At 53.2% G+C, this 85,580-nt stretch carries 86 protein-coding genes, 3 tRNA genes, 2 rRNA genes and 2 pseudogenes; 51 read left to right on the top strand and 42 right to left on the bottom strand.

The features are described 5' to 3' along the window. Positions 1 to 672 (top strand): transposase family protein (locus tag VVR27_RS10885; protein ID WP_368548375.1); only part of this gene is annotated, 672 nt, incomplete at its 5' end. A gap of 331 nt (positions 673 to 1,003) precedes the next feature. After that, the gene (locus VVR27_RS10880) at positions 1,004 to 3,274 is read left to right on the top strand and encodes an NAD-glutamate dehydrogenase domain-containing protein (RefSeq protein ID WP_368548374.1); all 2,271 of its coding nucleotides are present in this window, start codon (positions 1,004 to 1,006) and stop codon (positions 3,272 to 3,274) included. Positions 3,275 to 3,423: 149 nt separating this feature from the next. Here the strand turns inward: VVR27_RS10880 and VVR27_RS10875 are convergent, their stop codons facing one another. Continuing rightward, positions 3,424 to 4,743 carry an MFS transporter gene (locus tag VVR27_RS10875; RefSeq protein ID WP_368548373.1) on the bottom strand — a complete coding sequence of 440 codons (1,320 nt, stop codon included), beginning with the start codon at positions 4,741 to 4,743 and terminating at the stop codon, positions 3,424 to 3,426. A gap of 318 nt (positions 4,744 to 5,061) precedes the next feature. Here VVR27_RS10875 and VVR27_RS10870 point away from each other — a divergent pair, with 318 nt between their 5' ends. Then, a complete protein-coding gene (locus tag VVR27_RS10870) occupies positions 5,062 to 6,378 on the top strand; it encodes a hypothetical protein (RefSeq protein WP_368548372.1) in 1,317 nt (438 codons plus the stop codon). Between the two features lie 51 nt (positions 6,379 to 6,429). Here the strand turns inward: VVR27_RS10870 and VVR27_RS10865 are convergent, their stop codons facing one another. The 5 genes from VVR27_RS10865 to VVR27_RS10845 form a co-directional block, all read right to left on the bottom strand. Then, entirely contained in the window at positions 6,430 to 7,269 is an 840-nt protein-coding gene (locus tag VVR27_RS10865; RefSeq protein ID WP_368548371.1) for a glycosyltransferase, read from the bottom strand. 45 nt (positions 7,270 to 7,314) lie between these two features. Further along, positions 7,315 to 8,409 carry a glycosyltransferase family 4 protein gene (locus VVR27_RS10860; protein WP_368548370.1) on the bottom strand — a complete coding sequence of 365 codons (1,095 nt, stop codon included), beginning with the start codon at positions 8,407 to 8,409 and terminating at the stop codon, positions 7,315 to 7,317. Positions 8,410 to 8,420: 11 nt separating this feature from the next. Further along, positions 8,421 to 8,822 carry a DUF2304 domain-containing protein gene (locus VVR27_RS10855; protein WP_368548369.1) on the bottom strand — a complete coding sequence of 134 codons (402 nt, stop codon included), beginning with the start codon at positions 8,820 to 8,822 and terminating at the stop codon, positions 8,421 to 8,423. Continuing rightward, positions 8,822 to 9,562 carry a glycosyltransferase family 2 protein gene (locus tag VVR27_RS10850; RefSeq protein ID WP_368548368.1) on the bottom strand — a complete coding sequence of 247 codons (741 nt, stop codon included), beginning with the start codon at positions 9,560 to 9,562 and terminating at the stop codon, positions 8,822 to 8,824. Before VVR27_RS10850 ends, VVR27_RS10855 begins: the two co-directional genes overlap by 1 nt. Positions 9,563 to 9,657: 95 nt before the next feature. Beyond that, the gene (locus VVR27_RS10845; protein WP_368548367.1) at positions 9,658 to 11,670 is read right to left on the bottom strand and encodes a DUF6541 family protein; all 2,013 of its coding nucleotides are present in this window, start codon (positions 11,668 to 11,670) and stop codon (positions 9,658 to 9,660) included. Between the two features lie 229 nt (positions 11,671 to 11,899). On the opposite strand from VVR27_RS10845, the gene VVR27_RS10840 reads away from it, so the two are divergent. From VVR27_RS10840 to VVR27_RS10830, 3 genes are all read left to right on the top strand, one after another. Continuing rightward, complete coding sequence (locus tag VVR27_RS10840) at positions 11,900 to 13,564, top strand: alpha-keto acid decarboxylase family protein (protein ID WP_368548366.1); 1,665 nt, start codon at positions 11,900 to 11,902, stop codon at positions 13,562 to 13,564. A gap of 174 nt (positions 13,565 to 13,738) precedes the next feature. After that, entirely contained in the window at positions 13,739 to 14,260 is a 522-nt protein-coding gene (locus tag VVR27_RS10835) for a flavin reductase family protein (protein ID WP_368548365.1), read from the top strand. A 117-nt stretch (positions 14,261 to 14,377) separates the two neighbouring features. Next, complete coding sequence (locus VVR27_RS10830) at positions 14,378 to 15,607, top strand: acetylornithine deacetylase (RefSeq protein WP_368548364.1); 1,230 nt, start codon at positions 14,378 to 14,380, stop codon at positions 15,605 to 15,607. Between the two features lie 80 nt (positions 15,608 to 15,687). Here VVR27_RS10830 and VVR27_RS10825 read toward each other — a convergent pair whose 3' ends face one another. The 7 genes from VVR27_RS10825 to brnQ form a co-directional block, all read right to left on the bottom strand. Beyond that, positions 15,688 to 16,650: an MIP/aquaporin family protein gene (locus tag VVR27_RS10825; RefSeq protein WP_346871995.1), complete on the bottom strand. Its 963-nt coding sequence runs from the start codon at positions 16,648 to 16,650 to the stop codon at positions 15,688 to 15,690. A gap of 194 nt (positions 16,651 to 16,844) precedes the next feature. Continuing rightward, positions 16,845 to 17,486, bottom strand: a complete 642-nt coding sequence (locus tag VVR27_RS10820; RefSeq protein ID WP_368548363.1) for a VanZ family protein — start codon at positions 17,484 to 17,486, stop codon at positions 16,845 to 16,847. 43 nt (positions 17,487 to 17,529) lie between these two features. After that, a complete protein-coding gene (locus tag VVR27_RS10815; RefSeq protein ID WP_368548380.1) occupies positions 17,530 to 18,018 on the bottom strand; it encodes a VanZ family protein in 489 nt (162 codons plus the stop codon). A gap of 222 nt (positions 18,019 to 18,240) precedes the next feature. Beyond that, complete coding sequence (locus tag VVR27_RS10810; RefSeq protein WP_368548362.1) at positions 18,241 to 18,627, bottom strand: CrcB family protein; 387 nt, start codon at positions 18,625 to 18,627, stop codon at positions 18,241 to 18,243. Further along, positions 18,624 to 19,049 (bottom strand): CrcB family protein, encoded by a 426-nt coding sequence (locus VVR27_RS10805; RefSeq protein WP_368548361.1) that lies wholly within the window; start codon positions 19,047 to 19,049, stop codon positions 18,624 to 18,626. Before VVR27_RS10805 ends, VVR27_RS10810 begins: the two co-directional genes overlap by 4 nt. A 52-nt stretch (positions 19,050 to 19,101) precedes the next feature. Next, positions 19,102 to 20,397, bottom strand: a complete 1,296-nt coding sequence (locus tag VVR27_RS10800; RefSeq protein WP_368548360.1) for a carboxylesterase family protein — start codon at positions 20,395 to 20,397, stop codon at positions 19,102 to 19,104. A 333-nt stretch (positions 20,398 to 20,730) separates the two neighbouring features. Continuing rightward, the gene (brnQ, locus tag VVR27_RS10795; protein WP_368548359.1) at positions 20,731 to 22,080 is read right to left on the bottom strand and encodes a branched-chain amino acid transport system II carrier protein; all 1,350 of its coding nucleotides are present in this window, start codon (positions 22,078 to 22,080) and stop codon (positions 20,731 to 20,733) included. A gap of 154 nt (positions 22,081 to 22,234) precedes the next feature. Between brnQ and VVR27_RS10790 the strand changes: the two genes are divergently transcribed. The 7 genes and pseudogenes from VVR27_RS10790 to VVR27_RS10765 all read left to right on the top strand — a co-directional run bounded on the left by VVR27_RS10790 (position 22,235) and on the right by VVR27_RS10765 (position 27,114). After that, the gene (locus VVR27_RS10790) at positions 22,235 to 23,098 is read left to right on the top strand and encodes a PRD domain-containing protein (RefSeq protein WP_368548358.1); all 864 of its coding nucleotides are present in this window, start codon (positions 22,235 to 22,237) and stop codon (positions 23,096 to 23,098) included. A gap of 283 nt (positions 23,099 to 23,381) precedes the next feature. Then, positions 23,382 to 23,621: pseudogene (locus tag VVR27_RS11600) on the top strand (PTS sugar transporter subunit IIA); the annotation flags it as partial. A 57-nt stretch (positions 23,622 to 23,678) separates the two neighbouring features. Further along, positions 23,679 to 24,236 (top strand): PTS system mannose/fructose/N-acetylgalactosamine-transporter subunit IIB, encoded by a 558-nt coding sequence (locus VVR27_RS10785; RefSeq protein WP_409349958.1) that lies wholly within the window; start codon positions 23,679 to 23,681, stop codon positions 24,234 to 24,236. Positions 24,237 to 24,246: 10 nt separating this feature from the next. After that, positions 24,247 to 24,627 carry a hypothetical protein gene (locus tag VVR27_RS10780; RefSeq protein WP_368548357.1) on the top strand — a complete coding sequence of 127 codons (381 nt, stop codon included), beginning with the start codon at positions 24,247 to 24,249 and terminating at the stop codon, positions 24,625 to 24,627. A gap of 89 nt (positions 24,628 to 24,716) precedes the next feature. Continuing rightward, the gene (locus VVR27_RS10775; protein ID WP_346872007.1) at positions 24,717 to 25,832 is read left to right on the top strand and encodes an LLM class flavin-dependent oxidoreductase; all 1,116 of its coding nucleotides are present in this window, start codon (positions 24,717 to 24,719) and stop codon (positions 25,830 to 25,832) included. 10 nt (positions 25,833 to 25,842) lie between these two features. Next, positions 25,843 to 26,484 carry a CE1759 family FMN reductase gene (locus VVR27_RS10770; RefSeq protein ID WP_368548356.1) on the top strand — a complete coding sequence of 214 codons (642 nt, stop codon included), beginning with the start codon at positions 25,843 to 25,845 and terminating at the stop codon, positions 26,482 to 26,484. A 150-nt stretch (positions 26,485 to 26,634) separates the two neighbouring features. Continuing rightward, positions 26,635 to 27,114 carry a MarR family winged helix-turn-helix transcriptional regulator gene (locus VVR27_RS10765; RefSeq protein ID WP_368548355.1) on the top strand — a complete coding sequence of 160 codons (480 nt, stop codon included), beginning with the start codon at positions 26,635 to 26,637 and terminating at the stop codon, positions 27,112 to 27,114. 35 nt (positions 27,115 to 27,149) lie between these two features. Here VVR27_RS10765 and VVR27_RS10760 read toward each other — a convergent pair whose 3' ends face one another. The 3 genes from VVR27_RS10760 to VVR27_RS10750 form a co-directional block, all read right to left on the bottom strand. Further along, entirely contained in the window at positions 27,150 to 27,380 is a 231-nt protein-coding gene (locus tag VVR27_RS10760; protein ID WP_251380482.1) for a hypothetical protein, read from the bottom strand. Between the two features lie 18 nt (positions 27,381 to 27,398). After that, positions 27,399 to 27,767, bottom strand: coding sequence for a hypothetical protein (locus tag VVR27_RS10755; RefSeq protein ID WP_368548354.1), 369 nt, complete (start codon positions 27,765 to 27,767; stop codon positions 27,399 to 27,401). Between the two features lie 181 nt (positions 27,768 to 27,948). After that, positions 27,949 to 28,659, bottom strand: coding sequence for a hypothetical protein (locus VVR27_RS10750; protein ID WP_368548353.1), 711 nt, complete (start codon positions 28,657 to 28,659; stop codon positions 27,949 to 27,951). Here VVR27_RS10750 and VVR27_RS10745 point away from each other — a divergent pair. Both VVR27_RS10745 and VVR27_RS10740 read left to right on the top strand, forming a co-directional pair. Beyond that, complete coding sequence (locus VVR27_RS10745) at positions 28,634 to 29,257, top strand: TetR/AcrR family transcriptional regulator (protein WP_368548352.1); 624 nt, start codon at positions 28,634 to 28,636, stop codon at positions 29,255 to 29,257. The genes VVR27_RS10750 and VVR27_RS10745 overlap by 26 nt on opposite strands. A 55-nt stretch (positions 29,258 to 29,312) precedes the next feature. Further along, on the top strand, positions 29,313 to 30,686 hold the full coding sequence (locus VVR27_RS10740; protein ID WP_368548351.1) for a galactokinase: 1,374 nt from the start codon (positions 29,313 to 29,315) through the stop codon (positions 30,684 to 30,686). 28 nt (positions 30,687 to 30,714) lie between these two features. Here VVR27_RS10740 and VVR27_RS11595 read toward each other — a convergent pair. After that, positions 30,715 to 32,520, bottom strand: a pseudogene (locus tag VVR27_RS11595) (amino acid permease). 467 nt (positions 32,521 to 32,987) lie between these two features. On the opposite strand from VVR27_RS11595, the gene VVR27_RS10725 reads away from it, so the two are divergent. The 3 genes from VVR27_RS10725 to VVR27_RS10715 all read left to right on the top strand — a co-directional run bounded on the left by VVR27_RS10725 (position 32,988) and on the right by VVR27_RS10715 (position 33,912). Then, positions 32,988 to 33,152 carry a ribosome recycling factor gene (locus tag VVR27_RS10725; protein WP_346872015.1) on the top strand — a complete coding sequence of 55 codons (165 nt, stop codon included), beginning with the start codon at positions 32,988 to 32,990 and terminating at the stop codon, positions 33,150 to 33,152. A 102-nt stretch (positions 33,153 to 33,254) separates the two neighbouring features. Next, positions 33,255 to 33,452: a CsbD family protein gene (locus tag VVR27_RS10720; protein ID WP_251380488.1), complete on the top strand. Its 198-nt coding sequence runs from the start codon at positions 33,255 to 33,257 to the stop codon at positions 33,450 to 33,452. 154 nt (positions 33,453 to 33,606) lie between these two features. After that, complete coding sequence (locus tag VVR27_RS10715; RefSeq protein ID WP_368548348.1) at positions 33,607 to 33,912, top strand: glutaredoxin domain-containing protein; 306 nt, start codon at positions 33,607 to 33,609, stop codon at positions 33,910 to 33,912. Positions 33,913 to 33,993: 81 nt separating this feature from the next. Here VVR27_RS10715 and VVR27_RS10710 read toward each other — a convergent pair whose 3' ends face one another. The 3 genes from VVR27_RS10710 to VVR27_RS10700 all read right to left on the bottom strand — a co-directional run bounded on the left by VVR27_RS10710 (position 33,994) and on the right by VVR27_RS10700 (position 36,168). Then, on the bottom strand, positions 33,994 to 34,497 hold the full coding sequence (locus VVR27_RS10710) for a TspO/MBR family protein (RefSeq protein WP_368548347.1): 504 nt from the start codon (positions 34,495 to 34,497) through the stop codon (positions 33,994 to 33,996). A gap of 266 nt (positions 34,498 to 34,763) precedes the next feature. Next, a complete protein-coding gene (locus VVR27_RS10705; RefSeq protein ID WP_368548346.1) occupies positions 34,764 to 35,540 on the bottom strand; it encodes a rhomboid family intramembrane serine protease in 777 nt (258 codons plus the stop codon). A gap of 94 nt (positions 35,541 to 35,634) precedes the next feature. Beyond that, positions 35,635 to 36,168 (bottom strand): peptidylprolyl isomerase, encoded by a 534-nt coding sequence (locus VVR27_RS10700; RefSeq protein WP_409349957.1) that lies wholly within the window; start codon positions 36,166 to 36,168, stop codon positions 35,635 to 35,637. Between the two features lie 223 nt (positions 36,169 to 36,391). Between VVR27_RS10700 and VVR27_RS10695 the strand changes: the two genes are divergently transcribed. Both VVR27_RS10695 and VVR27_RS10690 read left to right on the top strand, forming a co-directional pair. Beyond that, positions 36,392 to 37,201: a class I SAM-dependent methyltransferase gene (locus VVR27_RS10695; protein WP_368548344.1), complete on the top strand. Its 810-nt coding sequence runs from the start codon at positions 36,392 to 36,394 to the stop codon at positions 37,199 to 37,201. Positions 37,202 to 37,459: 258 nt separating this feature from the next. Continuing rightward, positions 37,460 to 38,092, top strand: a complete 633-nt coding sequence (locus VVR27_RS10690; RefSeq protein WP_368548343.1) for a hypothetical protein — start codon at positions 37,460 to 37,462, stop codon at positions 38,090 to 38,092. A 255-nt stretch (positions 38,093 to 38,347) separates the two neighbouring features. Here the strand turns inward: VVR27_RS10690 and rrf (VVR27_RS10685) are convergent. Together rrf (VVR27_RS10685) and VVR27_RS10680 are read right to left on the bottom strand one after the other, a co-directional pair. Beyond that, positions 38,348 to 38,464 (bottom strand): 5S ribosomal RNA (rrf, locus tag VVR27_RS10685). Positions 38,465 to 38,467: 3 nt separating this feature from the next. Further along, a tRNA-Ala gene (locus tag VVR27_RS10680) sits at positions 38,468 to 38,540 on the bottom strand. Positions 38,541 to 38,700: 160 nt separating this feature from the next. Here VVR27_RS10680 and VVR27_RS10675 point away from each other — a divergent pair. Then, entirely contained in the window at positions 38,701 to 39,240 is a 540-nt protein-coding gene (locus VVR27_RS10675) for a gluconokinase (protein ID WP_368548342.1), read from the top strand. Beyond that, entirely contained in the window at positions 39,237 to 40,640 is a 1,404-nt protein-coding gene (locus tag VVR27_RS10670) for a GntP family permease (protein WP_368548341.1), read from the top strand. Before VVR27_RS10675 ends, VVR27_RS10670 begins: the two co-directional genes overlap by 4 nt. A 94-nt stretch (positions 40,641 to 40,734) precedes the next feature. Here VVR27_RS10670 and VVR27_RS10665 read toward each other — a convergent pair whose 3' ends face one another. The 14 genes from VVR27_RS10665 to dnaA all read right to left on the bottom strand — a co-directional run bounded on the left by VVR27_RS10665 (position 40,735) and on the right by dnaA (position 53,721). Continuing rightward, entirely contained in the window at positions 40,735 to 40,986 is a 252-nt protein-coding gene (locus VVR27_RS10665) for a hypothetical protein (RefSeq protein ID WP_368548340.1), read from the bottom strand. A 114-nt stretch (positions 40,987 to 41,100) separates the two neighbouring features. Next, positions 41,101 to 41,970 carry an anion permease gene (locus VVR27_RS10660; protein WP_409349956.1) on the bottom strand — a complete coding sequence of 290 codons (870 nt, stop codon included), beginning with the start codon at positions 41,968 to 41,970 and terminating at the stop codon, positions 41,101 to 41,103. Further along, positions 41,946 to 42,131: an inorganic phosphate transporter gene (locus VVR27_RS11590; protein ID WP_409349955.1), complete on the bottom strand. Its 186-nt coding sequence runs from the start codon at positions 42,129 to 42,131 to the stop codon at positions 41,946 to 41,948. Before VVR27_RS11590 ends, VVR27_RS10660 begins: the two co-directional genes overlap by 25 nt. A gap of 457 nt (positions 42,132 to 42,588) precedes the next feature. Continuing rightward, positions 42,589 to 42,705: ribosomal RNA gene (rrf, locus tag VVR27_RS10655) — 5S ribosomal RNA — on the bottom strand. Positions 42,706 to 42,708: 3 nt separating this feature from the next. Further along, positions 42,709 to 42,781, bottom strand: a tRNA-Ala gene (locus VVR27_RS10650). A 16-nt stretch (positions 42,782 to 42,797) separates the two neighbouring features. Then, positions 42,798 to 42,902, bottom strand: a complete 105-nt coding sequence (locus VVR27_RS10645) for a DLW-39 family protein (RefSeq protein WP_346872025.1) — start codon at positions 42,900 to 42,902, stop codon at positions 42,798 to 42,800. 35 nt (positions 42,903 to 42,937) lie between these two features. Next, positions 42,938 to 43,011: transfer RNA gene (locus VVR27_RS10640), tRNA-Ile, on the bottom strand. Positions 43,012 to 43,188: 177 nt separating this feature from the next. Beyond that, positions 43,189 to 43,671 carry a DUF3566 domain-containing protein gene (locus tag VVR27_RS10635; RefSeq protein ID WP_345447063.1) on the bottom strand — a complete coding sequence of 161 codons (483 nt, stop codon included), beginning with the start codon at positions 43,669 to 43,671 and terminating at the stop codon, positions 43,189 to 43,191. Then, positions 43,671 to 46,298, bottom strand: a complete 2,628-nt coding sequence (gene gyrA / locus VVR27_RS10630; protein WP_368548339.1) for a DNA gyrase subunit A — start codon at positions 46,296 to 46,298, stop codon at positions 43,671 to 43,673. Before gyrA ends, VVR27_RS10635 begins: the two co-directional genes overlap by 1 nt. Positions 46,299 to 46,373: 75 nt before the next feature. After that, positions 46,374 to 48,401, bottom strand: a complete 2,028-nt coding sequence (gene gyrB, locus VVR27_RS10625) for a DNA topoisomerase (ATP-hydrolyzing) subunit B (protein ID WP_368548338.1) — start codon at positions 48,399 to 48,401, stop codon at positions 46,374 to 46,376. Positions 48,402 to 48,700: 299 nt separating this feature from the next. Continuing rightward, a complete protein-coding gene (locus tag VVR27_RS10620) occupies positions 48,701 to 49,327 on the bottom strand; it encodes a DUF721 domain-containing protein (RefSeq protein ID WP_368548337.1) in 627 nt (208 codons plus the stop codon). A 9-nt stretch (positions 49,328 to 49,336) separates the two neighbouring features. Then, a complete protein-coding gene (gene recF / locus VVR27_RS10615; protein WP_368548378.1) occupies positions 49,337 to 50,521 on the bottom strand; it encodes a DNA replication/repair protein RecF in 1,185 nt (394 codons plus the stop codon). A 49-nt stretch (positions 50,522 to 50,570) separates the two neighbouring features. Next, positions 50,571 to 51,698, bottom strand: coding sequence for a DNA polymerase III subunit beta (gene dnaN, locus VVR27_RS10610; protein ID WP_368548336.1), 1,128 nt, complete (start codon positions 51,696 to 51,698; stop codon positions 50,571 to 50,573). A 463-nt stretch (positions 51,699 to 52,161) separates the two neighbouring features. Continuing rightward, positions 52,162 to 53,721, bottom strand: a complete 1,560-nt coding sequence (gene dnaA / locus VVR27_RS10605; RefSeq protein WP_368548377.1) for a chromosomal replication initiator protein DnaA — start codon at positions 53,719 to 53,721, stop codon at positions 52,162 to 52,164. A 519-nt stretch (positions 53,722 to 54,240) separates the two neighbouring features. On the opposite strand from dnaA, the gene rpmH reads away from it, so the two are divergent. From rpmH to VVR27_RS10555, 10 genes are all read left to right on the top strand, one after another. After that, a complete protein-coding gene (gene rpmH, locus VVR27_RS10600; RefSeq protein WP_237203772.1) occupies positions 54,241 to 54,378 on the top strand; it encodes a 50S ribosomal protein L34 in 138 nt (45 codons plus the stop codon). A gap of 92 nt (positions 54,379 to 54,470) precedes the next feature. Beyond that, complete coding sequence (gene rnpA / locus VVR27_RS10595; protein WP_368548335.1) at positions 54,471 to 54,878, top strand: ribonuclease P protein component; 408 nt, start codon at positions 54,471 to 54,473, stop codon at positions 54,876 to 54,878. A gap of 6 nt (positions 54,879 to 54,884) precedes the next feature. Beyond that, positions 54,885 to 55,274 carry a membrane protein insertion efficiency factor YidD gene (gene yidD / locus VVR27_RS10590; protein WP_368548334.1) on the top strand — a complete coding sequence of 130 codons (390 nt, stop codon included), beginning with the start codon at positions 54,885 to 54,887 and terminating at the stop codon, positions 55,272 to 55,274. Between the two features lie 53 nt (positions 55,275 to 55,327). Further along, positions 55,328 to 56,299: a membrane protein insertase YidC gene (yidC, locus tag VVR27_RS10585; protein WP_346872031.1), complete on the top strand. Its 972-nt coding sequence runs from the start codon at positions 55,328 to 55,330 to the stop codon at positions 56,297 to 56,299. Between the two features lie 21 nt (positions 56,300 to 56,320). Beyond that, positions 56,321 to 56,860 carry a R3H domain-containing nucleic acid-binding protein gene (locus VVR27_RS10580; protein ID WP_346872032.1) on the top strand — a complete coding sequence of 180 codons (540 nt, stop codon included), beginning with the start codon at positions 56,321 to 56,323 and terminating at the stop codon, positions 56,858 to 56,860. Between the two features lie 11 nt (positions 56,861 to 56,871). Then, entirely contained in the window at positions 56,872 to 57,513 is a 642-nt protein-coding gene (gene rsmG / locus VVR27_RS10575) for a 16S rRNA (guanine(527)-N(7))-methyltransferase RsmG (RefSeq protein ID WP_368548333.1), read from the top strand. A gap of 297 nt (positions 57,514 to 57,810) precedes the next feature. Further along, a complete protein-coding gene (locus VVR27_RS10570; protein ID WP_368548332.1) occupies positions 57,811 to 58,788 on the top strand; it encodes a ParA family protein in 978 nt (325 codons plus the stop codon). Between the two features lie 238 nt (positions 58,789 to 59,026). Next, the gene (locus tag VVR27_RS10565; RefSeq protein ID WP_368548331.1) at positions 59,027 to 60,121 is read left to right on the top strand and encodes a ParB/RepB/Spo0J family partition protein; all 1,095 of its coding nucleotides are present in this window, start codon (positions 59,027 to 59,029) and stop codon (positions 60,119 to 60,121) included. A gap of 987 nt (positions 60,122 to 61,108) precedes the next feature. Next, positions 61,109 to 61,555 (top strand): ASCH domain-containing protein, encoded by a 447-nt coding sequence (locus VVR27_RS10560; protein ID WP_368548330.1) that lies wholly within the window; start codon positions 61,109 to 61,111, stop codon positions 61,553 to 61,555. An 81-nt stretch (positions 61,556 to 61,636) separates the two neighbouring features. Next, a complete protein-coding gene (locus VVR27_RS10555; protein ID WP_368548329.1) occupies positions 61,637 to 62,023 on the top strand; it encodes an SdpI family protein in 387 nt (128 codons plus the stop codon). Between the two features lie 175 nt (positions 62,024 to 62,198). On the opposite strand, the gene trxA is transcribed toward VVR27_RS10555, so the two are convergent. The 5 genes from trxA to VVR27_RS10530 form a co-directional block, all read right to left on the bottom strand. Continuing rightward, positions 62,199 to 62,519, bottom strand: coding sequence for a thioredoxin (trxA, locus tag VVR27_RS10550; RefSeq protein WP_346872037.1), 321 nt, complete (start codon positions 62,517 to 62,519; stop codon positions 62,199 to 62,201). Positions 62,520 to 62,555: 36 nt separating this feature from the next. After that, positions 62,556 to 63,584 carry a thioredoxin-disulfide reductase gene (trxB, locus tag VVR27_RS10545; RefSeq protein WP_368548328.1) on the bottom strand — a complete coding sequence of 343 codons (1,029 nt, stop codon included), beginning with the start codon at positions 63,582 to 63,584 and terminating at the stop codon, positions 62,556 to 62,558. A gap of 256 nt (positions 63,585 to 63,840) precedes the next feature. Further along, entirely contained in the window at positions 63,841 to 65,049 is a 1,209-nt protein-coding gene (locus tag VVR27_RS10540; RefSeq protein WP_368548327.1) for a serine/threonine protein kinase, read from the bottom strand. A 73-nt stretch (positions 65,050 to 65,122) separates the two neighbouring features. After that, complete coding sequence (murJ, locus tag VVR27_RS10535; protein WP_368548326.1) at positions 65,123 to 66,778, bottom strand: murein biosynthesis integral membrane protein MurJ; 1,656 nt, start codon at positions 66,776 to 66,778, stop codon at positions 65,123 to 65,125. Positions 66,779 to 66,805: 27 nt separating this feature from the next. Then, positions 66,806 to 67,309, bottom strand: coding sequence for an NUDIX hydrolase (locus VVR27_RS10530; RefSeq protein WP_251380520.1), 504 nt, complete (start codon positions 67,307 to 67,309; stop codon positions 66,806 to 66,808). A gap of 92 nt (positions 67,310 to 67,401) precedes the next feature. On the opposite strand from VVR27_RS10530, the gene VVR27_RS10525 reads away from it, so the two are divergent. From VVR27_RS10525 to VVR27_RS10445, 17 genes are all read left to right on the top strand, one after another. Then, the gene (locus tag VVR27_RS10525) at positions 67,402 to 68,817 is read left to right on the top strand and encodes a CCA tRNA nucleotidyltransferase (protein WP_368548325.1); all 1,416 of its coding nucleotides are present in this window, start codon (positions 67,402 to 67,404) and stop codon (positions 68,815 to 68,817) included. A gap of 107 nt (positions 68,818 to 68,924) precedes the next feature. Next, positions 68,925 to 69,905 (top strand): ABC transporter ATP-binding protein, encoded by a 981-nt coding sequence (locus tag VVR27_RS10520; RefSeq protein WP_368548324.1) that lies wholly within the window; start codon positions 68,925 to 68,927, stop codon positions 69,903 to 69,905. Positions 69,906 to 69,907: 2 nt separating this feature from the next. Further along, a complete protein-coding gene (locus VVR27_RS10515) occupies positions 69,908 to 70,804 on the top strand; it encodes an ABC transporter permease (RefSeq protein ID WP_368548323.1) in 897 nt (298 codons plus the stop codon). A 119-nt stretch (positions 70,805 to 70,923) separates the two neighbouring features. Next, positions 70,924 to 71,895 (top strand): ABC transporter ATP-binding protein, encoded by a 972-nt coding sequence (locus VVR27_RS10510; protein WP_368548322.1) that lies wholly within the window; start codon positions 70,924 to 70,926, stop codon positions 71,893 to 71,895. A gap of 2 nt (positions 71,896 to 71,897) precedes the next feature. After that, the gene (locus VVR27_RS10505) at positions 71,898 to 72,794 is read left to right on the top strand and encodes a hypothetical protein (RefSeq protein ID WP_368548321.1); all 897 of its coding nucleotides are present in this window, start codon (positions 71,898 to 71,900) and stop codon (positions 72,792 to 72,794) included. Between the two features lie 15 nt (positions 72,795 to 72,809). After that, positions 72,810 to 74,162, top strand: coding sequence for a sensor histidine kinase (locus VVR27_RS10500; protein WP_368548320.1), 1,353 nt, complete (start codon positions 72,810 to 72,812; stop codon positions 74,160 to 74,162). Positions 74,163 to 74,185: 23 nt separating this feature from the next. After that, a complete protein-coding gene (locus VVR27_RS10495) occupies positions 74,186 to 74,878 on the top strand; it encodes a response regulator (protein ID WP_368548319.1) in 693 nt (230 codons plus the stop codon). Between the two features lie 37 nt (positions 74,879 to 74,915). Continuing rightward, positions 74,916 to 76,184, top strand: coding sequence for a hypothetical protein (locus tag VVR27_RS10490; RefSeq protein WP_368548318.1), 1,269 nt, complete (start codon positions 74,916 to 74,918; stop codon positions 76,182 to 76,184). A gap of 21 nt (positions 76,185 to 76,205) precedes the next feature. Next, entirely contained in the window at positions 76,206 to 76,559 is a 354-nt protein-coding gene (locus tag VVR27_RS10485) for a TM2 domain-containing protein (RefSeq protein ID WP_368548317.1), read from the top strand. Between the two features lie 195 nt (positions 76,560 to 76,754). Next, a complete protein-coding gene (gene rpsF / locus VVR27_RS10480; RefSeq protein ID WP_251380530.1) occupies positions 76,755 to 77,060 on the top strand; it encodes a 30S ribosomal protein S6 in 306 nt (101 codons plus the stop codon). Positions 77,061 to 77,173: 113 nt separating this feature from the next. Further along, entirely contained in the window at positions 77,174 to 77,851 is a 678-nt protein-coding gene (locus VVR27_RS10475; protein WP_346872050.1) for a single-stranded DNA-binding protein, read from the top strand. A gap of 106 nt (positions 77,852 to 77,957) precedes the next feature. Next, complete coding sequence (gene rpsR, locus VVR27_RS10470) at positions 77,958 to 78,194, top strand: 30S ribosomal protein S18 (protein ID WP_237203746.1); 237 nt, start codon at positions 77,958 to 77,960, stop codon at positions 78,192 to 78,194. Positions 78,195 to 78,217: 23 nt separating this feature from the next. Next, positions 78,218 to 78,667 (top strand): 50S ribosomal protein L9, encoded by a 450-nt coding sequence (gene rplI, locus VVR27_RS10465; RefSeq protein WP_251380532.1) that lies wholly within the window; start codon positions 78,218 to 78,220, stop codon positions 78,665 to 78,667. Positions 78,668 to 78,832: 165 nt separating this feature from the next. Continuing rightward, a complete protein-coding gene (locus VVR27_RS10460; RefSeq protein ID WP_368548316.1) occupies positions 78,833 to 79,156 on the top strand; it encodes a hypothetical protein in 324 nt (107 codons plus the stop codon). 282 nt (positions 79,157 to 79,438) lie between these two features. Continuing rightward, entirely contained in the window at positions 79,439 to 80,740 is a 1,302-nt protein-coding gene (locus tag VVR27_RS10455) for a DUF418 domain-containing protein (RefSeq protein ID WP_368548315.1), read from the top strand. A 121-nt stretch (positions 80,741 to 80,861) separates the two neighbouring features. Beyond that, positions 80,862 to 81,176: a multidrug efflux SMR transporter gene (locus VVR27_RS10450; RefSeq protein WP_346872053.1), complete on the top strand. Its 315-nt coding sequence runs from the start codon at positions 80,862 to 80,864 to the stop codon at positions 81,174 to 81,176. A gap of 208 nt (positions 81,177 to 81,384) precedes the next feature. Next, a complete protein-coding gene (locus VVR27_RS10445; protein ID WP_368548313.1) occupies positions 81,385 to 82,539 on the top strand; it encodes a glycerate kinase in 1,155 nt (384 codons plus the stop codon). Between the two features lie 62 nt (positions 82,540 to 82,601). Here VVR27_RS10445 and VVR27_RS10440 read toward each other — a convergent pair whose 3' ends face one another. After that, entirely contained in the window at positions 82,602 to 83,657 is a 1,056-nt protein-coding gene (locus tag VVR27_RS10440; protein WP_368548312.1) for an ABC transporter substrate-binding protein, read from the bottom strand. 273 nt (positions 83,658 to 83,930) lie between these two features. Between VVR27_RS10440 and dnaB the strand changes: the two genes are divergently transcribed. Continuing rightward, positions 83,931 to 85,295, top strand: coding sequence for a replicative DNA helicase (gene dnaB / locus VVR27_RS10435; RefSeq protein ID WP_368548311.1), 1,365 nt, complete (start codon positions 83,931 to 83,933; stop codon positions 85,293 to 85,295). 176 nt (positions 85,296 to 85,471) lie between these two features. Beyond that, on the top strand, positions 85,472 to 85,580 hold a 109-nt coding region (locus VVR27_RS10430; protein ID WP_368548376.1), incomplete at its 3' end, for a DNA alkylation repair protein.

Genomic DNA, 85,580 nt, shown 5'->3' with positions numbered 1-85,580 from the left:
AGAAGGCCGCCAGCGCTCACCCTAGCCCAGGCGCTGAAAGTGACCTTGCTTTATCATCGACACAACCTCACCGAAGAACTCCTCGCAGAAATCTTCAACACCTCCCAGCCCACCATCTCACGGACCCTCAACACCGTTGAAAAAGCACTTGAGAAAGTCTTCAGGCCGCTGGGACAGTCTTTAGAAAACAGCCTGAAGATCCCTGGTTCACTGGTTATCGACGGCACCCTAATTCCCACTTGGAACTGGCGTTCACTAGGGAAAATAAACTTTTCTGGTAAGCATAAACGTGCTGGTTTCAACCATCAAGTGATTTGCACCCTGGACGGGAAACTACTGGCCATCACTGACCCAGTCCCTGGCGCTAGGCATGATGTCTATGCCTTCAAACATCATGACCTGCAGAAGTATCTTGATGAGAGCACTTTAGCTGATAAAGGCTACATCGGGTTGGGGCTGGCCACCCCAGTAAGAGGCAGCAAAGCCCGCAGGATGCCTGCAGATGTGAAGGTGGTGAACAGGTTCATTAATTCACGCCGATCGGTGGTGGAGCGGGTTATCGCGCAGGTCAAGACGTGGCGGGTTTTGCATACCGGGTTCAGGCGGTCGCTGAGCGTGTATGGGCGGGTGTTTGCGGGGGTTGGTGTTTTATGCGGCTGGGAGGACTTTTGAATAAGCCTCACTGAAGCATAAAATAGGACAGCTCCACCGTTCGTACCACAGTCCGGCAAAAAATCAGCCCCACCCGCCAGGCAAATAGTGGACAAAGCAAGGTTCACCTTTCACCACCATCGGGTGGTGTTCATTCGAGCAAGAATTGGGAGAGCAGACCCATAGACTGCCGACTGGCCCTAGACTGCACACCCCAGCTGAACGCGCAACGGTAGACGAGATTTTTTGTCTCATATTTCAAAAGACGTCTTTTACAGGCCTTTTCTCGCTCTATATGCTGGAATTTCCAGTTTTATGCACATTCTTGTGCGCACCAGAGGAAGGGCCCCTTTTGTCAGCCTCACCCCACGCCGAACTTTCAGAGAAAGTTCTCTACGCTTACTCCCGCTACCTGATTCAACTCGGTGCAGGCTTCCCCCAGGCTGTTACTGACCAGGCAGTTGCCCAGAACCCCGCCCTCGTTGCCACAATCGTTGATGTCTTCGAAACCGGCTTTGACCCAGCCCGCGGTGGCGAAGCGGAGGGGCGCCGCGCCGCCCAGCGCAAGGCTGCTACCAGCGCCCAGGTCGATATTGATGCACTGACCGACGCTGATACCAAGACATACTTCTCCCGCCTGCTAGAAGCAGTGCTTGCCACTGTGCGCACCAACGCTTATCAGGGCAAGGAGTCTTTGGCTCTCAAAATTAGCACCCGCGATGTTTCCTTCGCCCCCCTCCCCAGGCCCCTGTTTGAAATCTTTGTAGAAGCAGACAGTGTTGAGGGTGTGCATCTGCGCTTCGGTAAGGTGGCCCGCGGCGGTCTGCGCTGGTCTGATCGCCCCGAGGACTTCCGCACCGAGGTGCTGGGCCTGGTGAAGGCTCAGGTCACCAAAAACGCGGTTATTATCCCCACCGGTTCAAAGGGCGGTTTTGTGCCCAAGAACCTACCTGACCGCGACGCTGAGCAGGAAAAATACAACGAGAGGGGCGTTGCCGCCTACCGTCTCTTCATCCAGTCTCTACTGGATGTCACCGACAACCTGGTCATCGAGGGCGGGCACCCAAAGATTGTCCGCCCCGATAACGTGGTGGCCCTGGACGACAATGACCACTACCTAGTGGTTGCTGCCGATAAGGGCACCGCAACCTTCTCAGATATCGCCAACGAAATTTCGGTCAATAACGGTTTCTGGCTGGGTGACGCTTTTGCCTCCGGCGGGTCTATCGGCTTTGATCACAAGGAAATGGGCATCACCGCCCGCGGCGCCTGGGAGTCTGTCAAGCGTCACTTTGCAGCGCACAACCATGACTCACAGAGCGAAGAGTTCACCATGGTGGGCATTGGCGGCATGGCTGGCGATGTCTTCGGTAACGGAGCCCTGCTCTCGGAGCACATCCGCCTCATTGGTGCCTTTGACTCCCGCCATATCTTCCTGGACCCCAACCCGGACACCGCTACTTCCTTTACTGAGCGCAAGCGCCTCTTTGAGCTGCCCCGCGCCTACTGGACTGACTACAACACCGAGCTGATCTCGGCAGGCGGTGGCGTCTTCTCCCGTAAGGACACCGAGATTCCGGTATCCGCTGAGGTACGCGAAACTCTAGGCCTTGAGGCCAACAGCGCAGAAACCCTCACCGCTGACGAGCTCATCATTGCCCTCCTCAAAGCACCCGTTGACTTGCTCTACACCGGCGGTACCGGCACTTATGTGCGCGAAACCGGCGAGACTAACAAGGACGCAGGAGACTCCTCCAACGACCACCTGCGTATTACCGCACCCGAGCTGCGCGTGCGCGTCATCTCAGAGGGCGGTAACCTGGGTCTGACCCAGCGCGCTCGTATCGAGGCTGCAGCGGGTGGCGTCCTCATCAACACTGACGCTATCGATAACTCAGCCGGTGTGGAGACCTCAGACCGCGAGGTTAACCTTAAGATTCTGATGAATCTGGCGATTGAAGCAGGCGAGTTCAGTGCCTCTGACCGCCCCGACTTTATTGCTGCCCAGGTAGAAGAAGTTGGGCAGCGCGTGCTGCGTTCCAACCTGGAACAGAACGTACTGCTTCAGGCAGAGCGTTGCGGTGTCTTTGGCACCGACGAAATCGCCGGCGAATTCATGGACCACCTGACCGAAACCGTGCACCTGAACCGCGAGGTAGAGCTCCTACCTTCGGATGAGGAGCTGGCGGACCGGGTGGAGGCGAATGTGCCGCTGACCGGCCCCGAGCTGTCCGTGCTGGTTGCCTATGCCAAGATTGACCTGACCCAGGCTCTGGTAGAAAGCGGTTACGCTAACGAGCCAGACCTGGAACTCAGCGACGTGCTTGCCGACTACTTCCCGGCAGCAGCAACCGAGAAGTTCGGTCACCACTTTGATAAGCACCCGCTACGTAGCGAGATTATTGCTACCCGCGCAGCCAACCGCATGATTAACCACTCAGGCATTAGCTTTGTCTATGAGATGCAGAAGAAGCACGGCGCGTCGGTCAACGATGTAGCCCGCGCCTTCCGCGCTGCTCGCCTTGAAATCGGTGTCCCCGATATTGAAGGTAACGGCGATTTTGAGGCATGGGTAGAGGGCGCACAGGCTCTGCGAGCGCTGATCGATCAGAAGCTAAGCTAACCTACCTGCCGCGGCAGTATCTCTCTAAAAATACCCCCTGCCCGTCCCCGTTTATTCGGGGCGGGCAGGGGTATTTTGCTGTCAGGGGCTTATCAATGGGGCAAGGACGCCAGGAATCAGCACCCATACCCCGGTCAGCGAGATGCCCCTTAGCTCTTAGCGTTATCGATATCAACCAGGGTCAGCTTACCCGTTTCGCGGGTGCTCAGGGCAACCAGGCTGGCAAGGAGTGCCATCACGGCGGTAAAGGTGGCAGGACCAACCCAGCTGGCGAAATCATCCCCGGCAAGGGCTGTTGCAGCTGCAGGTGCGATACCTCCGGAGAGGGCAAACCCGATTTGGGTTCCCAGGGCTAGGCCGGTCACGCGTACTGCGGTGGGGAACATTTCGCCGTAGAAAGAGGGCCAAATACCGTTGGCCATAGAGTAGAAAGCGCCATGCATCAGGACTCCGAAAATGAAAACCAGGGGGATATTTCCCTCGGTGATGGCATGCAGATAGGGGAACATGAGCCCGCCAGCGACCAGGGCACCGGCGGCAAAGATGGGCTTGCGGCCCACTTTGTCTGCAAGAAGCGCCCACAGAGGTATGGCTAGGAGGCTGAGCCCGTTAGAGGCGATGGGTACCCAGAGCATAGTGGAGGATTCGATGCCGTGGCCCTTGGTGGCAAAGGAGATGGAGAAGGTGGTGAAGACCATGTTGACGGTGTTAACCATGGCGCAGAGGGCTACGGTGATGACCGCGCGCTTGTGGCTGGAGAAAACCTGGCCCAGCGGGGTCACACGGTGTACGGACACCACAGCTTGTTCGCGGGTTTCAGTGAAACGCGGGGCCTCTTCGAGACGGCGGCGAATAATCCACGCAGCGACCACCACAAAGGCTGAGAGCCAGAAGGGGACGCGCCACCCCCAGCTCAGTAACTGCTCTTCGGGTAGAGCTGCGAAAGGTAGGAAGACGGCGGTAGCCAGCAGGGAGCCGAACTGGGTGCCGTGTAGCGTCCAGGAGGTAGTAAAGGCTCGCTGATGGTCGTGGGAGTGCTCCAGGGACATGGAGATAGCGCTGGCCTGCTCGCCGGATGCCGAGAGCCCCTGCAGCACGCGGCAGAGCACCAGCAAGATGGGTGCAATAATGCCCGCCTGGTCATAGGTGGGCAAGCAGCCGATGGCGAAGGTAGCGAAACCCATCATGAAGAGAGTCAGCATGAGCACAAACTTTCGCCCAAACCAATCTCCTAGCGGTCCCATGAGTAGGGCACCTAGAGGGCGCACCACGTAGGCAACACCCAACACCATCATGGATTTGAGGATGCCCGTGGCGGCAGCGTCATCGGGGAAGAAGATGGGCCCCAGCACCAGGGCAGCCGCAGTGCCAAACACCGCGAAATCATAGTATTCCAGGGCAGAGCCGATCCAGGAGGCCAAGGCGGCTCGGCGCGGCGATTTCTGCTGGGACGGGGCGTGAGAAGTCATAGGTATAGTCCTTTGTCACCGAGACGCCTGATGTCACCAGCACGTAGCCAATAAGGAGCGCTCAATAAAAATCTTGTACCTGAGCGTATACAGGAGCGTTAGGCCCGGTCAAAGATAGTTGGTGGCGTTCCACACTTTGAAGTGATAACTATTGATTGCTGGCAGATGCACCTGTGAGGAAACCGCATTTGAGCGAATATGCAACGTTTTGTTTGAGATTACGGGAAGAGTTCGTCACAGAATCAATGTACAGTCCACAGTTACCCACCCACACTACTAAGCTAGAGGAACCAAACATTACAAAGAGAAGTAGGATCCGTGCAGAATCATTCCGATGAACCAATCATTAACAGACGTCAGTCTCTGTTCATCACGGGTTCCTCTATCATTAGCGCAGCGACCACCTTCCTGGTTACATGGCTAGCTGCACGTTCACTCTCACCAGAAGAGGGCAAGGAATTCCTTGTTTTCTGGTCCCTGACCTCATTAGTATTCGCTACCTTACTAGGGGTACAGCAGGAGTCAGCACGTTTGATCGGCGCCACTGGAATGCCTAAAAAGGGCACACAGGATTCTAATACTGATAACCTGAATACCCAGAACACGTACCGGCCTATACAAGTAGCAGCACTGGTGGGCCTCACCTGTACTCTTATCTTTGTGGCTCTAACACCTATCTGGATAGGTAGTGTTTTACCCCAGGACGATTTGCGGTCGATTCTTATAATCGCTACTGCCACTACTTTTTATGCCTGCCATGTCTATTGCATCGGAGCTACAGCAGGTATGCGTGCCTGGACGGAATATGCTCTGTTAATTTCGACCGGCGGTGTTCTCTGCCTTGCCCTATCAGCTTTATCTTCTATCACCGGCGCAGGTCTTTTTGCATTCCAGCTGTCATTCGCGGTTACAGCCTTCCTGTGGCTTTGGTTTGTCACCTTTTCACCTACAGTGCGGGAAACTACCAAACTGCGCATAGAGGGAAGTCGACGCGTAGCATATGCCGGCATGATGATAGCTGTGGGTACCGCAGTAGCAATAGCGGCCATGTCAGTCGGTTTCCCAGTATTCCTAGAAGCTACAAACACGGAGGGAGGGAGTCCAGAGAATATAGCTCTACTTGCCGCTATTATCCTTGGTATATCAATCACAAGAGCCCCTATTATGTTGCCATTGCAAGCTTTTCAGGGTGTAGCTATCTCATATTTTCTCTCCCGTTCTCAGAAACCTTTTTCAGCTCTCGCCAAACCCGCACTAGCTCTTATAGGTCTGGGAGCAGTAGGCGCCGTGGCCGCCTTTCTAGTAGGTCCCTGGATCTTCGATTTAATCTACTCAAACTACGCGGGGCAACTAAGCGGAAGCTTCCTGGCAGGCCTAACTTTTGCAGCAGCTCTGCTAGCTGTTACCACTCTCTCTGGCACAGCTGCTTTGGCTATGGGATTGCATAAGGTGTATCTAGCGGGCTGGGTCTTAGCTGTTACCTCAGCTTTCCTATGCTTACTTCTTCCACTGGGGTTGGAGAGCAAGACAATTTTAGCTCTTACCGTTGCCCCTCTATTTGGTTTTGCTGTTCATCTTGGAGGCATGGAAATTCAAACCCGTTCGGACCACGCTAGAGCAATAGATTCTACTTAGGTTATTGATACACAGAGGTGAGGTAGTCGCAACTACCTCACCTTTATTACTTTATGCGCGTTTAGAGTATTCATGGAGTGGGCGAATAAGCCCCGCAGCACGCACAAACTGAACAGACCGCCATATTAGGTGCTGGGGCCAAGCTACCACCGCAGGAATCTTGAGTGCGCGTGCAAGCTCTCTGCGCCCTTGAGCCACACATTGGATGTGCAGCCCTCTCGCTGATGCCCCCTTGCTCAGGTTAGAGCTGTGCACCCTGTAAAGAACCAAAAAATCAGGAAGCATAGCAACCGGGCCCAGGCTAGCTATCCGCAGGGTAAGGTCATAATCTTCGCACTGATCAAGCTTTGGAGTATGGCCGCCAACTTGATCATAGGCGTCCTTGCGAAACATTACTGACGAATGGGGAATAGGATTAAAAAGTAATAAGCTCTTACGGACATCGTCAGAAACTATAGCTTTAGGATCACCAATCTGCTGCCCATTCTCATCTATCATATGAGCGCGGGCGCCTACTAATACGCATTCAGGGTTCTCATTCAAATAAGCAATTTGGCGCGCAAACCGTTGAGGAAGCGCAATATCGTCACCGTCTAGGTTCGCCACGTATCTCGATGAAACATATTTCATCCCTTCGATAATTGACCCACTCATACCTAAGTAGTGGTCGAAGCGTAGCGCCTTAACTCTGGGATCATCAAGCCAAGGGTAATGTTTGATGTCTTGTTCAATCTGCTGCCTATCTAAACTGATACTCGGCCCATTCAACACCAACACAACGTTCAGATCAACATCTTCGCTATCTAAAGTTGAGCGTACAGCCTGATCAACCCAATGATTCAGTTCACCGCTACGAATAATAACCGCTAACAGGTTCTCATCTATTTGCACTGTTTTCCCTTTCAGGTTGTCCTAAAGTACGTGCCTGAGTGATGGTTATAGATTTTGGATAAGCTCTTCATAAATGCGACCTTGACTAGACCAACCCCATTTTTCCAGCTCAGCAGCAGGGTAACCAGTTGGTTCATCAGCAAGTTCAGCTCGGATGGCCTTGGCGAGATGTTCCGCATCTCTCTGCTGAACAATGTGCACCCGCACCCCCTCCTCTTTCAGGACGCGTGCGCTTGAGACGTCGTAGGTAACGATAGCAGCCTGGGATACGAAGGCATCAATAATCGTGGTTTGAAACCCCTCAGCAGCAACAGTGGGGTTAACCAAAGTAGCGCCACGAAGTTCTTTTGCTACTGCAGCATGGTTAACAAATCCACGAAAATCTACTGCATCGCTAACACCCAATTTTTGGGCATAGGTTCGAGCCTTTTCAAGGTCAGGACCATCACCGAGCATCACGCCCGTAACTTCAGAGTCTTCACGTCGCAGAATGCTGACGGTTTCGAGAAAAGCTTTCCACCCTTTAACCTCCACCATGCGAGCCAGGAAGACGAGTTTCTTTCGATTAAAAATCACTTCATCAGGACGGGTTAATGGCAAAGGTGACACATTGTAAAAGACCTCCGCAGGAACACCTGATAGAGCATGCACAAACTCGCAAGATGGCTCAGATACTCCGATAATTTTGGATGCCCCGCGTAAGGTCATTCTGCCCAGAGTACGGTCAACCAGTTGGCTAGCTACTCGGATAACAGCCTTTTCTGAAGCCACGAAACCGGAACCGTGTTCAGTATGGATTACTGGAATTTTCAGTAGGCGTCCCGCCAAGACACCAAACCAACTCATACTGAAGAAGCGTGTATGCACCGATATGACATCTATATTTTCTTTCTTTAGGATGCTAAAAATTTTTAACAACCCAAAGGGCGAAGGGAAGCCCAGGATATCGTCAACCGTGAAGTATTCTTTCAGACGATAAACTTTCATTCCCTCTTCTAGCTCTACCGCGGGATTCCCAAAGAGAGTAATGATGGTGACCTGATGACCTAGTTTTTGTAGCTCAGCAGAAAGGGCTGAAACATGCTGCTCCAACCCGCCAACCTTAGGCGGGTAGTTATTAATAACAAAAGCTATATTCATGGGTCCGCGTTTCATTGGTTATTGTCGGGAGAGTTCTCTTGCTCATCAGACACAAGGGGTGAATGGGGTGTTATCCGTTCTTGCTGCTCAAGCTGTGCCCGCAATATCGCTACTTCTTCAGCAAGTGTACGGGTGTCTTCACCCATACGAGAAAGGTCAAGAGTGAGGTGCAAACAGACCCCAATGAGCATGATAATCGCTAGCATGAAAAGCAAGTTGACCGGCATCACAACGCCCGTTACTTCGGCAAGCCCACCCAGCAAGTGAGGGAAAAAAGCCAGCACAATAATCACCGCTGAAACAATTAACCACAGGGCAGCGTATTTCTCCTTCATTTTCTGGTTACGTACCTGAGAGAAAACCATGATGAAAATAAGGACTGCGAGAATGAAGAAAAAGATATTAGAGGGCATTATTTCCCCTCCCTAGATGTCTTTGTGCGGGTCATGGAAATACCGAAGGCAAAAAAAGAACGGACTAGGTAAATAGCTGATTTCAGGGGTCCAGACGATGGAGTGCCACCCTGGCGTTCACGCATCTCAACCGGCACTTGAATAACCTTACAGCCGGAACGGATAGCCATAACCGTTGAGTCAATGGTGTCCCCTAAGTATTCAGCGGGGAAAAAGTCACAGTATTGCTGAATCCCTCTACGATTGACCGCACGAAATCCACTGGTAACGTCCGTGAATTGTTCGCCAGAGATGCGGGTGAAGAGGAAGGAAAGAAGACTCATCGCCCATTTACGAGGACCACGCACCTTGTAAGCATCGGACTCAGCAAAGCGCGAACCGATTACAATATCAGCGCGATTTAGACCTTCGATGAGAGTATCAATAAATTCTGGGGGGTGCTGACCGTCTGAGTCCATCTGCATGGCAATGTCGTAGTTCATACGACGGGCATAGCGGTAGCCGGTCCGCATAGCTGCGCCCACACCCATGTTGTAAGGCAAATCAATAACGAAAGCACCGGCGTTTTTAGCTATCTCAGAAGTATGATCTGTGGAACCGTCATTAATAACTACCAGGTCAACCCAAGAAGCCTTGGCACGGAGGTCAGCAATTGTGGCGCTAATAGACTCTTCCTCATTCCAGGCAGGCATAATAACCAGGACGCGTGGGCGCGCCTGAACTACAGGTTTACGGTTCATCTGTGGGATGGCTTTCCTGTCTTGTCTGCCAATCAATGGAGAGGCACTATAGGTACGGCTCAGTCTATCAGTAGAAAAATATCACCGTTAGCTCTTTAGCAGGCTGTAATTTGGTACAGCACCGCATCACCTTCTCGGTGGATTTCAGCAAGAATTTCTGAGTCAGTCAACCCTTCATAACCCGGATACCAAAGCGCATGGTCGCCCCCATTGACCTCCTGATACCCAAAGTCCAGGTAGTATCCAGCATTAAGGTCGTTTAGAGCTTGACAGACCTTTGGATCATCAAACACTCGATTCAGGTGTTGCTGAATATAGCCCACGTCTTCCTCTGGAGTGTAAATAGTGTGGTAAGCAGTTACCGGTCGATCAGCAATGGCATAAGCAAGGGCTGCTCCCGTGAAGGGTTGTACTACAATCGCCTTACCCTCAGGGACATAGTCATCGAGGTGATTAAGCATTCGATATTCATCAGTACTCAAAAGATTTGATTCTTCATCGGGTGCATAGCTATAGAAGCTTGCCTCTATTTGATTTTTCAGGGCTAGACTCGTCTGCCCCATCCCTACTACAGCCAGAACGGCAACAACATATATAACCAGAGATTGACGACCAGATCTACCCAACAGGTTGTGATTCGCAAGAGAGGCAGATAGGCGTTCAGTAATCCAGTGCACTCCAAGCGCTAACAAAGGGACACTCATAATTGGAAGTAAGGCTGCAAGGCGGAAGGAATCGTGATACCAGACACCCACCCAGAAATAACGATCTTCATCCCAGGGGAGGGACCGGCCAGCTATATAAAAGGCAGCGACAATTGCCCATGACCCAAACACCCATAAATGCGCAGAACGCCTAAGTTCAAGCGCACTATAAATACCTATCGCAAACGCTAAGGCAAGGAACCACTGAATCTGGTGACCCATTGATGCAAAGCTAAGAGCCTCCCCCAATGCTTGACCGGCAGTTAGTTCAGGCCCCCATGCCTCTCCCGCCACCTGAGGCGGACGAACCACCGACCAAAGGATATTGATAACGATAAAAATAAGAGTTACTGCAATAGCTAGCGTGATTGTAGATCCCCAATTTGCCCGGTGTTTTAGACTAGCAACTACTTGTCGCCCCACACATACCAACAACAAGGGAATGATGATAACCAATAGAGACATCATCGCGTTAGGGTGGGATATAGCTATGGCAAAAGCAACGAAGACGCCAAGAAGTACGCCAGGCAATGTGGCTATGCGGCGAATTTCTACCGTTCGGAAAAGCTGGGCAACGAGACCAATTCCGGAAGATATGAGCGCAATACCCAACAGATTGGGGTAGAGCACACCAAAATTAAGTAGAAGAATAGGGTAGGCAGTAAAAGCGGCGGCAAAGGCACCAGCCACAATCACTCCTGAAATATTAAGTTTGAAAACTTGACGCACCAGGAAAACAGCACTCAAAGGCCACAAAACAGCCGAGACCAGTAACGCTACAGCATTGGTAGTTTCAGGAATGCCTGCAGAAGACCCCATTGCAACCAGTGACACCAGAGCATGCCAGGCATTGGGGTAAAAAGTGGATTCACCCTCAATAGAGGTCATGGCGCCCATAGTCAGAGCTGAAGCATTACCGGTATCTTCAATAAAGCGCACCGCATTAAGATGGAAGTTGTTATCCCAGGTCTGAGACACCCAGTCTGGTTGACCAATTGCATTAGTGACATTGCGCCACAGCAGGAGGGCACCCACAGCAAAGCTAATCCAGTAGACACCTTGTTCTTTGGACACCCAGGGACTGAGCTCTACCCGACGGTGGGAATTTATAGGGGAGCTAGCTACTCCTGTTTTAACACCTTGTAGAAAGCTACCCAAAGAAATGAGGCCAAATACCATGAGAGCTATTAGCAGGGCAGTTGCAAAAGGCACCCATAGCGCCCACCGGATACCTACCATAGGGGTCACGATAGCTCCAATGGTAATCGCCGCAACCGAAAGCGCGGGCGCCAGGCCAAAGGCGTCAAACCCACGAAGTCGCGCGGCAGCTGCAATAAGTAAACCTGGAACAAATAGATAGCACAGACCTACTGCAAGAGGCAGTACAATATCGAACCAGCTCATTTTTCTCCTAGACAACCGTAATGCAGCCAAAATGACATACTTATCCCCTAGTTTAGTGCCAAACTTGCTGCACCCTACTTACTAAGAAGACCCCTCTCCCAATGACCTAGCACACAAAAGTTCTGCGTCGGTGACCAAACTCCCCCACGAGTACCCACCCTAAACTGGGTAGCAGATATTCTCGGCACCATCATGAGTCGAGCACGTACTATCACCACAGGAGTCAAAGATGACCTATACCGTTGGCAACTACATTCTTGATCGCCTAGCCGAGCTAGGCATCGATAAGGTTTTCGGTGTTCCCGGGGACTTCAACCTCTTCTTCCTCGACGATGTACTAGCCCACGAGAAGCTGGACTGGGTAGGTAACGCCAATGAGCTCAACGCTGGCTACGCTGCGGACGGCTACGCCCGCGTCAAGGGTCTGGGTGCGCTGGTGACCACCTACGGCGTAGGTGAACTATCCGCGATCAACGCAACCGCCGGTTCTTATGCCGAGAACGTTCCCGTTATCCATATTGTTGGTGCACCTGGCCTCTCGGCTCAGAACTCCCACCTGCGCATGCACCACACGTTGGGTGATGGCGACTTCAAGCACTTCATGCGCATGGCAGCCGAAGTTTCAGCAGCTACCGCGGCAATCCATCCGGCTACTGCGGCGTCCGACATCGACCGCGTACTGCGCAGCGCCGTGATTCACCGCAAGCCTGGCTACCTCATGCTGCCCGTGGATGTTTCCACGATGCCCGCCACCCCTCCGTCCGAACCGCTCAACGTCGACGTCAGAATCTCTGCCCCGGACATTGAGCAGGCCTTCCGGGAATCAGCCACCGAGTTCTTGCGCGGCAAGAAAGTCACGGTTCTTGCTGACATTATGGTCGAGCGCCTGAGTGCCGTGGACGAGGTGCGCAATCTGGTACGCGATACCAGTTTCCCTTTCGCCTCCCTGATGTGGGGTAAGGCTATTCTGGATGAAACTGAACCCAACTTTGCCGGTATCTACGTGGGTGGACTATCTGCTGAGCCTACCCGCAAGGTTGTTGAGGATGCTGAGGCACTGATCTGTGCTGGTGTTGAATTCACCGACACCACCACCGGTATCTACTCCCACACCATTGATTTCGGCCGGGTCATTAACATTTCAGCTGAGGATACCAGCATCGCTGGGCGCCACTTTGCCCCGCTGACTATGTCCCGCTCCCTAGAAATTCTGCGTGAAATTTCCCTAGAGCTGGCTCTTTCCGGCACCGATTTTACTGCCCCCAGCGACGAGGTGGCCCTACCCGCTATTGACGATGCCATCCTCACTCAGGATGCCCTGTGGAAAGTGCTGTCCTCTAATCTGGATGCTAAGAACACCGTGGTCGTCGATATGGGCACCTCCTTCTTTGGTATGGCAACCCAGAAGTTCCCGCAGGATTCGCGCTTTATCGGTATGCCCTTATGGGGTTCCATCGGCTATTCCATCCCTGCTCTGCTCGGCGCAGCGATGGCGGACATGGATTCCCGCGGCGTGCTCATGGTCGGCGACGGCTCAGCTCAGCTGACCATCCAGGAAATTGGCACCATCATCCGCGAGAAAATCAACCCGGTTATCTTCCTGATTAACAACGATGGCTACACCATTGAGCGTTCCATCCACGGCGTTGAAGCAGAATACAACGACATCACCACCTATGACTGGTCTAAGATTCCTGCGGCCTTCGGGGGCACCGACCAGAACACGGTTACCCTGCGTGCTACCACCGTACGCGAGTTCAACGAGGCCTGCCGTGTTGCGCGCGAAACCCGCGACAAGCTGATTTTCGTTGAGGTCGTCACTGCCCCCATGGATATGCCTGAGCTCCTGCTCAACTTCGGCGCCCAGGCAGCCGCCCTCAACAAGAAAAAGTAAGCGGCTCGTCCCCTAACTATTTTTTGTTAAAGGTCAGGGGCGTAACAGAGTCACAGTTCTACTCATTGGGTACGAAATCTGAGAAAGCATAGTGTTGCGGGCACCTTAAGTTTTAGGCTGGTCTATAAGTGCAGATGCGCTATAGAACCCTAAGCAGCCGCGTAAAGGAAAACTATGACCATAGAAATTACCCCCAACGAGAAGACATTCACCCAGATTTTCTGTGAGGCTTTTGGTGCTCAGGCAGCGGGTGTCGCTGTGATTACTGCCGAAGATGCGGACGGTCAGCCGGGAGGTCTCACCCTTTCCTCCCTGTCTTCGGTGTCAGCCGAACCCCCCATTGTCTCCTTTTCTTTCAAGGATCGCACCGGTAGCGCTGCCCGCATCATTAATGCCAGCTCTTTTCTGATCCACCTTATCGGTGCAGACAGTGTGGAGATTGCCCAGAAATTTGCGGTCAGCAAAGCAGATAAGTTTGGTGACGCCTCCACCTGGGATCGCCTGCCTACCGGGGAGCCTCTGCTGCACGGGGTTAACCGAGTCTTACGCGTGGTACCAACGGGTACTTTGGATGCTGGCCCAGCGGTGGTCTTTACGGCCGAGGTGGTAGATTTCATCCGCCACGACGCTAACTCGGCGCCTACCGTTTATCATGCCCGTCGCTTCCACCACCTGGGTGACCACTCAACACTGTGATTTGACCAGTAGATATGCCCACAGGTTCATATGATGAGCCTGTGGGCATCTTTTGATTAACCCCCTGCCCCGATAGGCTAGAAGAAAGCCTTACTGCACCATCGAAAGATAAAAACTATGACAGCCTTACCCGCGTCCCTCCCCTGGATTGAAAAGCTCATCCGTATTGATTCCATCAGCCAGACCAGCAACCTTCCTGCGATTGAGCTGATTGCTGCTGAGTTTGAGCGTTACGGTTACACTCCGCATCTGACCCACCGTGAAACCGGCGACCGCGCCAACCTCTTTGTCACGGTGCCCGCCTCAGATGGCAGCACGGACGGCGGAGTGGTGCTCTCTGGACACACGGATGTGGTGCCGGTTGAAGGTCAGGCTTGGACAATGACTGAACCCTTCACTCCCCTGGTGCAGGATGGGCGTCTATACGGCCGCGGTTCCTCTGATATGAAATCTTTTATTGGGGTAGCCCTTTGGTTACTGCCTCAGGTAGCCGAGGCGCAGTTGGCCCGTCCCCTGCATTTTGCCTTTAGTTTTGATGAGGAAATTGGGTGCGTAGGCGCTCCATCCATGATTAAGGATTTTGTAGGGCGCGGCATTAAACCGGAGTTCGCCGTCATTGGCGAGCCCTCCATGATGCAGGTCATTTCAGCCCACAAGGGGGCCCACCGCGGTCGAGTTACTTTTACCGGCATCGCCAAGCACGCCTCGCTTGCCCCGCAGGGGGTCAACGCCCTGGAGCCAGCAGCCCGCTTTATCACTTTCTTTGAGGAGCTCTCAGCTGGCTGGCGCGCTCACGGCCCCTTTGATGAGGGTTTTGTGGTGTCATCCTCCACCGGCGGGGTTAACTTTGCGCGCGGTGGCATTCAGTACAACATCGTGGGTGAACAGGTAACCCTGGAATATGACTTCCGCACCGTGCCCGCCATGACCACCGAAGAGGTAGTGCAGAAGCTGGATGGCTTTATTGAGGACGACCTTCTGCCCGCTCTCAAGGAACGCGTCCGTGATGCCGAGCAACTCAGCGGAGTAACAGAGGGCGACTATCAGCAACAGGTGGGTATCACCCACGAACTCCTGGCGGCCGTCCCCGCCCTGGGCACAGCAGATGATTCGCCCCTCATTCCCCTAGCTAATGGGTGGGCGGGCCGTCCCGGTTCAACCGAGGCGCAGAAGGTCACCTATGGCACCGAGGCGGGGCAGTTTCAACTCTTTGGTGGCGTGGACGCCGTGGTCTGCGGCCCCGGTGACATCGCCCAGGCACACACCCCTAACGAGTGGATTGAGCTAGCTCAGATTGAGGAGTGTGAGCGCTTCATGCTGCGACTGCTAGATTGGGCAAAAGGCTAAAAAGCCCCGGTCCATAAAAGTTCCGGCGTGCCCATCACACGATGGGCCCGCCGGAACTTTGTTGAACTACCTCTAAGGGGCTATTCCCAGAAGGCTGGTTTCTTGACCAGGGGAATTTTCCCGGTGGGGACGTAGGTGGCAGCAGCAGCTGCAGCAGTAGCTTCGGTATCTTCGGCAGTCGGGATGATTTGTGCTGACTTAGAGCGATACATATGGGTATTAGCCCACAACCCGAAAGCAAGAACACCTAGGACGAGCGCGATTGAGATGACCTGGAAGATGGAGAACTGACCGTCGTAGTAGAGCTTGAAGAAGGAGCCGCCCATCATGCCACCGGCGATGGGGGCACAAACGGGCACCCAGGCGTAGAACCAGCGGGAGCGGCCCTTGTCATGAATGGGTAGCAGAGCGTGCATGATGCGCGGGCCGAGGTCACGGGCGGGGTTAAGAGCGAACCCTGTCTGACCGCCCAGACCGATAACGAGCACGGTCACCATGAAGCCGAAAGCCAGAGGCTTGAGCACGTCGTTGAGGTCCAGGGCGAGGGCGGAACCCTCTAGAGTGGGAGTAAAGTTCACACCCACGTAGAGGGCTGAGAAGACCAGCAGGAAAGTGCCAATGATTTCCGAGAGGGCGTTGGTGAAGTAGTTGTGGATGGCGGGCACGGTGGCAAAAACACCGAGTTTGATCTTGTGGTCGGCGGTTGCTTTCCAGTGCGGCAGGTAATTGAGGAAGACCATGGTAGCGCCCGCCATAGCACCCAGCAGCTGAGAGATGATGTAGCCGGGCACCTTGGCCCATTCAAATTCACCGTAGGCTGCTAGGCCAATGCTGACGGCAGGGTTAAGATGGCCGCCGGAGTAGTGGTGGGAGGCGTAAACACCAAAGGCGACAGCGAAACCCCAGCCGAAGGCGATGGTGAAGAAGTTATCGCCGTGACCTTTGGAGCGGCGTAGTTCTACGGTGGCGATAACGCCGCAGCCGATGGTCACCATAATCATGGTTCCCAGGAATTCAGCGAGGTAGGGGCTGATGGTGTTCACAGTATCTCCGCTAGGTGCTGGCAGTCGCCTGCCTATATCTTTGAGTATCTGTGTTTAAGTGTGAAACTGTTGGCTTTGATGTGCAAGACTTAGGGCTTAAAGTGCCCTAACACTTATGCTTATTAGCGCAGTCACCCCTTAGGAATGTGACCCATCACCTATACAAAAGATCGGGATGCGAGACCAATCAGGGGTCACTTTTTTAAAACTCCGCTAGGGGCAACGCCCAGCAGCGCGAGCACATCACCCCTCATGCGGGCTCGGCGCTGCCACGTGGCCACCAGAGCCCACCCAAGGACAGCCCCCAGGGTGTTATTGAAGATATCTTCTGCATCAAAAGTGCGCACGGCGCAATCATAGAAACCCCAAAGCCCGGTCAACTGCGTTAGCTCAATCAACAAGCTGCACCCGAAAGCGGTATACAGCAGAGCAGTGAAGCTAAGCCCCCATCGCCACCTCGCAAGAACACCAAGGGGTACAAACAGGAGGACGTTGAGCAGCACCTGCACCACGTACATGGAGGTCAGGGCGTCCAACAACCCACCGTGATCTCTGAGGGCAAACTGCAGGCTCCACCCCAGGAAGAAGCGGGGATAGGTAGCCCCTACCGTGCAAACTAGCTCATCTCGAGCAGGTAGAGGCAAAAGGGTGTAAGCAATAACTCCAGCGGCATATAAGAGAACAACCGCGGTGAAGCCAGCTGTGCGGAAACTCAGGAAAGATCCCTGGCGGCGGTACCGCAGCAGTACAAAGGGCAGAGCAAGAAGGCTAAGCGCAGCCCACAGTATCACCATCTGCTGTAACACCGGGATTGAATAGTAAAAGTAGTACCGCATAAGCCCCTGACCTAAACCCTACGGCAAGAAAAATGTATCGAGATCACCGCTTCGCTCCCAAAATGGGCGTGAGCCTTTCCTCTCGACGGCGGGCAGTTACCCACGCCAAGGCAAGGGTGGCACCGAGCAGACCTCCCGCTGTATTGGTAATGAGGTCATCGACGTCGAAAATTCGATAAGCGCAGTCATACACACCCCAGATACCGGTTAGCTGGGTTAGCTCAATAGCAAGCGAAAGGCCAGCAGTAATCAGCGCTGACACTAGAAGAGACCGTTTAAAGACAGCGCGGGCTAGGAACCCTAGAGGCATAAAGAGCAAAACGTTGCAGACAATCTGTAGAAACTGAGAGCTCATGAGAATAGAGGTGAAACCCTGGCTAGATGACATATCGAGCACCTCTGCAAAGCTCTGGAAGGGGGTGGTGCGCAATGGATCTCGACTGCAGGTAAAGGGCTCTTGGTTTTTCAGGGGGAAAAGAGTGAAAACCATGATCCCAGCCGCGTAGATTGTGAGAGTAGCGCAAATGATCATCCAATAGATCCCCAGCCGCTCCCTAAAAAGTAGCTGAGCTATACCCAGAAGCGGTACCGTAATGGCACATAAGGCTAACCCCCAGACCATACTGTCATAACCAAAACCCAGCCATGAATTCATTACTACCCCGCCTATCTCACCGCGCAGGTCTGATTTTCCCACAGCTCTTTGGGAGGAGACAGGGAGAAAGCCACCAATACTCTAGGTGAGAGTCTCTTACTACGGCAAGAAAAGTAGCAGCCCTGCCCCAGCACAGAGGATGCAAATTAGGGCCTGTCCAACTAAAAGGATGAGTCGCCGCGCGGCGTCCTGTGCTCGTGCAGCTTCAATCATGGCGGTGGAGAAGGTGGTGTAACCCCCCAGGAAACCTAGGCCCAGCACCAGGGGGAGAGATTCAACGGGCCAGGGTGCACTACCGTTGGCATGGGTTGAGGTGTAGATTCCTATCAGCCCAGTCAGCAATCCCAGAGCAAATGAACCGGTGGCATTAATGAAAAATGTTGCTATCGGCATATTCACTTTTAAGCGGGCAGAAATTAGGCGGTCCATGTTAAAGCGGAGCGTTGCTCCCGTGCCACCCGCCAGGAAAACAAGAAGAGCAATCATGCCCGAGCACCCACCTTCTGGCCCACACGTAGACCCGCCATAGCAAACAGTAGACCTCCAGCCAGAGAAAGGGTTAAGTAGCTACAAGCTAGAACCCACCGCTGATCAAGGAAGAGCTGAACGCCGTCTAGAGCAAAGGTCGAGTAAGTAGTAAAACCTCCCAGTAGGCCTGTACCCAGAGACAGGCGTAGCGAACGCCGCCGTGCTGTCTCTGGCCCTCGGGCCGCCAGGTAGGCAAGCAGTAACCCCAACAAGAAGGCCCCAAGGGTGTTGATAAGTAGGGTGGGCAGCAAGAAGAGGTAGTGCTGCGGAAGGGGCCCCGATATGAGATGTGGAGCTACCAAGGAAACGGTGTAACGCAGGCAGGCACCTACACCGCCGCCAACAAAAACAGCGAAGGAGTCACGGGTAAAAGAGCTCACCTGCCCAGTGTACTGCGGCCCTACGTTCATAGCGACCCAGTAGCTTCAAATGTTATCCCAGCTTAATGCGAGCCTGGGGCGCTAGCTCCTGGAGAAGGTTGCCGCTGCGGGCAAACTCAGCCCAAATAGCCCTCAACGCAGCTCCCTGGTGCTCTAGTTCGTCGCCATTGAGACCCGCTAGCAGGTTGTCTCCTTGCCAGGCCGGGTTGGCAAAGAGAAGTCCCAACTCGGTGCAGTGGGCTCCTGATAAGTGATTCAGTGGATGCCCGGTCCGTAAAAGGTAGGTCGTTGCTTTGCCACCTGTAGACCGGTGGCGGTGCGCAAAATGTTCTGCCGGTTTGCGATAGATATCTTGCGTGCCTCGCGCTACCAGTGCCTCATACACTTGACGCGCCACCTTACCTAGAGCCGAAGGGGGCTTGGGTAAAAAGTAGGCAGATTCCCGGTGGTTATGACCCACCAGTATTTCTATCTGCGGGGCAACACCCGCCCAGGAGTCATCCTGCCTGCCAAATGTCGGCAGAGGGAAGTGACTGTACTGGGTGCCAAAAGGCATCATTGCCGGGTAAAGGCCGAAGCGTAGGGGGTTGGCAAGTACAAGTTTCCACCCCAATGCTCCCACTTGCTCTGCCGGTGTTTCGAGGGTGACGCGTGAAGTTTTGCGTAGGAGGTGGGCCGACAGTTTTTGTTTATGGTTGACCAGATCTAGCGGGGCGCTTTGGCAGATGACCCGCTGAAAAAGAGTTTCTTCTGCCACCCCTTCACTAATCATGAGTTGGGTGCAGAGATCACCCCCGGCGCTCTGTCCAAAAATAGTGATATTGGTGGGGTCACCGCCGAAAGCCGCAATGTTTTTCTTAATCCACCGCAGTGCCTCTATGGCGTCGAGTAGACCCAGATTGGCGGGGCGCTCTTCACTGCCACCCAGGAACCCCAACACCCCCAAGCGGTAGGTCACGCTGACCACCACCACATTTTCATCAAGTACCAGGCGTGTGGGGAGATAACGGGCGCCATCCCCACTTCCTACCACATAGGAGCCGCCGTGAAAATAGACCATTACGGGCAGGTTCTCACCCTGGGGGGCATGAGGAGGGAAGGAGACCGATAGGTTTTGGCAGTCCTCACTGACCAGCACGTTTTGGCGAATATCAGCACCGACGCCGCGGATTTTTTGAGGCGCTGCGGGAGACGGTGAGGTGGCCAGGTAGGGGCTGCCAAAGTCTGAGAGAGCCACAGGTTTCGGGCGGCTAAAGCGAGCAGCGCGGGCATACGGTATGCCCGTAGCTCTGCCCAGTCCGTTCTGAATATAACCCCGCAAGGTTCCGGCGGGCGCGGTGATGAGCATGAATCCCCTGGTAGAAGGTAGAAGAAATAATTAGAAATCAGTCTATAAATATTTAGAGTGGCGGCAAGTAACTCTATGGTTTACCCCGTTAACAGCGTAGAGTAAAGTGCAAGGTAGGCCCGCTATAGTTTATTTTTGAAAAACTCTAGGCGGGCTAGCAAAAAAATTTTTATGTTTGAGGAAGCCGCCTTATTGGGCACTTCTTATAAACGGGCCCGTGTTGATGGTTGTGGTTCCCTTCAACACGGGTCTTTCTTTTTAATGCATAGGGGCGCTCTCTGATGTATCAGAGAGCGCCCCTATTAGCTCGGTTAGCTGAATACAGCGATAAGTCTATGCAGCCTGCGGTGTTCGTGTGCGGGAGTGGTGAGCAAAGTCGATGACGGCTCCTACTAGCGCTGCCGCAATCGTGGGGATGAACCAACCCAGGTCATATCCGTGGCCGGGCACCCAACTGATGAGAGGCTCGATGACTGAGCTGCCCCACCCTTGAGCGTTCATGGTCATCAGCAGGGCCCAAATAACGGAAATGATCAGCGCAAAGCGGTGGGTGAGATTCATCCAGGGCGCCCTGAGAACGGCTTCTATCAGGGTCAGTACCACCAGAGTCAAAGCTGGGGGGTAGAGGGTGGTGATGATGGGAATAGCGAAGCTCATGAGGCTTTCTAGACCAAAGGACGCCAGCAAAAAGGCAATGAAGGTAAAGAAGCATGCCCAGGTGCGGTAGGAAAGAGCGGGGAGCAGCTTATTGAAGAAGGCTGAGGTAGCGCCAATGAGACCTACAGAGGTGGTGAGGCAGGCCAGCAAGACGATAAGGCCGAAGACAACGGCTCCGGGGCGTCCCATGACCTGCAGGGCAGCGTCGGACAGCAGGGCCGCGCCGCCCTTGTACCCCTGGCCGTTATTAATGTGCTGGCCAATGAGGCCTAGCCCGATGTAGACCAACGCCAACAGGGCGCCAGCGATAACACCTGAGATGGTGACGCCGCGCAGTAGCTCCCCACGGGCGGTGATGCCCTTATCGCGCAGGGCTGCAATAACGATGATGCCAAAGGCAAGGCCCGCCAGGGAGTCCATGGTCATGTAACCGTTGACAAAGCCGGCAGCGAAGGCACCTGAGGTGTAGCCCTCGACGGGTGCTGTTGCGGGGGCTGTGAGTTGAACGAGACTGAGAATCACCAAAAGGGCCAGCAGAATCACGAGTGCCGGGGTGAGGTATTTGCCCAGGCTATCGACGATGCCGGTTTGGTTGAGTGCCAGGATAAGTGAGACCCCAAAGAAAACGGCAGAAAAGATAAGGGTAGGCAGCATACCGCTGACATTGAAGTTTGATTCAACGGCCATAGCGTAGCTGACGGTTGCCGTGCGGGGTAGGGCGTAGAGGGCGCCAATTGAGAGGTAGACCAGAGCAGGGAAGATCAATCCAAAGATACGTCCACCGCGGTTAGCAAGATCTTGCAAGTCGCGGCCGGTGACGGCGAGCGCCACGACGGTCAGGATGGGCACTAGCACACCGGTGATGACAAACCCGGCGATGGCGGGGGCGAAAGCGGTGCCGGCTTCTGCGCCTAACATGGCGGGAAAGATAAGGTTGCCCGCTCCAAAGAACATCGAGAACAGCATGAGCGCTGTGATCACGATAGTTGTCATCGGTGATTTCTTGGGGGTGGGGTTTGAGTTCATGATCTACTTTGTTGGTTGATGGGTGATAACCGGTAGCGTGGCCAAGGGCTTAGTTTACTCTCTTAGACAGGTGGAGTTTGGGGTCAGGCTTGCTTTCAACCAGTAGACTATGAGGGATATTCACTGTTTTTTAGGGCTGGGCGGGAGGCACGCGTTGCGAATTTCACGTATTTATAACAACAATGTGGCGCTAGCTCAGACCTTTAGCGGTGAGCAGATGGTGGTTATTGGGCGCGGTCTTGCGTTTGGTAAGCGACGGGGGGATCTGGTAGATCCTACGCTGGTGGAGCAGACCTTTGTGCCCGAGGCTGGTACCCCTGATGAGAAGCTTTCCTGGTCTTTGGCTGAGATTCCGTCGCAGATTTTGGGTGTAGCCACTGACTTAGAGTCGCTGGTGAAGTCTGAGGGGATTACCATTTCCCACTCCTTCATCATGCCCCTGGCGGATCACCTGAATTATGCGGTGGTGAGAGCTCGTGAAGGCATTGTGGTTGATTACCCTCTGGCGGTCGAGGTGGCCCAGCTTTACCCTCAAGAGGTACGATTTGGACGCCGCGCACTTGAACTGGTGCGAGAACGTTTGGGGGTAGATCTTCCCGCTAACGAGGCGATTCCTTTGGCGATGCACCTGGTGAACTCGCAGTTTGCTACGGAGGACATGAGCGGGACTTACCGTATGACCGAGATTTTCTCGCAGATTTTTGGGGTTATCTCCACCGGTTTTGGTCAGCCCGTTGATCAGTCTTCAATGAGTGCAGCCCGGTTTGTGACTCACCTGCGCTACCTGTTTGTGCGGGCAGCCAAGGGGGTTGATAGCGAGGCTGAGCCCAGCGTTCCCCTTCTTTTGGAGACACTAAAAACGGCTCACCCGCAGGCTTTTGCATGTGCTCGTAAGGTCTTGTTGATTCTTGAGATCCATCTGGAGCAGCAACTGACCGATGATGAGCTGACCTACCTGACCATTCACATTGCCCGTTTGGCTAAGGATCAGTACGGTTTTTCCTCTCGTGTGAGCTGAACCATTGATATTGTGCTCCCTCTGAGGGGTGAAATGCCTGCTATTCATTTGACACATCTAGGCATTTTTCCCGCCGTAAAGTCTAGTCAGAGCCACTTTGGTGCCACATCTCGCGCCCTAAGATGTGCTTAGGTGTAGTCAATACACCTACACACTCATTAGAAATTTTGCGAGAGGACCAGTTATGGTCTCCATCATCGTAGCGGCGCACGGTTCAGCGGCACCCGAGCTGTTAGCAACTGCCCGCATGATTCTCGGCCCCTTCAAATAGGTAACCCCGGTAGAGTTTTTACCCGGCCAAGGCCCTGACGATTTAATAGCCGAATACCAAAAAATTGCTGACACCTATCCACCCAGCGAACCCCTCCTCCTGCTGGTTGATCTCTTCGGGGGTAGCCCTTTCAACGCCGGAGCTCGTTTTGCCGCTGAGCGCCCCGACACCGATGTGGTGTCGGGGGTCAACATTCCCATGCTGATTGAGGTTATTAGCAGTAAAAGCAGGAAATCTGCCACGTTAGAGTCTTTGGTAAAGAAAGCTGAATCTGCTGGCACCAAGGGAATCCGTAGTTTCCAGGCTGCCATGAACCCTCCAACAAGTGCAGCTGAGGAGCCTAAAGCTGCTGCTCCGGAGACCCCACCTGCTGCACTTGTAGCTCCCGGTGCTGCACCTGCGGCCGGTGGAACTATGAATATCGCCCTACTTCGTATCGATTCCCGTCTCATTCACGGGCAGGTCGCCGGGAGCTGGAGCAACTTCATTTCGCCCCAGACTCTCATTGCGGCGTCCGACGCCGCAGCGCATGATAACCTCCGCAAAACACTCTTATTACAGGTAGCTCCCTCTCACATCAAAACGAATGTTCTTGATATCGCCAAGACCGGGCGGGTGTACAACAACCCCAAGTACGCTGGGATGAAAACCATGATTGTGGTGGAGTCCCCCGCTGATGCTCTCGCCCTCGTTGACGCCGGTGTCAGCGTCAAAGAAATCAACGTAGGTGGGGTGACCTACAAGGATGGCATGAAACAGGTATCTGAGGCTGTCTACACATCAGACGCTGATATTGAGGCCTACAAAGAGCTGGATCGCCGGGGTATCACCCTCACCATCATCCCAGAGCCCACGCCCCAGCTTTAAGGAAACTTTTGTGAAGGTTGGGCAGCGAACCCTCGATAAAGACAGGCAGGAAGAGGGGGTCTACATTGTTTCTGTAGCTCCCATCGTGAGCGGCCTAATGGTACTTGCTGCGCTGCTCTACACCGTGACGCAGGGATGGGGAACCCTGGTGGCTCTGGTCTGCGCCCTGGTGGCCCTCTGGGGGCGCTGGGTGCTACAGCGACAAGCAACCAAGGATTTCACTGAAATGCGCGCGTCCCAGCGCGAATACAAGCTAACCGGTCAGCCAGAATACCCGGAGTTTGTGCGCTTGCGGGCGCAACAAATGTTGCGAGACAACAAGGCTCTGACGAGGGCTGCACGCCACGAAGTGCAGGGCCTCTTGGCGTGGGCTAAGGCTCAGGAGATATAGGTGCCACCCATGACCCAAATACTTTACAAAGAAAGTATTTGAGTGTAGATTGAAGTCATAAGAACCAGGGCTTCACGAAAGGTAGCACCATGCAGTTCGGCATCTTCACCGTCACCGACATCACCACAGACCCCACCACCGGCAAAACCCCCAGTGAATACGAGCGCCAGCAGGCCATCGTCCAGATTGCCAAAAAGGCGGAAGAAGTGGGCCTGGATGTCTTTGCTATGGGTCAGCACCACAACCCACCTTTCATCGCCTCATCCCCCACCACCACCCTGGCCTACATCGCAGCCCAGACCGAGCGTATCCAGCTCTCCACCTCCACCACACTGATTACTACCACTGACCCGGTGCGTATCGCGGAAGATTATGGCACCCTGCAACACCTTACAGACGGCCGCATGGATCTCATGATGGGCCGCGGCAACACCGGCCCCGTTTACCCCTGGTTCGGCAAAGATATTCGCCAGGGCGTCAATCTGGCGATCGAAAACTACGCGCTACTGCGCCGCCTGTGGACGGAAGAGGTCGTGAACTGGAAGGGCAACTTCCGCACACCATTGAATTCCTTTACAGCGACCCCGCAGCCCCTGGATAAAACTGCCCCCTTTGTGTGGCACGGCTCCATCCGCACCCCCGAAATCGCCGAACAGGCAGCCTACTATGGTGACGGCTTCTTCCATAACAACATCTTCTGGAACAAGGAACACACCACTCAGATGGTAAGTCTCTACCGCGAGCGCTTTGAACACTACGGGCACGGTAAAGCCGACCAAGCGATTGTTGGCCTGGGCGGTCAGGTTTTCATGAGCAAGAATTCTCAGGACGCCGTACGCAAGTTCCGCCCCTATTTCGATAACGCACCGGTCTATGGTGGGGGCCCTAGCCTTGAAGATTTCACCGCACAGACCCCGCTGACCGTGGGTTCACCGCAGGAGGTCATCGAAAAGACCCTGAGCTTCCGCGACTATGCCGGGGACTACCAGCGTCAGCTCTTCCTCATGGACCATGCAGGTCTTCCCCTCACAGAGGTTCTACACCAGCTGGATCTCTTGGGTGAAGAAGTGGTGCCGGTGTTACGTCAAGAGTTTGAGAAAATGCGCCCGGCGCACGTCCCATCAACCGCACCCCTGCACCCTCGCTACGCCGCCAAACTCGAAGAGATGAAGCAGGCCAACAGCGCAGCTACTGTGACTCGGTAGGAGCAACGCCATGAGAACAGCACACATTATTGTCGTCACCGCCGGCTTGAGTGAACCATCAACCACGGCCTTACTCGGCGAACAGTTGCACCAAGCAACAGCAGGAGCACTCAACCGAGCAGGGATAGACGCCCGGTTTACGATCATCTCACTGCGCTCTCTTGCCAAAGACATTACCCATCACTATCTCACCGGCTTCCCTGCGGAACCGCTTGATGCAGCACTTAAGGCAGTACATGAGGCTGACGCAATTATCGCGGTCACCCCAGTTTTCAAAGCGAGCTATTCAGGGCTCTTCAAATCTTTCTGGGATCTGGTTGAAGATGAAAGCCTGGCAGGTAAACCCGTTTTATTGGCAGCCACCGGGGGCACAGCTCGACACCCCTTGGTGATTGACAGTGCCATGCGCCCCCTCTTTTCTTATCTGAAGGCGCTCGTATCGCCCTCAGGAGTCTTCGCATCAACCGATGATTTTGGTGCCGATACAGCGCTTACTTCTCGAATTCAAGGTGCGGCAGCAGAGTTTAGTCAGCTATTAGCGTGGACGCTGGGAGGAGCAAAACTATCCCAGCAGAACCCAGCTCAAACACGCCCGGGCACTTTAGAGGTAACCCCTTTTGAAGAGCTCTTGAGGTTAAATGCTGCACGCTAAATTCTTCCTAATCCTCATATCTTTATCTTAATATTTCAGATAAATTTTAAAATATTACTTAAAAAGAGATAATCTTTTTTACAAAGAGACCTACGATACATTCTCTATTCCGGGGTTCGATACAGATAGGTCATAGGAAAAGGGATTCTTATGAGTGCATCCTACGGCACCCAAAATTTCACCAAAGAACAAGAAGAGCTATGGACGGTATGCACTAATGCCTTCGCCGCACTAAATGCCCATCTTGATCGCACTCTCCGCGCTAATGCGGGGATAAAGCTTACGGATTTTCTTATTCTTTCCGCATTGGTAGGCTCAGGAAAGGGCCCCCCCGCCGCCGTTCGCATGGGTGAGTTGGCGCAGAAAACCAATGTTTCACCCTCACGTCTTACCTATCAGATTGAGGTCCTACTGCGCCACAAGTGGGTGAGAAAAGAGCCTGTAGAAAGTGATCGGCGCGGTAAAGGAATTATCATCACAGATACCGGCCTGGCCGTATACGAAAAGGCTCACCGCATCTATGCTCATGAAGTACGTGAAACCGCGCTAACTGAAATTGAGGACAGCTCCTGGGCGCACTTTACTGACTTTTTCAATAATATTTTGGAGAGAATCTCGCACAAACAATAGGTGTGAACAGATCCCTCTAAAATCTCGTGAGACAACTAGTTATTGGTCTGTTTCTGGCCAGCCTTGGGTATAGTGCCCACGCGCTGTGCTTTATAGAGCTGTTCCCTATTGGCCAACACAACCAGGGCCATCGAGTTAAGAGCCAGACCTACAATGAAGATAATCCAACCCACAATCATGAGAGCAGTTCCGCTAAGAATAGCCCCTACGATAAGTGCGGCAACTGATACAAGGTAGGCGGGAGAGAGAAGGAAGCGGGTATCCATATATTCTTCTTCTTTCTTTTAGCGCACGCGGGGTCGGGGTGAGGGGGAGCGGAAGATGCGCTGGTCGCCCTCTTTAGGGGATGACTCCTGAGCTTCACTGTCAACAATGTGCTGAGCTTCGGTGTCAGGTTCAGGTTCGGCAGTTTCAGTCTCTACATACTCATGCTGTGTTGAATATGCCTCACCGGTGAGGGCAGCAGGAAGCGGACCACCTTTAAGTCGCTGAACCATAATCAAGGTAGAGAAGGCATTCAGCCCCACTCCAGCAAAGAGTAGAAGCCAGCCAAGTACCGAAACAAGAGTTGAGCTAGCGCCAATCATGAGGGCACCGAGCACAACTGATGCCAGTGAGGTGAAGTAGGCGGGCGAAAGTTCTTTGGGATCCATGCTTCCTTAAGGTTTCTTCAAATATTCTTTTCCAAGAATATTACTGGTCTGTCACGGTTTGTGAGCACTTACCCATGGTAGGTGAAAAATCTGCAAATTTCTTGAGAGCACCCTGTCATCGACGATTTAAGGCTGACTGGCTCCTCACTGGATGGCCACACTTCGAGACACACCGCTCATTTCAGGAGCAGCCACCACTTCCGCAGGCGCAGTTTCCGCCGCACCCACCTCTGCCCTGATCAGATGTATTAATGACCAGCTCTGCTAACTCTGCAGCATTAGCGATTCCTCGTCCTTCAAGATCCGCTACGTATTCAGATACAAGATCTCGACCAGCGGATCCGTCTACCACCACACCGGCATCCCTGATGAGCTTAAGATCCTCAAAAATTGCTTGTGGTTGGTCGGTTGAAAATTCACTGAGTAGCATGGAATCAATCATGTGCACCGCAAGCGGTTGCAAAGAACGCAAGGTTGAGGTTCGGCTGGTACCAAGGCGTAAGCTCTTTACCGGTGATGCTAGGCGGAAAGCAGCCAGCACTCTGAGAGCTTCCATGGGAAGGTGCGGTGCCTGCCCCTGCACAAACTCCACGGCAGTGCGCTGCACCTCGGAGTCAGATGCGACGCCCATGATGGTTTCGGTTAGTTCATCAGCATTGATGGGTGCATTTATCTCCACCAGCACAGATGCAGGTTTGACCATGTTTTCAGAACCCAGCAAATTGCCCGCTTCTAAGCTGTTTTGAAAAAACAATCTGCGTTGCTCGGCAGCAAATTCAACGAGAGCGAAGGTAGCCGCAGGGCTTGCGGTCAGAATGCCGTGGATGTCCTCAGCCGTGGCGTTACCGCCTGCGCGCACTTTAGTGGTGAAATCTGAAAAATTGAAAGCCATAGGTCAAATCTACTCCTGCACCGCTCAACTTAAAACCGGTAAGTGGGCGAAGACGCAAAGAATAGGCAACAATAAGAGGGTGCCCTTAAACCGTGACCGAATTCTTAATACCGCTTTTACCCTGCTGAACCAGTATGGTCTTGCGGATCTCTCTATGCGACGCCTAGCTACCGAGTTGGGCGTGGCTCCAGGGGCGCTTTACTACCATGTGAAGAATAAACAGGAGTTGCTCGCTTCCCTTGCTTCGCGCATCCTTAACGATGTTCCTTTCCCTGCCGAGCAGGGGGAGATAGATAGAATTTTCGCTGATGTATACAGTCATCTGATTCCCGTCAAAGAAGCTGCAGAAGTGGTCAGACTGGCGCTAGCCCTAGACCCTAATCAGCTACAGTTTTTAGATCATCTGACGGCCTACCTCACCCATCCCACCGGTTCTCAACAAGCCCCTTTAGCGGCACTTACTCTGGTACATGTGGCGCTGGGTTTCATCGAACAGGATCAGACCCGCTATTTGTTGGGCAATTCTCCTCCCCCTACTGAAGCCCCTCTCCCCTATCGGGAGGCTATCAGGGCAGTATTCACGGGGTTTTTGAAATAACCTCACACGGCAGTAGGTTATACAAGAGGTTTACCCACGGAAGAAAAGAGCACCCTTGACTATTAGCGCTGAACCCCACTGGGCTACTCTGCCAGATCATGCCGCAGAGGTAGAAACAGTGCGCGCCGCCTTCATCGATAAATACGGGGTTGAACCCGATGGCGTGTGGTCAGCTCCGGGGCGCTTGAACCTCCTGGGTGAATACATCGACTTTTTGGGTGGTTCTTGCATGCCCATGCCCCTGCCCTATCGCACCTATGTGGCGGGTAGGATGCGCACGGACGGGGTGCTCCGCGCATCCTCGGTGCAAATGCCGGGGGACGACCGCACGGTGGTGGTGCGTGAAATTCAACCGGGTACCTTCAAAGGGTGGTTTACCTACGTAGCCGGTGTCGCCTGGGCTATGAATCATGAGGGCGGGCGAGATATTGCTCTTCCACTCAATTTTGGTGCCGACCTTCTCATTAACTCCAAGGTGCCGGTAGGCGGCGGTCTCTCATCGTCAGCGGCCCTGGAATGTTCAACTGCCCTCGCTCTCCTTGATCTTTCCTGCCCCTTACGCGCGGGGTGCTCGGCAACAGACGCACTACCTTCTGACCTCAGTCCCACCAATGATGCCCTGCGAGCCCGCCTGGCACAGGTCTGCATTACGGCTGAGAATGTAGTAGCAGGAGCTCGCACGGGCGGTCTTGACCAGACGGCATCCCTCCGATCTCAGCGGGGTAAAGCCCTGGTGATTGACTTCAGAGATTTTTCTATTGAAGCGGTCGAAGCCGATGTAGATCGGGCTCACTTGAGCTGGCTCGTCATCAATACCAACACCCCCCATAAACTAGCGGGCGGTGAGTTTGCGGCTCGACGGGCAGCCAATGAAGCTGCCGCGGCAGGCATGGGCCTTGATTACCTCCGCAACGCCCTGCCCGCTGACCTTTCGTGCGCGGGGCTCAGTGAGCAGCAGGCCAAGAAGTGGCGCCTGGATTTGGTGGATTCAACGGTTAACCGTGCCCTCGCAGCCCTCGATGAGTCAGCCGATAAACCAGTCTTTCCACGCGGCTGGTTGCGCCACACCTTACACGATATGACGCTAGTTGAACGCGCCGCTTATCTCCTCAAAAATACCGAGCTCTTGGGCGCCACCGCATGGGAAGAACTGGGGCGTCTTTTTACCGAATCATTTGTATCTATGCGTGATGAGCTATGTGTCTCACGTCGAGAAATCGATATAGCTGTGGACACCTGCCTAGCAGCGGGTGCGCTAGGTGCCCGCATCGTCGGGGGTGGTTTTGGCGGAGCGGTCATGGCATTGATTGACAGCGATAAGCTACAGCATGCGGCCGAAAGAGTTGCCCTCGCCTATGCGCAGCAGGGCTTTGCTGACCCTGAGTTCCTCCCTATGGTGGCAGGCCAAGCAGCGAACAGGGATCTCTAAGTCACACAGAAGTCCCTGTTTCACCCATCTAAGAAACATGGACTACGGGCCGGTGCTGCAAGGTCTTTTCTGCCCGTCGAAGTACCTCGTGGACCGTCGATACGATTTGTCCCTGCCCAAAGAGTACGAAGGCAATGTAGTTTTTGAGGGGTGAACCGGCCGCCCAGTCCAGGTAGATATGCGGCACTTGCCCGGTTATATCTCGCAGGGCAAGAGAAAGGGCTGCAATGCTGTTAGCCACCGAAGATCCAGAAGCACTGAGCACCTGATACCCACCTTCATCTAGACCATGCACCATGAGTTCTGAGCTGAAGTTGCTGGGGTCCTCCACAGCAATTTCAACGAATATGATGCGGGCATCAGCCTCTAGGTGATGAGCCCAACGCTCCCTGGATAGTTTTTCCCGGTAGTCAGCGGCATTGAAATTATCGGGCAGATGAGCGATCAAGTGCAGAGGTTTGGAGCTGCACGCTAGTAGAGCCAGCGCCAACGGGTCAAAGTTTACGCTGTCGATTCGCAACTCATAGGAGCGCAGTGCCCGGGAGAGAAGCGAGAGAGAAACAACTCCGCCAATAAAGAAAAGGGAGATACGTAAGCCATCGGGTCGTTCAAAGATATTAGCAATGGTGGTGTAACCAAAGATAAGAGTGGCCGAGAGGTAGTAGAGAAAGGCTGCCCTTTGACGGCGTTTTTTAGCGGAAAGAGTGACCGCTACGGCAGCACTGGTCATAAGCACTAAAACACCGGTGGCGTAAGCGCCGCCCTGAGCTTCAACATCCGCCTCGAAAATAAGGGTGACGAAGACGCAGACAGCGCTAAAAACGAGAACCAGGGGGCGTGAGGCACGCGTCCATTCTGGTGCCATGCCGTAGCGCGGCAGATATCGAGGGACGAGGTTGAGCAGCCCCGCCATAGCGGAAGCCCCAGCAAACCAGAGGATAAGAATGGTTGAAATGTCATAGGCTGTGCCCCACCCTTCACCCAGAAGGTCGTGCGCCAGGTAGGCAAGCGCCCGACCGTTGGCATCTCCACCCTCTTTAAATTCCTCCTGAGGGATAAGAAGGGTGGTAGCGAAAGATGAACATATCAAGAGCACACTCATGGTCAGGGCGGCTGTTGTGAGAAGCTATTTTGCGCCGCGTATCCTGAGGTCATCTTGGTCACTTTCTGAGTATTTTTTGCTACCGATTTGGGGCATAACCACCACACCGGTTTCAAAGCCTGAAAGTCCCAAGGCAATCTTGGGGAAGATCAGAACCACGAGCGCCAGAGCTAGCCAGGGGTTACCATTTTGCGCAGTGAGCGCGTACCACCAATTACCGGTGATATGAGGAGTATGCAGTATTTCTATGAAGCTAGCACCGATCACCAGAAGATTGAGAAGAATAAAGATAGCTACCAGCACCACAGCGACGTTAATGGTTTCGTTGAATCCCCGCAGAAAGACGGCCGTGAGTAGGGCTAGTAAGCCAAGGGTCCGTACCATGTGGTGACCGCCCAGCACAGGAGCCACCAGCGGGTTAGCTTCCAGGTGCGCAGCAGCGTCAGCAGCAGAGAGTGTAATGGTGATGACGAAGTCGGTGATGGTGAACCCGAGCAGGATGAGCACAAATATTTTGGCGTTCCACTTTGAGAGGAGGCGCTCGAGAAGATGGATGGAACCGGCACCCCGAGGGCTCTCTTGAGCAATGCGGCGATAGATGGGTAAGGCAGCTAGCAGAGTAACAGCAACCAGTATGAGGGTAGCTAGTGGTGCAAGCAGTCCCGCGGCGAGAGCGGCGAGGGCCGGCTGATAACCAAGAGTAGAGAAGTAATCTACACCCGATAGACACATAACCTTCCACCAGGGATGACCATGATGGGTGTTATTTCTACCGTGCGGACCCTGAATTTCAGCGGTAAGTTCAGGGGAATCATGCATCAGCCAACGGGATGCACGTGCTTGTGCGTGCTGAACCAAAGGGTGAGGTGTCGGCTCGGGGTCACTGTTGTGAGAGCGAGTCGAGATTTTGTGCAAAAGGGCAGGCACGAGAGGCTCCTAACCACTCATAAATCTCATAGGCGGTTCAATGGAGCCGTCTGAAGAAATAGTGTACGCCTGTAAATGTCTAGCTGGGGAGTAGTTCCTTTTTCTTCACCGTGTTTTCTTTAGCTTTCCTTCGAATATGCTGGGGTTTGCCCTAGATTTTGCTATCTTTTCGAGATTGATAGTTTATTTAAATACATTTCTTGCGTAGGCTTAGTATCAACGGTGAACCTTCGAGTGAACCGTCCACATTTCCTGTAGAAAGGGGTAGAACCATGGGTTTCGATCTCAATAACGCCGTCAATGACAACGTTGACAAGGCCAAGGATACCGTCAATGATAAGGCTGGCAAGGAGGTCGTCAACGACGATCACGCGCAGCAGGCTAAAGACACCGTTAACGACGCAGCCGGCAAGCTCGGCGAGCGCTTCGGTAAGTAAAAAATTTCAGGTTTTTACAGTGCAGGGCCAATCATCTAGGCAATAGATTATTGGGTTCTGCTTTATCCCCACTCTCTGAGTGGGACAGAAGGGAGCTACCTCATGGCTGAAGATAACAAGATTGAAAATGGTGCAGAGAATTTGGCTGGTAAGGCTAAAGAATTCGGCGGTAAGGTTACCGGCGATAGCCACCTTGAAGCTGAAGGTAAGACCGATCAGGTCAAGGCCGGCATCAAAGATAAGGTCGAGGATATCAAGGGTGCCGTTTCAGGCGTAACTGATTCCCTCAAGAAGGACTAAGTTTGTTCCTTGGGCGGGAGGTAACTGTTGATAGTTACCTCCCGTTTTTTGTGCCAGCACCCAAGTATCACTGTAGATAGGGCTGGGAATAACATTGATGGGGCAGATGTTCAGTAGAGTATTATCACCCATGGCGTAGCAAGGAGTACATCCCATGAACCGTGAAGTAAGCACCCACACTGAGGCTGAAGAATTTGTAGCGAAGGGCGGGGTAGCAATCTATTGGCGCCCTGGTTGCCCTTTCTGCCAGCGCTTAAATGATGGTCTGGGAGAGGTAGGGGACCGTGCTCTGTGGGTCAATATTTGGGAAGACGCCGACGCTGAGGCTTATGTAAAGAGTGTTAATAACGGAAATGCAGTGGTCCCTACTGTGCGCACCTCTGATGAAGCTTTTGTTGCCTCGGCCTTTTCCGCTCCGAAGTCTGTCTCTGCTCTCATTGAATCTTCTTCGATTAAATAGATTTCAGAGGAACCCCTCATAGATCTGCAGGGAGGGCTCTGGATTAACTAACCAGAGCCCTCCCATGAAAAATATTACTTCTTAGTTATGTAGTGCCATATATAGGTTAAGGGTGCTGGCGTATGCAACCCAGAGACCATAGGGCACAAAGAGCCAGGCAGCTATTTTGCTCACGGAGGCAAAAACCTTAATGCTTACCATAACGGTGAGCAGTAGCAGATAGATAACCACTAAAGCCACCCATAGACCCGCTACACCGTAGGTGGGATAGGTGCCAAAAAAGAGCGGGCTCCAAACAGCATTGAGAATCAGCTGGATGCCGTAGAGAATAAAGGCTCGTCGTCTCTGGTGCGTAACTGTAGAGCGCCAGAGCAACCATCCCGCTGCACCGATCATCACGTATAGCAGAGTCCATACGGGGCCGAACACCGCGTTAGGTGGCGTCCAGGGTGCCTGATCCGCTGAGGCATACCAACCATCGACCTGATCTCCCGTGAGAAAACTACCGGTAAAACCAATTGCTAGAGGAACTGCAATGAAAAGCAGCAAAGCAATACCATTGCCAAGCCAGTTAACTTTCTTCATGATGTAATGTCCTTTATTTGATGGGGGATACTGTTCGGAAGTTACGCTGCACTTTCCCACCAGGAGGGCTGAAAACTTGAAATTACATTTTCTACACACCCTGTTCCTGGCAGTTATCCACAGGTGGGGATAAAATTGGGGAAATCTCTTACACCAGTGTAATTTACTGCAATTTAAAGCCGAGCTGGCACTATCCACAGTCTGTTAACACTGTTGAAATTACACTCCTGTAGTTATTAACAGCTGTGGATAGATCCTGTGGATATCTATTTACGTTTTCGAGGTTCGGGCAATCCGCTCAGTAGGGTAGCTACGATAGCGCCCGTTACCAACCCTCCCAGATGTGCCTCCCAGGAAACTCCGGGGAACATAAGCCCATAAACAAAGTTGATCGCCACCAGCACCATAATTCCGCTGGTACTCTGTCTGCGAGCGCGTGCCAGTGCAAAGAAGGCTCCAAAGAGACCAAATACCCCACCGGATGCACCCAGGACACTGGTGGTCATGTCCCCGTAATCGCCCCAGAAGCGGGCGATAACATGCACGGCAGCTGATCCTCCCAGGATTGAGAGCAGGTAGGTCGATAGGAATTTCCAACGTCCAAGAATTGGTTCTAGCGCCTGCCCAAAAAGGTAAAGGGAGAACATGTTGAGCGGTAGGTGGGAGAGGTTACCCAGCGAATGCAGGAAGCCGGAGGTTAGAGCTCGGTACCACTCCCCCGAATATTCAACCCAGGCAGGGTTGTAAAGCCCAAAGGTGGAGACGCTGGGGAAAACCCACTGGAGAGCCCACACCAGCACGTTAAGAGCAATGAGAGCGTAGGTCACCACCGGTTTGCTACGGGTTGTACGGCTGGCGGGCTGGGCGGCGCGCACCTGTTGCCTACAGTCCACGCACATCATGCCCACTTCTAAGGGTATCTGGCATTTTCCGCAGGCCAGTCTGCCGCAGCGCCCGCACCGTACGTAGGTTACCTGGTCCGGGTGGCGTGGGCAGACCGATTGCTGATTGTTGTTATAGCCGTAGCTGGCGGGCTCGCTCACTGGCGTCCTTTCTTGCAGCCTTGCCGCGGGTATAAAGTAAGTGCCCGACCCGATAAATCGGGCGGGCACTTACGTGATAAAGATTTTCTAACGCTTAGAGTTCTTCGATGTCGATTGAGGAGAGAACGACGTCCTCAACGGGGCGGTCCATAGCACCGGTTGATACGCCTTCAATAGCGTCAACGACCTTCTTGGAATCCTCATCAACAACTTCACCGAAGATGGTGTGGCGGCCGTTGAGCCAGGGGGTTTCAACGGTGGTGATGAAGAACTGTGAGCCGTTGGTGCCGGGGCCAGCGTTTGCCATGGCCAGTAGGTAGGGCTTGTTAAAGCTCAGTTCGGGGTGGATTTCGTCCTTGAACTGGTAGCCGGGGCCGCCGATGCCCTGGCCCAGGGGGTCGCCGCCCTGAATCATGAAGTCGCGAATAATGCGGTGGAAAACGACGTCCTTGTAGAGGGGACCGTTCTCTACTTCACCGGTGCGGGGGTGGCGCCATTCCTGGGTACCATCGGAGAGACCGATGAAGTTCTTGACGGTCAGCGGCGCGTGGTTACCGAAAAGGTTAACAACGATGTCGCCGTGGTTGGTGTGAAGTGTTGCTTTAGCAGTTGCAGTCATGTTCCCCATTCTGTCATGCCATCCTCAACAGATGCTAGATATAGACTGCGCTTTTGCACTCAGCGAAAGATATGTAGGGGGGGAGAAAACGCAAAAAGGTTCACGATTTTTACTATGAGCCGCAGTCAAGTGCAGTAGTTTAATGGCATCTAAATTATGAAATCTAATGCTCATATAATGAAATTGGGGATAAGTTAGATTTCATCATTCCTTTTGAAAGCGAAATTTAAGAATGAAAGAGTCCTATACTCACGGGCACCAAAAACCAGTCCTCAACGCACACCAGCAGCGTACCATCGATAATTCTGCGGCCTATCTCAGACCATATCTCGCCTCGGGCATGAATCTGTTGGATATTGGTGCCGGCCCCGGCAGTATCACCGCAGATTTTGCACGGTTAACTGGCAGGGTAACAGCCACTGAAATTGGGGAGGAAGAGTTAAATCTCTGCAAAAGACATTTTCTCGATAAGGGCCTCACCGTTGAACAAGGAATTTCGGCAAAATTCTCCGTAGAAAACGTGCATCACCTCAGCTTTGCAAACAATAATTTTGATGTAGCTCATGCGCACCAGGTTATTCAACACGTTAGCACCCCTATTCAGGCTCTCACAGAAATGGCTCGTGTAGTGAGGCCTGGTGGGTACGTTGCCATTCGCGATGCCGACTACGAGAGCTTTTTCTGGTTCCCTACATCATCTAAAATTTCACGATGGCGAGAACTATATTTACAGGTTGCTCGGAATAACGGTGGGGAACCAAGTGCTGGACGCAGACTTCTTTCGTATGCTCGACAGGCGGGTTTAAGCGGAGCACGTTTTACAACTTCCACCTGGACATACACGGGTGAAGAGGCTCAACAACTGGCCTGTTCATGGGCTGAGCGATTAGAACAAACTGTCCTAGGGCAACAAATTGTTGAGAGAGGGCTGACTAGTATTCAGGAATTGCAAGAGGTGGCTCAAGGGTGGAGAGAATGGGGTTCACAGCCTGGAGCTCTCTTTGTCATGCCGCACGGGGAACTTCTCTGGCAGAAACCCTAATAGGTCCGTAAAAGTCTGTTTCGATTCGAATAGCCCTGCTGGGGGTGAACTTTGAAGCTTATCCGTAGGAACGTAGATTTAGCCAACATAACGAAATTTCGAAGTTGATAGATAAGGGGACATGGTCTTTAGCGGGCAGAGAACACCCGGTTTCTTTTCGTACATAAACTGCTTTTTACAGGCATATTTCGTAAGCTTATGAATAACAGTTAACCACTGCGTCCTTCGCGGCGCTGAAATCAACCTGGAGGTAGAGACATGGCTCTGACCAAAAATGCTAAGGCTAAGAAAGCTCAGAAGCAGGCAGAGAAGTTCTTTGCAAAGGCTCAGAAGAAGACCGGCAAGAAGGCAGACAAACTAACCAAGTTGGCTGACAAGCAAACTGCTCGTGCTGAAAAGTTCACCGCCAACAAGTTTGCTGATCTTCAGAAGACTGCTGAGAAGCACGGAAAGAACGCAAAGAAGACCACTAATTCAGTCGCTAAGGACGCTCACAAGAAGCTGGACAAGGTGCAGAACACCCTGGTGAATAAGATCCAGCACACCATTGATGATGTCACCCCGGTAGTTGAAGATGCTGTGGCAACTGCCCGTGTCAAAGCTGCTGAAGTTGCTGATACCGTTGCTGTTAAGCTCTCAGACGCTGAGGTTCCTGCACCGGTCAACACCGTTGCGGCTAAGGTAACTGGCGACAAGAAGGCTGTAAAGAATGCACAGAAGGCCGCTGTAAAAGCTGCTGCCCAGTTCGCTAAGGAGCAGAAGAAAGCTTCTAAGAAGAGCGGCAAGGGTTGGCTAGTTCTGGGTCTGCTGGTTGCGGGCACCGTTGCTGGCGCTGCTGCTTACAAGGCTTCGCGCCCCGTTGAGGATCCCTGGAAGACCCCCGCAGCATAAGTTTTGTGTTTGAGGTAGCGGTTTATAGCTAGCTGAGAACGCCGACGCATGAGAGATAATGCGTCGGCGTTTTTGCACCCGCCAAAAACTACAGCTTATCTAGTTTTCATCGACGGGCCTATCTGTGAATGATAAACAGATGATTATCTACTTCTCCGGCCCTCCTACTGGCGGGCAGCGTGGTATCCTAGGGATCTTTTTCTGGGCATAAAAAAGAGGCTCAGTCTTACGACTGAGCCTCTTCCATCACATTTAATTCGGCGATGACTTACTCTCCCACACCGTCACCAGTGCAGTACCATCAGCGCAAAGAGCCTTAACTTCCGGGTTCGGGATGGGACCGGGTGTTTCCCTCTTGCTATAATCACCGAAGAGTGGAGGCGAGGGGACTCGAACCCCTAACCCCCTGCTTGCAAAGCAGGTGCGCTACCAATTGCGCCACGCCCCCGTAGGTGCATATAAAACTATACTACACATTTTTTACACGTGCAAACACAAGCTTACCAAACATGGGTTAGATAGACCACAGTAGAATCACTGCATCTCATAAAATACTGCTTTAGCGCACCCCTTTAGACTGCCGTTGTGGCGGTCATTAAAATCAAAACATGACTATCACACCACACAACATCGTCCATATCGTCGTGATGGGCGTCAGTGGCACCGGAAAAACGGAGCTAGCCCACCGTTTGCACCATCGCACCGGTTTTAGCTTTGCCGAAGGCGATGAGCTGCACCCTGCGTCCAACGTCCAAAAGATGAGTGCGGGCATTCCACTTACCGATGAGGACCGTGCACCCTGGCTGGCTGATATCGCCACATGGGCCACCGAACAGGCAGCACAGGGCAAGAACACCATCATCACCTGCTCAGCCCTTAAAAAGCAGTACCGCAACGCTTTGCGCACCGCACCTGGTCGCGTGATTTTTCTGCATCTCACAGGCTCCAAAAAACTAATTGCAGACCGCATGACTCACCGACGCGGTCACTTTATGCCCACTACCCTGCTTGACTCACAATTAGCGACCCTCGAACCCCTCGAGGCGGACGAACTAGGTTTCACCCTTGACATCACTCCCCCGCTGGATGACATCGCTTACAATGCTGAGAACACACTGACACAAACCTACGGAGTAAACCTCTCATGACCATTGAAGACTGGACACAAACCCTAACAGCAGGGCCCCTACTGGCTATTGCGGCAGCAGCTGTAGCTCTGCTTCTTGTGCTCATCATGAAGTTGAAAGTGCACGCCTTCCCTGCTCTTATTTTGGTCAGTGTTCTCACCGCAATTGCAGCAGGTATTCCCACCGCCCAGGTGGTGCCGGTTATGCTCAGCGGCTTCGGCAGTACACTGGCATCCGTCGCACTTCTCGTAGGTCTAGGCGCCATGCTGGGCATCCTCATCCAGACTTCCGGCGGTGCGCAAGTGCTTGCTCACAAACTCATCTCGGTCTTTGGTGAAAAGCGGGCACCTATCGCCTTGGGTGTGACATCCATGCTCTTTGGCTTCCCCATCTTCTTCGATGCCGGCCTGGTGGTCATGCTGCCTATCATGTTCTCGGTAGCCCGCTGGGTAGGCGGTTCTATGCTGTTCTACGGCATTCCCGTGGCAGGCGCTTTCTCGGTCATGCATGTCTTCACACCGCCCCACCCCGGCCCGGTATCAGCTGCTGCCTTCTTCAATGCTAACGTTGGTGTCCTTCTGCTGGTCGCCCTGGTCATTGCAATTCCCACTTGGTATCTGGCGGTTTACCTCTTCAGCCGCTATATCGGCGCTCGCATCAATCTACCGGTCCCCGCCCTCTTGGGCGTCGATGAGGTGCCGGACGACCCTAAAAATCCGCCTAGCTTCGGCACCGTCCTGTTTGTTCTTCTGCTGCCCATGTTGCTGATTTTTATGAACACCGGCCTGAATACACTAGCCACCTCGGGCGTTCTCGCAGAGGACGCCACTGACCAGACCTGGTACCAGACCCTACGCATGCTGGGGGAAACACCTGTTGCCCTGCTCATCACCACACTGGTGGCCATGTACGTACTGGGCAACCGCCGTGGCGTCCACAAAAAGCACATCAACACCACCATGGAAGGTGCACTCCCCGCTGTCTGCTCGGTTATTCTGATTACCGGTGCCGGTGGCATGTTTGGTGGCGTGCTGCGTACCTCGGGTATTGGCGCTTCACTGACCGATGTACTGGGCGATATGGGTGTACCCCTCATCGTTGCTGGCTTTATCATCTCGGGTATCCTACGTGTTGCTCAGGGTTCAGCGACCGTAGCTCTCACGACCACAGCGGGTCTTATTGCTCCGGGCGTCGAGGCCGCAGGATACGGGGATCTCCAACTCTCTGCTCTGGTCATCGCTGTCGCCGCTGGATCTGTGATTCTCTCTCACTTTAACGACTCCGGCTTCTGGCTGGTCAGCCGTTTCTTCAATATGGACGAAAAGACAACCTTCAAGACCTGGACGGTTATGGAAACCCTCATTGGCCTCGTTGGCTTTACATTGGCTCTGGGCATTTTCTACGCCGCAGCCCTGATATAAAAAACCCAGCGTCTCCACACGTAATCTAAAGCGCCACCCTTCAATATCAGGGTGGCGCTTTAGTTTAAGCAATTAAAGTTATACGGGGTTGATTCTAGTCAGCGACCCCAAAAAGGTTAAAACCGGTGTAGGCGTAGAGGAAGTCTTTTGCGACCCACAGAATACCAGTGAGAATTGCCAGCGCCAGCAGCACAAAAATAGCGTAGGCAGCTACCCTAGCTAGAGGATGCACTTCAACCTTTACGGTACCGTCAGCAGTTTCAGTGGCTATGCCGCTCACAAGCCGCACGGCAACCGCATACAGAATGGGTAGGCCTGCCCCAAAGACAAGTCCAGCTAAGAACACGGGATAAATCTTATGGAAGATTTCAGCGAGAAGAACTAGTGACCAACCTTCTGCAGGACAGGGAGGGATTCAGTATGCACTTCACGGGTTCGCACCACTTCACCGGCATGTATATCAACGTGGCCAATAGCGCTCTTGCGCGAGTGTGCCCACATCCAGGCGCAAAATCCAACCAGAATCAGAAATACGGTTGCTTCCCCCCATCCAATCACTACCCGTGAAGTGGTTGATGTAGTTACCGACGAGCCATGTCAGAGCACCAACACTGCCTGCGGCGGGGAGGGTAATAGTCCAGGCAACCACCATGCGCCGGGCAGTCGACCATTTCACTGCAACACGGCGCCCAATACCTGAACCGATGATAGAACCGGTAGCTACGTGAGTGGTCGAAAGAGCCATTCCGAAGTGAGAGGACGTCAAAATAATGGCAGCAGAAGAACCATCAGCAGAGAAACCCTGGGGGCCTTCGATATCGACGATACCCTTACCCAGAGTTTTGATGATGCGCCACCCACCCAGGTAGGTTCCCAGGGCAATAGCTACCGCACAGACCAGGCGAACCCAGAAGGGTATATCAGCCGACGGATCGATTTCCTGTGCCGCAACGAGGGCTAGGAAAATAACACCCATGGTCTTTTGAGCGTCATTGGTACCGTGTGCCAGCGACATGAGAGAAGCAGCAGAGATCTGACCAAAGCGAAAGTTTTTCTTCTTACGGTTCTCAGGCACTGCCACTGTAACGCGGTAGACCACCCTGGTGCTGATATATGCGATGATACCGGCAATGAGGGGCGCTAGAAGAGCCGGAACAATAATCTTCATCAGCACCCCATTCCAGAGCACTCCGCTTGCACCCAAGGATGCTAGTGTCGCACCAATTAGCCCTCCAAAGAGGGCGTGAGAGGAGCTAGAAGGCAATCCCAGCAACCAGGTGAGAACGTTCCACAGGATGGCACCTACTAGACCGGTAAAGACGATAAGCATGAGGCTTGACCCGCACCCCCTGCAGTCTCTAAGTCCACTAGCCCCGTGCCGACGGTCTTAGCTACTTCGATAGACAAGAAAGCACCGACGAGATTAAGGGAAGCTGAAAGGGCTACGGCCGTCTTAGGTTTGAGAGCACCGGTTGCGATGGAGGATGCCATGGCATTCGCGGTGTCGTGAAATCCTTGGTGAAGTCAAAGGCCAGCGCGGTAAGTACCACAATAACCAGGATGATGAGTTCTGTAGTCACCCAATGATTATGCGCCTATTAAGAGTATTTAGGAAACATCTGGAAGATTGCAGGTAAACCACAGACAGCGTTTTGTTTAAGGATTAAAAAACACACAATTCGCACAGGGATGCCCCTCCGGACTCCGCCTTCGATTTCACCATAAATAGCTTTTGACCTGAGAAAACGTTCCTTAAATAAATCCAGGGCGCTCTATAAGCAGGAAGGTTCATGTGGTTTTATGAGCCTTGCCTCGTATAATCCCTCAAGCTCTGCTTCAGTCGTTAACCTATTATTCACTTTAAAGCGGTGTGGGGTCCCCCATAACCTTCCCCTACAACAAAAAGAAGAGGCCCAGTCTTACGACTGAGCCTCTTCCATCACATTTAATTCGGCGATGACTTACTCTCCCACACCGTCACCAGTGCAGTACCATCAGCGCAAAGAGCCTTAACTTCCGGGTTCGGGATGGGACCGGGTGTTTCCCTCTTGCTATAATCACCGAAGAGTGGAGGCGAGGGGACTCGAACCCCTAACCCCCTGCTTGCAAAGCAGGTGCGCTACCAATTGCGCCACGCCCCCATATAGGTGCAACCTATTAAATTTTATCTGTAGCAGCTTTCCAAGAGCTTTTATTCTCTTGGGAGTCCTTTGCCTTCTTAGTTACAACCGCTGCTACGACTGCCACTAAGGTGATTGCCATGAATTTATTCATTTCAACCTTTCCACCAAGGAGAGTGGGCGTACCAGGAATTGAACCTGGGACCTCTACATTATCAGTGTAGCGCTCTAACCATCTGAGCTATACGCCCTCGGTGTTCAGATTTTCACCAGAACGAAATATAACTTTACACAGATTCACACAGCTTGCCAAATCGAAAAAGCATGTTCTGGGTCACAGAAATGCCCGAGGTACTTCAAACATCTTCCGATCAAAAAATGATCCCCTCCTCATGAGAGCAGGGGACCATCTTTCTTCACTGAAGACTTTATTCGTCCGTCAAGGTAACACCAACGCCACCCACCAGCTTGGCAGCGACGTTGTACAGCATGGCCGCCAGCGTCCCCAGGAGGGTAAAGAGCACTACATTAATCACCGAGATAATGGTGGTATAGAGCGCTACCTGCCCCAGCGATAGATACTGAGAGACATCTACCGCGCTACCGGTGGTCCCCAGCAGGGCCAGAATGTCATTGAGGCTCTGGAAGGCACCGGTGGCCTGCATAACCAACCACAGGATGACCGACGCAACAACCGTTACGATACCTACAGCCACAGACAGAAGGAAGACCAGCTTGGCAACTGAGAAAGTATCAACCTTAGCGACCACCAGGCGAGCGCGGCGGATCTTCGAACGGGGTGCGGGGCGCACCAGGGGCTTACGTGAAGCACTCCCCTTAGACTGCGCCGCTCGCGCGTTGCCAGCCCTGGGTGCGGGGCGCGGAGCCGCGCCTGTGCTGTTGGTGCTCACTAGTTACCTCCGTGTGCTTCTACGGTTTCGGCTTCTGCCGGTGTGCTCTTGTTTTCTAAAGGTACTTCATCGGCACCGTTTTCGGCACTCTTATCGACTTTTTCTTCGGTGTCTTCTACATCATCAATGTTCCGCTCGAAGTTGCGGGCGACCTCTAGAATCTCATCATTCTTACCGGGCTTAGCGAAGATAACACCCATGGTGTCACGGCCCTTAGCGGGAACTTCGGATACAGAGGTGCGCACTACCTTGCCGGATTGCATGACGACCATAACTTCATCATCCTCACCCACAATGAGCCCGCCAACCAGGTCTCCACGGTCTTCGGCCAGCTTGGCGACCTTAATACCGAGACCACCACGGCCCTGCACGCGGTACTGATTCACCTGCGTGCGCTTGGCGTAGCCACCTGCAGTAACGATAAAGACATAGGAATCATCGGTGACGACGTTAGCCGATAACAATTCGTCCCCATCACGGAACTTCATGCCGGTAACACCGCTAGTTGCACGGCCCATGGGGCGCAGAGCCTCGTCACTGGCAGTGAAGCGCAGCGACTGACCCTGGCGGGAAATGAGCATGAGGTCATCTTCAGCTGATGCCAGCTGAGCCGATACTAGCTCATCCCCCTCGCGCAGGTTAATGGCGATGACACCAGCGGTGCGGTTGGTGTCGTAATCGGAGAGTGCAGTCTTCTTAACCAAACCGTTTTTGGTCGCGAGCACCAGGTAGGGTGCATCCTCGTAAGATTTGAGCTCCATGACCTTGGCGATAGTTTCATCGGGCTGGAAGGCCAGTAGGTTAGCGACGTGTTGCCCCTTGGCATCACGCCCCGCTTCCATGAGCTCATAAGCCTTGGTGCGATAGACCCGGCCCAGGTTGGTGAAGAAGAGGATCCAGCTGTGGGTGGAGGTGACAAAGAAGTGCTGGACCACATCGTCCCCGCGCAGGGAAGCTCCCTTAATACCCTTACCGCCACGGTGCTGGCTACGGTACTGGTCGCTGCGGGTGCGCTTGACGTAGCCACCGCGGGTAATGGTAACCACCATTTCTTCTTCGGGGATAAGGTCCTCCATGGACATATCCCCGTCGTAACCCATCAGGATCTTACTCCGTCGCTCGTCACCGTAACGGTTGACGATATCGGTCAGTTCGTCGGAGATGATGGTACGCTGGCGACTCTCAGAAGCAATGATGGCGTTGTATTCATCAATCATGCGCATCAGCTCATCATGGCGATCCTGAATCTTCTGACGCTCCAAAGCGGCCAAGCGGCGTAGCTGCATATTCAGAATTGCCTGGGACTGAGCCTCATCAATATCCAGGAATTCCATCAGCCCGGTGCGGGCTTCATCAGCACTGGGAGAGCGACGGATTAGGGCAATAACCTCATCCAGGGCATCCAGTGCTTTGATGAGACCGCGCAGAATATGCGCTTCCTCTTCTGCCTGACGCAGTCGGTAGCGGGTGCGTCGCACGATCACTTCGAGCTGGTGGTTAACCCAGTGGCGGATGAAGGCATCGAGGGAAAGCGTGCGGGGCACGCCGTCTACAATAGCCAGCATGTTGGCTGAGAAGTTTTCCTGCAGCTGCGTGTGCTTATAGAGGTTATTAAGCACCACCTTAGCTACAGCATCACGCTTGAGCACAATGACCAGACGTTGACCGGTACGGCCCGAGGTTTCATCGCGAAGGTCGGCGATGCCGGTGATTTTGCCGTCCTTGACCAACTCAGCAATTTTAATGGCCAGGTTATCGGGGTTGGCCTGGTAGGGGAGTTCAGTGACAACCAGGCAGGTGCGACCGTGAATTTCTTCGACGTTTACCACTGCGCGCATGGTGATAGAACCACGACCGGTGCGGTATGCCTGCTCAATTCCCTTGTGACCCAAAATGGTTGCACCGGTAGGGAAGTCAGGGCCCTTGATGCGGGCAATGAGTGCTTCGAGTAGCTCCTCGTTGGTAGCCGCGGGGTTTTCAAGGAACCACTGCACACCCTCCGCAACCTCACGCAGGTTATGCGGGGGGATGTTGGTTGCCATACCCACAGCAATACCTGATGAGCCGTTCACGAGTAGGTTAGGGATGCGCGAGGGCAGGACGACAGGCTCCTGGTTCTTGCCGTCATAGTTGGGCTGGAAGTCCACGGCGTCCTCATTGATGTCACGCACCATTTCGAGAGCCAGGGGAGCCATCTTGGTTTCGGTGTAGCGGGGGGCTGCTGCACCGTCATTACCGGGTGATCCGAAGTTCCCCTGGCCGAGAGCCAAGGGGTAGCGCATGACCCAGTCCTGAATAAGGCGAACAAGGGTGTCATAAATTGCCGAGTCACCGTGGGGGTGATACTGACCCATGACCTCGCCCACGACGCGGGCGCACTTATTGAAAGAGCGTTCAGGGCGGTAGCCGCCGTCGTACATCGCGTAGATGACGCGGCGGTGCACGGGCTTGAGACCGTCGCGGACGTCAGGCAGTGCACGGCCGATAATAACGGCCATGGCGTAGTCCAGGTAGGAGCGTTCCATTTCGGAGCGCAGGTCTACTGCCTCGACCCTCCCACCGGCGGGGTGCTCGATGACATCGCCTTCAAGTGGTTCGTTTGAGCTGTTGTTCTGTTCGTCGCTCATTATAATCCTTCGTTTGATTCCTTGATTTTAATATTCTTCTAAACACATATTGACTAGCTAAAAGCAATATATGTCTTAGATATCAAGGAAGCGAATGTCCTTTGCGTTCTGCTGAATGAATTCACGGCGAGCTTCGACATCTTCACCCATCAGAATAGAGAAAATCTGGTCAGCAGCAGCCGCGTCTTCCATCTTTACCTGCAGAAGAGTGCGGTTCTCGGGGTCCATAGTGGTATCCCACAGCTCGGTGTAGTCCATCTCACCCAGACCCTTATAACGCTGAATTCCGTTGTCCTTCGGCAGACGCTGGTTCTTTGCGTAGCCTGCCTCAAGAGCAGCATCTCGCTCCGCATCTGAGAAGACATAATCGTGAGCGGCGTTGGACCATTTGATGCGGTAGAGCGGGGGCTGCGCCAAATAGACGTAGCCTGCCTCGATCAGCGGGCGCATGAAGCGGAAGAGAAGTGTCAGTAGCAGGGTAGTAATGTGCTGACCATCGACGTCCGCATCCGCCATGAGAACTACCTTGTGGTAACGCGCCTTTTCGATATTGAAATCATCACCGATGCCGGTACCAAAAGCAGTGATAAGAGACTGGATTTCAGCATTAGACAGAGCTCGATCCAAGCGAGCACGCTCCACATTGAGGACCTTGCCTCGCAGGGGCAGAATTGCCTGGGTTTCGGGGTTGCGGCCGCGCACAGCGGAGCCGCCTGCCGAGTCACCTTCCACCAGGTAAATCTCTGAGATGGAAGGGTCTTTAGATGAGCAATCTTTGAGCTTGCCCGGCATCGATCCGCTTTCCAGCAGCCCCTTGCGGCGGGTGGTCTCACGGGCTTTACGGGCAGCAAGGCGAGCTTGCGCTGCGGTGATGGCGCGACGCACTACCTCTTTACCGATGGACGGATTACGTGCTAGCCAGTCACCCAGTTGATCCAGGGTTTCACGCTGGACAAAAGCCTTAGCTTCTGAATTACCCAGCTTGGTCTTGGTCTGACCTTCAAATTGGGGTTCAGAAATCTTCACTGAAACCACAGCGGTCAGGCCCTCACGAACATCCTCACCGGTCAGGTTATCGTCCTTATCGCGGAGCAGTTTGTTGTCTCGAGCAAAGCGGTTAATGAGGGTGGTTAGAGCGGTGCGGAAACCTTCCTCATGGGTGCCACCCTCGTGAGTATTGATGGTGTTGGCGTAGGTGTGCACCGATTCCTTGTAGGCGGTGGTCCACTGCATAGCCACTTCAAGGCTCATCATGCGGTTGGCATCTTCGGTTTCAAACGCGATGATTTCGTCATTAACGACGGTGAGCTTCTTTGAGGTATTGAGGAAGTTTACGTAGTCCAGTAGACCGTTCTCATACATGTAAGTGACAGTTTTATAACCATCTTCGTTGGGGCCAACCTGGTTAAGTTCTAAAGACTTTGCTTCATCTTCACCGGCAACCTCATTACCTTCATGCAGGTCACGCTCGTCAGTGAGACGGATAGTGAGGCCCTTGTTCAGGAAAGCCATCTGTTGGAAGCGGGCACGCAAGGTTTCAAAATCGAAATCAATGCTTTCAAAGATGGTGGGGTCGGGGTAGAAGGTCTGGGTAGTACCGGTTTCTTCAGTGACTTCACCTCGGGTCAGAGGCTTGGCTGTCTTACCGCCGTCATTGTATTCAATATGCCATTTGTAGCCCTGACGGCGCACTTCGGTCTTAACGCGGGTTGAAAGGGCATTGACCACTGAAATACCAACGCCGTGCAGACCACCAGAGACGGCATAACCGCCACCGCCAAATTTACCGCCGGCGTGCAGGATTGTCATGACCACTTCGACAGTGGGTTTCTTTTCAGTAGGGTGTTCGTCAACGGGAATACCGCGGCCGTTATCAACCACACGCACTGCACCGTCAGCTTGAATAACCACATCAATGAGGTCAGCATAGCCTGCCAAAGCCTCATCTACGGAGTTATCAACGACTTCATACACCAGATGGTGCAGGCCGCGTTCACCGGTTGAACCGATGTACATGCCCGGGCGCTTACGCACCGCTTCGAGGCCTTCAAGAACCGTAATGTCGGCTGCGCCGTATTCACCGGTTGTTTCTTCAGTTGCCACAGGTATCAGGCTCCTTGCGTCTTTCTATCAGCACCTTGACGCAGGGTAGCAACGGACGTCATCAATAAAGCTGGTCGTTTATCGCGGGAACCTGCAGGCACAAGGCGCACTCATTCTTAACAATTCTACCTCACAGAGCGATTTTTGAGCCTTTTTGTGAGGTAGTAGAAGGGGGTAAACCCTGCAGATAAGGTTTATTTGTGGCTATAAGCCAATCAACCCCCCCATCAAAGGGGTTCTCACATGGGCGGCGCTTAAGAGGCGTAGAAACGATTTTTTATTAAAAAATTGTCGTATCCCTACCCATACGTATCCCGCGGACCTCTTCCACCCGGAGCGACTCTGCGCCCCTTCTTCCATGAGGGAGCGTTGGGCCCATGAGCCTGGATGTCTTTTACTATTTCGCCACCCAATTCTTCATTAATGCGGCGCATAATGTCATATTTCATGCGGCGCATTTCAACAGCCCAAGCAGTGGATTCACACCTGACCACAACAACACCATCGTCAAATGACTCTGGTTTACTTTTACTGGCAAGTTGAGCCCCCACCAGCGTCCCCCAGCGAGTTAGCACAGACGATACAGCTACGGGGGTAGACCAGCCGCGCTCCATGATGACTCGATCTAATATGCCACTTAGCCCCTGGGGATCCCGTGCACTTTTACCCGGGCCACTGTAGCCACCCATCTGGTAGCGGTTTACACCAACGCTAAAGCGGCGCACTCGCTCACCCGGTTCAGCGTTGATGACCTTACTGAAATCCTTGATAATTTTTTGGCCAGCAGCGCCCTGGATTCGACGCTCGCCCCGGGCTTCTTTTGAGGCCCGAATGCGACTTAGAAGCGCGTGGGGGGCATCAATGTCTTCCGATGTATAGGCTCTTATCTTATATTCCTTATCATGCATATTTTCAGACGAAGTCATCAGATATGCCTAACTTGAGATATTAGGAAGAGGTATTGAATCAATAATCTCTGCTAATCCAGACTCGACCCTGATTAGGTGATATTCTCCCAGCTCCTCGGGTAGGTCAGTAGCTACAGCGCAGGTCACCAAAACCTGCTCAGCGTCAGCCACAATAGACCCCAATCTGTGCCTGCGGGCAGAATCTAACTCAGCAAAAACATCATCAAGAATAAGGATCGGGGAGGCGCCGGGAGCTGTATTGTCAGCTAAATGTACGTACCAAGCTGCTAGTTTAAGAGCTAAAGCATAGGACCAACTTTCCCCGTGAGAGGCATAGCCGCGCACAGGAATTCCACCTAGCTCAAGCACAAGTTCATCACGATGAGGCCCTACCAAAGTAACCCCCCGCTCCAATTCTTCGGACCGCTTTTCTGCAAAAGACCGCAACAGGGCTTCGCGGATATCGTCTACACCCATCAGCGCTGCTCTCGATAAAACTGCGCTAGAGATGGGCGGAAATACTGATGACTCGTACACCGTTGAGGCCGTTTTAGAATCATCGGCAAGTTCACCATAGGCACGCTGCACCTGGGGGAGAAGCTGGGCTAGCACCCGCAAACGGGCCTGTAAGAGATGAGACCCGGCCTCTGCCAGCTGACGATTCCACACCTCAAGGGTGTGCAGATCTTCTTCGGCTGAAGGGCGACGAGAACGCATTGATTTAAGTAACGAATTACGCTGGCGCAGCACCCTTTCATAGTCCGCACGGTAACCGGCAACCGCAGGACGAAGGGCAACCGCTAGGTCATCAAGAAACCTCCTACGGCCCGCAGGCTCCCCTTTGACGAGCTGTAAGTCCTCGGGTGAGAAGAGAACCGTGTGGGTTACCCCTAGAGCCTCACGGGCGCGCACAGGAGCTGCGCGGTTGATGCGCACACGATTGCTCTTACCCGGGGCCAGCTCAAATTCCATAACAGTCTGCTGAGATCCCCGCACGGTGCGAGTTCTGATGTAGGCGCGCTCTGCCCCCACCCTCACCAACGGAGAATCTTGACTCACCCGATGAGATGCCAGGTTAGCGGTGTAATCGATGGCTTCAACGATGTTGGTTTTTCCTACACCGTTGGAGCCAAGAAACACCGATACACCGGGAGAAAGAGGCAGATTCAGCAGCCGGTAGGTGCGAAAGTCCATCAACGAAATATGGTCGATGTACAGAAAAGCGCTCCTTAGAAAACTGCTCTGACGAGCTAAGAGAGTTTTATTGGTTTTGCAGGCGGATCGGCATCAGCAGATAACGGTAATTCTTATTGTCTTCTGATTGCCAGTCATCCTGCTCTGAAAGGACAACGGGTTTGGGTGCAGCAGTGAAAGAAAAGCGCACAAATTTATTACCTGAGAAGGTGTTAAGACCTTCAGAAAGGTAGCTGGGGTTGAAGGCAACAGTGATATCTTCACCGTGCAACTGCGCCTGTAGAACCTCGTTAGCCTGAGCGTCTTCACCTGTTCCAGCGTCCAGAGTGACCTGCCCCTGCGTAAAGGCGAGTCGTACCGGGGTATTGCGTTCGGCAACCAAGGACACACGGCGTACAGCCTCGACCAGATCAGAGGTGCGAACGATAGCGTGAATAGGTGTTTGTTCGGGGAAAAGTGCGCGAATCTTGGGGTATTCACCGTCCACTAGCAAGCTAGTAGTACGGCGGGAATCTGATTCAAAGCCGATCAGTTCGTGAGCATCGGAAAGTGCTATCGACAGTTCACCTGCCCCACCCAGTGTCTTGGCAACCTCGCTCATTGTTTTAGCCTTTACCAAAGCGGCTGTTGAGATTGAGGGATCAGCCGGGGACCAGGTAAGTTCACGCATCGCCAGACGGTAACGATCAGTTGCCAGCAGGGTGATGGTATCACCCTCAATTTCCATGCGGACGCCGGTCAAGATGGGCAAGGTGTCATCTTTAGAAGCTGCAATAGAAACCTGACTAACAGCTTTAGCAAATTCTGAACCTTCAACAGTGCCCGAGATCTCGGGAAGTCCCGGAAGTTCAGGGTAGTCAGCAACGGGCATTGATGACAGGTTGAAATTCGATGAACCGCAGCTGATATGCACCTTCCCTTCGCGCAGTTCAAAAGTGACATCACTCTTAGGTAGTGCACGGCAGATATCGGCTAGAAGGCGGCCAGAGACAAGAGCTTCACCTTCTTCTGCGACATCAGCTGAAATTTTGAGTTTGGCAGAAGTTTCGTAATCGAAGCTGGCGATGGACACTTCACCCGCAGTAGCTCTGATCATAAGACCTGAAAGGACAGGTACCGGAGGGCGGGGTGAGAGCGAGCGCGCAGTCCAGGTGACGGCATCAACAAGAGTTTCGCGTTCAACAGTGAATTTCACGCTAAGGTACCTTCCAATCAAAACAAGATAGGCCCAAAAGACGGGCGTAAATCAGTATTTCAGTCTACCGGAAAGAGGTAGCACTACCTACAGGCCGAGCAGAGGGGTAGCTCTCTAAAAAATGTAATTACAGCAGCCAACCCTTAGGCGAAGGATCCGTGTAATTACAAAAAGTAGTGCACCGAGCGGGATGAGGAAGAGATAAATTTGTTATTTGATTTTTTCTTTAAGGATTAATAGTGTTAATAACCCCTGTGAAATCTGTGGAAAACAGGCTGTAGGCCCCGAAAATCAAGGAAGTGCTTGTGCAAGCGTTGTGGAATAAACGGGGTACCAGTGTGAATGAATAGTGGATGGATATTTATGCATTAAGTGAAGTGCACAGGATATGAATATCTATTCACTTAACGTCCACAGTAAACCGAGCCACGTACACCGAGTTATCCACAGGCCTATTTCTGGGCTACTTACTGTCTCTTGACCCTTGCTTAATGCGGTTAGTTAGCTCTGTGACTTGGTTAAACGTTGATCGACGTTCAGCCATGAGGTCGTGAATCTTTCGGTAGGCGTACATAACAGTGGTATGGTCACGCCCCCCTAATTCCTGGCCAATGCGAGGTAGAGACATCTCGGTTAGCTCACGCAGGAGGTACATAGCAATCTGACGAGCATTCACCAGTGTGCGACTGCGTGACTTTGACTGTAGCTCTTCTACCGAAACCTCAAAATACTCAGCGGTCGCCGATAAAATCTGGGAAGCCGTAATCTCTTGGGTGCCGTTATCTAATAACAGGTCTTTAAGCACCTGCTCCGCCAGCTGCATGTCAACGGGCTGGCTCTGCAAAGAAGCCCAAGCCGTCACACGAATGAGGGCACCCTCCAGCTCACGAATGTTGGTAGAGATATGGGAAGCAATATATTCCATCACATCATCAGGAACGTTGAGCCCATCGTTCTGAGCCTTCTTGCTCAAAATAGCAATTCGAGTTTCGAGTTCAGGTGGCTGGACATCAGTAATCAGACCCCACTCGAAGCGTGATCTCATGCGCTCTGCAAAACCGGTCAGCTGCTTAGGGGGCAAATCTGAGGTGATGACCACCTGTTTTTGGTGGTTGTGCAGCGCATTGAACGTATGGAAAAACTCTTCCTGTGTGCTGTCCTTGCCCGCCAGGAACTGGATGTCATCAATCAAAAGCATGTCTACATTGCGGTAGATCTGCTTAAAGGAGGTGTCGTTCTTATTCAAAATCGAGTTGATGAAATCGTTGGTAAACTCCTCAGAGTTCACGTAGCGAACGCGCAGGCCGGGGTAGAGGCTCTTGGCATAGTGACCAATAGCGTGCAGCAAGTGAGTCTTTCCTAGCCCTGAGCCACCATAGATAAAGAGCGGGTTGTACGCGGACGCCGGGGTTTCCGAGACCGCAAAAGCGGCTGCATGAGCAAAACGGTTGGACTGACCAATAACAAAGCTATCGAACGTATATTTAGGGTTTAGCCTGGCGGTAGAGTCCCAGGTAGTGGTCTCTGCGGCGTCCGCTGGAACCACCGCATCAAAGGAGTCCTCGCGATCTTTAGCTTCTTCCCTTACATCGTGGGCTATTTCCTCGCTAAAGGAAGGGTTTGCTGGCACACGTTCCGCTTCGATGGATGCCTGAGAAGCTCGATGATTTTCTGCTAAAGAAGGCGCCTCAGCAACTTGCTGAGGCTGAACTTTTTCTACGGAAGGGGTCTGCAGATAAGATGGAGCTTCGTTAACTGGTGCCGGAGCGGGTTGCTGCACGGCAGTGTTATTCAAGCTGGCGTCAATGATGAAAGCTTCGTTGACTGCCGGACCGAAAGTAGAAGTGATGGCTTCCCTCAGCGACTCTTTGAGAGCGTGCTGAAAAGTATCACGCGTTAGCTCATTAGGTACCGCAATCAGCAGGACATTTCCCATAAAAGCGTGAGGCTGCGCAAGCCCAATGTGGGCACGGTAGCGCTGAGCAACCCCCGTATCGGCGCGCAATAGAGTCACCAGATGCATCCACTTCTTCTGCAACTCCGGATCCAGATAGTCGCTCAATACAGCTCCTCCGCCAAATATTATTAAAAATTTCCCTTGCCTACTGGCAACTATTCACTATTCTCACACAGGTTTATCCACAGGGTGGAAAACTTGTGATTATGTGAGGGGAATACCTGTTCACAGTATGTGATTAAAGGGCGTATCGCTAGCCTAGAGCAGGAAAAGGTGTAACTTACAACTTTTTTGGAGTGCTTGTGGATAACCCTGATATGGGATGTGAGGTTGGGAGACTATCCACAGGTGTGGGTAAACTCTCTCAATAGGCTGTGATTAAAGACCTAGCCTGAGTGGGCTTGACCTTATATCACCAACTCTTCTAGAGTTGGTTAGTCAAAGTGTGATAGAACTATGCCCAAACTCGGGTGCTAGGTTCTCGAATTCAACCGGGATTTATCTATTGCACTCGCAAGAAGCGTCAACCTGTTCGAAGAACTGTTGAAAGGTTGGCCCCCGTACCAACCGTTGTGGAGTAACCAAATGAGCAAGCGGACTTTCCAGCCGAATAACCGCCGTCGCGCCAAGAAGCACGGCTTCCGTCTTCGTATGCGCACCCGTGCAGGCCGCGCAATTCTTTCGAACCGTCGTTCAAAGAACCGCGCAAGCCTCTCAGCATAAGGCTTTCATCCTCAATCGGCCGTGCGCCTCACCAGCAGGCCCGCGTGAAAACGCAGCCCGCCGAGCCAAGACCGAACCGAAAGGGGATATGCGTGCTGGCACAGCAGCACCGGATGCGAGCGAAAGCTCAATTCTCAAAAACTACACGTTCCGGCGCCCGTTCAGGGCGTCGGAACTTAGTTCTATATACGGTCAAAACACCCGGTGAAACAACCAGCATCGGTTTCATCGTCTCAAAATCAGTAGGTAACGCCGTTACCCGCAATAAAACTAAACGCCGCCTGAGAGAACTCATCGCACCCTTTGTGTCTGAGCACCCGAACGGCTATTCACTGGTGATAAGGGCGCTCCCGGCGGCGGCTCACGCGGACTACCTTCAGCTCTCCAGTGATCTTGACAGCGCACTTGCCAGCGTCCTTAAAAAGTTGGACGCCGCCCCGGTAGCAGCACAAAGCTCTGAAGCTACCGCCACCTCAACTACTCAGGGAGAGGAGCGCTGACACCGTATGCCTACACCGACAGATACACCGCAGGATGCTGACCACCTGCTGGAGAACGCTCCCCACGAATTTGTTGTACCCACCTCAGCTTTTCACGCCGTCATCAGCCTTCCTCAAAATCTGCTGATTGCGTTCATCAAGATGTACCGCACTATCGTCTCGCCGCTCTACGGCAACGTGTGCAGGTATTACCCCAGCTGTTCAGCCTACGGGCTTGAAGCAGTTACTCTCCACGGCGCCCTGCGCGGTCTATCACTGACTGTAGGCAGAATTCTGCGCTGCCACCCCTGGGCTACCGGCGGACTAGACCCGGTGCCCGCAGGCAAACGGACTTTCGCCCCCGGGGCAGAACCCAAAATTATTCTTCTAAACCACCCGCACCAGCACACCCACTAAAACGCTGGAGCATCCACCACAACCGGCTCATATCACCGAGTCAGGGAGAGAACATGGATATTATTCTCTGGCCCTTTAAATGGATCGTTTCAGCGATTCTCTGGGCATTTCACGAACTTTTCACCGTAATCGGCATGGACGCCGCATCAGGTGCGACCTGGATTCTCGCTATCATCGGTCTGACCATCGTGATGCGTACCCTCACCATTCCGCTCTTCGTCAAACAGATTAAATCGATGCGCGGTATGCAAGAACTTCAGCCCGAAATGGCGAAATTGCAGGCCAAATACAAGGGTAAAACTGACCAGCTCTCCCGCCAGGCTATGGCTCAAGAGCAGATGGAACTCTACCGCAAGACCGGCTCTAACCCGCTGGCGTCCTGCCTGCCCATCATTGTGCAGATGCCCATTTTCTTTGGCCTTTTTCAGGTGCTGAACGGCGTCCCCAACGCAGCAGCTAACAATGAAGGCATTCTGGTTCTTGGCAACGACAAGGTAGAACAGTTCAACGACGCCTCCATCTTTGGCGCACCCCTCTTCTCCACCATGCTGCGTCCGGGCGACGGCAACCACTTCGCCACCATCTTGATTGCAGCCATCATGGTAGTGCTGATGAGTGCCACCCAGTTCTATATCACCAAACAGCTCTCAGCTAAGAACATGTCGGACGCCGCCAAGCAGTCCCCCATGTACCGCCAGCAGCAGATCATGCTCTACGTGCTGCCACTGGTCTTCGCGATCTCCGGTATCAACTTCCCCCTCGGCGTGCTCGTCTACTGGACCGTCTCCAACTTCTGGTCGCTGGGCCAGCAGTTCTGGGTTATCCGCAACAACCCCACCCCCGGCTCACAGGCAGAGCGTGAGCTCAACGAGCGCCGCGCCGAAAAGGGTCTTCCCCCCGTAGGTAAGACCAAAGAAGAACAAGAGCAGGAAATCGAAGCCGCCCGTGAACGAGCAGCCCGCGGACAGCGCCAGCAGCCTATGGGTAAAAAACGCCAAAAGCAGCAGAACAAAAAGAAAAACTAGCGGCAGGTTCAAGGAAATATCATGACTGAAGCAACGGAAACCCCGGTAGACGGCGAAGAAACCTTCGAAGAAGCAGAATACGGTGGGGAGGGGCAGGTAGACGAGGGTGATATCGCCGCTGACTACCTCGAAGAACTCCTTGATATCGCTGATATTGACGGTGATATTGACATCGAAGTGCGTAACGGCCGCACCTACCTCTCGGTCGTTACCGAAGACGGTAATAACGATGACATCCAAGCCCTAGTAGGCGAAAACGGTGAAGTATTGGACGCCCTTCAAGAGCTGGTGCGCCTCTCGGTGCTGGCTGCTACAGGTAACCGTACCCGCCTCATCCTTGATATCGCAGACTACCGCGCAGAACGCCAGCAGGCATTGGTCAATCTGGCCGAAGCAGCTATTGATGAAGCTAAAGAAACCGGCGAAGATGTGCACCTCGAACCACTCGGGCCCTACGAGCGCAAGCTGGTTCACGATATTGTGGCTGCTCACGGCTTGATTTCTGAATCAGAGGGCTCAGGGCCTAACCGCCACATCGTCATTGCTGCCTCGGAGGCGTAACCGTGAGCGATATGAGCATAGAACTCCCCGTTCTCTCTGGTGATGCCCTAGAGGCGGCGCAGAAGGTCTTTGGTGACCATCTGCCGGTCGCGCAGCGCTACGTGCAGCACCTGGCTACCAGTGGCATTGAGCGGGGGCTTATTGGCCCCCGAGAAGTTCCCCGCCTGTGGGAACGCCACGTTCTCAATTGCGCTGTTGTGCAGGAACTCATTGAGCAGGGTGCAACAGTGGCGGATGTAGGTTCCGGTGCGGGCCTTCCGGGGCTTTGCCTGGCCATTGCTCGCCCCGATTTGTCCCTCACTCTGATTGAGCCGCTGGAGCGCCGCGTCATCTGGCTTACTGAGGTAGTTGAGGATTTGGGGCTCGAGAACGTAGATATTATGCGCTCGCGTGCTGAACAGGCCGTAGGGTACGTCGAAGCAGACTATGTCACTGCTCGCGCCGTATCGGCTCTGGTAGGGTTGTTGGATATCACCTTGCCGATCCTTCGTGGTACCGGTCAGCTGCTCGCTCTCAAGGGGCGGACGGCTACCGAGGAAATCACTAAGGCAAAAAAGAAGCTCAATAAATACGGCGCTAGGAAGACTGAAATCCTGCTCGCTGGTGAGAATCTATTGGAAGAACCCACCACGGTTGTCCGTGTGACCCTCTAGCTTCTCTTGACGAAAGCCCGGTACCTCGATGGAGGTGCCGGGCTTTTGCGTGTTATCCAGCTTTTAAATTGACTAAGAGCATCTGCTCATCTGGTTGCTCTGGAACTGTAATTACGTGAGGAGCCCTTCTGTTCTGAAGCTTGGCTCTTCGATATGTTTCATGTGAAACATCAAAAGACAAACAGATTCAAGTGATTAATAGCCTATCAATGCGACCGACGCTAACTGCAGGTACCCTAATAGCAGGAGATGCAATCATCAATTCACGAGGGGGCAGCAATGCCGACACATTCCAATATGCCAGCGAATATACCTGACTTTGGCTTACCACCCGAACCCGCTGCTGCCAGCAAGCCTGATCGAGGTTCTCATGTTTCACGTGAAACGCGCGAAAAGCTGGAGAGGGCAAGCTCATCTGTGCAGAAGGGCGATAGAAGCAAACAGCAATTTGAAGCTCTATCTCAGGAGACACTGAATAGGCCTCGGAACACCCGAGTTTTTGCTATTTCTAATCAGAAAGGCGGAGTGGGAAAGACTTCGACTGCAGTTAATCTTGCCGCAGCGCTTGCCACAAAGGGCATGAACGTCCTTGTTGTTGATAATGACCCTCAGGGCAACGCTTCAACTGCTCTCGGGATTGAACACGGTGTTGAAGTCCCTTCGACTTACGATGCCCTCATCGATGAAAAGCCCCTTATTGAAATCATCAAACCCTGCCCTGATATTGAAAATCTATGGTGCGTACCGGCAAATATAGATTTAGCCGGAGCTGAGATTGAACTGGTATCACTGGTAGCTCGTGAAAATCGACTCAAAAATGCCCTATCTGATTACGCGGCCGCACGTGAAGCTAACGGGGAAGCGCGTCTAGACTATATCTTTATTGACTGCCCACCCAGCTTGGGGTTGCTAACTATTAACGCTTTTGTGGCAGCTCAAGAAGTCCTCATCCCTATTCAATGCGAGTACTACGCTCTAGAAGGTCTGAGCCAACTTCTCAAGAATATTTCCATGATTCAAAAGCATCTCAACGCTGATCTTCACGTCAGCACCATTGTGCTAACGATGTATGATGGCCGCACCAACCTCTCGTCTCAGGTAGCTGAAGAGGTGAGGGAGCATTTCCCCAAGGAGGTGCTGGACGCTGTTATCCCCCGCTCAGTCCGCGTCTCAGAGGCTCCTAGTTACCAGCAAACAGTTATGAGTTATGATCCGCAATCTACCGGTGCAATCGCCTATCTTAAGGCTGCAATAGAGATAGCACACCGTATATAAACTTTTATCAACTGTTTATAGTTTTTCTACACTACCGGCTCCCATTCTATAGACATGGGGAGCCGGTTGTTTACTTAAGGGAACCTTGAGATAGAGACGGTGCAGTAAACGCTAAGCGTCTTTAAACTATCTAAGGATTTATTTGGCTTTCCCCATCGCCCGGCTTCTATGGAAACCCTATGCAGCGGATACTCCACTACACTTAGAAGCAAAGTTTCTAGCATTTTGGAGGTTGCCCGTGGCAGAGAAGAAGCGTGGACTTGGCAGGGGGCTAGGTGCCTTGATTCCCGAGAGCAAACCAGTAACTGAGCGTCAAGAGCCAGTGGAGGAACACCCTGGCCATCAAAACCGGCAGGACAATAATAGTGCACACGGTTTGGACGTTTCACGTGAAACATCCAAGAAAAAACGTGCAGATATGGGCGTTGCTTTGCGTTCTTCGAGTTCAATTCGTAGACCCGCGGACTTTTTCTTTGGTGACGAAACAGCAAATACTGCTTCTGGGTTGGTGCAGGTGCCCGGCGCTAGCTTTGCGAAGCTAGATGTCTCAGATATCCACCCTAACCGCAAACAGCCCCGAACCGACTTTGACGAGCACGATATGCAAGAACTCGTACACTCCATTACGGAGATAGGTGTCCTTCAGCCTATTGTTGTTCGCCCCAGCCGTGAAAAAGGTGAGCAGGCCTACGAACTGATTATGGGTGAGCGTCGATGGCGAGCTACCCAACAAGCAGGTCTAACAACCATTCCAGCTATCATTCGCGATACTCAGGATCAGGACCTGTTGCGTGATGCACTGTTGGAGAACCTACACCGCTCCCAGCTAAACCCTATTGAAGAAGCCGCCGCCTATCAGCAGCTACTTGACGAATTCGGAACGACGCAAGAGCAACTGGCACAGCGTATCGGGCGATCGCGGCCGCAGATTTCTAATACTATTCGTCTCCTCAAGCTGCCTGCTCTGGTGCAACGCAGGGTGGCTGCAGGCACGCTATCTTCAGGTCATGCACGCGCTTTGCTTAGCCTGCGAAAAGCAAGCGATATTGAAACCCTGGCGCAAAAGATAGTGAATGAAGGTTTGTCTGTACGAGCGGTGGAGGAACTTGTTGCTCAAGAAAGCGGTAAAGAAGCGAAGAAAGACCGCAAGAAGCCTGCTCCGCAGAGCCACTCTGAACGTTTGGACTCGATAGCTGATTTACTGGCTGACCGACTCGATACTACGGTGAAGATTAATCTGGGTGCCCGCAAGGGAAAAATGACTATCGAGTTTGCATCGGTGGATGACTTGAACCGAATCGTTGATGTGATGATCCCTCAGCGTAAAAAATAGAATCCATGTACTTTAAATCGCCCCGCTCAGTGAGTGGGACGATTTTTAGTTTAAGACCACACTTAACAGGGGCTAGTGACCTAAATTCAGGTTTTTGAGGATGAGAAACGCTCAGAATGCCTTGTGCGGGCATGCAGTGAGGCTGGGTATCTATTGACCTTAGGCTCCTGATGAAACTCCCTTAGAAAGCTATCTGTGGGCTCAAATTTAGCGATCAAACCCCTTAAAATCTCCCTTTCATTCACAACGCTCTCAAATTCTCACCTAGCGTTCTAAGGCCTTGACGATAGTAGAGGGAAGAGGCATAACAGTGCTGACATGAATCGGTGCATGGATGACTCAGGCTAAGAAAAAGAGAGTGGCTTCTTGGCGCCTCGTCTCATCAGAAAATTATTTAATGAGTAATTCTTAATCTTATTTAGCTTATCTTTATCTATATATATTGATGCAGCTAATTAAAATAACATACGCAATAATTTATTTTAAGGTCTTATGCTCTTTTAGTGATGCCATTGCCTCACCTATGTGCGGATTGGTATGCTTTGGAAAGCAGGGTCAAAATGGAAATTCTAATTTTTCTTGCGATTATTTTGTTGCCGCTTACCCCCTTATTTTTAGCTATCTTCTGGGTTCAACACAGAGCACCTAAGGGCAAGAGGGGAATGGCACTAAAAATAGAATCGAGACTGCGGGTGAGGTGCTTGCGCCACCTATTACACTCTACGGCTCTGCCGCATCAGGTACTGTCTCTCGCGTTAATAAACCACACTTCAATTCTAATGATGCAGCTTCTCTTAAATATGATCCCGGCAGCTTCCCTTATAATAATCGTTGAATGCGTGTTTCACGTGAAACATCAGAAAGTTCTCATGCTGAAAGGGTTGTATTACAGATAAGATTCAAGCCTTTACTAAGTTTTCAGCTATTTTTCTATCGTCAAAAAATGTATTTATGTGTTTACTCTGAAAGGGCGACATGGAACCGCATGTGCAAAACTACTGGAAGAGATTTCTAGGAGCCTCCGGGCTGTCATTAACTACAGACTGTTATGGCGCTTTTTCTTTTGGTTCAAACCCGATCCAGGCTGCTCACCTGCTGAGTTTGATTCTTGCCGGAGACAAGACTGCAACCTCCTCTGCTGTGATTGAATATGAAGCTACTAAAACACCAATGCCAGAGCGGGGTTCTTTATCCATTGTTCTTGATGGACATGGCCAACCTGGCTGCATCATTGAAACTCACGCCGTTCAAAAGCTGCCCTTTAGTGAAATGAATTTTGCTCTCTGCTCCAAGGAAGGTGAAGATGACAACCTCAAGTCCTGGCAAACCAAACAATTAAAATTCTTTAAAGAAATAGCTCAAGATTTTGGGCAGGAATTTACGGATCAATCAGAAATAATATTTGAAGAATTCAGAGTTATATATAGCTCTTAGGCGGGCGTTTCCATCGCACTTGGTTATTGTTAGAAAATTCAGAAAATATCTAGAGAGAAAACCTGATAAGGATATGGATACATGAATCTTGTAGATACCCTGCCCATCATGGGTGGATTATTTATCGTTTCGTTGACCATGATGGGGTTGAAATTGCCCATGAAAACAGGTCAGCTTTCCAGAAACTCACTGATCGGCATCAAGACAAAGTACACCCTTGCCAGTGATCAGGCATGGAGAAAGGGGCATGAAGCGGCTGCGCCATTGGTTTCCTTGGCTGCTTGGTTAGGGTTTTTCTTGCTCTTTTGTGCAGTGATTCTGTGTTTAGTTCAGCAATTCACTGCAGCTTTTGCTCTGACTGCCCTAGGGTACATCGCCACAATCTCACTCTTGCTGTGGTCAGCTAGGGTAGCTAATACGGTTGCCAGGAACATTTCGCCTAAAGAAGCGTTGAGCGGCGAGGAGTAAGGCAGGGGTACATCGCAGAAAAACGATGTTTCACGTGAAACTCTGCAGAGAAGGGTAGCTTGCTACCACCGTGCTTGTTCACGGTATGCTATTTACGAATAAACCTTGCGGTCTCAATCGGCAGAGAGGCGCCCCGGCTGAGCCGGGGCGCCTCTCTTGTATTGCAAATACTATTTTATTTAAGGAACTCTGCAAATTCCTGTTCCAAAGCGGCCTTAGGCTTAGCGCCAACGGTCTGCTTAGCTACCTCACCGTCCTTGAAAACATAAATTGCCGGGATGGAAGTGATGCCATACTTCATGGCGGTTGCAGGGTTGTTCTCAACGTCCAGCTTGAGTACCTTGACCTTGTCGCCGTACTCCTCGCCAATTTGATCAACGATGGGGCCAACCATGCGGCAGGGGCCGCACCACTCTGCCCAGAAATCAACGATAACCGGCTTATCAGAGCGTAGAACCTCATCTGAGAAGGTTGCATCTGTTACTTGCTGTGCCATGGGGCGATCCTTTCTAAAGGGAAACTGAGGGAAGATTTAGAGAGACTCTAGGTAATGCTGAGCATCGATTGCTGCAACACAACCTGAACCGGCTGCGGTAATAGCCTGGCGGTAAATGGGGTCAATAACGTCTCCAGCAGCGAAGACACCATCGATAGAGGTGCGGGAAGAACGGCCTTGGACTGCGATAGTTCCGGCATCACTTAGCTCCAGCTGGTCCTTGACCAGGTCGGTGCGGGGGTCAGAGCCAATAGCAACAAAGACACCTTCTACTTCTAGCTGGGTTTCCGTCCCGGTCTTGACGTTGGTCAGGGTAAGGCTGGAAACCTTGTCCTCACCGTTAATGGTTTTAACTTCGGAGTCCAGGATGATTTCAATTTTTTCGTGGGTCAGTGCACGCTTCTGCATGATGTCTGAAGCACGGAAAGTGTCGCGGCGGTGTACTAGGTAAACTTTGGAAGCAAAAGAAGTGAGGAAGAGTGCTTCTTCAAAAGCTGAGTCTCCACCGCCGATAACAGCCAATGCTTTTTCTTTAAAGAAGAAGCCGTCACAGGTTGCACACCATGACACACCGTGGCCTGAGAGACGCTGCTCCCCGTCGACACCCAGCTTGCGGTATTCAGAGCCAGTAGACATAATGACCGTCTTAGCGAGGAACACTGAACCATCGGTCAGTATGACCTTTTTTACCGGTCCCTCGAGCTCAACCGAGGCGACGTCCTCGTAGCGGATATCGGCACCGAATCGTTCTGCCTGAGCCCCTATATTAGTCATGAGCTCAGGGCCCTGGATTCCCTCAATGAAGCCGGGAAAGTTTTCAACCTCGGTCGTAGTCATAAGATCGCCACCGGGTGAAATGGAAGAGGCGAAAAGAAGAGGGGAAAGGTTAGCGCGGGCTGTGTAAATAGCTGCTGTGTAGCCGGCAGGGCCTGAGCCTACAATGATGACATTGTGTACAGTGCCGTCGCCGTTAGGCTCTGATGCGGGTTCGCTGGCTGCGGTGGTGCCAAGGTTAAGGCTGTTTGCTGCGCCGCTAAAAATGCTGCCGAGTGCATTCTCGCTCATATGTTCTCCTGAGAAATTCACTTTTCTTCGTTGCTTTCTACTGCAACGGAGCTCTACTCCTCATTATTCCCTACACCGGGCATCTATATCAGTGAGCGGAAACTCTGCTGCAGTCTTAACACCTCGATATGCCCGCAAGTGATGATAAAGATCGATCCTTATATATTTCTTTGGACGAACCGGGGGCGGGCTACCCGCAGGTAACCCGCCCCCGGTGGGAGGTTCTTAGTTGCTGTAAACAACTAGAAAGAGTTGATTATTTAACGGAAATTTCTGCAAGACGCAGACCGAAAGGATAGCCCTGAACAATGGGTTGGGCTAACCTGGGTGCTTCGGTGAACTGGATGATGATGTACTTAGTGTCTCCGTCCTGAGCATCCGTATCTAGTTCAACAGTGGTTTCACCGGTAGCGGCAAAGGTGCCAGAGCCAATCTGCTGAGATCCCTCAATAGAAGCGTTGTCAGAAGCGAAAACATTGAAGGCACCGCCAGTGCCGGATACCTGATTAATAGTTAGCGAATTGACCGTGGTCTCATCGAGTAGGGGTGCGGAGAGGTAGAAGGAATCGGTGAGACCACCGAAGTTAGCTGAGCCAAAAGCGAGAGAAACCCAGGTGCTTGTTTCATCGCCATCTGTAAGGCGCCCCAGCGTTGCGTCAGACTCAGCCATAAGCGCGGTGGACGAAGGTACCGTGCGGGTGAAACTACCGTCCAGTCGGGGAGTTGCAGGTTCCTTTTCTTCGGTAGCGGAAGGTGAGGGGGAGCCCGTTTGCTGAGGAGTCTGTGAAGCTGAGGTCGATGTCTGGGTGCTCCCCAGCGCCTCCCGAGTTTCAGTTGGGTTCACCATGTTACCTAGCGAAGTGAACACTGCACCGGCCCCAATCACCAAGACCAGTACCGCTGCGATACCCACAGCCCACATGCCACCGTTACGTTCAGCCGGTTCATCACCTTCGTAATAACCGTCTTCTTCCGCATCGTATTCTTCATACTCTGTTTCAGGCTCTGCTGCACGGGTAGCTGAGATAGACGTAGCGGCTGCTGCCCCAGCCCCGGCAGCCGGAGATGTGGCATCTTTGGCTACCACATACGTATTGGGGGCGCTCATAGTGCCGGTGTCACCGAAGATTTCTTCACCGAATTCTTCCGCTTCACCCCCACCCTCGGTGAGAAGCGTAGCAAGCAAGGTATCTGCACGAGCGTGGGAAGTCACCAGGTAGGTCCGTGCCTCGATATTGCCTAGATCAAGAATCTGCACCGATGAACGAGAAAGGGAAGGGGACTGGCGTGCATTTGCCACCAACCGTGAGCTGTGCTCTGCAGAGGCCACAACGATGGATACCTTGCGGTTAAGAATCTGATCAACACCGTCAAGGATGGTGTCACCGTCTGCGGTTTCAAGTACGCGGGCGGTGACCTTATAACGGTCACCCAGCAGCGTATGCAAAGGGATCTGCTGTGCCAAAAGGTGCCTCCAGTGAGCGTTCGTGATGTCTGTTTACTGAGTTTACCCGGTGGGTAGTGGTTATTGATGTGTGCTACCGGCCAAGTTTTGCCAGGATTGGTGCAGTAAGTGTTTCTAGTTCTCTCACCTTGAAGAGTAGCAACATGGCATAGTAGGCGATAGTCATGACGACTCCTCCCACTGCTACCGTAATGAAGGCAGAACCGCGTGAGCTCCAGGCAAACCCATCAAAACTGTAACCACCCATCAGGTAGAGAGCTGTAGCGCCCACCAGACCAGCAGCAGCTGAGGCGAAGGCAACGCGGGCATGAGTTGAGACGATATCAGCGATACCGTAGTCACCCAGACGCTTCGCTAGGACGCGGTGGCTTAGATAGACCGCCAGGATATTTTGCAGTGCGTAAGTCAGCGCCAACCCATAGATGGTGTGCTGTGGGGCTAGGCAGGAGGCCGCGAAGCCAAGAGCAACGATGACGATTGCCGAGATGAGCTGAATGTAGAAGGGGGTTTTGGCGTCCTCCTGCGAGTAAAAGACACGCCCCATCATAAAGGCGATGGTGAGGAAAGGGCCGCCTAAAGCAATAACGGCGATGGTCTGGCCGATGACCGCACCCGCTTGCTGTCCGCCGCCGCCAAAGATCATGCCAATAGGGCCTGCAAAAACAACGAGCGCTACGGCGCAAAAGACTGTGGCAATGGAAGCGGTGCGCAGACCGGCAGATAGTGCCGCGCCTACTGCTTGATGATCTTTTTCTTGAGATGAGGCAGACATGCGGTTGAAGAGAACCGTGGCGATTGACAGACCAATCACGCCGTGGGGCAGTGAATAGAGCATGGAGGAATAGTTGAGTGCCTGCACACCGGGAAGCTGGATACCCAAATCCATCAGTCTTTCGCGTGCGCCGACGATGTTTGCAGCTACCTTGGTGAGATACATGAAAGCAAGGTTAGAGACCACGCCGGTGGACAGCGTCCATACCGCCAGGTTAGCTGCTGATCCCAGGCCGATACCGCGCCAGCCAAACTTGGGGCGCAGGTTCAAACCCAGCTTGCGCAGGGGGATAAAGAGAATCAGGGCTTGTAAAGCCACGCCAAGCGTGGCGCTACCTGCCAACACGATGGTCTGCGCGCTGGTCCATGAGGTGAGGTTGTGGAAGGGTGGGGTGGTGGTAACGTCCTGAGCACCAAATGAAGTAATGAAGATGATGAGCGCAGCGATAGCCACAATGTTATTGACTACCGGTGCCCACATAAACCAGCCAAAGGCCCCGCGAGCATTGAGCACCTGACCGATGATGGTGTAGAGACCGTAGAAGAAAATCTGGGGGAAACACCAGAGGGCGAAGATGAAGCCGAAACGCTGTTGTTCCGGGCTCCATTCACTACCCATGATTGAAATGATGGGCATAGCGCAGATAACCACCACGGCCGTCACCGCGGCAATACCGCACACTGCCAGAGTTACCAGGCGCGAAATGAAATCAGAACCGCCGTCATCATGCTTGGCTGCCTTAATAATCTGTGGCACCAGCACAGCATTAAAAATGCCGCCCGCTACCAGCACATAAATAAGGTTGGGCAGGGTGTTAGCGGTTTCAAAAATGTCACCTACGGTGGTAGTTGCACCGAGAGCGACGGTAATCAGGAAGGTCTTAACGAACCCCAGTACCCTCGATACGAGGGTGCCGGCTGCCATGATAGCGCTAGAAAAAGCACCGGATCGTGCCACACGAAATCCTTATCTACTCAATGCAGCTTAAGACAGCTGGTGGATGATGTACTCGCGGGCGATGTCAGCGATACGCCGTTCGTTGGGGAAGGAAAGTTTGCGCCCCACATCATCAATGTTGACCCAAGCGACGTCCACGGCTTCATGGTCGGGATCATTCTCGGTGGTGAGCTCACCGCCGGTGGCGGAGAACAAGAAGTGGTGAACGGTTTTATGGACGCGGTGACCAGAAACATTGAACCAATAGTCGATGCTACCTAGGGAGGTGATGACCTCCCCGGAGATACCGGTTTCCTCTTCAATCTCACGTGCTGCCGCTTGAACTCGGCTCTCTTCCCCCTCGGGATGGCCCTTGGGGAGACACCATTCTAGGCGTCCACCGCGGTTGATGCGAGCAATGATTGCCACGGGTAAACCGGGCTCATCGAAGTTGACGATGACACCGCCCGCGGAGACCTCCTCAACCGTGGGCATGGCAGCAACGGGCGTGAACGCTCGTCTCTTAGGTGCCCGGGGAATAGGAAAAGTCATGTCTCTACCTTAACCGATATAAGAGGGGGATGTTCTAAAGAGGGAGGTGTGAGTGGTAACTTGTGCGGTTTGCTGGCACGATTGATAGGGTTATGGCGCATGTTTTTGATACTTCCTTAATTCACCCCGTTGCTCTAGAAGCTGGAGAGCTCTTTGCTGCTGCCGGGTTTGAGTTATCCCTGGTCGGAGGCCCGGTGCGAGATCTCTTCTTGGGGGAGACTGCCGTGGATCTTGATTTCACTACCAACGCCAGTCCTGACCAGACGCTGGCTATTGTGGGGGGATGGGCTGACGCTACCTGGGAAATCGGTAAAGAATACGGCACTATTGGCATCCGTAAGGGTAACGAGATGGTAGAAATTACTACCTACCGTGCTGAGAAGTATGACGCTAATTCCCGCAAACCTGAGGTCGCTTTCGGCACTGATCTGGTGGACGATCTCTTCCGACGAGACTTCACCATCAATTCCATGGCTCTGCGCCTACCGTCCTTAGAATTAGTGGACCCTTTTGGTGGTGAGGCTGACCTGCGCACCGGTATTATCCGCACGCCGGGCACACCCCAGGCGTCCTTCTCTGATGATCCCCTGCGCATGATGCGTGCCGCTCGCTTTGCTGCGCGCCTGGATATTGACTTGGCTCCCGAAGTTTTTGAAGCCATGGTCGATATGGCAGAGCGTATTGAAATTATTTCTGCCGAGCGCGTGCGGGACGAACTGGTAAAACTCATCTGCGCCCAGGCACCCCGCCGCGGCGTGGATCTTCTGGTTGAATCGGGTCTGGCCGCCTACGTCCTGCCCGAAATTCCGGCGCTAAAACTTGAAGCTGACGAACACTACCGCCATAAGGATGTCTACCAGCACTCCCTCACCGTAATGGAACAGGCAGCTGCCCAAGAGACCGGTGCGGATGGTGCCGTGCCAGCCCCCGACTTCGTGTTGCGCTTTGCCGCTCTAATGCACGATATTGGCAAGCCTGCCACGCGTAAGTTTGAGGACAACGGCTCAGTCAGCTTTCTGCACCACGACGTGGTGGGTGCCAAGCTCACCAAGAAACGTATGCGAGCGCTGCGCTTTGATAATGACACCATCAAGGCAGTTGCCCGCTTGGTTGAGCTGCACATGCGCTTCTACGGCTACGGAGAAGCAGGGTGGAGCGACTCGGCAGTACGCCGCTACGTGCGGGACGCCGGTGATCTACTAGAGCGCCTGCACCGCTTGACCCGTGCAGATGTCACCACCCGCAATAAGCGCAAGGCTAATCGCATTGCCGCAGCTTACGGTGATTTGGAACGCCGTATCACTGAGCTAGCTGAACAAGAAGAGCTGGATGCCATGCGCCCCGACCTGGACGGCCAACAGATCATGGAAATTTTGGGCCTGAAACCCGGCCCCATGGTGGGGCAGGCCTATAATTTTCTGCTGAACCTGCGCCTGGATGAAGGTTCTCTGGGTGAGGAAGAAGCCACCCGACGACTCAAGAAATGGGCAGCTGAGCAGGGTCTCTAAGCCATTTTTGACAGTGTTGGCTTTGTAAGGTGTTCCTCCGCTCAAGGAGGGGCCACCTTGCGTAGGGTAGAGACAAGAGTAAACGCAGACAAAGAGTGGGAGCCCCCATGTTAGAGGTCCGTAACCTCATCAAGAAGTACGGTGATAAGACCGCCGTCAATGACATCACCTTCACGGTGCCCGATGGCAGGGTTACGGGTTTTCTAGGGCCTAACGGCGCAGGTAAATCCACCACCATGCGCATGCTGGTGGGGCTCGAAAAGCCGACGAACGGTATGGCTCTGGTTGACGGGCAAAAGTACCGGTCTTTGGTTAGCCCGCTGACCAGTGTCGGCGCGCTACTGGACGCTAAGGCCATGCACCCGGGCCGTAGTGGGCGTGCTCACTTGCGCTCGCTGGCTCTAACCCACGGTATCCCCACCCGCCGGGTGGATGAGGTCATTGAGCTCACCGGTCTAACCACCGCTGCCCGTAAGAAAGTGCGGGGCTTTTCTCTGGGCATGGGCCAGCGCATGGGCATTGCCGCATCTCTACTGGGCGACCCCCAGAACATTATTCTGGACGAGCCGGTAAACGGTCTTGACCCCGAGGGAGTCATCTGGGTGCGTAACCTTGCCCGGCACCTGGCATCCCAGGGCAAATGCGTGCTGATTTCTTCACACCTCATGAGCGAGATGTCCCAGACAGCCGATGACCTGATAGTCATTGGGCGCGGCAAAATCCTTGCTAACAGCTCCATGCCTGACTTTCTGGCGCTGGCAGATAATTCCCGATCCCTGGTCCACACCGACCAGCGAGAAGTCTTTGCTGAAACCCTGACCGCCCGCAGCATCACCTTTGAACCGGTAGACACTGACGGGCTGCTGGTTCAGGCACCCTCCCGCGATATTGCTCGCCTGGGTGTGGACGCTGGGGTTCTACTGCACGAGCTAACCCCGCAGATTGCCACCCTAGAAGACGTCTATATGAACATGACCCGCAATGAGGTGGAATACCAGTCTGGCACCTTCAAAACCTCCGCAGATTCCGGCGCTGCGGAAGCGGATGCTCCATCCCCCTGGGCAGGTAAAGAGACAAAGGAACAATAACCATGACCAGCACAACCCTGCCCACCGCCCCGAAACGATCCTATAAACTCAGCTTCTTTGGCACGCTGCGGTCTGAGTCCCTAAAATTTCGCACCCTGGCAACCAACTGGGTCATGCTCCTGCTAACCATTGCCATCATGATCGGCATGTCTGCTGCCTACGCTACCGCGCTCAACCGTTTCTATCAGCGTGCTCTCGAGACCCAAGCAACGCTAGAAGCCGGTGGCCCCTCACCCCAGGTGCGCCCCGAATATTCCTTCACCGTGGATCAGGTGCTAGATATGACTCGAAGCATTGGTGGAGTGGGCATGATGTTCGGCTCCATGCTCATTGCCTCCATTGCCGTGGTCTTTATCGGTGCTGAGTACGCCACCCGGCAGATTCACAGCACCATGACCGCGGTGCCGCGCCGCTCGTCCATCTATATATCTAAGCTCCTGGTGCTCTCAGTCTGGAGTTTTCTGGTCGGTGTCATCTCAGCGGTCGCCGGCTATTTTGTGGCTCAGCCGGTACTAGACCCCGGTATTTCAGAACAGCTGTCGGTAGGCACGCCCACCGTCCTTAACTGGCTGGGAGTAGGGCTCTACTGCCTGCTTATGAGTTGGATGGGCCTAGGGTTCGGCGCCATCCTGCGCAACAACGCCGGCGGGATTGTGATGGTAGTGGTGCTCATGTTCATCTCAACCATCGTCTTTGGTTTGCTCGCTGAAACAGCGGACTGGGTGGCTGACTTCCAGCCCTACCTGCCCATTAACCTGGGTGAAACCATGACCACCGTAGGTCTACCCGAGGACGCCAACATCAACAACCTAGAGGCAGGAATCTGGCTGGGTGTTTGGGCTCTAGTGCCCGCGCTCCTGGGCTGGTTCCGGTTTACCTTTACCGACGCCAAGGGGTAAATATCATCCTCAGGGACTAGAAAAATACGGCGAACTCAATCCCTGGGCTGATGTGGCAGCAGACGGTTGCTCCTAGTGTTAGTGGTGAAAGAAGAACACGACCCACTAGGAGAGAACGCATGTTAGAAGTTCGTAACCTCACCAAACAATACGGGAACAAAGCCGCTGTAGACGGCATTAGTTTCACCGTACCCGACGGCAGGGTTACAGGTTTTCTTGGCCCCAACGGTGCCGGCAAATCAACCACCATGCGCCTACTGCTGGGTCTTGAGAAACCCACCAGTGGCACCGCACTGATCGACGGTAAAAACTACCGCTCCCTTCTCAGCCCACTGACCAGCGTCGGTGCGTTGCTGGATGCTAAGGCTATGCACCCGGGCCGTAGTGGACGCGCCCACCTGCGCTCGCTGGCAGTCACCCACGGGCTACCAGCGTCCCGCGCAGATGAGGTCATTGAAATGACCGGTCTGAACAATGTTGCCAGTAAAAAGGTGCGCGGCTTTTCTCTAGGTATGGGCCAGCGGTTGGGCATTGCTGCGGCTCTGCTGGGTAACCCCCAGAACGTTATATTGGATGAGCCGGTGAACGGTCTTGACCCCGAGGGTGTTATTTGGGTGCGCAACCTTGCCCGGCACCTGGCGTCCCAAGGCACATGCGTGCTGATTTCCTCGCACTTGATGAGCGAGATGTCCCAGACCGCCGATGATTTGGTGGTGATTGGACGCGGCCGCATTCTGGCAAACAGCTCTATGCAGGATTTCTTAGCGCTGGCTAGCAACGACCGTGTACTGGTACGCACCGATGAGCGAGATGACTTTGCTCACCGCCTTAAAGAACGCTCCGTGGCTTTTGATGCGGTAGAAACCGATGGGCTGCTGGTCCAGGCTCCTACCCGCGATATTGCCCGCCTGGGTGTGGACGCCGGGGTTTTACTGCACGAGATTATCCCGCAGATTGCCACCCTGGAAGAGGTCTACATGAACATGACCCGTGATGAGGTCGAATACCAGTCGGGAGAGTTTGCTGGACAACCGACACCTGGAATTGCCGCCGGCACCCCCTGGGGCGCAACCGTAGATAAGGAGAACTAACCATGACTACTGCAACCCTATCGGCGGAAACCGCCCAGGTGTCCGCCAACTTCTCTTCCCACAAACTCACCTTCTGGGGTGCTGTGCGCGGTGAAGCCATCAAATTCCGCACTCTTGCCACTAACTGGATTATGCTAGCGGTTACCCTGCTCATTATGGTGGGCATGGGAGCTATGTTCGCTGTTGTTATCAACCAGATGTACGAAAGTGCTCTGGCGGCCCAGGAAGCCGTAGCAGCAGGTGCAGCCCCTGTCGCCGGTCTGACCGTTGATGACGTCTATAACTACGCTCGTGGGATTGGCGATTCGGGCATGATGTTTGGCTCCATGCTGGTGGCCTCTATCGCCGTTGTTTTTATCGGTTCGGAATACGCGAGCCGGCAGATTAACACCACCCTGACGACTGTTCCCCGCCGTACTGCCACCTACCTGGCGAAGCTTCTGGTGGTTTCCTTCTGGACCTTCTTCATCGGCTTTATTTCAGCCGCCCTGAGTTATGGAGTAGCTCAATTGCTCCTCGATAGCGGTATCACCGAGGCCGTGACCGTCAACGGTGATGTCGTGAGTAACTGGGTAGCAGTGGGTCTTTACTGCATGCTCATGAGCTGGATGGGTCTGGGATTCGGCACGCTGCTGCGTAACAATGCTGGCGGTATCGTTCTGGTGGTCGTCGTCATGTTCATTCTGAGTATCGCCCTGAATATGGTTGCTGGGGCATCTGAAATGATTCGGGACTTCGTTCCCTACCTGCCCATGTCACTGGGGCAAACCTTCACTGCTGTAGGAGTTGCTGATGATGCAGCCATCACCAATCTTGAAGCCGGCCTCTGGCTTTCGGTGTGGTGCCTGGTACCTGCTCTATTGGGGTGGGTGCGGTTGGCGCTGACCGACTCTAAATAAAGGTAGTCTTCAGCAGTGAATCACCAGACGGTTGATCAGAGCGTTGCCCTTCGTTCAGAGGGGCAACGCCTCATTGCTATGCGCTGGAGCCGCTTCAGCCGGTGGCGCAAAACCCATCCACGAGGCACCAACTGGTTGCTCCTAGTACTGAACCTGGTACTCACAGCATTTCTCTTGATGATTAGTGCCATCCCCCAGGAGTCTCCTGCCGCTTGGTACGTGGCTATACTCTGTGTGAGTAATCTAGCTTTTGGTATCAGTATCTTTTGGCGTAAAAAAATACCGCTGACGCTACTGGTGGTATCCACCTTCACAGAATTTTTATACGGACTAACGGTAAATCTCCACAGTAGTTACATACTGACCGGGTTTACGTCCATGATTTTTCTTTACACCCTCGCAGCTGAGTCCAGTTTACCTAAGACCGTCGCGGGCTACTGTATATCAGTGGTGGCATATGTCCTGGGAAATATCCTCTTTATTTACACCGATACTTCGTTAGAAGTGTCGTCAACGAGTGTGGATGAAAGTCCGGTAGCAACTGTTATTACGCTGGGTTTGATGGTTGCTCTTGGTCTAGCCTTTAATCTGGTGATTGTCATGATGGGGCGTTTTGCTCATAAAAATAATGAGTTCGACCGTCAAGTAATCGAGCGTTTCGAACAGACTCAGGTGCTGGCTGCCAGTGAAGAGCGAAACCGTATTGCCCGCGAAATGCACGATGTGGTGGCGCATTCTCTGACGGTAATGATTACTCTGGCTGATGGTGCAAGAATCGTTGGGCAGCGGGACCGCGCCCGGGCTGAAGAGGTGCTCTTAGAACTTTCGAATACGGGCCGATCCGCCCTTGCAGATATGAGACGAACCCTGGGCGTTTTGCGCAATCCTGACGGGCAAGAACTTAACCTTTTGCCGGCCGAAGGTAGATCTGCTGATGCTCGAGAGAACCTTGAAGACTTGGTGAGCTCGTTCGCTGCTACGGGTCTGCCGGTCACCTTTGACTATGAAGGGGAAGAACTGCCCGCCGACAACAATCTGAGACTGAGTGTCTACCGTATCGTGCAAGAGTCCCTCACTAATGCCCTGCGCTACGCCAAAGATGCTTCACTGGTGAGGGTGAGCGTAAGGGTTCACTTGCCGCACATCGAAGTGAGCGTGATCGATAACGGCAGTACCGCCCCTGAAGGTATACCCACCCCCTCGAATAACCTTGGGTCAGGTAAGGGCCTTGCTGGGATACGCGAACGCGCTGCCTTCTACGAAGGTAGTGTGGATGCTGGAAGAAATGATCTAGGAGGGTGGACCACTCGTGTCCACCTCGTGTGGCAACCGACGGTGCTCTCAGCAAGGTTTCCTCATACAGAGTAAGAAGCTATAGAAAGACCGTAAACATGTCTGATGCTACAAACCTGCGAGTTCTCCTGGTTGATGATCAGCCGCTCATTCGCCTGGGCTTCCGCCTGGTGTTAGAGGGTGCCGGAATCGATATTGTGGGCGAAGCAGCAGATGGCGAGCAGGGTTTAGAATTCGCCCGCCAGCTTCAACCCGATGTTGTGCTGATGGACGTGCGCATGCCGGTCATGAACGGAATTGAAGCTACCGGTCACATTTGTCGAAGTACCTCTGCAAAGGTCATTATCTTAACGACTTTCGATATCGATGAGTATGCTTTTGCAGGTTTGCGAGCCGGTGCAAGTGCCTTCTTGCTGAAGGATGCACAACCAGAAGAGCTGGTGAAGGCGGTGCAGTCTGTGGTTAAGGGGGATTCGATTGTGGCCCCTCGTATGACAGCCCGACTAATCGAAGAATTTACCAAGACCAAAAAGGTCGGTTTCTATATACCTGATCCGTTATATTCAAAAGAAGTGGCTTTGCTGACTCCACGAGAGAAAGATACCGTGCTTGCTATTGCTTGCGGTTTATCTAATACCGAGATCGCTCAGAAGTTCTTTGTCTCTGAAGCAACGGTAAAGAGTCATGTTAGGTCCGTCCTTTCTAAACTAAACCTAAGAGACCGTGTTCAGGTAGCTGTCTTTGCTTATGAGTCCGGCCTGGTTCAGCCAGGCGGTAATAGCTCCGCTTAAAACCGTAGAGCTAGATATCTTCCCTTAGGATAGATTCATGGGGCAAAAAAAGAAGGACAGCGTGCAGTGGTTAGCCCGCGCTGTGAAGCGTTCACGCTCGCCTCACGTGAGGGAGCCCTTAACCACCTCTCTGGAGTTGATGACCAGGATCCCCGGCCATGTGGGGGAACTTTCCGGCAAAGCCGCTGGGGTTCTCACCCAGAAGGACTCTCGCAGTGTCCGCCGCAGACTCAGCATTACTGTTGTTCTCCTCTCTTTGTTCGCAGCGTTCGTTGCGGCCGTGGGCAACTATTACTCTCTGCCACATACTCCTGAGGACACTGCCGAGCGGTACCTCTCAGCCTTAAAAGAGGGCAACTATGTTTCCGGACTAGACCGCTCAGCCTATAGCTCCTTTGATCACACCTACCTTTCTAACTCAGCCTATTCCGCTGCTGAAGGACGCATTGAAGATTTCACTCTTTTAGGGTCTACCTCTACCGGCGGTGAGTATGCCACGGTGTACGCGGAAGTCTCTGTTGGTGGGCAGCAACAGGATCTTTCTCTACCGCTAAAATTAGCTACTCGCACCGGCCCCTTCAATGATCTGTGGGAATTCTCTGCCCCCACCTACAAAGCTCTCACCCTCCAGGCACCGGTTGCGCTCAATAACCTGAATATCAACCAAACCTCGGTGAGTTTGCCAGCTAGCCGCCGGGTAAAATCTGAGACTGGGTTTCAGTGGAATATCCCCTTACCCCCGGGTGACTACTCCTTTAGCCTTCCGGATAACTCCTACTACAGGCTCGTTAACCCGCCAACTATTACCGCCCCGTTGCCCGGGCAGGGCTCTAATCTTCAACCGGTCGACCTTGTTCTGAGGCCATCTCCTCGCATGTGGGAAGAAACCAATACAATCATTGAATCGTGGTTGGAGCGCTGCGAAAGTGCTCGGCGGTTGAACGTTGAAAGTTGCCCCACCAGTGAAACGTACGGTAGTGATAGCACCGCTACCATCACTGATGTCCAGTGGAGACTAATTAATCGCCCCGTCTTTTTTCTGGTGCAGAACGACCAGCGGGCAGACACCTGGCGAGCTAGCCGCTACAGGCCGGCAACCTTTGAAGTCACCTACCTGGCTGATGGTAAAGCCCAGCGAGAAACCATCAATTTTTACATCAGTGCTGAGGTAGTCTCGAATGGAAGCCACGCTGACATTAGCGTTGGTCTGGGCGGTAGCGAAGAGAGCGAAGCTGCCCTGCTGCAAGCTATCACCAGTGAAGATGCCGCTAAATCTACCCTTCAGAAATACGCCGAAACTCTCTAGGTGCAACTAAGGCAGGAGCCCATGACCGGTCAACCCGAACACTACCGCCCCACCCCTCTCAATAATGGAGGTCGTGCGCAGAGCTTTGCCCAAGGCCAGCCGGTATATATCGTTCAGGCTAAGTCGGCGGTGGTTGCCTACCTTTTGCTGATTTTCTTCTGGTGGCTGGGTGCCCACAAGTTCTACCTGCGCCAGCCTTTTATGGGTATCACCTACATTGTGCTCAACCTGGTCGCCGGCGGACTCTTTGCTCTCCTTCCGGTTGTTTTCTGGATAGCCTACGTGCCAATTGTGTTGATGTTTATCTGGGATCTCTTCACCATGCCCATCCGTATTGGTTTCATCAATTCACTGGCACGTCAGCGCGGCTACTAGACCCTCCGCATGTTGCGGTAAAGGTGCTGTGAGCTACACCCAAAAAACTGTGCCACACCTGCCCAAAAGCCTCGCACTCCTGTAAGATTAAGCGAGTCTGTGCCGCACTCGGCCAATCCCCGTTTGCGCCAGGCCGTACGTAATCTCCTGCTATGGAAATCCCATAGCCGCTTAGCCCAAAGGAGGGGTTCAATCATGCGTGCATACGAACTGATGGTTATCCTCAACCCTGAGGTAGAGGACAAGGCTGTAGAGCCCACCCTCTCCAAGTTCCTTGAAATCATTACCAAGGACAACGGCACCGTTGACAATATGGACATCTGGGGCCGCCGCCGTCTGGCATACGAAATCCAGAAGAAGGCTGAAGGCATCTACGCAGTAGTTAACTTCACCGCAACCCCCGAGACTGCAGCAGAGCTGGACCGCGTTCTTAACCTGAACGAATCCGTTATGCGCACCAAGATCATCCGCCCGGAAGATCAGAAGGTCTCAGCCAAGTAAGTCTCTTACCCTTCTGAAATTTTTACGGATAGGTCACTAAAATGTCAGACCCCCGTGTAATACTCAGAAGCACGACACTTATTTGAACAAAATCTTACGACTGGAGGCATCACATGGCTGGCGATACCGTCATTACCGTTATCGGTAACCTGACCGGCGATCCTGAGCTACGCTTCACCCCCAACGGGGCAGCGGTAGCAAACTTCACGATCGCATCGACTCCCCGCAACTTCGACCGCGCATCGGGCGAGTGGAAAGAGGGCGAAACCCTCTTTTTGCGCGCTTCAGTGTGGCGTGAAGCTGCAGAGAACGTCGCCGAGACCCTCAAGAAGGGCATGCGCGTTATTGCGCAGGGCCGTTTGAAGTCTCGCTCGTACGAAACTAAAGAAGGCGAACGCCGTACCAGCATGGAGCTTGAGATCGAAGAAATCGGTCCCTCACTCCGCTTCGCGTCAGCCAACGTCAACCGCAATCAGCGTAACTCCGGGGGTAACTTCGGTGGCGGTGCTGGCGGTTTTGGCGGCGGATCTGACTTTAACCAGGGCGGCGGCTTCAACGCTGGCGCTCAGGGCGGATTCTCTGGCGGCAACGGCTACTCCAATGCTGGCTACGGCCAGCAGCAGGGCGGTCAGGGTGGCTACGGCGCACCTGCTCAACAGCAGCAGAATGCACCGCAGGCAGCTCCTGCCGCCGCACCGCAGTCACCGGCACCTCAGGCTGATCCCTGGGGCGCCCAGTCCGGCGGTAACTACGACTGGGGTAGCGGCGCTGACGACGAGCCGCCCTTCTAAACTCAGCGTTTAGAGGAACGCTCCTAGCGCCCCCTTCACACCAAGAAAATTTATCCACCATCCCGCGGCTCATCCCGCGGGCTCCCAACCAAGAAGGAGCACCACGATGGCTAAGGCTGAACTCCGTAAGCCCAAACCCAAGCAGAACCCGCTCAAGGCTGCAGACGTCACCGTAATCGATTACAAGGACGTCGCACTTCTGCGTAAGTTCATCTCTGATCGCGGCAAGATCCGTGCTCGTCGCGTTACTGGCGTAACCGTTCAGGAACAGCGCAAGATTGCTCTGGCAATCAAGAACGCACGCGAAGTTGCACTGCTGCCCTACTCCGGCTCAGGCCGCTAAGAAGAGAAGGAAAGTAGAAGAACATGGCTAAGATCATTCTTACTCAGGAAGTCACCGGTCTCGGTGCTGCTGGCGATGTCGTTACCGTAAAGAACGGTTACGCCCGTAACTACCTGCTGCCCCGCGGCTTCGCGGTCACCTGGACTGTTGGCGGCGAGCGTCAGGTTGAGTCAATCCGTGCAGCTCGTGCAGCACGCGTAAAGGCTAACCTTGAGGACGCAAAGGCAACTGCTGCAGCTCTTGCTGGCAAGCACGTTGTTGTTTCCCACAAGGCTGGCGCTGACGGCCGCCTCTTTGGCGCCGTCAAGGCTGAGCACGTTGCTGACGCTATTGCAGCAGCTGGCGCAGGTGATGTTGACAAGCGCACCATCAACCTCGGTTCCGCTATTAAGCGCACCGGCTCATACACCGTCACCGTGCGTCTGCACGAAGACGTTGTTGCCAACGTTGAACTGGACGTTGTAGCTGCGTAATTACTCTACGAGTAGTTACTAGGCTTCACGCTTAGGCTTCAGAAGACACCCCGGAACCCTTAGTGGAAGCCGGGGTGTTTTGTTTTATCTGCGCTCTTTTCGAGACAGCTCATCTACTGAGGGTGAAATTGGGTGTTTTGAGTTGAGTTTGGCATGCTAGAGGATATGCCTTCTTCTACTAAAGTTGCTCCTAGACCACGCAAAGCGCCGAGCACCCAGATGTTGATTGCTGCTGCGGTGACTGAAGGAGTTGCTGTTCTTAGCTTGGTCTTAGCATTTACTGTCAATGTTGGTTCGCCGTCCACTGTGTTAGCTACTTTCTTGGGGTTTATGATTGTTAGCGTGCTGGCAGCAACCGTGGCGTTTATTCTAGCCCTCACGGGACTTATCCGGTATTCACGGTACGGCAGCTGGTTTCTTGCCGTGCTGGTGGTCTCTCTGCTGGCTAATCCGGTGCTGTGGTTCTTTCTGATAGGTACTTTCTTCTAATAAACCTTCTTAAAACACTCAGCTTCTTATCAGCTAACTTCAAAGCAAGCATAAGCATAAGCCTGTTAAATAGAGATAATGGTTCGAAAGAATCAAGAAGCGAATGTGTGTGCTTCAGTAACAGGTAATGCTGAACCTGTGAACAAGAGCGGTGAGACCGGTATGGGGGTCTCACCGCTCTTATTTTTTTTATTATCCCCCTCCTGGTTCCCTCTGGTGGGGGAGGTCCTCCCCTGTGGTAGCACCATAGACTGGGGATAATTTTTATGAAAGGTACCAGTCATGCACACCGAGGAAGACCAGACGTTCACTCTACCTCCAGCACAAATTTCGTCACCATCAGCGGCTTCAGCAAGTCAGCGGCGCATGGTGGTTCCTGATATCGCTCGTGGTGTCATGCTCTGGGGCATTGCAATAGCAAATGTTGCCACTGCGTGGGTCGTCATCGGCGGGGGTCAAATGACTACTGCTGGGCGCGTGGTTAATGGCAGCTGGTGGGACGCCCTGGCCATCATGTTTACCACCTCCTTTGTTCACTCCCGCGGCTTCCCGATGTTTGCCACTCTGCTGGGGTTTGGCCTGGGAATCATTGCGATGAGTCTTTATCGGCGAGGTTATCCGCTGAGTGCTGCCCGCGGTGTGCTGGCGCGACGTTACGGTTTGCTGTCTGTCTTTGGTATTCTGCACGCTGTCTTTCTCTTCTGGGGCGACATTATGGTTACCTATGGCTTGTTGGGGCTTGTTCTCATCACCCTGATTACCGTACGTACCAAAATCCTGCTGTGGATAGCTGGATCCATGTTCACAATGACCTGTTTGATGGGCGTGGTGGGGTCACTGTTCATGACCTCAGTTTTAGGGAGTGACTGGCTCTCAACGTCAGTCGATGCAGAACTGCTCCTGGGGTCTTCTGAAACCTACGGTAGGGTCATGCTCACCGGTCTGCTCGTGATGCTGATGAATCTACTGGGTTTCCCAGTGCAAGCTTTTATACTCTTACCCTTGGTCATTATTGGTCTTGTGGCTGCGCGTGAGGGTGTGCTGGCTGACCCTGCACGCTATAGGAAAGTGCTGGTCTGGACGGCTACTTTTGGGGCAGTGGTTGCTGTGGGCACGGGCGTCCCAGCGGGCCTTGAAGCAATTGGTGTGCTGGATACCGGTATCTTTGGGGTGCTGACCATGACTCTGGGTACGGCTGCTGGACCCGGCTTTATTGCTCTTCTTGCCCTGTTGCTAAACGGTGCACAGCAGAAAGTGGACACCGGGCAAAAACTCTCAGCTCCACTGTGGGCACTAGCTGCTCTGGGGCGTCGCTCGATGACCGGCTATGTGCTGCAGTCCGTTATCTTCTTAATCGTTTTTGCGCCCTTTGCCCTGGGGCTTTTCGCACATGCGGGTGCCGGACTACTCTTGCTGGTGGGTACCGGCGGCTGGCTACTGACCCTCGGCTTTGCTTGCCTGCTTGAAGCAAGGGGCAAGAAGGGGCCCTTTGAGGCGGTTCACCGACGACTATCTTATGGCAAGAAGGGGCTGGTCCGTCAGTGGGTACCTCAGTACCCTTCAGCGTCCTCATCTCCACTCTAGATGAAGGCTTGCTAGACTGAATGAGCCTGGACGAGGGAGCCGTACCCGGTCTGCCACCGCTACTGAGCTGGCAGTAAAGCACGACGGCCACTCACCTTTCTTATTACTGTAAGGAGTAGCCGTGCACTGGCTTATTCTCGTCATTTCTGGTCTTTTTGAAGCGGTATGGGCAACTGCCCTGGGGAAATCTGAGGGTCTTACACGCCTCACACCTTCCCTGGTTTTTGCGGTGGGTCTGGTGCTCAGCATGCTGGGTCTTGCCTACGCGATGCGGGAGCTACCTACAGGCACCGCCTATGCAGTGTGGGTGGGAATTGGGGCCACAGTAACCGTTCTCTACGCTATGGCAACGGGGACTGAACCGGTTTCTCTTGCCAAGATACTCTTCTTGCTGATGATCATTTCGGGCATTGTGGGGCTGAAACTGGTTTCATAGCTTCTGCACAGGTGGATTTATGCTGACACACAAACACCCCTGCCATACTTGAGGTACAAGGTTCGAGAGAGCTTCAAGAAACGTAGGTTTCTTGCATGAGTGTCCTTTCATGTGTATGTGTGTGTAGTAGAAAACGCCTTGCCGGCAGTACAGTTGGCAGGGCGTTTTCTCATTAACCTATAGCTGGTGAGCGGGCATAATGAGGTGCATGGATGTTCTAATAGCAGTCGATAAATTCAAGGGGACCCTCAGCGGCAAGGATCTTTCAGAAACTCTAGCTGCCGGCATAAAACGGATTGATAGGTCGCTGAACCCGGTTATCTGCCCTATCGCCGACGGCGGGGACGGTACGGTAGACGCCGCTCTTGCTGCCGGGTACACCGAGGTGACGTGCCAGGTGACCGGCCCTCTCCCGTCCATTGAGGGCCTAGCTCAGGTTGAGGCTCGGTATGCCTTTGATGAAACAACATTGACCGCAGTAATAGAAATCGCTGAAGCTGCGGGTATTTGGCGTCTACGTCAGCACCAGCTGGACACATGGAATGCCACCTCTTACGGGGCTGGCGAACTGGTGCATCACGCCCTGGGAATTGGCGCTAAAACCCTGGTTATTGGTGTGGGAGGATCTGCCACTACCGATGGCGGTGCTGGTCTCATGCAGGCATTGGGCGCCTCGTTGAGGGATATGGACGGGCAGGAGCTTACCCCTGGCGGTGGCGCTCTTGCGTCTCTGGATGTCCTGGATTTTTCCGGTCTTGGCGCACGGTTAGATGAGGTTCAAATCTTTGTCGCCTGTGATGTCACCAACCCCCTGACTGGCAGCAATGGAGCTGCCTCAGTCTATGGGCCTCAGAAGGGTGCCAGTGAAGAACAGGTAAGCCTGCTCGACCAAAATCTACAAAAACTAGCTATATCAGTTGAGCAAGAGCTTAATGTTTCACGTGGAACTTATGCGGATGTACCCGGCGCGGGCGCTGCCGGTGGGCTGGGCTTTGCCTGCCTATCGGTGCTGGGTGCTACTATGCGCCCTGGCACAGAGGTCTGTTTCGAACTCACTGGGTTTACCCAAAAATTGCCTGCAGCAGACATCGTCATTACCGGGGAGGGCAAGCTGGATACTCAAACTTTGCAGGGAAAAGGTCCCGCAGGGGTGGCACGGGAGGCTAAGGAACAGGGGAAAACGGTGCTTGCCGTCTGCGGGCTTAACGAGCTAGAAGAGGACGCCTGGAGGCAGGCGGGCTTTGATGATATCTATTCGGTGGTGGGTGCCGGAGCCAGCCTCGAAGAGTCCTTGGCTGACCCGCGCCGTTTTGTGGAGCAACTGGGTGAGGCAATCGCCAGAGACTACCTCACCGGTCGCTAAGAAATGGGCGCTTTTTGTGGCATTGATGCACCCTGCCCTCGATGCAGATTTGAACGCCGTTCTTAGGCAGCGCGAGTGTGTGCCACTGCGTCAGCTAGATTTTCCAAAAGAGTAGTTTCTTCAAGAATCCAGGCGACCGAGAGCGGGGAGGCGGCGGAGAGGGCAAGCCCCGGGTGCTTGTCATATTCAAAAATTACCGCGTCGTTTTTGAGAGCGGGCATCTGAGCAAAGAGCTTGTTCTCGCGCACTGCTGCTTCTTCATCGGAAGAATTAGTCCAAGCCCATAGAACATCGCACTCTACAGTATCGAGTACCTCAGAAGAAATGTTCAAGAAAACGGATTCAGCCCCGGCCTCATGTTCCACAATGTAGGGTGCATTAACCATGCCCAGCGATTCGAAGAACTGAGGGCGGGAATCCTTGGAGGTGTAAGCGCCAAAGGTGTTCTGCTCCACATCAAAGTAACCTGCCATAAAGCTAGCTCCCTTGATGGTAGGGAAGTCTTCGACCTTCTGCGCTATCAGCTTTTCGGTATTCTCGATGACTTGAGCGGCATCGTCCTCACGGCGTAGCATGGCACCCGCCATTTCAAGGCACTGCTGCCAGCTGGTTTCATAAGCCCCTACTCCCTCGGGGGCGGGGACTACCGGGGCAATTGCGGCCAGCTTGTCATAAACCTCCTGGGAAGTATCGCCGTAGGGCACAAAAATGGCGTCCGGATCAAGTTTTGCCAGCTCTTCATAGTTGGGCCCATCGGTTTCTGAGTAGCGGGTGATGTCATCAAGTTTTCCACCCAGCTCAGTCAACTTGGCTTCGAACCAATCCGTTGAGTCATTACTGTTCTGACCCCAGCTCACCAGCGGAACACCCACCGGAATAATCCCCAGGGCCAGCAGGATGTCGGGGTTCTTCCAGGGTTGCACCACGGCAATATGCTGAGGAACCTGCTTGAAGGTTGTGCTCCCGAAGGCATGCTTGACGGTGTATTCACCACCGGTATCTGCGGACGGTGCAGTGGAATTCGCCGAATCGCCTGATCCGGTGGAACAGGCTGAGAGTAGGCCAGCGGTGGCAGTAGCTAGTGAGAGCTGCAAAAAGCGAGTGCGTGAAATCTTCATTGGTTCTCCTGATGTATAAGGTTTACCTAACCTAGAAGAAACTATAACCTAATTTTATCAGGAAAGATGCATTTGATGCCCTCCCTGATTTGCCTGCCTTCCCCGACGCGATGCGCTGGGCTTTGCTGATATTCACCCTGGTGCAAACAGCCGACATCCTTTGGTAGAAAAAGGGGTTAAAAGCGCACCCTTTATACCTTTTTGGGTAGAGAACTTTCGCGGGTCAGGTGAGATGATAGAGGTTCATCAAAGATCGTTTATAAGGGGTTTGCCGTGTCTGAAAGCCAGTCTGAGTTTGTTCGTACTCCACCGCACGATGACACCGCCGAACAGTCGGTACTGGGCGGCATGATGCTGTCGAAGGACGCTATCGCTGACGTTGTTGAGGTCATTGGTGGCGGTGCTGATTTCTATAAACCTGCCCACGAGAGTATTTATGAGGCCATTATTCACCTCTACGGGCACGGCGAACCGGCTGACGCAATTACGGTTGCCGATGAGCTGACCAAACGCGGTGAGCTGAACCGGGTGGGCGGTGCGGCCTATCTCCACAGCCTGATCGCCAGCGTCCCTACAGCCGCTAACGCTGGTTTTTACGCTGAAATTGTGGCCGAGCGCGCCATGCTGCGCCGTCTGGTGGAGGCTGGCACTAAAATTGTGCAGATTGGCTACAGCGGTGACGGTGAAGCTGAGGATCTGGTCAACCAGGCGCAGGCTGAGATTTACGGTGTCTCGGGCAATAACACCAAAGAAGATTATGTGGTGCTGTCTGAGGCGATGAACTCGACTGTCGATGAGATTGAAGCTAACGGTTCTCGTGCCGGTGGCATCCACGGTGTGCCTACCGGTTTCATTGAATTTGATGAGCTCACCGCCGGTCTGCAGGCGGGCCAGATGATTGTGATTGCGGCGCGTCCGGCCATGGGCAAATCCACATTCGCATTAGATATCGCCAGGTCAGCGGCTATTAAGCACAATATGACCACTGTTTTCTTTTCCCTGGAAATGGGCCGCAATGAGATTGCGATGAAGATTCTTTCTGCTGAGGCAGGTATCAACCTATCTGATTTGCGTAAGGGCAAGCTGGACGATGACCAGTGGGCAAAAATTGCTACCGCCATGGGCAAGATGGATAGCGCCCCTCTCTTTATCGACGATTCACCCAACATGACTCTCATGGAAATTCGCGCTAAGGCCCGCCGCCTGAAGCAGAAGAATAACCTCAAGCTGATCGTACTGGACTACCTGCAGCTGATGAGCTCGGGTAAGAAAGTTGAGTCGCGCCAGCAGGAAGTCTCCGAGTTCTCGCGTGCTCTGAAGCTGATGGCTAAGGAGCTTGAGGTGCCGGTCATTGCCCTGTCCCAGCTCAACCGTGGCTCAGAGCAGCGCACGGACAAGAAACCGCAGGTTTCAGATCTTCGCGAAAGTGGATCCATAGAGCAAGATGCGGATATGGTGATCCTTCTGCACCGTGAGGACTACTACGAGAAAGAGTCCACGCGTGCAGGTGAGGCTGACGTGATTGTGGCTAAGCACCGTAACGGCCCCACTAAGACCATCGCGGTTGCGTTCCAGGGTCACTACTCCCGTTTTGCCAACATGGTGCACGATTCCTACGGTGGTTCGGAGAGTTTCTAACCCTGACCACCGTCACCGCCGGACGCCCGCTGTTAACTTCACTGCGGGCGTCCTGCTTTCTATCTGCCTCTAACGACCACTCGAAAGACCACCCCCACGAACTTCACTGACCACGTCCAGGTTTTTGAGCAAACCGCTGCTTAGATGCGGGTGCAGAACCCCGGCCAGGCACCGTCCTGCTTGAAGAAATCCTCATCACGAACTTTGGTTCCACAGAGTTCTTCATTAACAAAGCGATTGGTGGGGCGTTGCGCCAGTACTTCATAACAGACCCTGTTTGGGTAG

The sequence above is a fragment of the Rothia sp. LK2492 genome (assembly GCF_040946345.1).
Classification (GTDB): Bacteria; Actinomycetota; Actinomycetes; order Actinomycetales; family Micrococcaceae; genus Rothia; species Rothia endophytica.
This window is presented reverse-complemented; position numbering and strand designations above follow the sequence as displayed.

Coding starts and splice junctions, on each gene's coding strand:
- VVR27_RS10505 (WP_368548321.1), top strand. CDS start 71,898: ATGACTACTGCAACCCTATCGGCGGAAACCGCCCAGGTGTCCGCCAAC.
- yidC (WP_346872031.1), top strand. CDS start 55,328: ATGGATATTATTCTCTGGCCCTTTAAATGGATCGTTTCAGCGATTCTC.
- trxB (WP_368548328.1), bottom strand. CDS start 63,584: ATGAGCGAGAATGCACTCGGCAGCATTTTTAGCGGCGCAGCAAACAGC.
- VVR27_RS10445 (WP_368548313.1), top strand. CDS start 81,385: ATGGATGTTCTAATAGCAGTCGATAAATTCAAGGGGACCCTCAGCGGC.
- VVR27_RS10850 (WP_368548368.1), bottom strand. CDS start 9,562: ATGAACCGTAAACCTGTAGTTCAGGCGCGCCCACGCGTCCTGGTTATT.
- VVR27_RS10720 (WP_251380488.1), top strand. CDS start 33,255: ATGGCTGAAGATAACAAGATTGAAAATGGTGCAGAGAATTTGGCTGGT.
- dnaA (WP_368548377.1), bottom strand. CDS start 53,721: ATGCATCTGGTGACTCTATTGCGCGCCGATACGGGGGTTGCTCAGCGC.
- VVR27_RS10440 (WP_368548312.1), bottom strand. CDS start 83,657: ATGAAGATTTCACGCACTCGCTTTTTGCAGCTCTCACTAGCTACTGCC.
- VVR27_RS10855 (WP_368548369.1), bottom strand. CDS start 8,822: ATGCCCTCTAATATCTTTTTCTTCATTCTCGCAGTCCTTATTTTCATC.
- VVR27_RS10800 (WP_368548360.1), bottom strand. CDS start 20,397: ATGCTCATCACCGCGCCCGCCGGAACCTTGCGGGGTTATATTCAGAAC.
- VVR27_RS10490 (WP_368548318.1), top strand. CDS start 74,916: ATGGGGCAAAAAAAGAAGGACAGCGTGCAGTGGTTAGCCCGCGCTGTG.
- VVR27_RS10770 (WP_368548356.1), top strand. CDS start 25,843: ATGAGAACAGCACACATTATTGTCGTCACCGCCGGCTTGAGTGAACCA.
- VVR27_RS10860 (WP_368548370.1), bottom strand. CDS start 8,409: ATGAATATAGCTTTTGTTATTAATAACTACCCGCCTAAGGTTGGCGGG.
- VVR27_RS10670 (WP_368548341.1), top strand. CDS start 39,237: ATGACCATTGAAGACTGGACACAAACCCTAACAGCAGGGCCCCTACTG.
- VVR27_RS10820 (WP_368548363.1), bottom strand. CDS start 17,486: ATGCGGTACTACTTTTACTATTCAATCCCGGTGTTACAGCAGATGGTG.
- VVR27_RS10785 (WP_409349958.1), top strand. CDS start 23,679: ATGAACCCTCCAACAAGTGCAGCTGAGGAGCCTAAAGCTGCTGCTCCG.
- VVR27_RS10715 (WP_368548348.1), top strand. CDS start 33,607: ATGAACCGTGAAGTAAGCACCCACACTGAGGCTGAAGAATTTGTAGCG.
- VVR27_RS10645 (WP_346872025.1), bottom strand. CDS start 42,902: ATGGCAATCACCTTAGTGGCAGTCGTAGCAGCGGTTGTAACTAAGAAG.
- rpsR (WP_237203746.1), top strand. CDS start 77,958: ATGGCTAAGGCTGAACTCCGTAAGCCCAAACCCAAGCAGAACCCGCTC.
- VVR27_RS10530 (WP_251380520.1), bottom strand. CDS start 67,309: ATGACTTTTCCTATTCCCCGGGCACCTAAGAGACGAGCGTTCACGCCC.
- VVR27_RS10675 (WP_368548342.1), top strand. CDS start 38,701: ATGACTATCACACCACACAACATCGTCCATATCGTCGTGATGGGCGTC.
- VVR27_RS10695 (WP_368548344.1), top strand. CDS start 36,392: ATGAAAGAGTCCTATACTCACGGGCACCAAAAACCAGTCCTCAACGCA.
- VVR27_RS10750 (WP_368548353.1), bottom strand. CDS start 28,659: ATGGCTTTCAATTTTTCAGATTTCACCACTAAAGTGCGCGCAGGCGGT.
- VVR27_RS10725 (WP_346872015.1), top strand. CDS start 32,988: ATGGGTTTCGATCTCAATAACGCCGTCAATGACAACGTTGACAAGGCC.
- rsmG (WP_368548333.1), top strand. CDS start 56,872: ATGAGCATAGAACTCCCCGTTCTCTCTGGTGATGCCCTAGAGGCGGCG.
- VVR27_RS10690 (WP_368548343.1), top strand. CDS start 37,460: ATGGCTCTGACCAAAAATGCTAAGGCTAAGAAAGCTCAGAAGCAGGCA.
- VVR27_RS10570 (WP_368548332.1), top strand. CDS start 57,811: ATGCCAGCGAATATACCTGACTTTGGCTTACCACCCGAACCCGCTGCT.
- VVR27_RS10755 (WP_368548354.1), bottom strand. CDS start 27,767: ATGGATCCCAAAGAACTTTCGCCCGCCTACTTCACCTCACTGGCATCA.
- VVR27_RS10510 (WP_368548322.1), top strand. CDS start 70,924: ATGTTAGAAGTTCGTAACCTCACCAAACAATACGGGAACAAAGCCGCT.
- VVR27_RS10845 (WP_368548367.1), bottom strand. CDS start 11,670: ATGAGCTGGTTCGATATTGTACTGCCTCTTGCAGTAGGTCTGTGCTAT.
- yidD (WP_368548334.1), top strand. CDS start 54,885: ATGCCTACACCGACAGATACACCGCAGGATGCTGACCACCTGCTGGAG.
- rplI (WP_251380532.1), top strand. CDS start 78,218: ATGGCTAAGATCATTCTTACTCAGGAAGTCACCGGTCTCGGTGCTGCT.
- VVR27_RS10525 (WP_368548325.1), top strand. CDS start 67,402: ATGGCGCATGTTTTTGATACTTCCTTAATTCACCCCGTTGCTCTAGAA.
- VVR27_RS10520 (WP_368548324.1), top strand. CDS start 68,925: ATGTTAGAGGTCCGTAACCTCATCAAGAAGTACGGTGATAAGACCGCC.
- VVR27_RS10700 (WP_409349957.1), bottom strand. CDS start 36,168: ATGGGGAACATGACTGCAACTGCTAAAGCAACACTTCACACCAACCAC.
- rpsF (WP_251380530.1), top strand. CDS start 76,755: ATGCGTGCATACGAACTGATGGTTATCCTCAACCCTGAGGTAGAGGAC.
- trxA (WP_346872037.1), bottom strand. CDS start 62,519: ATGGCACAGCAAGTAACAGATGCAACCTTCTCAGATGAGGTTCTACGC.
- VVR27_RS10485 (WP_368548317.1), top strand. CDS start 76,206: ATGACCGGTCAACCCGAACACTACCGCCCCACCCCTCTCAATAATGGA.
- VVR27_RS10515 (WP_368548323.1), top strand. CDS start 69,908: ATGACCAGCACAACCCTGCCCACCGCCCCGAAACGATCCTATAAACTC.
- VVR27_RS10760 (WP_251380482.1), bottom strand. CDS start 27,380: ATGGATACCCGCTTCCTTCTCTCTCCCGCCTACCTTGTATCAGTTGCC.
- VVR27_RS10455 (WP_368548315.1), top strand. CDS start 79,439: ATGCACACCGAGGAAGACCAGACGTTCACTCTACCTCCAGCACAAATT.
- VVR27_RS10765 (WP_368548355.1), top strand. CDS start 26,635: ATGAGTGCATCCTACGGCACCCAAAATTTCACCAAAGAACAAGAAGAG.
- VVR27_RS11590 (WP_409349955.1), bottom strand. CDS start 42,131: ATGGCATCCTCCATCGCAACCGGTGCTCTCAAACCTAAGACGGCCGTA.
- gyrA (WP_368548339.1), bottom strand. CDS start 46,298: ATGAGCGACGAACAGAACAACAGCTCAAACGAACCACTTGAAGGCGAT.
- VVR27_RS10875 (WP_368548373.1), bottom strand. CDS start 4,743: ATGACTTCTCACGCCCCGTCCCAGCAGAAATCGCCGCGCCGAGCCGCC.
- VVR27_RS10775 (WP_346872007.1), top strand. CDS start 24,717: ATGCAGTTCGGCATCTTCACCGTCACCGACATCACCACAGACCCCACC.
- VVR27_RS10555 (WP_368548329.1), top strand. CDS start 61,637: ATGAATCTTGTAGATACCCTGCCCATCATGGGTGGATTATTTATCGTT.
- VVR27_RS10660 (WP_409349956.1), bottom strand. CDS start 41,970: ATGCTTATCGTCTTTACCGGTCTAGTAGGTGCCATCCTGTGGAACGTT.
- VVR27_RS10495 (WP_368548319.1), top strand. CDS start 74,186: ATGTCTGATGCTACAAACCTGCGAGTTCTCCTGGTTGATGATCAGCCG.
- VVR27_RS10475 (WP_346872050.1), top strand. CDS start 77,174: ATGGCTGGCGATACCGTCATTACCGTTATCGGTAACCTGACCGGCGAT.
- VVR27_RS10830 (WP_368548364.1), top strand. CDS start 14,378: ATGACAGCCTTACCCGCGTCCCTCCCCTGGATTGAAAAGCTCATCCGT.
- VVR27_RS10835 (WP_368548365.1), top strand. CDS start 13,739: ATGACCATAGAAATTACCCCCAACGAGAAGACATTCACCCAGATTTTC.
- VVR27_RS10710 (WP_368548347.1), bottom strand. CDS start 34,497: ATGAAGAAAGTTAACTGGCTTGGCAATGGTATTGCTTTGCTGCTTTTC.
- brnQ (WP_368548359.1), bottom strand. CDS start 22,080: ATGAACTCAAACCCCACCCCCAAGAAATCACCGATGACAACTATCGTG.
- VVR27_RS10815 (WP_368548380.1), bottom strand. CDS start 18,018: ATGATCATTTGCGCTACTCTCACAATCTACGCGGCTGGGATCATGGTT.
- VVR27_RS10460 (WP_368548316.1), top strand. CDS start 78,833: ATGCCTTCTTCTACTAAAGTTGCTCCTAGACCACGCAAAGCGCCGAGC.
- rpmH (WP_237203772.1), top strand. CDS start 54,241: ATGAGCAAGCGGACTTTCCAGCCGAATAACCGCCGTCGCGCCAAGAAG.
- VVR27_RS10840 (WP_368548366.1), top strand. CDS start 11,900: ATGACCTATACCGTTGGCAACTACATTCTTGATCGCCTAGCCGAGCTA.
- VVR27_RS10810 (WP_368548362.1), bottom strand. CDS start 18,627: ATGATTGCTCTTCTTGTTTTCCTGGCGGGTGGCACGGGAGCAACGCTC.
- VVR27_RS10620 (WP_368548337.1), bottom strand. CDS start 49,327: ATGACTTCGTCTGAAAATATGCATGATAAGGAATATAAGATAAGAGCC.
- VVR27_RS10580 (WP_346872032.1), top strand. CDS start 56,321: ATGACTGAAGCAACGGAAACCCCGGTAGACGGCGAAGAAACCTTCGAA.